At 64.0% G+C, this 113,017-nt stretch carries 104 protein-coding genes and 1 tRNA gene (2 of these 105 cut by a window edge); 58 read left to right on the top strand and 47 right to left on the bottom strand.

From position 1 onward, the window contains the following. The 6 genes from H9K76_RS18845 to H9K76_RS18820 form a co-directional block, all read left to right on the top strand. Positions 1–152 carry the final stretch of a substrate-binding domain-containing protein gene (locus tag H9K76_RS18845; RefSeq protein ID WP_187596831.1) on the top strand. The gene continues 892 nt to the left of window position 1, outside the view, so 152 of the gene's 1,044 nt are visible here — the last part of the coding sequence; the start codon falls outside the window, past its left edge; it ends in the stop codon at positions 150–152. 90 nt (positions 153–242) lie between these two features. Further along, on the top strand, positions 243–1,778 hold the full coding sequence (locus H9K76_RS18840) for a sugar ABC transporter ATP-binding protein (protein WP_187596830.1): 1,536 nt from the start codon (positions 243–245) through the stop codon (positions 1,776–1,778). A 44-nt stretch (positions 1,779–1,822) separates the two neighbouring features. After that, entirely contained in the window at positions 1,823–2,815 is a 993-nt protein-coding gene (locus H9K76_RS18835) for an ABC transporter permease (protein WP_187600733.1), read from the top strand. After that, positions 2,812–3,795 (top strand): aldo/keto reductase, encoded by a 984-nt coding sequence (locus H9K76_RS18830; protein ID WP_187596829.1) that lies wholly within the window; start codon positions 2,812–2,814, stop codon positions 3,793–3,795. Before H9K76_RS18835 ends, H9K76_RS18830 begins: the two co-directional genes overlap by 4 nt. A 126-nt stretch (positions 3,796–3,921) precedes the next feature. Beyond that, a complete protein-coding gene (locus H9K76_RS18825; protein ID WP_187596828.1) occupies positions 3,922–4,788 on the top strand; it encodes a class I fructose-bisphosphate aldolase in 867 nt (288 codons plus the stop codon). 73 nt (positions 4,789–4,861) lie between these two features. Next, complete coding sequence (locus tag H9K76_RS18820) at positions 4,862–9,613, top strand: Ig-like domain-containing protein (RefSeq protein WP_187596827.1); 4,752 nt, start codon at positions 4,862–4,864, stop codon at positions 9,611–9,613. A gap of 86 nt (positions 9,614–9,699) precedes the next feature. Here H9K76_RS18820 and H9K76_RS18815 read toward each other — a convergent pair whose 3' ends face one another. Continuing rightward, positions 9,700–10,650, bottom strand: coding sequence for a carbon-nitrogen hydrolase family protein (locus H9K76_RS18815; protein WP_187596826.1), 951 nt, complete (start codon positions 10,648–10,650; stop codon positions 9,700–9,702). Positions 10,651–10,862: 212 nt separating this feature from the next. On the opposite strand from H9K76_RS18815, the gene cutA reads away from it, so the two are divergent. Next, positions 10,863–11,198 carry a divalent-cation tolerance protein CutA gene (gene cutA, locus H9K76_RS18810; RefSeq protein ID WP_246475154.1) on the top strand — a complete coding sequence of 112 codons (336 nt, stop codon included), beginning with the start codon at positions 10,863–10,865 and terminating at the stop codon, positions 11,196–11,198. A gap of 7 nt (positions 11,199–11,205) precedes the next feature. On the opposite strand, the gene H9K76_RS18805 is transcribed toward cutA, so the two are convergent. Beyond that, positions 11,206–12,783, bottom strand: coding sequence for a serine hydrolase domain-containing protein (locus H9K76_RS18805; RefSeq protein ID WP_187596825.1), 1,578 nt, complete (start codon positions 12,781–12,783; stop codon positions 11,206–11,208). A 225-nt stretch (positions 12,784–13,008) separates the two neighbouring features. Beyond that, positions 13,009–14,184, bottom strand: coding sequence for a signal recognition particle-docking protein FtsY (gene ftsY / locus H9K76_RS18800; RefSeq protein WP_187596824.1), 1,176 nt, complete (start codon positions 14,182–14,184; stop codon positions 13,009–13,011). Between the two features lie 29 nt (positions 14,185–14,213). Here ftsY and H9K76_RS18795 point away from each other — a divergent pair, with 29 nt between their 5' ends. The 5 genes from H9K76_RS18795 to H9K76_RS18775 all read left to right on the top strand — a co-directional run bounded on the left by H9K76_RS18795 (position 14,214) and on the right by H9K76_RS18775 (position 20,054). Further along, positions 14,214–15,701 carry a M16 family metallopeptidase gene (locus tag H9K76_RS18795; protein ID WP_187596823.1) on the top strand — a complete coding sequence of 496 codons (1,488 nt, stop codon included), beginning with the start codon at positions 14,214–14,216 and terminating at the stop codon, positions 15,699–15,701. A 62-nt stretch (positions 15,702–15,763) separates the two neighbouring features. Beyond that, a complete protein-coding gene (locus H9K76_RS18790; protein WP_425489713.1) occupies positions 15,764–17,110 on the top strand; it encodes a M16 family metallopeptidase in 1,347 nt (448 codons plus the stop codon). Positions 17,111–17,124: 14 nt separating this feature from the next. Then, positions 17,125–17,751 (top strand): 16S rRNA (guanine(966)-N(2))-methyltransferase RsmD, encoded by a 627-nt coding sequence (rsmD, locus tag H9K76_RS18785; protein WP_187596822.1) that lies wholly within the window; start codon positions 17,125–17,127, stop codon positions 17,749–17,751. Between the two features lie 323 nt (positions 17,752–18,074). Then, on the top strand, positions 18,075–19,316 hold the full coding sequence (locus tag H9K76_RS18780; protein WP_187596821.1) for a helix-turn-helix domain-containing protein: 1,242 nt from the start codon (positions 18,075–18,077) through the stop codon (positions 19,314–19,316). Between the two features lie 78 nt (positions 19,317–19,394). Further along, positions 19,395–20,054 (top strand): Vgb family protein, encoded by a 660-nt coding sequence (locus H9K76_RS18775; protein ID WP_246475152.1) that lies wholly within the window; start codon positions 19,395–19,397, stop codon positions 20,052–20,054. 58 nt (positions 20,055–20,112) lie between these two features. Here the strand turns inward: H9K76_RS18775 and H9K76_RS18770 are convergent, their stop codons facing one another. Next, positions 20,113–21,852 (bottom strand): AMP-binding protein, encoded by a 1,740-nt coding sequence (locus tag H9K76_RS18770; RefSeq protein ID WP_187596819.1) that lies wholly within the window; start codon positions 21,850–21,852, stop codon positions 20,113–20,115. A gap of 164 nt (positions 21,853–22,016) precedes the next feature. After that, positions 22,017–22,964, bottom strand: a complete 948-nt coding sequence (locus H9K76_RS18765; protein ID WP_187596818.1) for a LysR family transcriptional regulator — start codon at positions 22,962–22,964, stop codon at positions 22,017–22,019. 142 nt (positions 22,965–23,106) lie between these two features. Here H9K76_RS18765 and H9K76_RS18760 point away from each other — a divergent pair, with 142 nt between their 5' ends. Together H9K76_RS18760 and coaD are read left to right on the top strand one after the other, a co-directional pair. Beyond that, positions 23,107–24,087, top strand: a complete 981-nt coding sequence (locus H9K76_RS18760; protein WP_246475146.1) for a DMT family transporter — start codon at positions 23,107–23,109, stop codon at positions 24,085–24,087. A 122-nt stretch (positions 24,088–24,209) separates the two neighbouring features. Further along, positions 24,210–24,707: a pantetheine-phosphate adenylyltransferase gene (gene coaD / locus H9K76_RS18755; RefSeq protein WP_187596817.1), complete on the top strand. Its 498-nt coding sequence runs from the start codon at positions 24,210–24,212 to the stop codon at positions 24,705–24,707. Positions 24,708–24,716: 9 nt separating this feature from the next. On the opposite strand, the gene H9K76_RS18750 is transcribed toward coaD, so the two are convergent. From H9K76_RS18750 to H9K76_RS18730, 5 genes are all read right to left on the bottom strand, one after another. Further along, positions 24,717–25,901: a zinc-binding metallopeptidase family protein gene (locus H9K76_RS18750; protein WP_187596816.1), complete on the bottom strand. Its 1,185-nt coding sequence runs from the start codon at positions 25,899–25,901 to the stop codon at positions 24,717–24,719. Positions 25,902–26,131: 230 nt separating this feature from the next. Then, entirely contained in the window at positions 26,132–26,449 is a 318-nt protein-coding gene (locus H9K76_RS18745) for a BON domain-containing protein (RefSeq protein ID WP_187596815.1), read from the bottom strand. Positions 26,450–26,528: 79 nt separating this feature from the next. Then, entirely contained in the window at positions 26,529–26,924 is a 396-nt protein-coding gene (locus tag H9K76_RS18740; protein WP_187596814.1) for a hypothetical protein, read from the bottom strand. Positions 26,925–26,985: 61 nt separating this feature from the next. Next, complete coding sequence (locus H9K76_RS18735) at positions 26,986–27,150, bottom strand: DUF1328 domain-containing protein (RefSeq protein WP_187596813.1); 165 nt, start codon at positions 27,148–27,150, stop codon at positions 26,986–26,988. Between the two features lie 160 nt (positions 27,151–27,310). After that, positions 27,311–28,657, bottom strand: coding sequence for a sensor histidine kinase (locus tag H9K76_RS18730; RefSeq protein ID WP_246475141.1), 1,347 nt, complete (start codon positions 28,655–28,657; stop codon positions 27,311–27,313). A 152-nt stretch (positions 28,658–28,809) separates the two neighbouring features. Here H9K76_RS18730 and H9K76_RS18725 point away from each other — a divergent pair, with 152 nt between their 5' ends. After that, on the top strand, positions 28,810–29,442 hold the full coding sequence (locus H9K76_RS18725; RefSeq protein WP_187596812.1) for a response regulator: 633 nt from the start codon (positions 28,810–28,812) through the stop codon (positions 29,440–29,442). A 137-nt stretch (positions 29,443–29,579) separates the two neighbouring features. Here H9K76_RS18725 and H9K76_RS18720 read toward each other — a convergent pair whose 3' ends face one another. The 4 genes from H9K76_RS18720 to gpmA form a co-directional block, all read right to left on the bottom strand. After that, positions 29,580–29,969 carry a response regulator gene (locus H9K76_RS18720; protein WP_187596811.1) on the bottom strand — a complete coding sequence of 130 codons (390 nt, stop codon included), beginning with the start codon at positions 29,967–29,969 and terminating at the stop codon, positions 29,580–29,582. Between the two features lie 145 nt (positions 29,970–30,114). Continuing rightward, positions 30,115–30,885 (bottom strand): HesA/MoeB/ThiF family protein, encoded by a 771-nt coding sequence (locus H9K76_RS18715; protein WP_187596810.1) that lies wholly within the window; start codon positions 30,883–30,885, stop codon positions 30,115–30,117. A 210-nt stretch (positions 30,886–31,095) separates the two neighbouring features. Then, a complete protein-coding gene (locus H9K76_RS18710) occupies positions 31,096–32,535 on the bottom strand; it encodes a S41 family peptidase (RefSeq protein ID WP_187596809.1) in 1,440 nt (479 codons plus the stop codon). 265 nt (positions 32,536–32,800) lie between these two features. Then, positions 32,801–33,544 (bottom strand): 2,3-diphosphoglycerate-dependent phosphoglycerate mutase, encoded by a 744-nt coding sequence (gpmA, locus tag H9K76_RS18705; protein ID WP_187596808.1) that lies wholly within the window; start codon positions 33,542–33,544, stop codon positions 32,801–32,803. 74 nt (positions 33,545–33,618) lie between these two features. Between gpmA and H9K76_RS18700 the strand changes: the two genes are divergently transcribed. From H9K76_RS18700 to H9K76_RS18685, 4 genes are all read left to right on the top strand, one after another. Next, on the top strand, positions 33,619–34,026 hold the full coding sequence (locus H9K76_RS18700; RefSeq protein WP_187596807.1) for a rhodanese-like domain-containing protein: 408 nt from the start codon (positions 33,619–33,621) through the stop codon (positions 34,024–34,026). A 107-nt stretch (positions 34,027–34,133) separates the two neighbouring features. Then, positions 34,134–34,394 carry a glutaredoxin 3 gene (grxC, locus tag H9K76_RS18695; protein ID WP_187596806.1) on the top strand — a complete coding sequence of 87 codons (261 nt, stop codon included), beginning with the start codon at positions 34,134–34,136 and terminating at the stop codon, positions 34,392–34,394. 176 nt (positions 34,395–34,570) lie between these two features. Next, positions 34,571–35,026, top strand: coding sequence for a protein-export chaperone SecB (gene secB, locus H9K76_RS18690; protein WP_187596805.1), 456 nt, complete (start codon positions 34,571–34,573; stop codon positions 35,024–35,026). A gap of 388 nt (positions 35,027–35,414) precedes the next feature. Then, complete coding sequence (locus H9K76_RS18685; RefSeq protein ID WP_187596804.1) at positions 35,415–36,440, top strand: NAD(P)H-dependent glycerol-3-phosphate dehydrogenase; 1,026 nt, start codon at positions 35,415–35,417, stop codon at positions 36,438–36,440. A gap of 212 nt (positions 36,441–36,652) precedes the next feature. On the opposite strand, the gene lysA is transcribed toward H9K76_RS18685, so the two are convergent. Continuing rightward, positions 36,653–37,900: a diaminopimelate decarboxylase gene (gene lysA / locus H9K76_RS18680; protein ID WP_187596803.1), complete on the bottom strand. Its 1,248-nt coding sequence runs from the start codon at positions 37,898–37,900 to the stop codon at positions 36,653–36,655. Positions 37,901–38,032: 132 nt separating this feature from the next. Between lysA and H9K76_RS18675 the strand changes: the two genes are divergently transcribed. Next, positions 38,033–38,965 carry a LysR family transcriptional regulator gene (locus tag H9K76_RS18675; protein WP_187596802.1) on the top strand — a complete coding sequence of 311 codons (933 nt, stop codon included), beginning with the start codon at positions 38,033–38,035 and terminating at the stop codon, positions 38,963–38,965. 14 nt (positions 38,966–38,979) lie between these two features. Here the strand turns inward: H9K76_RS18675 and panC are convergent, their stop codons facing one another. Both panC and panB read right to left on the bottom strand, forming a co-directional pair. Next, complete coding sequence (gene panC / locus H9K76_RS18670) at positions 38,980–39,831, bottom strand: pantoate--beta-alanine ligase (RefSeq protein ID WP_187596801.1); 852 nt, start codon at positions 39,829–39,831, stop codon at positions 38,980–38,982. 27 nt (positions 39,832–39,858) lie between these two features. Further along, the gene (gene panB / locus H9K76_RS18665; RefSeq protein WP_187596800.1) at positions 39,859–40,752 is read right to left on the bottom strand and encodes a 3-methyl-2-oxobutanoate hydroxymethyltransferase; all 894 of its coding nucleotides are present in this window, start codon (positions 40,750–40,752) and stop codon (positions 39,859–39,861) included. A gap of 125 nt (positions 40,753–40,877) precedes the next feature. Between panB and pabB the strand changes: the two genes are divergently transcribed. Both pabB and H9K76_RS18655 read left to right on the top strand, forming a co-directional pair. Next, positions 40,878–42,665, top strand: a complete 1,788-nt coding sequence (gene pabB / locus H9K76_RS18660; protein ID WP_187596799.1) for an aminodeoxychorismate synthase component I — start codon at positions 40,878–40,880, stop codon at positions 42,663–42,665. A gap of 149 nt (positions 42,666–42,814) precedes the next feature. Then, the gene (locus H9K76_RS18655) at positions 42,815–43,738 is read left to right on the top strand and encodes a hypothetical protein (protein ID WP_187596798.1); all 924 of its coding nucleotides are present in this window, start codon (positions 42,815–42,817) and stop codon (positions 43,736–43,738) included. A gap of 46 nt (positions 43,739–43,784) precedes the next feature. Here the strand turns inward: H9K76_RS18655 and H9K76_RS18650 are convergent, their stop codons facing one another. From H9K76_RS18650 to H9K76_RS18640, 3 genes are all read right to left on the bottom strand, one after another. Further along, positions 43,785–44,144 (bottom strand): 5-carboxymethyl-2-hydroxymuconate Delta-isomerase, encoded by a 360-nt coding sequence (locus tag H9K76_RS18650; RefSeq protein WP_187596797.1) that lies wholly within the window; start codon positions 44,142–44,144, stop codon positions 43,785–43,787. Between the two features lie 75 nt (positions 44,145–44,219). Next, positions 44,220–45,083 (bottom strand): segregation and condensation protein A, encoded by an 864-nt coding sequence (locus tag H9K76_RS18645; RefSeq protein WP_246475140.1) that lies wholly within the window; start codon positions 45,081–45,083, stop codon positions 44,220–44,222. Between the two features lie 37 nt (positions 45,084–45,120). Further along, positions 45,121–45,324 carry a DUF3460 family protein gene (locus H9K76_RS18640; RefSeq protein ID WP_187596796.1) on the bottom strand — a complete coding sequence of 68 codons (204 nt, stop codon included), beginning with the start codon at positions 45,322–45,324 and terminating at the stop codon, positions 45,121–45,123. 241 nt (positions 45,325–45,565) lie between these two features. Here H9K76_RS18640 and H9K76_RS18635 point away from each other — a divergent pair, with 241 nt between their 5' ends. From H9K76_RS18635 to H9K76_RS18600, 8 genes are all read left to right on the top strand, one after another. Beyond that, positions 45,566–48,115, top strand: coding sequence for a purple acid phosphatase family protein (locus H9K76_RS18635; RefSeq protein ID WP_187596795.1), 2,550 nt, complete (start codon positions 45,566–45,568; stop codon positions 48,113–48,115). Further along, positions 48,091–48,756 (top strand): choice-of-anchor U domain-containing protein, encoded by a 666-nt coding sequence (locus tag H9K76_RS18630; RefSeq protein ID WP_187596794.1) that lies wholly within the window; start codon positions 48,091–48,093, stop codon positions 48,754–48,756. The genes H9K76_RS18635 and H9K76_RS18630 overlap by 25 nt, the downstream gene beginning before the upstream one ends. A gap of 93 nt (positions 48,757–48,849) precedes the next feature. Further along, on the top strand, positions 48,850–49,635 hold the full coding sequence (locus tag H9K76_RS18625; RefSeq protein WP_187596793.1) for a DeoR/GlpR family DNA-binding transcription regulator: 786 nt from the start codon (positions 48,850–48,852) through the stop codon (positions 49,633–49,635). Between the two features lie 170 nt (positions 49,636–49,805). Then, positions 49,806–50,306: an outer membrane protein assembly factor BamE domain-containing protein gene (gene bamE / locus H9K76_RS18620; protein ID WP_246475139.1), complete on the top strand. Its 501-nt coding sequence runs from the start codon at positions 49,806–49,808 to the stop codon at positions 50,304–50,306. 299 nt (positions 50,307–50,605) lie between these two features. Then, positions 50,606–51,301: a YitT family protein gene (locus tag H9K76_RS18615; protein WP_187596792.1), complete on the top strand. Its 696-nt coding sequence runs from the start codon at positions 50,606–50,608 to the stop codon at positions 51,299–51,301. 197 nt (positions 51,302–51,498) lie between these two features. Beyond that, entirely contained in the window at positions 51,499–51,942 is a 444-nt protein-coding gene (locus H9K76_RS18610) for a helix-turn-helix transcriptional regulator (protein WP_187596791.1), read from the top strand. Then, on the top strand, positions 51,939–53,201 hold the full coding sequence (locus tag H9K76_RS18605; RefSeq protein ID WP_246475138.1) for a type II toxin-antitoxin system HipA family toxin: 1,263 nt from the start codon (positions 51,939–51,941) through the stop codon (positions 53,199–53,201). Before H9K76_RS18610 ends, H9K76_RS18605 begins: the two co-directional genes overlap by 4 nt. Before the next feature lie 90 nt (positions 53,202–53,291). Continuing rightward, complete coding sequence (locus H9K76_RS18600; RefSeq protein ID WP_187596790.1) at positions 53,292–53,714, top strand: hypothetical protein; 423 nt, start codon at positions 53,292–53,294, stop codon at positions 53,712–53,714. Positions 53,715–53,759: 45 nt separating this feature from the next. Here H9K76_RS18600 and H9K76_RS18595 read toward each other — a convergent pair whose 3' ends face one another. From H9K76_RS18595 to H9K76_RS18580, 4 genes are read right to left on the bottom strand one after another with little or no spacing between them, the layout of a single operon-like run. Then, a complete protein-coding gene (locus H9K76_RS18595) occupies positions 53,760–54,089 on the bottom strand; it encodes a hypothetical protein (RefSeq protein ID WP_246475137.1) in 330 nt (109 codons plus the stop codon). A 26-nt stretch (positions 54,090–54,115) separates the two neighbouring features. Continuing rightward, on the bottom strand, positions 54,116–56,185 hold the full coding sequence (gene metG / locus H9K76_RS18590; RefSeq protein WP_187596789.1) for a methionine--tRNA ligase: 2,070 nt from the start codon (positions 56,183–56,185) through the stop codon (positions 54,116–54,118). A gap of 48 nt (positions 56,186–56,233) precedes the next feature. Beyond that, on the bottom strand, positions 56,234–57,499 hold the full coding sequence (locus H9K76_RS18585; RefSeq protein ID WP_187596788.1) for a patatin-like phospholipase family protein: 1,266 nt from the start codon (positions 57,497–57,499) through the stop codon (positions 56,234–56,236). Positions 57,500–57,515: 16 nt separating this feature from the next. Beyond that, a complete protein-coding gene (locus H9K76_RS18580) occupies positions 57,516–58,097 on the bottom strand; it encodes a restriction endonuclease (protein WP_187596787.1) in 582 nt (193 codons plus the stop codon). Positions 58,098–58,212: 115 nt separating this feature from the next. Here H9K76_RS18580 and apbC point away from each other — a divergent pair, with 115 nt between their 5' ends. From apbC to H9K76_RS18565, 3 genes are all read left to right on the top strand, one after another. Beyond that, on the top strand, positions 58,213–59,304 hold the full coding sequence (gene apbC / locus H9K76_RS18575) for an iron-sulfur cluster carrier protein ApbC (RefSeq protein WP_187596786.1): 1,092 nt from the start codon (positions 58,213–58,215) through the stop codon (positions 59,302–59,304). A 74-nt stretch (positions 59,305–59,378) separates the two neighbouring features. Further along, on the top strand, positions 59,379–61,673 hold the full coding sequence (locus tag H9K76_RS18570; RefSeq protein ID WP_187596785.1) for an FdhF/YdeP family oxidoreductase: 2,295 nt from the start codon (positions 59,379–59,381) through the stop codon (positions 61,671–61,673). Then, a complete protein-coding gene (locus tag H9K76_RS18565; protein WP_246475136.1) occupies positions 61,670–61,978 on the top strand; it encodes a hypothetical protein in 309 nt (102 codons plus the stop codon). The genes H9K76_RS18570 and H9K76_RS18565 overlap by 4 nt, the downstream gene beginning before the upstream one ends. Before the next feature lies 1 nt (position 61,979). Here H9K76_RS18565 and H9K76_RS18560 read toward each other — a convergent pair whose 3' ends face one another. The 3 genes from H9K76_RS18560 to mnmH all read right to left on the bottom strand — a co-directional run bounded on the left by H9K76_RS18560 (position 61,980) and on the right by mnmH (position 65,562). Then, positions 61,980–63,206, bottom strand: a complete 1,227-nt coding sequence (locus H9K76_RS18560; RefSeq protein WP_187596784.1) for a hypothetical protein — start codon at positions 63,204–63,206, stop codon at positions 61,980–61,982. 94 nt (positions 63,207–63,300) lie between these two features. Beyond that, on the bottom strand, positions 63,301–64,236 hold the full coding sequence (locus H9K76_RS18555) for a bile acid:sodium symporter family protein (protein ID WP_187596783.1): 936 nt from the start codon (positions 64,234–64,236) through the stop codon (positions 63,301–63,303). A gap of 264 nt (positions 64,237–64,500) precedes the next feature. Continuing rightward, positions 64,501–65,562, bottom strand: a complete 1,062-nt coding sequence (gene mnmH / locus H9K76_RS18550) for a tRNA 2-selenouridine(34) synthase MnmH (protein ID WP_187596782.1) — start codon at positions 65,560–65,562, stop codon at positions 64,501–64,503. A gap of 140 nt (positions 65,563–65,702) precedes the next feature. Between mnmH and selD the strand changes: the two genes are divergently transcribed. Both selD and H9K76_RS18540 read left to right on the top strand, forming a co-directional pair. After that, positions 65,703–66,788 carry a selenide, water dikinase SelD gene (gene selD, locus H9K76_RS18545; protein WP_187596781.1) on the top strand — a complete coding sequence of 362 codons (1,086 nt, stop codon included), beginning with the start codon at positions 65,703–65,705 and terminating at the stop codon, positions 66,786–66,788. 74 nt (positions 66,789–66,862) lie between these two features. Then, the gene (locus tag H9K76_RS18540; RefSeq protein ID WP_187600724.1) at positions 66,863–67,354 is read left to right on the top strand and encodes a GNAT family N-acetyltransferase; all 492 of its coding nucleotides are present in this window, start codon (positions 66,863–66,865) and stop codon (positions 67,352–67,354) included. Between the two features lie 75 nt (positions 67,355–67,429). Here H9K76_RS18540 and H9K76_RS18535 read toward each other — a convergent pair whose 3' ends face one another. The 5 genes from H9K76_RS18535 to H9K76_RS18515 all read right to left on the bottom strand — a co-directional run bounded on the left by H9K76_RS18535 (position 67,430) and on the right by H9K76_RS18515 (position 74,697). Further along, positions 67,430–68,695 (bottom strand): Zn-dependent hydrolase, encoded by a 1,266-nt coding sequence (locus tag H9K76_RS18535; RefSeq protein WP_187596780.1) that lies wholly within the window; start codon positions 68,693–68,695, stop codon positions 67,430–67,432. 39 nt (positions 68,696–68,734) lie between these two features. Then, on the bottom strand, positions 68,735–70,201 hold the full coding sequence (hydA, locus tag H9K76_RS18530) for a dihydropyrimidinase (RefSeq protein WP_187596779.1): 1,467 nt from the start codon (positions 70,199–70,201) through the stop codon (positions 68,735–68,737). Between the two features lie 134 nt (positions 70,202–70,335). Continuing rightward, on the bottom strand, positions 70,336–71,826 hold the full coding sequence (locus tag H9K76_RS18525) for an NCS1 family nucleobase:cation symporter-1 (protein WP_187596778.1): 1,491 nt from the start codon (positions 71,824–71,826) through the stop codon (positions 70,336–70,338). 163 nt (positions 71,827–71,989) lie between these two features. Further along, the gene (gene preA / locus H9K76_RS18520; protein WP_187596777.1) at positions 71,990–73,309 is read right to left on the bottom strand and encodes an NAD-dependent dihydropyrimidine dehydrogenase subunit PreA; all 1,320 of its coding nucleotides are present in this window, start codon (positions 73,307–73,309) and stop codon (positions 71,990–71,992) included. 32 nt (positions 73,310–73,341) lie between these two features. Then, on the bottom strand, positions 73,342–74,697 hold the full coding sequence (locus tag H9K76_RS18515; RefSeq protein ID WP_187596776.1) for an NAD(P)-dependent oxidoreductase: 1,356 nt from the start codon (positions 74,695–74,697) through the stop codon (positions 73,342–73,344). Between the two features lie 310 nt (positions 74,698–75,007). On the opposite strand from H9K76_RS18515, the gene H9K76_RS18510 reads away from it, so the two are divergent. After that, complete coding sequence (locus tag H9K76_RS18510) at positions 75,008–75,700, top strand: TetR family transcriptional regulator C-terminal domain-containing protein (RefSeq protein WP_246475135.1); 693 nt, start codon at positions 75,008–75,010, stop codon at positions 75,698–75,700. A 175-nt stretch (positions 75,701–75,875) separates the two neighbouring features. Here the strand turns inward: H9K76_RS18510 and H9K76_RS18505 are convergent, their stop codons facing one another. The 7 genes from H9K76_RS18505 to H9K76_RS18475 form a co-directional block, all read right to left on the bottom strand. Continuing rightward, entirely contained in the window at positions 75,876–77,237 is a 1,362-nt protein-coding gene (locus H9K76_RS18505; RefSeq protein ID WP_187596774.1) for an amino acid permease, read from the bottom strand. Positions 77,238–77,420: 183 nt separating this feature from the next. Continuing rightward, positions 77,421–77,864, bottom strand: a complete 444-nt coding sequence (locus H9K76_RS18500; protein ID WP_187596773.1) for a hypothetical protein — start codon at positions 77,862–77,864, stop codon at positions 77,421–77,423. Between the two features lie 166 nt (positions 77,865–78,030). Continuing rightward, complete coding sequence (locus H9K76_RS18495; RefSeq protein ID WP_246475130.1) at positions 78,031–78,801, bottom strand: AraC family transcriptional regulator; 771 nt, start codon at positions 78,799–78,801, stop codon at positions 78,031–78,033. Positions 78,802–78,896: 95 nt separating this feature from the next. Further along, complete coding sequence (locus H9K76_RS18490) at positions 78,897–79,517, bottom strand: LysE family translocator (protein ID WP_187596772.1); 621 nt, start codon at positions 79,515–79,517, stop codon at positions 78,897–78,899. Between the two features lie 129 nt (positions 79,518–79,646). Next, positions 79,647–79,922 (bottom strand): hypothetical protein, encoded by a 276-nt coding sequence (locus tag H9K76_RS18485; RefSeq protein WP_187596771.1) that lies wholly within the window; start codon positions 79,920–79,922, stop codon positions 79,647–79,649. Then, positions 79,919–80,143 (bottom strand): hypothetical protein, encoded by a 225-nt coding sequence (locus tag H9K76_RS18480; RefSeq protein ID WP_187596770.1) that lies wholly within the window; start codon positions 80,141–80,143, stop codon positions 79,919–79,921. Before H9K76_RS18480 ends, H9K76_RS18485 begins: the two co-directional genes overlap by 4 nt. Before the next feature lie 107 nt (positions 80,144–80,250). Next, complete coding sequence (locus H9K76_RS18475) at positions 80,251–80,526, bottom strand: hypothetical protein (RefSeq protein WP_187596769.1); 276 nt, start codon at positions 80,524–80,526, stop codon at positions 80,251–80,253. A 589-nt stretch (positions 80,527–81,115) separates the two neighbouring features. Here H9K76_RS18475 and H9K76_RS18470 point away from each other — a divergent pair. Then, positions 81,116–81,400: a helix-turn-helix transcriptional regulator gene (locus H9K76_RS18470; protein WP_187596768.1), complete on the top strand. Its 285-nt coding sequence runs from the start codon at positions 81,116–81,118 to the stop codon at positions 81,398–81,400. A 203-nt stretch (positions 81,401–81,603) separates the two neighbouring features. On the opposite strand, the gene H9K76_RS18465 is transcribed toward H9K76_RS18470, so the two are convergent. Further along, positions 81,604–82,179 (bottom strand): helix-turn-helix domain-containing protein, encoded by a 576-nt coding sequence (locus tag H9K76_RS18465; RefSeq protein ID WP_246475128.1) that lies wholly within the window; start codon positions 82,177–82,179, stop codon positions 81,604–81,606. Between H9K76_RS18465 and H9K76_RS23725 the strand changes: the two genes are divergently transcribed. The 17 genes from H9K76_RS23725 (at position 82,160) to H9K76_RS18380 (ending at position 97,794) form a co-directional block, all read left to right on the top strand. Continuing rightward, positions 82,160–82,387: a Cro/CI family transcriptional regulator gene (locus H9K76_RS23725; RefSeq protein WP_187596766.1), complete on the top strand. Its 228-nt coding sequence runs from the start codon at positions 82,160–82,162 to the stop codon at positions 82,385–82,387. The genes H9K76_RS18465 and H9K76_RS23725 overlap by 20 nt on opposite strands. A gap of 454 nt (positions 82,388–82,841) precedes the next feature. Then, positions 82,842–83,582, top strand: coding sequence for a hypothetical protein (locus H9K76_RS18455; protein ID WP_187596765.1), 741 nt, complete (start codon positions 82,842–82,844; stop codon positions 83,580–83,582). Next, positions 83,579–84,145: a hypothetical protein gene (locus H9K76_RS18450; protein WP_187596764.1), complete on the top strand. Its 567-nt coding sequence runs from the start codon at positions 83,579–83,581 to the stop codon at positions 84,143–84,145. The genes H9K76_RS18455 and H9K76_RS18450 overlap by 4 nt, the downstream gene beginning before the upstream one ends. Positions 84,146–85,088: 943 nt before the next feature. Beyond that, entirely contained in the window at positions 85,089–85,730 is a 642-nt protein-coding gene (locus tag H9K76_RS18445) for a phage tail protein (protein WP_187596763.1), read from the top strand. A 124-nt stretch (positions 85,731–85,854) separates the two neighbouring features. Then, positions 85,855–86,238, top strand: a complete 384-nt coding sequence (locus H9K76_RS18440; RefSeq protein ID WP_187596762.1) for a phage tail assembly chaperone — start codon at positions 85,855–85,857, stop codon at positions 86,236–86,238. A gap of 47 nt (positions 86,239–86,285) precedes the next feature. After that, entirely contained in the window at positions 86,286–86,582 is a 297-nt protein-coding gene (locus H9K76_RS18435; RefSeq protein WP_187596761.1) for a DUF1799 domain-containing protein, read from the top strand. Positions 86,583–86,867: 285 nt separating this feature from the next. Beyond that, positions 86,868–89,564 carry a phage tail length tape measure family protein gene (locus H9K76_RS18430; protein ID WP_187596760.1) on the top strand — a complete coding sequence of 899 codons (2,697 nt, stop codon included), beginning with the start codon at positions 86,868–86,870 and terminating at the stop codon, positions 89,562–89,564. A 106-nt stretch (positions 89,565–89,670) separates the two neighbouring features. Continuing rightward, positions 89,671–90,357: a hypothetical protein gene (locus H9K76_RS18425; protein WP_187596759.1), complete on the top strand. Its 687-nt coding sequence runs from the start codon at positions 89,671–89,673 to the stop codon at positions 90,355–90,357. Beyond that, the gene (locus tag H9K76_RS18420) at positions 90,354–92,453 is read left to right on the top strand and encodes a hypothetical protein (protein ID WP_187596758.1); all 2,100 of its coding nucleotides are present in this window, start codon (positions 90,354–90,356) and stop codon (positions 92,451–92,453) included. The genes H9K76_RS18425 and H9K76_RS18420 overlap by 4 nt, the downstream gene beginning before the upstream one ends. Next, positions 92,450–93,367, top strand: a complete 918-nt coding sequence (locus H9K76_RS18415; protein WP_187596757.1) for a carbohydrate-binding protein — start codon at positions 92,450–92,452, stop codon at positions 93,365–93,367. The genes H9K76_RS18420 and H9K76_RS18415 overlap by 4 nt, the downstream gene beginning before the upstream one ends. Next, positions 93,364–94,638, top strand: coding sequence for a tail fiber domain-containing protein (locus tag H9K76_RS18410; protein ID WP_187596756.1), 1,275 nt, complete (start codon positions 93,364–93,366; stop codon positions 94,636–94,638). Before H9K76_RS18415 ends, H9K76_RS18410 begins: the two co-directional genes overlap by 4 nt. Continuing rightward, entirely contained in the window at positions 94,635–94,979 is a 345-nt protein-coding gene (locus H9K76_RS18405; protein ID WP_187596755.1) for a hypothetical protein, read from the top strand. Before H9K76_RS18410 ends, H9K76_RS18405 begins: the two co-directional genes overlap by 4 nt. Continuing rightward, on the top strand, positions 94,976–95,803 hold the full coding sequence (locus H9K76_RS18400; RefSeq protein WP_187596754.1) for a hypothetical protein: 828 nt from the start codon (positions 94,976–94,978) through the stop codon (positions 95,801–95,803). Before H9K76_RS18405 ends, H9K76_RS18400 begins: the two co-directional genes overlap by 4 nt. 58 nt (positions 95,804–95,861) lie before the next feature. Beyond that, entirely contained in the window at positions 95,862–96,518 is a 657-nt protein-coding gene (locus H9K76_RS18395) for a GDSL-type esterase/lipase family protein (RefSeq protein WP_187596753.1), read from the top strand. 54 nt (positions 96,519–96,572) lie between these two features. Then, the gene (locus H9K76_RS18390; protein ID WP_187596752.1) at positions 96,573–96,815 is read left to right on the top strand and encodes a holin; all 243 of its coding nucleotides are present in this window, start codon (positions 96,573–96,575) and stop codon (positions 96,813–96,815) included. After that, entirely contained in the window at positions 96,812–97,279 is a 468-nt protein-coding gene (locus H9K76_RS18385; RefSeq protein WP_187596751.1) for a lysozyme, read from the top strand. The genes H9K76_RS18390 and H9K76_RS18385 overlap by 4 nt, the downstream gene beginning before the upstream one ends. After that, the gene (locus H9K76_RS18380; protein ID WP_187596750.1) at positions 97,276–97,794 is read left to right on the top strand and encodes a lysis system i-spanin subunit Rz; all 519 of its coding nucleotides are present in this window, start codon (positions 97,276–97,278) and stop codon (positions 97,792–97,794) included. The genes H9K76_RS18385 and H9K76_RS18380 overlap by 4 nt, the downstream gene beginning before the upstream one ends. Positions 97,795–97,936: 142 nt before the next feature. On the opposite strand, the gene H9K76_RS18375 is transcribed toward H9K76_RS18380, so the two are convergent. The 7 genes from H9K76_RS18375 to fdnG all read right to left on the bottom strand — a co-directional run bounded on the left by H9K76_RS18375 (position 97,937) and on the right by fdnG (position 107,163). Continuing rightward, positions 97,937–98,031 (bottom strand) — tRNA-Sec (locus H9K76_RS18375). A gap of 58 nt (positions 98,032–98,089) precedes the next feature. Continuing rightward, entirely contained in the window at positions 98,090–100,006 is a 1,917-nt protein-coding gene (gene selB / locus H9K76_RS18370) for a selenocysteine-specific translation elongation factor (protein WP_187596749.1), read from the bottom strand. 44 nt (positions 100,007–100,050) lie between these two features. Beyond that, positions 100,051–101,496, bottom strand: coding sequence for an L-seryl-tRNA(Sec) selenium transferase (gene selA, locus H9K76_RS18365; RefSeq protein ID WP_425489620.1), 1,446 nt, complete (start codon positions 101,494–101,496; stop codon positions 100,051–100,053). Between the two features lie 24 nt (positions 101,497–101,520). Continuing rightward, positions 101,521–102,450: a formate dehydrogenase accessory protein FdhE gene (gene fdhE / locus H9K76_RS18360; protein WP_187596747.1), complete on the bottom strand. Its 930-nt coding sequence runs from the start codon at positions 102,448–102,450 to the stop codon at positions 101,521–101,523. 77 nt (positions 102,451–102,527) lie between these two features. Continuing rightward, on the bottom strand, positions 102,528–103,154 hold the full coding sequence (locus H9K76_RS18355; RefSeq protein WP_187596746.1) for a formate dehydrogenase subunit gamma: 627 nt from the start codon (positions 103,152–103,154) through the stop codon (positions 102,528–102,530). After that, the gene (gene fdxH / locus H9K76_RS18350) at positions 103,151–104,086 is read right to left on the bottom strand and encodes a formate dehydrogenase subunit beta (RefSeq protein WP_187596745.1); all 936 of its coding nucleotides are present in this window, start codon (positions 104,084–104,086) and stop codon (positions 103,151–103,153) included. The genes H9K76_RS18355 and fdxH overlap by 4 nt, the downstream gene beginning before the upstream one ends. A gap of 11 nt (positions 104,087–104,097) precedes the next feature. Further along, a complete protein-coding gene (gene fdnG, locus H9K76_RS18345; RefSeq protein WP_187596744.1) occupies positions 104,098–107,163 on the bottom strand; it encodes a formate dehydrogenase-N subunit alpha in 3,066 nt (1,021 codons plus the stop codon). Between the two features lie 335 nt (positions 107,164–107,498). Between fdnG and fdhD the strand changes: the two genes are divergently transcribed. The 4 genes from fdhD to H9K76_RS18325 form a co-directional block, all read left to right on the top strand. After that, positions 107,499–108,374 (top strand): formate dehydrogenase accessory sulfurtransferase FdhD, encoded by an 876-nt coding sequence (gene fdhD, locus H9K76_RS18340; protein WP_187596743.1) that lies wholly within the window; start codon positions 107,499–107,501, stop codon positions 108,372–108,374. A gap of 78 nt (positions 108,375–108,452) precedes the next feature. Continuing rightward, positions 108,453–111,002 carry an ABC transporter permease gene (locus tag H9K76_RS18335; protein WP_187596742.1) on the top strand — a complete coding sequence of 850 codons (2,550 nt, stop codon included), beginning with the start codon at positions 108,453–108,455 and terminating at the stop codon, positions 111,000–111,002. Positions 111,003–111,053: 51 nt separating this feature from the next. Continuing rightward, entirely contained in the window at positions 111,054–111,875 is an 822-nt protein-coding gene (locus H9K76_RS18330; RefSeq protein WP_187596741.1) for a hypothetical protein, read from the top strand. 48 nt (positions 111,876–111,923) lie between these two features. Further along, positions 111,924–113,017 carry the 5' portion of a C13 family peptidase gene (locus H9K76_RS18325; protein ID WP_187596740.1) on the top strand. It continues 388 nt past the right edge of the window, so the window shows 1,094 of its 1,482 coding nt (coding positions 1–1,094); the start codon lies at positions 111,924–111,926; the stop codon falls past the right edge of the window.

The following is a 113,017-nucleotide window of genomic DNA, read 5'->3' as shown; positions in this document are numbered from 1 at the left end:
ACCCGATGAACGACGCCAAGCGCAATGGCACGAACCCCATGTCGGTGCCGTTCCTGGACAACGGCCTGTCGGTGGTCAGCAAGGCCAACGCGGACGACTTCTACTGGGACAAGTACCTTGCCCGCCGTGGCACCAAGGGCATCAACGAGTAAGCCGGGGCTGGACCTGCACAGGCGGCATCCCATCCCTGCATGGGGAAACACGCCGCAGCGTTCATCGACAGCACCAGGAGGTGTCATTCAATGAGTCAGGAAACGACGCCGCTGCTTGAATTGCGCGGCATCACCAAGTGCTTCGGCGCAGCGCGCGCGCTCGCGGGCGTGGACTTCACGCTGCGCCGCGGCGAGATCCACGCGCTGTGTGGCGAGAACGGCGCGGGCAAGTCCACGCTGATGAAGATCATCGACGGCATCCATGCGCCGGACAGTGGCGAGATCCGGCTCGATGGCTCGCCCGTGCGCATCGAAGGGCCGGCCCATGCGATGCGCCTGGGCATCGGCCTGGTCCATCAGGAGATCGCGCTGTGCGGCGACGCATCGGTGGCCGAGAACATCTTCATGTCGGAGGTGGTCACGCGCGGCGGTGCGCTGATGGACTATGCCGGGCTCAACCAGCGTGCGCGTACCGTGCTGAAGCGGCTGGGGCAGGACATCGATCCGGCCATGCAGGTGCAGGAGCTGCCCATCAGCAGCCAGCAGCTGGTGGAGATCGCCAAGGCGCTCACGCTCGACTGCAAGGTGCTGATCCTGGACGAGCCGACCGCCGCGCTCACCGAGGTGGAATCCGCCGCGCTGTTCCGCGTGCTGCACGAGCTGCGGCGCGAGGGCATGGGCATCATCTACATCAGCCACCGGATGGCCGAGATCTTCGAACACTGTGATCGCGCGACCGTGCTGCGCGATGGCCGCGACGTGCAATGCGCGGAGCTGGCCTCCATCACGCCGGACCTGCTGGTGCGCGCGATGGTCGGCCGCGAGCTGGGCAACTACTACCCGCCCAAGCAGGACGAGCTGGGCCGGCGGCACGAGCCCGGGCCGCTGCTGGAGGTGCGGGATCTTGCGGACGGCGAGCGCGTGCACGGCATCTCGTTCGAGCTGCGGCGCGGCGAGGTGCTGGGCATCGCGGGGCTGATGGGCGCGGGCCGCAGCGAGCTGGCCGAGACCGTCTGCGGATTGCGGCGCAGCCGGCGCGGGCAGGTGCTGCTCGAGGGCCGCGAGCTTGTCATCCGCCGCTACAGCGACGCGCTGCAGCACGGCATTGCCTATCTCAGCGAAGACCGCAAGGCCGCGGGAGTATTCCTGGACCTGCCGGTGGCGCAGAACATCGCGGCCATGGCGCTCGCGCGTGTCAGCTCGCGCTGGGGGCTGCTCCGCCACAGTGCGCAGAAGCGGCTGGCCGAAGAACTCGGCAAGCGGCTGAACCTGAAATCGCACGGCGTGGAATGCGATGTGGCCAGCCTCTCCGGGGGCAACCAGCAGAAGGTGGCCATCGCCAAGCTGCTGGCCACGGGGCCGCGCGTGCTGATCATGGACGAACCCACGCGCGGCGTCGACGTGGGCGCCAAATCCGAAATCCACCACATCCTGCGCGGCCTGGCCGACCAGGGCGTGGGGGTGATCGTCATCTCCTCCGAGCTGCCCGAGATCATCGGGCTGTGCGACCGCACCCTCGTCGTCCGCGACGGCGTGCTGGCGGGCGAGGTGATGTCCCGCGACATGAATGAAGAACGATTGCTGCGCCTGGCTTCGGGGCTCAGCCAAGAGGAGATGCCGATATGAACCCGATGACCACGAATGGAGCCGCTGCCTTGAGCACATCACCCATGAACGCGCCGCAGACCGCCGCGGCGCACGACAAGGAGGGCGCGAGAAAGCGCCTGGGCAACATGCGCGAGGCGGGGCTGCTGATCATCATCGTCGCGCTGTGCGTGGTGATGAGCTTCGCATCGCCGCACTTCCTCACCTGGGACAACATCCGCGCGATGCTGCTGTCCTTCAGCATCGAGGGCATCGTCGTCGTGGGCATGACGGTGCTGATGATCGTGGGCGGCATCGACCTGTCCGTCGGATCGGTCGTGTGCTTTGCGATGGTCGTCACCGGCAAGCTGTTTCTCATGGGCGTGGATCCGTGGACGGCGAGCCTGATTGCGATTGCCTGCTGCGCCATGATCGGCGCGATGATCGGTGGCTGTGTCACGGGCATCGGGCTGAGCCACTTCATCGCGTCGCTTGCGTTCATGGTGATAGTGCGCGGCCTGTGCCTGGCGCTCACGCAGGGAACACCGCAGTCGCTGTTCTCGCTGCCGCCCGAGTTCAAGTTCATCGGCCAGGGTTCGATCGGCGGCATGCCGGTCGTGATCCTGATCTTCGCCGTGCTGGTGATCGTGAGCGACTTCCTGCTGCGCCGCGCTTCGCTGCTGCGCAAGGTCTTCTACACCGGCAGCAACGAGAAGGCTGCGCTCTATTCGGGCATCCGCACCGGCCACGTGAAGTTCTGGGTGACGGTACTGTGCTCCGCCATGGCGGGACTCGCGGGAGTGATCTACACCGCGCGCTTCGGCGCGGCGACGCCCACGTTCGGCACCGGCATGGAGCTCAACGTCATCGCGGCCGTGGTGATCGGGGGCGCGAGCCTCAAGGGCGGCTCGGGCACGGTGCTGGGCGCCGTGCTGGGCCTGGCGCTGCTGTCGGTGGTGACCAGCTCGCTCATCCTGCTGGATGTGTCGCCCTATTGGCAGGACGTGATCAAGGGCCTGATCCTGCTGGTGGCGGTGACGCTGGACCATCTCATGAACGTGAAAAAGGTGAAACGATGAAGACCGTGAATCTGGGACGCTCCGGCGTGCAATGCGAGGCCGTGGGCCTCGGCACCTGGGCGATGGGCGGGTGGATGTGGGGCGGCAACGACGATGCGGCCGCCATCGATGCGATCCGCGCGTCGCTCGATGCCGGCGTGCGCATGATCGACAGCGCGCCGGCCTATGGCCTGGGGCATGCGGAGGAACTGGTCGGCAAGGCGCTTGCCGGACGCCGGCACGATGCGGTGATCGCCACCAAGTGCGGGCTGGTCTGGCATGTGCAGAAAGGCACGCACTTTTTCGACGAACAGGGCAAGGCGGTCTACCGTTACCTGGGGCGCGATGCCATCGCACACGAGGTCGAGGCCAGCCTGAGGCGCCTGCAGACCGACTACATCGATCTCTACATCACCCACTGGCAGGACGCCACCACGCCGGTGGCGGAAACCATGGAGGCGCTGCTTGCGCTCAAGCGCGAAGGAAAGATCCGTGCCATCGGCGTGAGCAACGTGGATGCGCCGACGCTGCGTGAATACCTGCGCCACGGGCAGGTCGATGCCATCCAGGAGCGCTACAGCCTGATCGACCGAGAGATCGAATCGGAGCTCCTGCCACTGTGCCGCGCGCACGATGTGGCGGTGATCGGCTATTCATCGCTTGCACTCGGCCTGCTGTCCGGCCCCATTGATGCCGATCGCGAGTTCCAGGGCGACGACCAGCGCAAGGACAACCCCCGCTTCTCGCGCGAGAACCGCATGAGTGTCAACCGCTTCTTCGCAGAGATCGAGCCGCTGCGCGCGCGCGTGGGCTGCACCTTCGCGCAGTTGATGATCGCATGGTGCACGGCCCCCGAACGCATCACGGTGGCGCTGTGCGGCGCACGTACCGCCGCGCAGGCACGCGAGAACGCGCTGGCTGGCGAGGTCCGGCTGGGTGCGCCGGAGTCCGCGCTGATCGACGCAGCCGCTGCGCGCCACCTGGCCGCGCTGATGCCTTGACCCCCTGAGCCACGGGGCTGCACCACCTGCGGCTCCGATCCCTTTTTCTGCCGACGTCGCAAACCGCAGCTGCAGGCTGCGGCGCGGGCACGGCTTTGCTTGAAAACAACCTCACAGGAGACGACCATGATGGAGAAACAGCAGGCGCGACTGAACCGCCTGATGCACAAGGGCCGATGCCTCGACATCGCCGTGGACCACGGCGTGTGCAACGAGCCGGGCTTTCTTGACGGACTCGAGAACATGCCCCGCGTGATGGACCAGCTCATCGGGGCACGGCCCGATGCGATCCAGCTGAACTACGGGCAGAGCGAACTGCTGCAAAGCCGCCCGGGGCGCGACAAGCCCGCACTGGTGATGCGCCTGGACATGGGCAACCCCTACAACGCCACGACCCACCGCGTGATGTGGGCCGTGCTGCAGAACGAGCAGGACCCGGTGCTTCCGGCGGTGCAGATGGATGCGGCATGCGCGGTGGTGAACCTGTTCATGCTGCCGGACGAGCCGGACCTCTTCCGCCAGTGCGTGAAGAACATCGCGCGCGTGCGCGCCGATTGCGACCGCTACGCCATGCCGCTGATGATCGAGCCGCTCGTGATGGCCCCCAACTCGGGGCGGGGCGGCTACATGGTGGATGGCGACGCGGAGAAGATCGTCACCCTGACGCGCCTGGCGCGCGAGATGGGGGCCGACATCATCAAGGCCGACCCGACGACCGACCCGCTCGACTTCCACCGCGTGGTGGAGGCGGCGCGCTGCCCGGTGCTGGTGCGCGGCGGCGGCAAGGAGGACCTGCAGCAGGTCTTCGAGCGTTCGCGCGTGCTGCTCGACCAGGGTGCCATGGGCATGGTCTATGGGCGCAATGTCTACCAGCACCGCAGTCCTTCGGCGGTGGTGCGCGCGCTGATGGCCATGATCCACGACGGTGCCAGCGCCGCCAAGGCATGGCAACAGTATTCGGCAGCCGCCGAGAGCACGGCGGTTCCTGCCTGAGCGACGGGGGCCGCGCCCCCGATCCAAAGCGCGGATCCGGTATCGACATCACTCCACAATCGAGAGGTGAGCCATGCTTTTGTCTGTCGAAAACGCAGCGACGAGGCTGCTTGGGGATTGCAGAACGTATTTCAGAACCGCATCCGCCGCACTGCTTGCGCTGGCGCTGGCGGCCTGCAGCGGATCTTCGGGGGACAGCGCGGTGGCCGTGCAGTCCGGGGCGCAGAGCGCGCCGGCAACGGCCGATGCGAGCGCGGGGGGCGGCACGCCCGTCACGCCCAAGTCCCTGTCGGTGCAGGGGCCGGGCCTGGGCAACCTGACCTACACGCAGAATGAACTGTTCAAGCCGGTGGCATGGATCCGGCGCGATGACCAGGGAACGCCAGCGACCTATGCGGGACGCAAGGCCTTCGGCCTGAATGCGGGCATCATGCACAACGGCTACTTCCTGACGCTGTTCGCTCCCGACAGCGGACTCGGGCCCGGCGGCTTCCTCGTGTATGACGTCTCCAATCCGCGCTCGATGCAGCTCGTCAAGCGCATCTACGAACCCGAAGGGCGCACGTCGGAGTTCCGCGAGGCGCATTCGTTTGGCGTCTCGACCATCGGCGGCAAGCAGTACGTTGCGATCGCCACCACCAAGGGTGTCGAGTTCTGGGACTTCACGGACGTGCAGAACGCACAGCAGGTCAAGAAGCTCGCGCTGCCGACGGTCAATGCCGGCGACTACACCAACGTGAGCTGGCAGCTCTGGTGGCAGGCTCCCTATCTCTATGTCGCCTCATCGAACGACGGCGTATACATCATCGACGCATCGGACCCGGCCAATGCCGTGATCGCCAACCGCGGGGCCGGCAAGCCCAATCCCGTGCCCACGGGCGAGCTGGGAGGCTTTCGCGTAGGCCCGATCTTCAGCATGGGCAACCAGCTCGTGCTCACCTCGATGGACAACACCAGCGGCTTCGCAAGCCTGGACATCTCCGATCCACTGAATCCGAAGGTACTGGACAGCGTTGCCTCGCACACGTTCTACTACGCCACCTGCTATGACGGGGAACGACTGTTCACGTCGGTGCGCGGAGCAGGGGCCAAGATGACGGCCTTCAATCTTTCCAACCGCAGCCGCTTCGTCGCCGAGGACAACCGCCTGGTGATGGACGAGCAGCTCTACTGCGCCACACAGGACCACTATGTGTTCCAGGGCGCGCAGTACCGCATCCACAAGGTCGATGTCGGCAACCCCCAGCAGCATGTCGAGGTGGGGCGCGGCGGCATGTTCCCCGCGGGCTCCAGCGAGGAGTCGCATTCCGACCATGGGCAGGTCGCGCCCTTCGGCAACCTGATCTTCGTGGGCAACGACCACGGATCGGGAAGTGCCTTCATGGTGCACGACACGGCGCCGGACACGACGCCGCCCGTGGTGCGCCAGGTGTCCCCCGCGAACGCCGCGCAGCAGCAGGTGCTGACGTCACGCATCGGTGTGGCGCTCTCGGACAGCATTCTTCCCGAAAGCGTCAACGCAAGCACCTTCATCGTTCGGCCGCAGGGCGGTGCCGCGCTGGCGGGCTTCTACAGCGTGCAGCTGGGCATCGTCAACTTCTCGCCCGCTCAGCCCCTGCAGCCCAACACCACCTATGAAGTGGTGCTGCCCGCAGGCGGCATCAAGGACTACGCCCGCAACGGCATCGCTGCCGAATGGAAGTCCAGTTTCACCACGGGCAATGCCGTGAACATGGACCTTGCGCACCACTGGAGCCTTGCACGCACGCTGGCCGATCCCGTCGGCATGAGCGACGGCAGCAGCAGCGCATCCGACGCCTTTGCCAGCATCGGCATCGATCTCTCGCAGCGCAGCGCGGGCATCGAGCTGGCCGATGACAGCGTGGCCTCCGTGCTCGCCGGGACTTCCACGCTGAGCTTCTACATGAAGACCACCCAGGTGGGCACAGCGTCACCGTGGACGGCGCCGGGCATTTTCGGCCGCGACCAGGCCAGTGGCTCCAACGACGTGTTCTGGGGATGGCTGGACAACACGGGCCGCATCAATCTGTCGGTTGGCGACGTGAGCGCATCGAACCCCGTGACCAAGTCGGCACAGCCCGTCAACGACGGACAGTGGCGGCATGTGGTGATGACGCGCGATGCGGCCTCCGGAGTGCAGTCGCTGCATGTGGATGGCGTGAAGGTGACGACCACGGGGCGCACCGGGGCGCTGGGGCTGAACAACCGCTTCCGCACGCTGGGCCAGATCCAGGGCAACCCGGTCCATTTCAAGGGCGGCCTGGCCGAGGTGCGCGTGTACCGGCGGGTGCTCTCCGACAGCGACATCGCGCAGCTTGCCGCAGTGCCCGTGGTGGGTGATCCCGGCATAGGGCAGGGCGCGCACACGGTCGGCGGCACGCTGGCCTTCAACTCCCCCGTGCTCGGCGGCAGCGCGCAATACAGCTGGAATTTCGGTGACGGGAACCGGTCTGCGTTCAGCTCGCAGCCGCAGGCCAACCACAGCTATGCGACGCCCGGCCACTACACGGTCACGTTGACCGTGCGCACGGCCGACGGCCTGGAGACCTACTACACCTACCCCGTGACCGTGACGCATCCGCCGACCGCGCTGGCGCCAACGCACACCACCAACATCACGGGCGATGCCAGCCAGGTCTACAGCGTGAATCCGGACAGCGGCACGGTGACAGCGATGGACGCGCAGAGCCTCGCGAAGATCTGGGAGGTGAACGTGGGCCGCGAGCCCAAGACGCTCGCCGTGGGCCCGGACGGTCGCATCTGGGTGACGGTGCAGGCCGACGACCGGCTGGTGGCGCTCAACGCGGCGAACGGCAGCGTGTCCGCCAGCCTGCCGCTGGCCTACGGTAGCGGCCCCTACGGCGTGGTGTTCACGCCCGACCGCACCACAGGCGTGCTGACGTTGGAGAGCAAGTCGATGCTTGTGAGCTTCGACCCGACCAGCGGTGCGATCACCGGCTCCGTCGCACTGACGGGCGATGTGCGCGGTGTCGCCGTGAGCGCGGATTCCAAGTCGGCCTACGTGACCCGCTTCCGCTCGGCCATGAACGGAGGCCAGGTGCACAAGGTGCAGCTGGCGGGCATGACGCTGCAGAAGACCTTGCCGCTGCGGGTGGACACCACCACGGTGGATGACGAGAGCCGCTCGCGCGGCGTGCCCAACTACCTGAGCCAGATCGTCATATCGCCGGACGGGTTGCGCGCCAGCCTGCCGTCCAAGAAGGACAACATCGTGCGTGGCCGGGCCCGGGACGGCAACGACCTGCTGCATGACCGCACGGTGCGTTCCATCCTCACGCAACTGGACATGCAGGGCGATGCGGAAGTCTTCGGCGAGCAGCTCGATTTCGACGACCGTGCGCCGGCGCGCGCCGCCGTTTACGCTCCGCGCGGCGACTTCATCTTCGTGGCGCAGATGGAGGGCAACAACGTGGCCATCGTGGATGCCTACAGCCGGGCACTGCGCGGCGAGATCATGGTGGAGGGCATGTCGGCGCCCCATGGCCTGCACATCGATGCGACGCGGCAGCGGCTGTTCGTGAACAACTTCCTCTCGCGCTCCGTCTCGGTGCTCGACGTGGCGAACGTCCTGTCCGGGCGCAGCGGTGCGGCCACGCTGTTGCAGACCGTGCAGACCGTGGGTGCGGAGCCGTTCGGCGCGGCAGTGCTGCGCGGCAAGAAGCTGTTCTACAAGGCATCGGACCGCCGCATGAGCCGTGACAACTACATGTCGTGCGCGAGCTGCCACGCCGACGGCGCGGATGACGGCATGGTCTGGGACTTCACGCAGCGCGGCGAGGGCCTGAGGCGCACGATTTCGCTGCAGGGACGGCAGGGTGCGGCACACGGCCGGTTCCACTGGACAGCGAATTTCGATGAAATCCAGGACTTCGAGAACGACATCCGCAACGAGTTCGAGGGCACGGGCTTCCTGAGCAACGCGGACTTCCAGGCCACCGCCGCGCCGCTGGGCACGCCCAAGGCAGGCCGCAGCAGCGACCTGGACGATCTGGCTGCCTACGTGACCAGCCTGGCGCGCCTGCCGCGCAGCCCTGTGCGCAACGCGGACGGAAGCCTGAGTGCCAGCGCATTGGCGGGCAAGCAGGTCTTCGCCACGGCGCAGTGCGCCAGTTGCCACAGCGGCGCGACGATGCGGGATGGCCTGCGGCACGATGTGGGCACGATCCGGCCAACGTCGGGCAGCGGCTCCGGCCAGCCGCTCGCGGGCGTCGGCTTCGACACACCGACGCTGCTGGGCGTCTGGAGCAACCCGGTGTTCCTCCATGATGGCCAGGCCGACTCCGTCCTGGCGCTGCTGGCGGTGGGGCACGGCAATGCCGGCAACCTGGCGCAGGGCGACCGTGTGGCGCTGGCCGACTATGTGCGCTCGCTCGATACGGTCGCACCGCGCGTGCGGATCCGCTCGGCGCACAGCAATCTGTGCGTGAACATCGAAGGCAAGCAGACCGCGTCGGGTGCGGCGGCCCTCCAGTATGGCTGCGGCATGGACGCCAATGAACTGTTCGATGTGAACACCGTGGACGATCACGTCCAGTTCGAGGCGCGGCACAGCAGGCTGTGTCTTGCCGAGACGCTCGACCCGGCCAGCGGGAAGTCCAGGGTGGTGCAGCTTGCGTGCACGGCGGGTGGGGCAACGCAATGGAAGAGCGTGGGTGCCACGCTGGTCAATCGCTCGTCGGGACGCTGTCTCGATGTGCCCGACCTGAGCCTGGTCCAGGTGCCGTTGATCACCTATGCCTGCAACGGTGGCAACAACCAGAACTGGGGGATCACGCAGCCTTGATCCCGTCGGGCCCGTCCGGGCCCGAAGGAGGCTTGCGGCGCGCCGTGGCGGGGAAGAGCATTCCGGCCACGGCACTCACGCGTTCATCACTCGTCGCCGCCGAAGGTCGACACTGCCTTTTTCGCGCCCACGTCCACTTTCAGCTGGAAGATATCGGGCCGTGAATAGTGGCCCGAAGCGTCGAAGTCGAACTTGCCGCGCGGCACCATCACCGGGTCGATGTCCGCATAGAGGATGGTCTCGGCCTCATAGTCGGGGCCGGCCAGCACGGCGCCGGTCGGATCGATGATCGCACTGCCACCGCGCAGCAGCACGGTCTGCGGGTCGTCGCCAAGGCTGCATTCGAAGTCCTTGGGATAGGCCTCGCGGCGCAGGAACTGGCAGGCGGTGAGCACGAAGCAGCGGCCCTCGAGCGCGATGTGGCGCATGGTGGGCAGCCAGGTGTCGCGATCGTCGGCCGTCGGTGCGCAGTAGATCGACACGCCCTGGCTGTACATGTGCATGCGCAGCATCGGCATGTAGTTTTCCCAGCAGATCACCGCGCCGACGCGTCCGTAGGGCGTGTCCACGGCCTGCATGGTGGAGCCGTCGCCGAAGCCCCAGATCAGGCGTTCTCCGGCCGTCGGCATGAGCTTGCGGTGCTTGCCGACCAGGCCTTGTTCGCCGCTGAAGTAGAGCGCCGTGCAATACAGCGTGCCGCCATCGCGCTCGATGCAGCCGATCACCACGACCGCGCCGGTGTCCGCGACGGCCTCCTTGATGATCTCGATCTCATCGCCATCGAGGCTGATGGCCTGCTGGTAGTAGCTCGCATAGGCGTCGCGGCCCGTGGGCTTGCGCAGGCCGATGGGGCTGCCGAAACTGTTGCCCTTGGGATAGCCGCCCAGGAACGCCTCGGGAAACACCTGGACCTTGGCTCCGTTGCTGGCCGCCTGGCGGATCAGCGATGCCGCCTTGAGGGCGCACTCGATGCTGTCGGTGGGGATGGATTGGGCCTGGATCACGGCGGCCTTGAATGGCTTGCGCGCTGTCGTCATGTCGTGCTGTCTCCTGCGGATCGTTGAATGTGCCGGAGGCCTGCGCCTTCGGGCGTGTGGTATCGCACTCGCACTTATACGTCAGTTGTCTGGCACGGCGTGCTTTCCGGCACGCGCCGGTGGTGAATTCCCCGCAGGATTCCACAGAACGGAGGTGTCTCGCACGAGAGACAATGGGATGCGTGAACCAAGGAATGAAAGGACCCTGCGCGATGCGAGAACTGGACTCCCACATGCCGCCCGTGAGCGTGCTCACCACCACGGTCGGCCATACCGACGATGCCCGCCGCCTGGCGCAGGATGCGGTCAGGCACCGCCTGGCGGCGTGCGTGCAGGTGGAGCAGGTCACCTCGCACTATGTCTGGCAGGACGCCCAGTGCGAGGAGCCCGAGTGGCGCCTCGTGTTCAAGACGCTGCCGTTCAACGTGCAGGCGCTGGTGCGCTGGCTGAAGTCGGCGCACCCCTACGAACTGCCTCAGCTGCTCGTGCGCGAGGAGCAGTCCTCGCGCGAGTACGCGGCATGGGTCGAGGACCGCCTGAAGGTGTGAGCGCCCGTCAGTCGCCCGAGACCTTGGCGGGCTTTCTGCTCACGATTTCCGGCAGCGAGGTGACGCTGGAATTCACGTTCACGCTGCGGCTGAGGCGAACGTAGGATCCGTTGAAGCGGCACACCACCTTGTCGCGGAAGGCCGATTCCACGAACGTCCACGTCATCTCGAAGGTGCGCGGATCGGTCCACTCGCCGGTGGCCACCACGCGCATGTGGTCGGGCTGGTACTCGTGGTGCAGCTTGTTGCCGGTGATGGTGGTCGATCCCTCGATGGCCTTGCCCAGGCCGCAGGGCACGACGTGCGTGCCGCGCTCATCCACCATGGTGAAGAGGCACTGTCCATCCGAGAAGTCGAACTTCACCGCGCTGATCTTTTCCGCGTTGTCGGCGAACTCGTAGGTCCTGCCCGAGATGGTGCCGGCCAGCGGGGAGTGGGTCGCGCGCGGCGGTGCCAGCAGCTGCAGCTGCTTCATGCGCGATGACAGCCGGGCTGCCTGCGAAGGCTTTTCGGCGGTCTGGAAGGCGCGGGGAAAATGCTTGTAGACGGCCTTGGCCAGAAAGCCGGCGCCGGAGGGATTTGCGCAATTCATCGCGATGACGGCGTTATGTTCCGGGAACACCATCGAGTACTGGCCGAACAGGCCATCGGCCAGGTAGACGCCGTTCGGCCCCAGCCACCATTGGTAGCCGTACTGTCCCGGCGTGTGCGGCTGCTGCACGGCCTTCACCCATTCGGCGGGCAGCAGCTGCCGGCCGTTCCACTGGCCGCTCTGCGCGTGCAGGATGCCCAGCTTGAGTGCATCGACAGTCTTCCACGAGAGGCCGTTGGCGCCGGGCGAGATGCCTTCGGGGCCCACGTCCCATTCATAGCCGGTGATGCCGAGAGGCTCGAAGAAGCGGGTCTTCAGATAGTCCGCGGTGGACTGGCCGGTCGTCTTGGTGATGATGGCCGAGAGCATGTACGTCGCGGCGCTGGTGTAGACGAACTTCGTGCCGGGTTCGAACTTCACCGGGATCTTGAAGAATTCGGCGATCCAGCTGGTCTTGATCGGACGCCATACCGAGCCCGAGGTCATCTTCTCGTGGCCGGTGCGCATGGTCAGCAGATCGCGCACGGTCATCGCCGCGAGGTTTGCGCTGACGGTGGCGGGGAGGTGCTCGGGGAAGAAGGAGACCACCTTATCGTCGAGCTTGAAGCGGCCCTCCGCAATGGCGATGCCGACAGCACTCGCGGTCACGCTCTTGGTGAGCGAGTGCGTCATGTGGATGCGCTCGGGACCATAGGGCTCCCACCAGCCTTCGGCCACCACATGGCCGCTGCGCCAGAGCATGAAGCCGTGCATCTCGTAGGCGTTGCGCTCGACTTCGTCGAGGAAGTCCATGATCGCGGCGGAGGACACGCCCTGCGCCTCGGGCGTGCTGCGCGCGAGGCCATCTGCCGGACGCGTGATGGCGGAGGCCGGGGTGCCGCGTGCGAGCGCGCCACCGACGCCAACGGCGGCAGCGCCGCCCAGCGACAGGCGCAGCAGGCCGCGGCGCGAGAGTTCGAAGGAAGAGGGGGACGAGGGGAATGAGGTCTGCACGATGTCTCCTGGCGGTTTGTTGTTGAACGGCTGACCGGACAGATTCTGGTGAGCGAATCTGTCATTCGGCTGTCATTGCGCGGCCAGTATTCCTCGTCGTGGAATGTCGCAAGGCATTCTCTCATCCGCAGCGTCGGATCGCCCGCATGCTTGCCCCGAGCCATAAAAAAGCCCCGCCATGGCGGGGCCGAGGGCCGAAGGGCATGCTGAGGGGGCTGTTGCGGCTCAGGCGAGCAGTGCCTGCGCGAACTCCCTGGCATTGAAGGTCTCGAGGTCTTCCACCTTCTCGCCCACGCCGATGAAATACACGGGAATGGGCTTTTCCTGCGCGATGGCGGCCAGCACGCCGCCCTTGGCCGTGCCGTCGAGCTTGGTGACGATGAGGCCCGTGAGCTGCAGTGCCTCGTCGAAGGCCTTGACCTGGTTGAGCGCGTTCTGGCCGGTGTTGCCATCGATCACCAGCAGCACCTCGTGCGGAGCGCTCGCATCGGCCTTGGTGACCACGCGCTTGATCTTCTTGAGCTCCTCCATGAGGTGCAACTGCGTCGGCAGGCGGCCGGCGGTATCGACCAGCACCACATCCTTGCCGCGCGCGCGGCCTGCGGAGACGGCGTCGAAGCTCACGGCCGCCGGGTCGCCGCCATCCTGGCTGACGATTTCCACCGTGTTGCGCGTGGCCCAGACGCCCAGTTGCTCGCGCGCCGCGGCGCGGAAGGTGTCCGCCGCAGCGAGCAGCACGCTCTCGCCGTGGTCGGCCAGATGCTTGGTGAGCTTGCCGATGGACGTCGTCTTGCCCGCGCCGTTCACGCCCGCCACCATGATCACGGTGGGCGTGTGCTCGCCGATGGCCAACGGCTTCTCGAGCGGCTTGAGCAGATCGGCCAGCGCATCGGCCAGCAACGCCTTCACGGCAGCGGGATCGGTGGTCTTGGAGTTCTTCACGCGCTGCTTGAGGTCCTGCAGCAGGTGGTTGGTGGCCTTCACGCCGGTGTCGGCCATGAGCAGCGCATCCTCGAGTTCCTCGTAGAGGGCATCGTCGATCTTCGTTCCGGTGAAAATCGTCGAAATGCTGGTGCCCGTCTTGCGCAGGCCGGCCTTGAGCCGGTCCATCCAGCCCTTGCGGTCGCCCTCGGACGCGGGGGCCTCGGGTTTGGCCTGGGGCTCTTGTACTACAGTGACTGCATGGGCCGCGGGTGTGGCCGGGGCCGGAACAGGCTCCGCCCCGTCGTCGGCCGTGTCGCGACTTGCAAACGGATTGCGCAGCCAGCCCTTGGAGCCCTTGGAAGAGGGGTCCGGCTGCGGCACCTGCTGCCCGGAGGACGGCTCTGGCGCTGCATCTGCAGGCGGCTGAGCGGTCTCGTCAGCGGTCGTGGAAGATTTTTTCTTGAAGAAACTGAACATTGTCGGGTACTTGGAATCCTATCCATTCTATGAAACAAGCCATCTCCCTTCTTGGCCTGCTGGCCTGCGCGCATGTGACGGCCCATGCCGGCGCATCCGCCAATCCCCCTTCCCAGCCCATGACACAGCCATCCGGCCAGGCGGCTGCCTCCGCGGTGACCGCGGTCCGGCCGGAGGTCACGACGGCCGACGGAGCCCAGTTGTTCACCCTGAAAAACGGCATGCAGCTCATCGTCAAGCCGGATCGGCGCGCGCCAACGGCCGTGCACATGGTGTGGGTGCGCGTGGGCGCCATGGATGAGGTGGACGGGACTTCCGGTGTGGCACATGCATTGGAACACATGATGTTCAAGGGAACCGCCAAGGTGGCGCCCGGCCAGTTCTCCAAGAAGGTTGCGGCGCTTGGCGGGCAGGAAAACGCCTTCACCACGCGCGACTACACCGGGTACTACCAGCAGATTCCGGCCAGTCGCCTGAAGGACGTGATGGAGCTCGAGTCGGACCGCTTTGCAAACAACCAGTGGCCCGACGAGGAGTTCAAGAAGGAGATCGAGGTCATCAAGGAGGAGCGCCGCATGCGCACGGAGGACCAGCCGCGCGCGGCGCTGTTCGAGCAGCTGAACGCCGCCACGTTCATTGCATCGCCCTACCATCGCCCGGTGGTGGGATGGATGGGGGATCTCGATTCGATGACGCCCGAGGACGTGCGCAACTTCCACAAGCAGTGGTATGTGCCCTCCAATGCCGCGATCGTGGTCGCGGGCGACGTGGATCCGGCCAAGGTGCTGGAGCTTGCACAGCAGACCTACGGGCAGATTCCGCAGGGTGCCGTGCCGGCCCGCAAGCCGCGCACCGAGCCCGAGCAGAAGGGCATCAGGCGCATCGAATTCAAGGCCCCGGCGGATCAGGCGTTCCTTGCCATGTCGTTCCGCGTACCGAGCCTTGTCCATCTCGACGAACCGAAGGACAGCGACCGTGATGCCCTGTCGCTGCTGATGCTGTCCGCCGTGCTCAGCGGCTACGACGGCGCGCGCCTGGATCGCGCACTCACGCAGGGTGCGGACCGCATCGCCGACAGCGCCAGCAGCTCGGCCAACATCATCGGGCGCGGCCCGAGCCTGTTCATGCTGATGGGCGTGCCGGCTCCCGGAAAGACCGCCAGGCAGGTGGAGGAGGCGCTGCGCGCGCAGGTCGCCCGCATCGCGAAGGAAGGCGTGAGCGAGGCCGAGCTTGCGCGCGTGAAGGCGCAGTGGACGGCATCCACCGTGTATGAGCGCGATTCGCTCTACGGCCAGGCCAACGACCTGGGCGGCAACTGGGTCGAGGGCTTCCCGCTTGATGCCGATGATCGCATTCTCAAGCTGCTGCGCACCGTCACGCCCGAGCAGGTGAAGTCGGTGGCCGCGCGCTACTTCGGCGACGACCAGCTCAACGTGGGAACGCTGGTGCCGCAGCCCGTTGCCCCGGGCAGCAAACGCCCCGCGGCCGGCGGTGCCGATGGCTCGCGCCTGCACTGATCGCAGCGCACGCAAAGATGGATTGACGAACTATGTCGCAGATGACCCAACACTTCAAGATGATGACCAAGACGATGACCGCGCGCGCCTGCCTGGTGGGCGCGGGTCTGGCGATATTCACGCATTCGGCCTGGGCGCTTTTGCCCATCCAGCACTGGAGCGAGCCCAATGGCGCGCGCGTGTGGCTCGTGGAAAGCCCCGCCATCCCGATGGTGGACGTGCAGATCGATTTCGACGCCGGCGCGCGCCGCGATCCCGCGCAGCAGGTGGGCCTGTCGAGCTCCGTGGGCATGATGACCGCGAAGGGCGTGCGCGCCCACGGCTCGGAAAAGGCGCTCGACGAGAATGCTCTGGGCGAGGCCTGGGCGGACCTGGGCGCGAGCTTCGATGCGGGCGCCGAGCGTGACGGTTTCGTGTACTCGATGCGCTCCCTCACCGACCCCGAACTGCTCGGCAAGGCCTCGAACCTGGCGGCGCGCCAGATCGGCGAGCCCAGCTTTCCGCAGGATGTCTGGAAGCGCGAGCGCTCGCGCTGGGAGGCGGCCATCAAGGAGGCTGACACCAAGCCCGGCACCGTGGCCAGCAAGGCGTTTGCGGCTGCGGTGTACGGCAGCCATCCCTATGGTTACCAGACCACCGCGCAGACGCTGAACCGCATCAACGTGAGCGACATGCAGGCGTTCCACGGCAAGTACGTGCAGACCTGCCGCGCACGCGTGAGCATCGTCGGCGCGCTGAACAAGGAGCAGGCCCAGCAACTGGTGCGCACCCTGCTGTCGCGCCTGCCCGCGAAGAAGGCCGGTGATTGCGCCGCGCTGCCGGAGGTGCCCGAGGTGCAGCCGCTTGCCAAGGCCGTGGACGAGAACCTGCCGTTCCAGTCCGCGCAGGCCCATGTGCTGATCGGCCAACCCGGCATCAAGCGCAACAATCCGGATTTCCTGGCGATCCTGGTGGGCAACCACATCCTGGGCGGCGGTGGCTTCACGTCGCGCCTTACCCAGGAAGTGCGCGAGAAGCGCGGGCTGAGCTACAGCGTGGGCAGCGGCTTCTCGCCGGGGCTGAACGCGGGATCGTTCGTGGTCGGCCTGCAGACGCGTCCCGACCAGTCGGCCGAGGCCGTGCAGGTGTCGCGCGACGTGGTGAAGAAGTTCGTCGAGGAAGGACCGACCGAGGAAGAACTGCGCGACGCCAAGGACAACCTCATCGGCGGCTTTGCGCTGCGCATCGACAGCAACCGCAAGTTGCTTGGCAATGTGGTGAACATTGCGTGGAACGACCTGCCGCTTGACTACCTGGAACACTGGACGGACCGCGTGGAAGCGCTCACAGCGCAGGATATCCGCGCCGCGTTCCAGCGCATGCTGCAGCCGGGCCGCATGGTCACGGTGCAGGTGGGGGCCAAGCAATGAGGCCGCGTTCGACCATGCTGAGCGAAGCAGCCCGCAAGAAAGCCGCGGCAGCGGGAAAGGCTGCGAAAGCCGCACCGGCGCGTGGTGCGGGCGAGGTGCGCATCATCGGCGGCCAGTGGAAGCGCTCGCGCCTTCCCGTGGCGGACAAGCCGGGCCTGCGCCCCACGCCCGACCGTGTGCGCGAGACGCTGTTCAACTGGCTCGGCCAGGACCTCACAGGCTGGCAGTGCGTGGACGCATTCGCGGGCACGGGCGCGCTCGGCTTCGAGGCCGCATCGCGCGGTGCGGCGCAGGTGCAGATGAACGAGGCCGATGCGATGCTCGTCGCGCAACTCAAGGCGATCGCTGCCAAGCTGGGTGCTGCCAATGTCACCGTCCAGCGCGGTGACGGCATCGCTGCGCTCAAGCAGTGTGCCGCAGGCAGCATGCACCTGTTGCTGATCGATCCGCCATTCGACGGCCCGTTCTTTCAGTCAGCGCTGGAGGCCGCCGCAAGGGCGGTGGCGGAGGACGGCTTCATCTACCTGGAGGCGCCCCGCGAATGGACCGGCGAGGAGCTTGCAGCGCTGGGACTCGAGCAGTACCGCCATCTGAAGGCGGGTGCGGTGCATGCGCATCTGCTGCGCAGGAAGAGCGTCTAGCCAGCCAGCCAGGGCAGGCGGGTGGCAACCATATCCTGGTGATGGCCGCCTCCGCGAGCCGTCACCGGGCTCACGGAACGCTCGCGCGATGGGTGGTGTAGTCAAATGGGCCACAGCGTCCCTACCGGTAGATTGCTCAGGTAGAGGAGCCATCCGACCAGAGCACGCCGCCGAGCAGGTCAATCAGGGTTCCGTCGCTGTCGATCCTCGTGACACCGTAGGTGCCGATGACATGCGAAATCCGTCGCCAAAAGGTGATGAGCAGCTCGGCACGGCCTGGCGCGTGTTCACGATCTCCGTGGGGGTGCAGGTAACATGTGGCCGTGGACGCTCTCATCTCCGCCTCCGCTCGGGCGCTTTCCGCGGGTGACGCACTGGGCGCACTGCAGCGCATCGCCCTGCGCAACGACCCGCCCGCGCTGGCATTGCGCGGCATTGCCATGGCGCAGCTCGGCGAGTTCGAGCGGGCGGGCCAGTTGCTGCGCAGGGCGCTACGCGGGTTCGGGCCGCGCGATGAGCTGGCACGGGCACGCTGCGCCCTGGCTGAGGCGGAAATCGCGTTGGCGATGCGTCGCCTCGATGTGTCGGCGGCGCGCCTCGATGCGGCCGCGGGCGTGCTGCAGTCCCATGGGGACCTGACCAACGCGCTGTACGCGCAGCTGGTCGCCGCGCGCAGGTGGCTGATGCTGGGGCGCGTGGACGATGCTGCCGCAGCACTGGCGGCGCGGCCCGTGCTGCCGCCGGGGCAGAGGCAGCCGGCGGTGCTCGATGCACTGGGCGAGCTGATCCACGCGGAGATCGCCATGCGGGCGCTGCGCGTCGGCCAGGCGCGCGAGGCCTTTGTCCGGGCCGCTGATGCGGCGGCGCAGAGCCGTATCCCTTCCCTGATCCATGAGGTGCAGCAGGCCGGCGCCGTGCTCGAGCGCGCGTGTGCACGCTGCATCGATGCGAGCGGCACGCGCGAGGTGAGCGCCGAGCGATTGAGTGTGATTCTCCAGTCCGGCCATCTCGTGGTGGACGCCTGCCGCCATGGCCTCGTGTGGGGGCCGCGACAGCTGTCGCTCGCCCGCAGGCCGGTGCTGTTCGCCTTGTTGCGCGCGCTGGCAGAAGCCGCAGCGACGGGCCGTGAGGGCGTGGCACGCGAGCGCCTGATCGCGGACGTTTTCCGCACGCGCGAGGGCGACGAGACGCACCGGGCGCGCCTGCGGGTGGAGATGAGTCGCCTGCGCGCGGCCATCGCTTCGTTTGCGCGCATCGAATCCACCGCCGAAGGATTCGCGCTGCGCCTTGAGGCAGGCCATATGGTGATCGTGCTGGTGCCGCTGGCCGAGGACGAGGCCTCCCAATTGCTGGCACTGATGGCGGATGGCGCGGCCTGGAGCACCTCTGCCCTGGCGCAGGCCCTCGGACGCAGCCAGCGCAGCGTGCAGCGCGCGCTCGCGGTCCTGCTGGAGGAGCAGCGTGTGCGCGCCATCGGCAGTGCACGGGCGCGGCGCTGGCTGCTGCCGCCCATGAGCGGATTCGCGACGGTTTTGTTACTCCCTGCTGCGCTGCCGATTGCGTAGAGTGGACTCCAGCGCCACCGTTTTCGCAGGCTTTGCCATCTACCCGGCGCATCGAAAGGAGCAATGATGTCTGAATCAATGAATGAAGCATCCCGGCAGACGCTCAGCGGCGCGGCCGAAGTGGTGCACGAATGGGGGCCGTATGAGGCCGGTGGCGTGATCCACGGCGTGAGCTTCGATGGCACCCATGTCTGGGCGGCCACCGGGGAGACGCTGCTGGCGGTGGACCCGCGCAGCGGCGCGGTGGCGCGCTCACTTGCCGTTCCCGGCGACGCGGGCACCGCCTTCGACGGCAAGCATCTCTACCAGATCGTGGAGACGCGCATCGACAAGATCGAGCCTGCCACGGGCAAGGTCGTGTCGTCGATTCCCGCTCCTGGCGGTGGTTTCGATTCCGGCCTGACATGGGCGGAAGGCAGCCTCTGGGTGGGCGCCTACCGCAGCCGCAAGATTCGCCAGATCGACCCCGCTGACGGCAGGGTGCTGCGCACCATCGAGTCCGATCGCTTCGTCACCGGCGTGACGTGGTACGAGGGCGAGCTCTGGCATGCCACCGAGGAAAACGAGGAGAGCGAGCTGCGCCGCATCGACAAGCATTCGGGCGCAGTGAAGGAGCGTCTGATGCTGCCCAAGGGCGTGCTGGTCAGCGGTCTCGAGAGCGGGGGCGACGGGCTGTTCTATGCCGGCGGCGGGCGCTCGGGCAAGCTGCGCGCGGTACGCCGAGCCAGGCCAGCGTGATGCTGCATGGACGGCGGGAGCGCAACGCCCGCCCTTCGATCCTTCAGCCCTTCGAGCGTCAACCTTTCAGGCCCGGAAAGTCCTCTTCGAAGAACTCGAACTGCCCGCGTTCGGCTGCCAGGACCTTGGCGGATTCATCCTTGCGCAACTGCACGCGGCGGATCTTGCCGGAGATGGTCTTCGGCAGCTCGGTCACGAACTCGATGCGGCGCACGCGCTTGTAGGGCGCCAGCCGCTCGCGCGCGAAGGCGAAGATCTGCTCGGCGAGCTCGCGGCTCGGGTGCGTGCCGGTGGTGAGGATCAGGTAGGCCTTGGGCACGGCGAGACGCACCGGGTCAGGGCTGGGGACGATCGCCACTTCGGCCACGGCGTCATGCTCCATGAGCGCACTCTCCAGCTCGAACGGGCTGATGCGGTAGTCGCTGGCCTTGAACACGTCGTCCGCGCGGCCCACGAAGGTGATGTAGCCGTCGGCGTCGCGCTCGGCGGTGTCGCCCGTGTGGTAGTAGCCCTCGCGCATCACCTGCTGCGTCTTCTCGGGGCTGTCCTCGTAGCAGACCATCAGGCCCGTGGGGCGGGGCGAGAGGCGCAGAGAGACTTCGCCCTCGTTGCTTTCCTTGTCGTCCACGTCGAGCAGCACCACGTCGTAGCCCGGCAGCGGACGGCCCATGGAGCCGGGCTTGAGCTTCTGGCCCGGCGTGTTGCCGATCTGCGCGCAGGTCTCGGTCTGGCCGAAGCCGTCGCGCAGCGTGAGGCCCCAGGCGTCCTGCACCTGGTCGATGATCTCGGGGTTCAGCGGTTCTCCCGCGCCAATCACTTCGCGCAGCGAGAGCCGTCCGCGCCACGGGCCCAGGTCCTCCTGGATCATCATGCGCCACACGGTGGGCGGTGCGCAGAGGCTGGTCACCCGGTGGTCCTGCAGTGCCTGCAGCAGGGCCTTGGCGGAGAAGCGCGCATAGTTGTAGATGAAGATGGTCGCACCGGCGATCCAGGGCGCGAAGAAGCAGCTCCAGGCATGCTTGGCCCAGCCCGGCGAGCTGATGTTCAGGTGCACGTCGCCGGGCTGCAGGCCGATCCAGTACATCGTCGAGAGATGGCCCACGGGGTAGCTCTGGTGCGTGTGCAGCACGAGCTTGGGCTTGGACGTGGTGCCGCTCGTGAAGTACAGCAGCAGCGGATCGTCGGCCAGGGTGCGGCCCGTCGGCTCGAAGACGGTGGAGTGGCGATCTGCCTGGGCGAAGGCATGCCAGCCGGCCTGTTCCTGGCCCACGCAGATGCGGGTGTAGTCGCCCGCGAGCGGTTCGAACTTGGCCGTGTGGGCGCTGGCCACAATCACGTGGCGCACGGCGCCGCGATCGAGGCGGTCCTGCAGATCCTCTGGAGTGAGCAGCATGGTGGCCGGGATCATCACCGCGCCCAGCTTGATGCACGCCAGCATCAGCTCCCAGAGTGCGAGTTCGTTGCCCAGCATGAGCAGCACGCGGTCGCCGCGCTTGACGCCCAGGCCCTGAAGCCAGTTGGCGACCTGCGCGGAGCGCTCGCTCATCTGGGCGAAGCTGCGCCGGGTTTCGCTGCCGTCCTCTTCCACGATGTGCAAGGCGGACGCGCCGTTGCCGCGCGCCATGTGGTCGAAGTAGTCGAGCGCCCAGTTGAACTCGCCCAGCTGCGGCCACCGGAAGTCGCGGTAGGCGCGGTCATAGTCGCTGCGATGGGCCTGCAGGAAGTCGCGTGCGGCCAGAAACGCGTCGCGCGAGGCCTCGGGTCCCGGTGTGGCGGTCGAGGTTGCGGATGAGGACATGGTGGAGTCTCCTTGGATCGTGAACACGCTCAGGGGAACCCGCCATGGCAGGTCCCATGAAAACATGTATGAATGTAGACCTGTTGGATGAATTCCCCCGGGTTCTATTCCGCAAGCGGGGTTGCAATTAGCGCCAGAAATCCATGCATAGCATGCGCAGGGGATCAAGCGGCGGGCCGTGCCTCGGTGCCGCAGTGCGACTGCAGGAAGTCGAGCATGGCCCGCAGCTTGGGTGGCAGGTGCGGCCCCGGCGCATGGACCGCATAGGCCGTGCGCTGCGCATAGCTGCCGGCCAGTTGCCATTGGGGAAGCACCTGCGCGAGTCGTCCCTGCGCGATGATGGGCATGGCCACGAAGTCTGCCAGGAGGCCGATGCCGGCCTGCGCGTCGCCAAGCAGGGCGTGCAGCAGGCCCAGGCTGCTGGCGATGGTGATGGGTGTATGCAGCCGCACGCGCTCCGGGGCCAGGGCACGGTCGCTGGCGACCAGTTCCACCATGTTCTGGAATGCGCCGTAGCCGAGACTCATGCAGCGATGGGCGCCGAGGTCGGCGGGATGGTCGATGGGTGCGCGCGCCGCAAGATAGGCGGGATGGGCCGCGAGCACGTAGCGTATGGGGCGCAGCGGCCGGGCGACGAACGAGGGTGGCAGTGCCTCGGGTGTGGTGATGCGGATCGCGAGGTCTATGCCATCGGCAGTCAGGTCGACCAGGGTATCGCTCATGCTCAGTTGCACGTGCACCTCGGGCCACTGCGCGCAGAAGCGCGGCAACTGGGGCGCAAGCCACAGGTCGCCAAACACCACCGGGGCACTGATGCGCAGCACGCCCTGCGGTTGCTCGCGGTGCGCGGCCGCGCGCGACAGGGCCTGTTCCGCGCCCTGCAGCATCTGCAGGCAGGCGTCATGCACCTCGGCCCCGATCTCCGTGAGCGACAGCGCGCGCGTGGTGCGGTGCAGCAGCTTCACGCCCAACTGCCGCTCGAGCCGAGAAACGCTGCGGCTGACCGCGGAGGTGGTGATCTCCAGGTGCCGCGCGGCCGCGGCGAATCCGCGGTGCTGTACGACCTGGGCAAAGACCTGCATTTCAGCGAGCGGCAGCGATTCGAGGTTCATGGTGGATGATTTTGTTGCTTGGAATTCAACAATTCATTGAATTAAAGCAGTATTGTTGAATTGTGAGCCCTGGGAGATCATCCGGCAAACAGACAGCGCGCGTCAAACCCGCGCAGATTTCATCGTTCACAGGGTCATTGCCATGAGCAGCATCAGTCCATCGATTTCCTCGACTCCCCGTGCCGGGACGGGCGTGCCACAGGCTGCGGGAGCCGCGGGCTCGCGCGGGGGCGTGTGGCGCATGGTGCTTGCGATGCTGTTGTCGGGCACGATCGGCCTGTTCGTGGTCGAGAGCGGCCTTCAGGTGGAGCTGGTGGTGCTGCTGCGCTGCCTGATCGGTGCGGCCGCGCTGTGGCTCTGGGTGCGCATGCGCAGGGAATGGGTGAGCATGTCGCGCCGCGACATGGCATGGCTCGCGGCGGGCGGCGTGGCGCTGGTCATCAACTGGGTGGCACTGTTCCATGCCTATGCCTACGCGGGCATCGGCGTGGCGACGGTCGTCTATCACGTGCAGCCGTTCTTCCTGCTGATGGCCTCGGCCTGGTCGGGCGAGCGCATCGGCTGGCGCCGCATGCCGTGGATGCTGCTGGCGCTGGCGGGCGTGGTGCTGAGCAGCGGCGTGGTGACGGAGCACGCCGGGGCCGAGGCCCGGCACGCGGGCATGATCGTCTGGGGTGTCCTGCTGGCGTTGCTGGCGGCGGCACTCTATACGCTCACGGTGATTGCCACGCGCCGCGTCAAGCATATCGGCGCAGCACAGACCGCGATGATGCAGATGGCGGCCGGCGGCGCGATGCTGGCGCTGGTTCTGCTGCCCATGTGGCTGCAGGGCGCTCTCGCGCTGCAGCTGCAGGCACCCCTGACGCGGGTGGTGATGTGCGTGCTGGCGCTGGGGCTGGTGCACACCGCGCTGATGTATGTGCTGATGTACGGCGCCTTCCAGCGCCTGGGTGCCGCGTCGATCGCGATCCTGAGCTTCATCTATCCGGCGCTTGCACTGACGGTGGACCTGATGTGGTTCGGCATCCGTCCGGGCGCTGCGCAGTGGGCAGGCATGGCCCTGATTGCCGCGGCCATCACAGGCTATCGCTGGGGTGAGCTGCGGGGAGCCGCCAAGGCATAGGCGCGCATCAGAACGCTCCAGGACCATGCTCCGGTGCCCTCCGCAGCGCATTGCATAATGCGCCATGGCATGCCCATGGGTGGCGTGCGTTGATCGACCGAGCCTGTAGAGGAGACACACCCATGGCGCAAAACGTGCTGGCCATCTATCCCGGAACCTTCGACCCGATCACGCTGGGGCATGAGGACATCGTGCGCCGCGCCGCGCAGCTGTTCGACCGGGTGATCGTGGCCGTGGCGGCCGGCCATCACAAGAAGACGCTGTTCAACCTGGAAGAGCGCATTGCCATGGTGACCGAGGCCTGCAAGCCGTATCCGCAGGTGCAGGTGGAAAGTTTCTCGGGCCTGATGCGCGACTTCGTCGTTGCACGCGGCGGCAAGGCCATGCTCCGCGGGCTTCGCGCGGTGACCGATTTCGACTACGAATTCCAGCTTGCGGGCATGAACCGCCACCTCATGCCGGAGGTGGAGACCGTGTTCCTCACGCCGAGCGACAAGTACCAGTTCATCAGCAGCACCTTCGTGCGCGAGATCGCCTCATTGGGTGGAGAGGTCGACAAGTTCGTGTCGGCCAACGTGCAGCGCAGGCTCAGCGAGAAGCTGGCATCGCAGGCGAAATAGTCTTCCGCCTCAACCGGCTGCAGCGTCCGGCGGCGCCTGCTGCGGCGCGGGTGCTGTCGTGATGCGCCGCTCCGAGATGACCTCGTGCACGAAGCGCATCTTGCGCTGCGCGGCCAGGCTCAGTGCGAACGGGTAGGCATCGATCTGTCCCAGGCTGCGCGTGAGGCTGTTGAGCAGCAGCGTCGCGGGCACCAGTGCGCTGAGCATGCTGTCGAAGCTGGGCGGCGGCATGGCGAAGGGGTCCACCATGGTGAAGTGCTGGTCACCCAGCGGGCTGGGAACGCTGATGCGGGTGTCGAAGCTCCGTGCCGACTCCAGCAAGTCCACCATGTGCAGGTAGTGCGCCCAGGTTTCCGCCCAGTCCTCCCAGGGATGGGCCGTGGCATAGGCGCTGACGTGCGAGTCCTGCCACAGCGGGTCCGGAATCGGTGTGCGCGCGTAGTAGTCGAGCAGCGCCTGGCCGTAGTCGATCCGCTCGTCGCCGAACAGTTCGCGGAACAGTTCGAGCCTGTTGCCGCGCGCGACCAGCACATCCCAGAAGTAGTGGCCGATCTCATGGCGCAGATGGCCCAGCAGGGTACGGTAGGGCTCGTGGAATGCGACGCGCCGGCGCACGCGTTCATCGTCATCCGCCTCGGAGATGTTCAGCGTGATCACACCCGAGGCATGGCCCGTGAGCACCGGCATGGAGCCGGGCACATCGGCCAGAAATTCGAAGATGGGCCCGGTCTCTCCGGGCAGGCGGTCGATACCGAGCCGGATATCGATGTAGTAGAGCCTGCGCTTGGCCGCTTCGATCACGCTCCAGCGCCGCAGGTTGGCGGGATCGGAGAGATCCGGCAACACCCGCGTGTGCACGCAGGCGGGGCACAGGGCGTCCTGCGGGGTGTCGGGGGTGTCGATCAGCGCGAAATTGCAGACCTGGTGCTTGGTGCGGTTGGCGCACATGCGGTAGCGCAGGTAGGGCGCCTCGGTCTGGCTGACACCCGAGTCCGAGGTGCTTTCGTGTACTGCGCCGAGTCCCGGGCGCGGCGCGCGGCGCTCCCATAGTCCGTCGGCTTCATCCCCGGCCGGTTGCAGCGCGAGCATGTCCACGTGCTCGCGCACGAAGGCGAGCGTGCTGCCGCAATGCACGCATTGGAAGCTTTCGAAGAAGACCAGCGAGCCGCAGTGGCCGCAATGAAATAGCCGCATGGGTCGCATTGTGCCGTGGCTTGGGCCGATTGCCCATGGCCTCAGCGTATTCGTCCCCAACGTACGGCAAGCCATTCGTCGCGCGACTCCATCCACCGCGTTGTTTCGCGAAGCATCAAAAAATGCCTGTCAAAAAAAGGCCGCGTTCCCAGAAAGGAAAGCGGCCTGCTTCAGCGAACGGCGCCTTGGAACGCCGCCGGCTGGATCAACCCATCAGGGCTGAATGTGAATCAGGGACGAACGACGATGCTGTTGCGCACTTCACGCACACCCTTGGTGTTGCGTGCGATGGCCTCTGCGCGGTCCTTTTCTGCCTGGGACTTCGCAAAGCCCGACAGCTGCACCGTTCCGTTCAGCGTTTCCACGCTGATGGAGGTGGCTGCAACGCTCTTGTCTTCGGCGAACCGGGTCTTCACCGCGGTGGTGATGCCGGTGTCATCCACATAGGAGCCCAGCGTCTGCTGGTCCCGGGCCACCGAGCAGCCGGTGGCGGTGATGATGGTCACGCCGGCAAGTGCGGCGAATGTCAGTGCGCGTACATACTTCATGTTGAACTCCGTGCAAACAGATGGAAGGATTCGAAAGAACCGACGAAAGGCGGATCTGGAAGAAGACCGATGCGACCGATCAGCGATCGCGCCCACGGGCCAGCATCACAAGAACGGCCGCGGCCGCGCCTGCGGCGGCGGCGATCATCACCGACTTGCCCGGTTGTTCCTGCACATACTGGCAGGTGGCATCGGTGGCCTGGTTGAACTGCTGGCGTGCGCGCTGGCTGCGATCGGCAACGTAGTTGATGCTGCGGTTGGCGAACTCCTGGGCACGTGCCGCGAGATCGTCGATGCGGGAGTGGGTGTCGAGTTCGTCCTCCCATTCGTCGAGCTTGGCTTCTGCCTTGTCCAGTGCACGGTTGGCAGCACGGCGCGTGGAACGGGCGGCGTGCTGTGCACTGTCCAGCATGTCTTCGGCCGTGCTCTTGGCTGCGTCGGCAGCATCTTCGGCAGCTTTGTGCAAATCGCTCATTGAAATTCCTTTCGTGCTGAAATTCTCTTGTTGACTGCTCTGCGCAGCATTCCCATCGTGCTTACTTCCGCTTGGTCAAGCCCATGAGGAAGGTGATCACGGCAATCACGATGAAAACGAAGAACAGTATCTTTGCAATGCCGACCGCACCGGAAGCAATGCCCCCGAATCCAAACAGGGCTGCCACCAGCGCAATCACCAGAAATACTACTGCGTAATGGAGCATATTCACATCCTTCGGAAATTGAAATAGTGTGGTCCGACGTGCAGCGCATGCGCTACATGGCTTCACTGTATGGCAGGCGGATGTCACGGCGCGACGGTGTCGTGCGACTGCGCGTGTAGGACGGATTCTGAAGGGGCCGCCGTGAAGGCGGGTCTGCGTGTCAGGCGCCGCTGCTGTGCGGCAGCGTGGCGGACACCAGCGTGCCTTCGCCGGGGGTGGAGGTCACGCTCAGGCGTCCGCCGGCAGCTTCCACGCGGTGGTTCATGCCGGCCAGGCCATGGGCCGTGGGTGATATTGCGTGCGTGTTGAAACCCGCCCCGTCGTCGCGCACCTGCACGGTGACGTGCGTGGGGTAGTTGTGCACTGTGATGAGAACCCTGCTCGCCTTGGCGTACTTGCCGATGTTGGTGAGCGACTCCTGCACCAGGCGATAGACCGTGAGCTGGGACGAGGCGGACAGCTGCACGGCTTCAAGGCTGACCTCGACATTCATCTTGGTGCGCTCGGCGAACTCGCGCGTGAGGATTTCCAGGGATGCGGTCAGCCCCAGGTTGGACAGGGACGAGGGGCGCAGGTCCTCGATGATGCGGCGCTTGAGCGAGATGACGCCATTGAGCGTCTCCACCAGATGCTTGAGGCGTTCCCCGATTTCCGGCACGGAGATATCCACATGCGACTTGAGCCGCGCCACGTCGAGCTTGGCCGCCGTGAGCAGTGCACCGAGCTCGTCGTGGAGCTCGCGCGCAAGATGCCCGCGCTCTTCCTCGCGCACCTGTTGCAGGTGGGTCGCAAGCTTCCCCAGGGAGGCCGTGCGGTCGCGCACCAGTTGCTCGAGCTGATCGCGTTCGCGGGCCTGTGCCTCCTTCTCGCGTTCGGACGCAATGCGCAGCGCCTCGGCCTTGCGCAGGTACATGTAGAACGCAAGCAGGCCCACCGCACCGACCGCGGCGATGCCCATGCGCGAGAGCGCCAGCGAATGGAGGATCTCGTCGTTGCTGTCCTCGGCACGCTGGTTGGTGCGCGCGATCATGCGCTCGGACGTGGCGCGGATGGCATCCATGTTCTTCAGGCCGACGTCGGTGGTGAGCACGAAGCGCCAGGCATCCTCGTTGCCCTCTCGGTGCAGCTGCAGGCTCAGGTTCAGTTCGGAGATGCGCCGCGCGATCTGGCTGGACAGATCGGTGAAGTCCTGGCTGTTCTCGGCCGAATCGGCAAGCAGCCCATGCAGATCGTGAATGCTCTTCTCGATCGACTGCGCACTTTTCGCGTAGGTCTCGATGTACTGCGCATTGCCGGTGAGCAGGTAGCCGCGCAGGCCGCTCTCGATGCTGAGCATCTCCCGCATCAAGCGATCCAGCGTATGTCGCGTGGACTGGGCCTTTTCAAAGCGCTCGATTGCCGAATGCGAGCTGATGTATCCCACTTCATTGACGCCCAGCAGCATCACCGCGGCAAAGAATGCCAGCAGCATGTTGACCGTCATTCGGGTGAGGGGAAACTTTCGCATGGATGGTTAATCCTGGTAACACAATCGGATCGATTCTCGATTAAGCCTTGCTTAACCATGGCATCATGCGATTGACAGGGTTATGAACTCTCTACCATAGTAGCCGCTTGTTCCCATATCGGTTCAGCAGCTGCTGTATAGAAAGAACAGGAATGATCAGAGTTGGCATTGTGGACGACCACGCAATCGTCCGGTCGGGCTTGAAACAGTTTTTATCAGAACACGTCGACCTGCGGGTGGTAGGCGAGGCTGCGAATGGACGCGAGGCGATCGACCTGATCCGTGCCCATGAGGTCGATGTTCTCGTGATGGACCTGGCAATGCCGGGGCAGAGCGGCCTCGATGCTCTTGCGATGCTCCGCGCCAAGGCACCCAACATGGGTATCCTCATCCTCAGCGGCTATCCCGAGGAACACTACGCCATCAACCTGATCCGCCAGGGGGCGAGCGGGTATCTCAACAAGGAATGCGACCCCAAGGAAATCGTGGAGGCCATCCGCACGATTGCGCTGGGACGCCGCTACCTGACACCGGCCGTTGCCGATCTTCTGGCGCAGCAGCTCAATCGCAAGGACGATGCCCCGCCGCACGAGCAACTGTCCGAGCGCGAATTCCAGGTGTTTCTCAAGCTTGCCCGCGGCGAGACTGCCGGCGAGATCGCAAAGTCGCTCTCGCTGAGCGTGAAGACGGTGAGCACCTATCGCACACGCCTCATGGAAAAGCTGGGGCTGTCATCCAACAGCGATCTCACGTACTACGCACTGAAGAACAAGCTGATCGATTGATGGATTGATGGATTGATGGATTGATGGATGAATGGGTGGATCGCGTGATGGGCTGATCGGCCCATCATTGCCGGCGCCCATGGGGATGTGACCGCGGGAGTGATTGTGGAGAGGGCGCGGCGCGGCACCTCAGGCGTTCAAGCGCTCTGGCGATCGCCTTGCCCGTGCTGTATGCAGTAGTCGACGAGGGCGTCGATTTCGTTGGACTTGTCGAAGACGGCATCGACGCCGAGCTGTGCGCAGCGCATGCGCACATCGGGCGTGGCGTAGTTGCTGAGCACCACCATCTTCTGGGCTTGATGGCGATGGCGGCATGCCTCCAGCACGCCGAGGCCGCTGCCTTGTCGCAGAAACAGATCGACGATTGCGAGATCCCATTCTCCGGGATTCGCAGTCAGCCAGGCCTTGCCGTCATTCTCGGTCTCGGCCGTGCCGATGGCCTCCACATCTGCAAGCTCCTCCAGTGTGCCTATGAGGTTCTCGCGGATGGTGGCGTTGTCTTCTACGATGTATGTGCGCAATTTCACAGCAGCCAGAAAGTCAGTCGATATGCCTTGATGGGCGCTTCCCGGTTTGTCTCGTGAAAGAAAGGGAAGTGCACCGTTGCTACTCTACGTGCCAAAAAGGTTGGCATTTTGCCAGCGTCAACAGGGTTGCTGTGTGGGAATGATCCTACTTGCCTTGATTGGCGCCAGTTGAGCTGCAAACGCTGCATTCAGGGTCGCGCGCCGTGCGCATCTCGGTCCAGCGCATGCTGCGGCCATCGAGCATCAGCAGCCGGCCGGCGAGCGACGGGCCCACGGATGGCACGATCAGCTTGAGCGCCTCGGCCGCCTGCATGGAACCGATGATGCTGACCATGGGAGAGAACACCCCCATCGTGGAGCATTGCACTTCCTCGAACTGGTCCTGCGGCGAGAACAGGCAGGCATAGCAGGGCGAATCCGGCTGGCACGGATCGAACACGGTGATCTGGCCATCGAGGCGGATCGCGGCTCCGGCCACCAGGGGCTTGCGCTGGCGCACGCACGCCGCGTTGATGGCATGGCGGGTGCGGTAGTTGTCGGTGCAGTCGAGCACGACCGTGGCTTCGCTCACGAGCTGATCGAGCCGCTCGCCCTCCACGCGCTCGCGCAGCGCGCTGATGCGCACGTCCGGGTTGATCTCCAGCATGGCTGTGCGCGCGGACTCCACCTTGTCCATGCCGACGCGGGCCGTGGTATGGGCGATCTGGCGCTGGAGGTTGGTGAGATCGACCTGATCGTCGTCGACCAGGGTGATACGTCCCACGCCCGCTGCCGCGAGGAGGAGCGAGACGGAGGAGCCGAGGCCGCCGGCACCGATGATCAGCGCATGGGCCGACAGGATCTGTTCCTGGCCCTCTATGCCGATTTCATCGAGCATGATGTGGCGGGAGTAACGCAGGAGTTGGTCGTCTGTCATGTCATTCTTTCGCGCGTGTCTGCCTGCTCCCGCATTGTCCGGGGCCGGGTGGATGGCGGGGCAGGAAGGATCTGCACCTTGGAGTGTCTCTGCCCGCGATTGTCCCGCTCCAAGAAAAAGGCCGGGTCTCGCCGGCCTTTTTTTCTACGGGTGATGTCGCTGAGCGGAGCCAGCACGGGGTGCCAGCGGAGTGCCTGCGGTAGTACGCCGTCAGTCTTCCTTCTTGGCTTCCGGACGCTCGGTCTTGGTCTTGCTGACCTGGACCGCCTGGCCCCGGAGCTGGTTGAGGGCCTGGTTGAGCTGGAAGTCCTTCTCGGAGCCGAACTCGGGCAGGCGCTCCTTCTTGGCCTTTTCCTTGTCCTTGGACTCTTCCTCGAGGCGCTTCATGGCTTCCTCGCGGGCCTTTTCGCGCGCTGCGTCCTTGACCTCCTCGCCCTGGCCGCTCGACAGGTGCTTCTCGAGGTCTGCCTCGCGGGGGCGCAGCGATGCGTAGAGGTCGCCTTCCGCGGTCTCGTCCACCATCACGTCGGGAACGATGCCCTTGGCCTGGATGGAGCGTCCGCTCGGGGTGTAGTAGCGCGCCGTGGTCAGCTTGATGCCCGTGTCGGGGCCGAGGGGACGCACGGTCTGCACGGACCCCTTGCCGAAGGTCTGCGCACCCATGATGGTGGCGCGCTTGTGATCCTGCAGTGCGCCGGCCACGATTTCGCTGGCCGAGGCCGAGCCTTCGTTGACCAGCACCACCAGCGGCACCTTCTTGAGCGCGGCAGGCAGACTCTTGAGCGGGTCGGAACCACGGCGGGCGTAGTCCTCCGGGCTGGCCTTGAAGGTGGACTTGCTCTCGGCCAACTGCCCGTTGGTGGACACCACGGTCACGTTCTCGGGCAGGAAGGCGGCGGAGATCGCCACGGCGGCGTCGAGCAGGCCGCCCGGGTCGTTGCGCAGGTCGAGCACCATGCCCTTGATGTTGGGGTCCTGCTTGTACAGGTCATCCACCTTGCGCACGAAATCATCGACCGTGCGTTCCTGGAACTGCGACAGTCGCACCCATGCGTAACCCGGCTGGATCATCCGGGCCTTGACGGACTGGGTCTTGATCTCCTCGCGCGTGATGGTCACGGGGAAGCTGCGGCTCTCGTCCTTGCGCAGGATGGTCAGCGTCACCTTGGTGTTGGGCTCGCCGCGCATCTTCTTGACGGCATCATTGAGCGACAGGCCCTTCACGGCGGTGTCGTCGATCTTGGTGATCAGGTCGTTGGTCTTGATGCCGGCGCGGTCGGCGGGCGACCCCTCGATCGGCGACACGATCTTGATCAGGCCGTCTTCCTGCGTGATCTCGATGCCGACGCCGACGAACCTGCCGGTCGTACCTTCGCGGAATTCCTTGAAGGACTTCTTGTCGAAATACTGGGAGTGCGGGTCGAGGCTCGACACCATGCCCGAGATGGCGTCCGTGATCAGCTTGCGGTCATCGACCTGATCGACGTAGTCGGTCTTGATCAGGCCAAAAACTGCGGACAACTGCTGGATTTCCTCCAGGGGCAGGGGCGTCATGCCGCCACGGGCCACGGTTTGCAGGGAAACCGTGGTGAGCGCGCCGGCAACGACGCCGACGGAGATCCAACCTGCTATTTTGAGTTTCTGGCCCATATATGTGTCACCTTGACCGAACAATATACATCTTAGTTCGGTATTGATCTCGGGCAGTCCCCGGGGTTCCATTGTCTGACGACTTGCGGCCCGAAACAGCGAAGTCGGGGCTCGCGGCCCGGGGCATTTGCCTTCAAACAGGCCCGGGCGGCATCGAAGTCGCGCATTTTCGCCCATGCCGGGCCGATGTGCCCGCGCGGATCGCCCATGGGCGGACGATCTGGCGGGCGATCCGGCAGGAAAACCGGCCCGAGGCTCCTTCCGGTCAGGCCTTGCCTTGCGAAGCGACCGCCGCAGCAGCCTTGGCGGCCGCCTCTGCGTCGCCAAGGTAGTAGTGGCGGATCGGCTTGAGGTTGTCGTCCAGCTCGTATACCAGCGGAATGCCGTTGGGGATGTTCAGGCCGACGATGTCGTCATCCGAAATGCCGTCCAGGGACTTCACGAGTGCGCGGATCGAGTTGCCGTGGGCGGCCAGCACCACACGCTTACCCGAGCGGATCGCAGGGGCAATGGACTCGTTCCAGAAGGGCATCACGCGGGCGACGGTGTCCTTCAGGCATTCGGTGAGGGGCACTTCGCCGTCCTTGAGGCCCGCGTAGCGGATGTCTCCACGCTCGCTGCGCGGGTCGGTGGCCTCGAGCGCCGGCGGCGGCGTGTCATAGCTGCGGCGCCACACGAGCACCTGGGCGTCGCCGTACTTCTTGGCCATGTCGGCCTTGTTCAGGCCCTGCAGGGCGCCGTAGTGGCGCTCGTTGAGGCGCCAGCTGTGCTGCACCGGCAGCCAGGTGCGGTCCATCTCGTCGAGCGTGTGCCACAGCGTGCGGGTGGCGCGCTTGAGCACGCTGGTGTAGGCCAGATCGAACTCGTAGCCCTCGGCCTTGAGCAGGCGACCGGCATTCTTTGCCTGTTCGACGCCGGTGGGCGTGAGGTCCACGTCGGTCCAGCCGGTGAAGCGGTTTTCAAGATTCCAAGTCGATTCGCCATGACGAATCAGAACCAGTTTGTGCATGGGTTCCCCTCAAACGAACAAGCCAAAAACCCGTCATTCTAAAATTACGCGGTTTGCCAACCCGAAGGACGTTCGTGAAATTCATCTTAGACAACTGGTATTTGCTTCTCATCGCACTGGTTTCCGGCTCGATGCTGTTCTACCCCATGCTCAAGGGCGCAGGCGCGGGCTCGCTGTCCACGGCGCAGGCCATTCAGCTGATCAACCGCGAAAAGGCAGTGGTTATCGATGTGTGCGAACCTGAAGAATTCGCTGCAGGCCATGTCAAGGGTGCGAAGAACGTGCCGCTGGGCCAACTGGAGGAAAAGCTGCCCCAGACGGTCAAGAACAAGGCCGTGCCGGTGATCCTGGTGTGCGCCAAGGGTGCACGCGCACAGCGTGCGGTCGGTGTGGCCAAGAAACTCGGCTTCGACAACGCACAGGCGCTGTCCGGTGGCCTGACCGCGTGGCGCGAGGCATCGCTGCCCGTTGAAAAGGCCTGAAGCACCTCCAAGTGACTGCGGAGACCCGCGCGCAGGACGCAGCAGCGCACAGACGTGCTGCTCTGCCTGCAGCGGTGCTCCATGACAATGATTGAAAGGAACAGAACATGCAAGCCGTCAAGATGTACACCACCGCCGTCTGCCCCTACTGCATTCGCGCCAAGCAGCTGCTCAAGGCCAAGGGCGTGGAGCAGATCGAGGAAGTCCGCGTGGACACCCATCCCGACGAACGCGTGAAGATGATGGAAATCACCGGCCAGCGCACTGTTCCGCAGATCTTCATCGGCGACACCCATGTGGGTGGGCATGATGATCTGGTGGCGCTCGATGGGCGCGGTGGCTTGATGCCGCTGCTGCAAGGCGCCTGATGATCCGTGGCCGCCGCGCTTCCCTGCTTCGCAGGGGCCGCTGTATCCAGGGGCCCCTCGCATCCCGGGCGGCCCGGCGATGAAAATTTGCCAGCGCCCACCGGCGTTGCATAATGCCCTGCCCGCTGCGGGACTCTCCCGGCGGGCTTTGTTCTGATTGAAAGACCCAAACAACCATGGCGACCGAAGAAACCCCAGTGTTCCAGATCCAACGCGTGTATCTGAAGGACCTGTCCCTGGAACAACCCAACTCTCCGGCCATCCTGCTCGAGCAGGAACAGCCGAACGTGGACATTCAGCTTGGCGTTGAAGCCAACCCCGTGGCTGAAGGCATTTTCGAAATCGCCGTGACGGCGACGGTGCAGACCAAGATCAAGGACAAGACGGTGTTCCTGGTCGAGGCCAAGCAGGCCGGCATCTTCGAAATCCGCAACATCCCCGAAGACCAGATGGGTGCGATCATCGGCATCGCCTGCCCGCAGATCGTGTATCCGTACCTGCGCGGCAACGTGGCAGACGTGATCACCCGCGCCGGCTTCCCGCCCGTGCACCTGGCAGAGATCAACTTCCAGGCCATGTACGAGCAGCAGCAAGCTGCCGCCGCGCAGGCTGGCAACGCGACGGCTCAGTAAGCACCGCGCGCACCATCCCATCCCCGCACCGGCATGCATGGCCGCTGCGGGGATTTTTCTTGGTTCTTGGCGGAATACCGAGTCCTTTGAGTCGCGTGACGAATGGACGTTTAGCGCTTGCGGTGAGAGTCTTCGTTTTGAGGTGCTGATATGGCCCCTCATACTTTGTTGCAAAGGCTTGCCGTACGCTTGTACTGTCTTCGCCTTTGCGTCGCGTCTGAGGGGCCATCTCAGCATTGTTGTGAACAGTTCAAGGCGGGCGCGCGCTGCGCAGGCGGTCGTTCTGAAAGCCTTCTTCTCTGACAAGGCTCGATGATCTTTTTTTCGTTGGCCCGCGGCTGTGGGTGGCTTTCATCAAGCACTGCGCAAGTCTTGCTATTCTTGGCGCATGAAGATTTTTGTCATTGGCGCCGGTGCCTGGGGCACGGCCATCGCCATGAGCGCGTCTGCGCGCGCGGGTTCGCATTCCGTCACTCTCTGGGCGCGCGATGCGGAGCAGGCGCGGCAGATGCAGCAGGAGCGGGCCAACACGCGCTATCTGCGCGGCGTGCAGTTTCCCGCGTCCCTGCAGGTCGTGAGCGGCGATGCGGTGGCGCAGGCCGCCGATGCCGACCTGATCGTGCTGGGCACGCCCATGGCCGCGCTGCGCGAGTGGCTCACGCAGCTCGCACAGGTGCGTGTACCCGTCGTGTGGCTGTGCAAGGGGTTCGAGGCCGTGCGGGCCGGTGCGCCCGAAGGCTCCGTCGGCCTGCTCGCGCACGAGGTCTGCCAGCAGGTGGCTCCGGATCTGCAGTGCGGCGTGCTGAGCGGCCCGAGCTTTGCCGACGAGGTCGCACGCCACCAGCCCACGGCGCTGGTCGCCGCCAGCGCGTTCCCCGGGGTGTCGCAGTTGCTCGTCGATGCGTTCCATGGCGAGGCCCTTCGCGTCTACGCCAACTCTGACATCATCGGTGTGGAGGTCGGTGGTGCCGTCAAGAACGTGCTGGCCATTGCCACGGGCCTGTGCGACGGCTTGGCGCTGGGCCTGAATGCCCGCGCGGCGCTGATCACCCGCGGCCTGGCCGAGATGTCGCGGCTGGGATTGGCGCTGGGCGCGCGCGCCGAAACCTTCATGGGCCTCTCGGGCCTGGGAGACCTGGTGCTGACGGCCACCGGCGATCTCTCGCGCAACCGCAAGGTGGGGCTGGCGCTGGCCAAGGGCATGACGCTTGCACAGGCGGTGGAATCGCTAGGGCATGTGGCCGAGGGCGTCTATAGCGCGCGTACCGTGCATGCGCGTGCACGCCTTCTGGGCGTGGAAATGCCCATCACCGAAACCGTCGTCGACCTGCTCGATGGCCGCCTTGCCGTGGCGGATGCGGTACACAGCCTCATGACCCGCGAGCCGCGCGGGGAACTGGATACATCCCCCTGAGGCGCTGCGCGCCTTCCCCCTTCTCTCGAACTGCTGCGCAGTTCGGGAAGGGGGACGCAGCCCTCGCTGCCGGGCGGCCCTTGCTCGGCTGCCCTGGCATAGGGCGCGCCAGTTTTTTAGGGCAGGCTCATTGCATGCAACAAAAAATCACTGCCCCGCCGAGGGCAGTCCCGGCCTCCACCCTGAACTCAGGCAGTAGCCACCAGAAAACCTCAGAGCCCCAGCTCCAAGGCCAGCAGCTCCTCCACCGTTTGACGGCGCCGAATCAACCGACCCTTGCCAGCATCCACCAGCACTTCGGCCGCCAGCGGGCGCGTGTTGTAGTTGCTGGACATCGAGGCGCCGTACGCTCCGGTATCGTGGATCACCAGCAGGTCGCCGACGCTGGCACCGGCCAGCGGCCGCGGCAGCACCACGCCGCCGTCGCCCTGCGTGAACACGTCGCCTGATTCGCAGAGCGGGCCCGCCACCACGGCGTCCTGTGCAGGCAAGGAACGGCCGTCGCGGCGCAGCACCTCCATGGCGTGGAAGCTGCCGTACATGGCGGGACGCATGAGTTCGTTGAACCCGGTGTCCACGAGCACGAAGTGGTTGCTGCCCTCGTTCTTGGTGGCGCGCACGGTGCCCAGCAACACGCCGGACTCGGCCACGAGAAAGCGGCCTGGCTCGATCTCGAGGCCGAGAGCATGGCCGACGATGGCTTCCGCCTGCTTGCGCGCGGCGTCCCACAGGCCGTGGTAGTGCGCGGTGTCGATGACGGCATCGCCCGTGCGGTACGGAATCGACAGGCCGCCGCCCGCGGAGATCGCATGCAGGTCGTGGCCCGCCTGCTTCGTGGCTTCGACCAGCTTGACCATCGCGCCGCAGACCTCCTGCAGGTGCCCGTAGTCCACGCCAGAGCCGATGTGCATGTGCAGGCCGGCCAGCACCAGTCCGCCCGCTCGGATGGCGTCGAGCGCGGCCTGCAGGTCGGTGTGCCAGATGCCGTGCTTGCTGTGCTCGCCGCCTGTATTGGTCTTGTTGCTGTGGCCGTGGCCGAAGCCGGGATTGATGCGCAGCCAGACATGGTGGCCCGGCGATGCCTTGGCCAGCTGGTGCAGCATGTCGATGGAGCCCGCGTTCACCGGCACCTGGTGCTCCACGACGGTCGCGAGCGTGGCCTCGTCCATCACGTCGGCCGTGAAGACGATGTCGCTCGGTTCGCCGAAGCCGGGCTTGAAGCCCGCGGCCAGCGCGCGAAGGATCTCGCCGCGCGAGACCGAGTCCACCTTGACGCCCTGTGCGCGCATCAGCTGCAGCACGTGGATGTTGGAGTTGGCCTTCTGGGCGAAGCGGATGGTGTCGAAGGCCTTGAGCTGCGCAATGCGCGCGCGGATGGTGCCGGCGTCATACACCCACAGCGGTGTGCCGTGCTCGTCGGCCAGTTGCCACAGCAGGGAAGGGGAGAAGGGATTGCTCATGGTGCGAGGGAGTCAGATCGATGAAGAGGGGCAGCGCACGGCTGCAATGGCCTGCATCTTCGGTCATGTGGTCTATTTGGTCGAATACTTTGATTTTTGCTGTTTATTCATTTCTGATATGGTCTGCCCACCATGCAAGCCAGACAACCTGCTTCCGTCCGCGGCGAGGATGCGCGCATCAGCCATCGCCATATCGAGGTGTTCCGTGCCGTGATGCTCGCGGGTGGAGTGACGGGCGCTGCGCGCATGCTCTACACCTCGCAGCCCACGGTGAGCCGCGAACTCGCGCGGCTGGAGAGCCTGCTGGGGTACGCGCTGTTCGAACGCGCCCAGGGGCGCCTGCGCGCCACCGCGCGCGCGCTGTCGCTATGGGAGGAGGTGCAGCGCAGCTGGCAGGGACTCGATCACGTCGTGGAGCACGCGATGGCGCTCGGGCGGCCCCACCATTCCCACATCAGCGTGCTCAGCATGCCCGCGCTCAGCCATGCATTGCTGCCCGGCGCCATCGCGCGGATGCAGGCCGAGCATGGGCCGCAGGCGCTCAGCGTGGCCACGCAGGACGGGCCCCTGCTGCTGGAGTGGATGTCCGCTCAGCGCTTCGACCTGGGCCTGACCGAGCAGGCCGATGCACCGCCCGGCACCCGCGCCATCGCATTGCCTGCGGTGGATGAGGTCGCGGTGCTGCCCGCGGCGCATCCGCTGGCGAAAAAGAAGAAGCTGAAGGCGGCGGATTTCGCGCACCAGCCCTTCATCAGCCTTGCGCGCGACGACGTGTACCGCCAGCGCATCGATGCGGAATTCGCGCGCGCCGGAGTCGAGCGTCAACTGCTGCTCGAAGCCCACAGCGCCATCGCCGTCTGCGCCATGGTGCAGCAGGGCCTGGGCATCGCCATCGTCAACCCGCTCACGGCGCGGGCCTGCGAGGGTGGCCCATTGGTGGTGCGGCCGATCACGTTGTCGATCCCGTTTCAGGTGCAGGTGCTTTTGCCGCTGCACAGGCCTGCGGTGAGCGGGGTGGAGGGCCTGCTGGCGGCATTGCACGCGCAGGTGAAGTCGCACGCCTGATTGCCCAGGCGCTCTCAGAACTCCAGGTTGTCGATCAGGCGCGTGCTGCCCAGGCGTGCCGCACCCAATGCCACGAGCGGCGCATCGGCCCGTGCCGAGGCATCGGCGGGAGCCAGCAGGTCGCTGCGGTTGCGCACGGTGAGGTAGTCCGGCTCCCAGCCCTTGTCGCGCAGCGCCTGCATGGCGGCGGCCTCCAGATCGGCCAGTGGCGCACTGCCGTCGCGAGCGGCCTCGGCCAGCGCCTTGAGTGCCTGCGACAGGGCCATGGCCTGCTGGCGCTCCTCGGCGCTCAGGTAGCCGTTGCGGGAGCTGAGCGCGAGCCCGTCATCTGCGCGCGTGGTGTTGCCGGCGATGATCTCGATGGGCATTGCGAACTGCTGCACCATGCGGCGGATCACCATGAGCTGCTGGTAGTCCTTCATGCCGAAGACGGCGCTGCCGCCGCCCGTTGTCGCGAACACGCACGAGAACAGCTTCATCACGACCGTGCACACGCCTGTGAAGAAACCGGGACGGAACTCGCCTTCGAGGATATCGGCGAGCAGCGGGTCGGGCTGCACCTTGAACACCTGGGGCTCCGGATACAGGTCCTTCTCGCGCGGGGCGAACAGCACATCGCAGCCCGCAGACTCGAGCTTGGCGCAATCGGCCTCCCAGGTGCGGGGATAGCTGTCGAAATCCTCATGGGGCAGGAACTGCAGGCGGTTCACGAAGATGCTGGCGACGGTGACGTCGCCCTGCTGCCCGGCAATATGCACGAGCGAGAGGTGGCCGTCATGCAGGTTGCCCATGGTGGGAACGAAGGCGGGCCTGCCACGCTGGGCAAGCGCGGCGCGGAGGTCGGGGATGGAGTGGACGATGTGCATGTCGGAGGCGGAAATAGAAATGGAGAACTACCAGGCGTGAACGGCGTCGTCAGGGAACTCGCCCGATTTCACCGCGCGAACATAGGCTTCGATCGCCCCCTTCACGGAGCCTGCGTCCTGCATGAAGTTGCGCACGAACTTGGGGTTCCTTCCCAGGTTCACGCCCAGCATGTCGTGCATGACCAGCACCTGCCCCGCAGTGCCGCTGCCGGCACCGATGCCGATGGTGTGGCAGCTCGCGAGCGCCTGGGTGAGGCTGCGGGAGAGTTCGGCGGGAACCATCTCGAGCACCAGCATCGACGCGCCGGCCTCCTGCAGTTCGATGGCCTGCCGGCGCAGCGCGGCGGCGGCGATGTCGTCGCGCCCCTGGACGCGGTAGCCGCCCAGCGCGTGCACCGTCTGCGGCGTGAGGCCCAGGTGTGCACAGACAGGTACGCCGCGTTCGACGAGGAACTGCACGGTCGGTGCCGTCCAGCCGCCGCCTTCGAGCTTGATCATGTGCGCGCCCGCCTGCATCAGCCGGCTGGCGCTGCGCATGGCCTGTTCCCTGCTCTCGGCGTAGCTCCCATAAGGCAGATCGCTGATGAGCCAGGCCGTTCCCTGGGCGCGATGCAGTCCGCGCGCCACGCTTTCCGTGTGGTAGGCCATGGCGTCCAGCGTCACGCCCACGGTGCTGTGAAGGCCCTGGCAGACCATGCCCAGCGAATCGCCCACCAGAATGCACTCCACGCCCGCAGCATCAGCCACGGCCGCATAGGTGGCATCGTAGGCAGTGATCATGGTGATCTTCTCGCCTGCCTCGCGCATCTGCGCGAGGCGCGGCAGGCTGATGGGCTTGCGCGCAGGCATGGGCGATGCGGGCGGAATGGTGCCATAGGGCGTGCCCGTGGCGCTGGGGGATGCCGGTGCGGGTGCGTTCATGGAATGGTCTCCTGGCAATTTGGGGCAATTTCGGAAAATTGCGCGAAGTCTATAAGCAACCTCCCGATTGCACCAACCCGTAAGAAAAGTGGTTGCATGGACCCCCATGGAATAATGCGCGCCCCATGCTGTCCACATTGATTGATTTTCCCGACCCCCACAGCCCCTCGGCGGCACGTCTGCGCCTGCGCTTCGGCGAGCCTTTGCGCGTGTGGCAGGCCCGCTCGGCGGGCGAGGTGGCCGCGGTGATCGAGGAGGTGGAGCGCGCAGCCCGCGAGGGGCGCTGGTGCCTGGGCGGCCTGGCCTATGAGGCGGCAAGTGCATTCGACAGCGCCTTTTCCACCCATGCGCCGCAGCAGGGACTGCCGCTCGCGTGGTTTGCCGAGTACGAAGCTCCCGTTACTGTCGAGGCCGCTGCCTCCCCCGATTCGGGCGAGGCGCAACTGGCCCACGTGCACTGGAAGCCCGGCGCCCATTCGGAATCATCGCGTGCAAGCTTCACCCGGGACATCGAGCGCATCCACGCGGCGATCGCGCAGGGGGAGTGCTACCAGATCAATTACACGGCCCCCATGACCGGCGATCTCAAGGGATCGGCTCAGGCATTGTTCGACGCACTGCGCGAGGCCCAGCCCGGCGGCTATGTCGCCAGCATGTGCTGGGGTGACGAGCGGATCCTGAGCTTCTCGCCCGAATTGTTCTTCGATTGGGACGGCGAGACGCTGCTGACCCGTCCCATGAAGGGCACGGCGGCGCGCGGCGCCACAGCGGAGGAGGACGCGGCGTTGGCCCTGCACCTGCGCACCTCCCCCAAGGAGCGGGCGGAGAACGTGATGATCGTGGACCTGCTGCGCAACGACGTCTCGCGCATTGCCGAGCCGCGCAGTGTGCAGGTGCCGCGCCTGTTCCACGTCGAGGCATTGCCAACGGTGTGGCAGATGACCTCGGACGTGGTGGCTCGCACCAGGCCATCGACGTCCCTGCGCGACGTGTTCGCAGCCCTGTTCCCCTGCGGGTCGATCACCGGCGCGCCCAAGGTGCAGGCCATGCGCTGGATTGCCCGGCTGGAGCACGAAGCGCGGGGCGTGTATTGCGGCGCCCTGGGCGTGGTGCGGCCCGGCGCCGCCCCCGGCAGCCTGCGCGCCACCTTCAACGTGCCGATCCGTACCTTGTCCATCGGAGCGGATGGGCATGTGCGCTGCGGCATCGGCAGCGGCATCACCGCCGATGCCGGCGCGCAGGACGAATGGCAGGAATGGAAGAACAAGCGCGCGTTCATCGACCGCGCGCTGCCGCCGCTGCAGATTCTGGAAACGCTGCTGCTCAGTGATGGCGTACTGCGGAACCGCGAGCGGCACCTGGCGCGCATGCGGGCGTCCGCGGCGTACTTCGGCTTCGCATGGAACGAGCCGCCGGTGCATCAAACCCTGGCGGCTCTCTGCAGCCAGCATCCTCAAGGGGACTGGCGCGTGCGGTGGCTGCTGCATGAGGATGGCACCTTCGAGGCACAGGCATTCGCTTTCTCTGCCACCGCGCAGCCCGTGAAACTGGCGTTGGCAGATCGCTGCTTTGCCGCTGCGCACAGTGATTTCGTGTCTCACAAGACCACGCGGCGCACGCATTACGCTGCCTTCGAGCCAGCTTCGCAGAGCGGGCTCTTTGACGTGATCCTGTGGAACGACGCGGGTGAAATCACGGAGTGCACGCGCGGCAACATCGCCATGCAGTTGGAGAGCGGAGACTGGGTGACGCCTGCGCTTGCCTGCGGGCTGTTGCCAGGCATCGGCCGGGAGCTTGCGCTTGCGTCGGGCCGGCTGCGCGAGGCCGTGGTGCATGTGCGCGATGCGCACCGGGTGCGTGCATGGGCGTTCCTCAACAGCCTGCGCGGCTGGCTGGACGCCGAGATCGCTTGACCCTGGTTTCCAAACTTAGGAGGTGATCGGGCAGCAGATGCCCATTTCCCCTCTGGCCGCGCATCACCTTTTTGTTGGAAATTGTTGCATTCCTGGCCCCCTCATGGCATGGCACACTGCGCGCCTTGTTTCATTTCATGAAGGTTTCCATGCTTCAAAAACTAGAAAGCGGTTTGCTCTACCTGATGCGCGTCTTGATGGTGCTGCTGGTGCTGTTCACCCTGTTCAGCCTCGCGCTGTGGGCCGCCGATTCGCTGCGTTCTCCGGCAGCATCTGCAACACAAGCCACGACAGATTGGAGCGGCTTCAAGATCGACGATGCCGAGCTCAAGCGCACCACGTACAGCGACTTCGGATTTGCGGATTCCGATCACCATGCGAATGACGACAAGCTCGCCAAGGATGGCGAGGTGGTGGCTGCATTCACCCAGGTCGATCAGTTGCTGCGCGCAGCGATCCTGCAGAACCCCGACAAGCGCCGGCAGGTCGATGCGGCAGGCGATGATGCCGGGCTGACAGATGCGCAGTCGCTGGCGGACTGGCTCAAGGCATCGCGCGAGAAGGCTTCGGCCGGCACGGCCGTCAGCGCGGCAGTCGATGCCACGGCAGGCGTGCAGGGCGATGACGAGGAATTCAAGCCGCAGCCCGTGAACATTACCGAGGCGCTGCTGAACCAGACCCACGGCATCATCGATGCGAACGGCTACGACGCGGGCCGCGCGTTCGTGCTGGGGGCTCCCGCCGCCTTCAAGACCCTGTTGGCCGACGCCCAGGTGCAGCGCGGCATGGCGCAGCAGACCACGTCGTTCCTCGTGAGCAATCTGCTGCTGAACTACAACATGGCGTTCTCGACCAAGGTCTCGGGCACCGATGCCGATACTGCCGGTACGCGCCCCTCGTGGCTCGAGCGCCTCATGGAGCCGTCCAACCTTCTGGTATTCACCGTGCTCATGTGGACGCTGGTGTTCATGATGCTCATCGTGGTGTTCCTGCGCGTGGAACGCCATCTGCGCGCGATGGCCAGCGAAGGCCGCGTGCTGGCATCCGCGCGCGAAGCCTCTCCGATGCAGTGATGCATCACTGCCGGCTCCCGTTGTGGGGCCGGCGTGTGCCGCAGGGTTACAGGCGCTCTTTCACGTAGCTGCCGCGATCCATGTCGAGGATCTCCACGCTCAACTGCACCATCATGCCTTCGGGGCGTGGAGTGTGCTTGCGCAGCACGGCGGCAATGCGCTCCGCGAGGTCGTTCTTGGCCTCGGGCGAGCGGCCCGACAGAAGGCGCAGCTGGGCATGCACGAAGCCCCGGTTCTCGGGCTGCGCACCAATTTCGAAATGCGTGATGCGATGGGTGCGGCTTTTCACATCCGCTTCGTCCTTGATCTCCGGGCTGGTGCACAGCGCGGCGTTCACGTCCTTGAGGATCTGTGCCTCCGGAAAATCGGCGAGGTTGGCGCTGAAGTCGATGACGAGGTGGGGCATGGGGTTAGTCTCGCAATGGATGAAAGGCAAAGGCGCATGGAGTGCGCCGCAGGGTGTCAGATCGTCGGCACGTTCTCAGACTGGCGTATAGGCCAGGCGCACGTAGATCGGCGCGAAGGCTTCGGCCTGGGTGATTTCGATGAGCGTTTCCTTGGCCAGTTCGAGCAGCGCGATGAAGGTGACCACCAGCACGGTGCCGCCTTTCTCGGGCTGGAACAGTTCCTCGAATTCCACGAAGCGGCGGCCCTGCAGCGTCTTGAGCACATTGCTCATGTACTCGCGCACCGAGAGCTCCTCGCGGGTGATCTTGTGGTGCTGCACGAGCTTGGCGCGCTTGAGGATGTCGCGCCATGCATCCTGCAGGTCGACCAGCTCCACGTCGGGGAAGCGGGGCTGCAGGCTCTGCTCGATGTAGACCTGCGCGCGCAGAAAATCGCGGCCGTATTGCGGCACCGTGTTCAGCCGCTGGCTGGCGAGCTTCATCTGCTCGTACTCAAGCAGGCGGCGCACCAGCTCGGCGCGTGGATCCTCGGGCTCGGTTTCGCCCTCCTGCTTCTTGGGCGGCAGCAGCATGCGCGACTTGATCTCGATGAGCATGGCGGCCATCAGCAGGTACTCGGCGGCCAGCTCGAGATTGCGGCTGCGGATTTCATCCACATAGCTCAGGTACTGCTGGGTGACCTTGAGCATGGGGATGTCGAGGATGTTGAAGTTCTGCTTGCGGATAAGGTAGAGCAGCAGGTCGAGCGGCCCCTCGAAGGCCTCGAGGAAGATCTCGAGCGCGTCGGGCGGAATGTACAGATCCTGGGGCAGGGCGAACAGCGGCTCGCCATACAGGCGAGCGAGCGCGACCTGGTCGATGACCTCGGGAAGCCCGTCGGCCCCCGATTTTCGCGAAGGCGCCTCGTCCTCGGTGATGGATGGATCGGTATCGGCCATGGTGTGTGCTCACGCCGGCTGGCGTGAGCGGGGCACATCAGGAGTTGGTCTGGTAGACGTAGGGCTTCTGCTCGACGCGGCCTTCGTTGTACTCGTCCCAGGTGTCGCGATCCACCTGCTTGTCCCAGAGCAGCGAGCGGCCGTACTGCTGCTGCGCATCCAGCTCGGGCTTCTGTTCCTTGAGCTTGTTGATGAACTGCGTGGTATCGGATTGGTAGTCGGGGCGACGGAAGAAGGACATGGCTCTTTGAGATGTGGGGTGAAGCGGCACACGGCAAACGTGTGGCGGCAGGGTATCAGCCCGCCATTTTAGCCGCTGCGCCATTTTCACCAACTGCCGGCAGGCGAGCCGCTTGGCACGGCGCTGCCCATGGGCCTTTTTCTGTTGTCATTGTAGTTTCATGTAATTTGGTGATTATTTGCGTTTAATGGCAAATCTTGCCAATTTCCCACTACTGATGAGCCCTGGGGCAGGAGGAAGAATGGACGCGAACTGGCGATTTTTATGGGCGGCCGGCGCATGGGCGGTCTGCGGGCTTGCGCAGGCGCAGACCGTGCTGCAGGAGCAGAATTTCGATGCAGCGGGCACCGGTGCGGTGATCAGCGCGGTGCCGCCCGCGGGCTGGACCGTGAGCACCTTCTACTCGGACGGTACGCCCGGTGATGTCAAGGTGACGCAGGGCTCCGCCGACTGGCTCGGCTGGAAGTTCCTGACACCCGGGACCTGGACCGCGAACAAGAAGACCGACGCCACCACCAGGCGCGGCGACTTCACGCTGGGCACGGGCGGCATTGCACTGATCGAGTCGGATGGCCTGCGCGCCGACAAGCCCTACAGCGCATCGCTCGCCGCGCCCTCCATCGAGGTCACGAGCGCGAAGAACTACGTGCTGACGTTCGACACCCACTACCGCCAGGGCCAGAGCCCGCAGACGGCGGACGTGACCATCACGTTCGACAAGGGCGCTGCCCTCATCCAGCGGCTGTCGGCGGACACCCTGAACCAGAAGGTCACGGTGAGCTTCACCGCTCCCGAAGGTGCGCGCACGGCGCAGGCGAGCTGGAACTATCGCAGCACCAGCAACAACTGGTACTGGGCATTGGACAACGTCAAGCTGCAGCGCGACGACTCCGCGCCGCCGGCGCCATTCGACCCATCGGCCCTGCCCGCGACGAGCGCCCGGCCTGCACTCACCGTGGGCCCGACGCTGCAGAACCCCGGTACGGACCACATGGCCGTGATGTTCGAGACCACCGAATCGAAGCCCACCGTCTGGGTGCGCAAGGCCGGCAGCACTGGCAGCTTCACGATCGTGAATGCGGTCAATGCGGAAGGCGACTTCAACGACGCGAGCATCTTCTTTGGCGACCTGAAGGGCCTCGACTCCAACACGCTCTATGAGTACGCGGTGGTCACGGGCACCAGCGCGGCGCCCAAGGTGGCGGGGCCCTACCAGTTCAAGACCTGGCCGCGCGAATCCGACCAGGTGAAGAGCGCCAAGTTCGCCGTGGTGTCCGACACGCAGGATGGCAAGGCCAACCGCCTGAAGAACATCGTGCAGGGCTTGATCGCCAACGATTGCAATGGCAGCGCGGCGCAGTGCGCGCAGACGCTGGCGGGCTTCGTGGTGCCGGGCGACCTGGTGGGCTCGGGCAGCACCCGCTCCCACTGGAGCGGCCATTTCTTCACGCCGCTCAGCGCGATCTCCGCCTACGTGCCCATCGTGCCCGCGCCGGGCAACCACGAGTACTTCGGCGAGCAGGCGAGCGCGGGCACGGAAAAGAACTGGCTCAAGACCTACCGCAAGTACTTCAACCGCATGCCGGCCAATGGTTCCGCGAAGCATCCGCTGCACTGGTACCACATCGACTACCTGGGCCTGCGCATTGTCGGCAGTGACTTCAACCCTGCATCGGCGATGCACAACACGGGCGGATGGACAAGCTACGACAACGGGCGCGGCCTGTTCCGCGCCGAGTACATGAAGGAGCACCTCGACTGGTTCACGGGCCTGATGAAGAAGACGCGCGAGGAGCGGAAGCCCTACATGGTGCTGCTCAACCACCATCCCTGCCTGAGCGAGAAATGGCGCCAGGGCGAGGTGATGGGCGTGTGTGATTTCATCTCGCAGATGGAGGACTACGGCCGCAGCACGGGCGCCATCACGGCGAACCTCAATGGCCATGTGCATTTCTACGAGCGCGGCAATTCCATGGACAGCAGGCACCTGTGGCTGAACGTGGCATCGGGTGCGGGCGACCTGGAGAACGCCAAGCAGGACGATGATTCCGATCTGGACGTGATCGCCAACACCAAGCTCACGTTCGGCTACGGCACGCTGCAGGTCGGCTTTGGCGATGCCGTTCCGTCGATGGAGTGGAAACGCTATGACCTGGGCGCGAACGGTTCGTCCATGAGCGCCGTTGCCGATGACTCCATCCGGGTGACCAGCACGCGTTTTTCCGCCAAGCCGACGCTGCCGCAGGCGCGAATGGGCAAGATTGATCCTGCGACACTCAAGCTGGGCTATGCCTTGCAGGACGGCGCCTCCACCATCTACGAGGCGCAATGGCAGCTGTCGAAGGCCGCCGGGTTCGATGGTGCGCAGCCGGTCTACGACGTGTGGGGCAACGATACGCGGCGTGAGAACTGGACCTACCTGAACAACCAGCGCGTCAATACGCAGAGCGGAGCGGACATTGCGTCGCTGGAGCTCGGCCGCATTCTCGCCAACCCGCGGCGTATCTATCCCAACGTGGGTGCGACCACCAAGCGCGGCGGCGTGAAAAGTGCCATCGTCGCGGGTGGCAACAGCCTGCTCGACCGCTTCAACTGCGCCTACAAGTGGGACGAAGATGGTGATTCGGGCGATGTGCGCCAGGGCGGACGGCAGTGCTTTGCGCGCCTGGTACTGGAGAACGGAGAGAAGGGCTCGGTCTTCGATCCTTTCCATGGAAAGGCCCCGAGATCCTGCGGCTGGGCACCGACGAGCGCTGGTACTGGCGCGTGCGCGTTCGCGACGAGAACCTGAACTGGTCCGACTGGAGCGATGCCGGTTCGTTCGAGATCGGCAATCCCGCACCCGAAGTGGACCCGAATCCCAAGCCCGAAGACAAGGAGCAGGTGCTGATCGACAAGCAGCTCGATGCACCGGGCGCGGGCACCCCGGCCGTGGGCCTGAACGTGAAGGCGGTTGCACAGTGCCGGCAGGTGACATCGCATGCGGGAACGGTTCCCGCGGGACTGTTGCTGAAGGACCAGGTGGCGGCCAGCGGCCTGATCGCCTTCAGCCTGCTGGATTGCGACCGGCCGGGCTTTGATGCGAGGATCCAGCTCACCTTGCCCGCGCCGCTGGCCAAGGGCAGCAAGTTGATGAAGGTATCGGCCGGGCCTGACGGCAAGCCGGTGGCCACGGAAATCACGACGGCCGCGTTTGCGGGCAATGTCGTCACCTACAGCGTGACGGATGGCGGCCCGCTCGACGAGGATGGACAGAGGAACGCGGCGATCGTGGATCCCGTCGTGGTGGCGGCACCTGCCGAGGTGATCCCTCCCGTGACCCCGCCGTCGGGCATGCAGCCTGTGCCGGTCGGCCATCCGTTGATGCTGTCGCTGGCCGGCTTGCTGATGGCGGGATGGGCCGCAAGGGCGCAGCGTCGCCGCCGAGCCTGATGCGTTCGCTTCGGCCCTGAGCGGGCCACATCGCAGGGCGGTCTTCGCATATGCTTGCGGCCGCCCTGATTCTTTTGTTGTATCCCACCACCCATGCTGCAAGAAGACCGGTTCGCACGCATTCAGTCCCTGCTCTCGACCCTCGATCGTGTTCGCACGGAGCAGCTCATACAGGACATGCAGGTGTCGCGCGAGACCGTGCGCCTGGATCTGCTGGCTCTGGAGTCCATGGGCCTCGTGCGCCGGGTGCACGGTGGTGTCGCCCGCGTGGCGCAGGAGGAGCCTCCGTTCGTACAGAGGCAGACCCAGCGCGTGAGCGAGAAGCGCGCCATTGCGAAGGCCGCGGCCAGGCGCCTTGTGCCCGGGCAGATGGTGTTCGTGGACGCCGGCAGCACCACCGCCATCCTCGCGCAGGAGCTGTGCCTGCTCTCCGATCTGGTGGTGGTGACCAATTCTTTGACCGTGGCGCTCACGCTCTCCGGTGTCCGTCCCGCGGGGCCTTCGGGCTATGGCGGCGGCTCGCGGGTGATTCTGCTCGGGGGGGACATCAACCCCGACGTGCCGTGCACCTTCGGTGAGGCGACGCTGCACGAGATACGCCGCTACCGCGCGGACGTGGCCCTGCTGTCGCCGTTCGGCATGGGGGCCGAGCACGGCGTGACCTTCTTCGATGCGCACGAGGCCAGCGTGGCCACGGCGATGATCGAGCAGTCCGCGTCGCTGCAGGTGCTGGCCGACTACGGCAAGATCGGCATGCACGGCCGCTATGCGGTGGCCACGGCAGCCCAGACGGCAGCGGTGCTGACCAATGAACACGAAGCCAACGCCGCGTCGCTGGACGCCTTGCGGGCGGCGGGGGTGGAGGTGGTGACGGTCTGAACCGGCAGAACCTGGAGAGCCCGAAGAACCCGCCGGTGCCGACTGCAAACTTTCGTATGAAAGGCCCAGGATGACAACACGGAGGGGCGGCAACGCGTTAGAGTGCCGTCCTCGTGATGATTCGCTGGGGATCACAATGACGGCAACGGATTCAACAGGAAGGAAACCTCATGGCAATGATGCGCATGGCACGTGCGGGCTTGGCGGCGGCTCTGGCGGTGGCGACCATGCTGGTCGGATGTGACGACCAGCGCATCAAGGAGCTGGAGGAGGGCCTTTCCACCGAGGTGGACGTGCGCGCCAAGTTCGGAGAGCCGGAGTACATCTGGCAGGAGGCCGACGGCTCGCGCACGCTTGAGTACAACCGCCAGCCCATGGGCGCGCGCAACTACATGATCACCATCGGCACCGACGGCAAGATGAGCGCACTGCGCCAGGTGCTGGCGCCGCATAATTTCGAGAAGATCCAGCCCGGCATGAGCCAGGAGCAGGTGCGCCGGACGCTGGGCATGCCTGCCAAGGTGGTGCCCTACCAGCTCAAGCAGACGACCGAGTGGGACTGGAACTGGATCGATCCACCCACGCGGCAGATGCATTTCACCGTGGTGTTCGGACCGGACAACCGGGTAAAGAACAGCTACAGCGCCGAGAAGCTGCACGACGGGCCGTAGGGAAGGGTTCCCCCCTGAGGCGCTGCGCGCCTTCCCCCCGGGGGGACACCGCCTTCGCCGCGAGGCGGCTCTTGCTCGGCGGTTGCTGGCATGGCCTGCTCCGCGGCCTTCTGAGCGGTGAGGGCATGCCGGTTCGGAGGCTCGATGCTCAACGAATACCGTGACGGGTGTTGTTTAAGGGTAAACCCTGTGGTTGTGTGTGGCTACCCAGAGCTGCGGGAGGCTGCCTCGGTGCAGCCCCGTGATAATCGCGCCGCCAGTGGCACAACCGCTGGCACGGATGCACAGGATTCCTCACCATGGCCAGCAGCACCTCTTTTTTCACCAGCCCTCTTTTTCGCCTCTCCCGTTCGCGCGGTTCCTCGACTCCGGTTGCCAAGAGTGTGAGCGAACACTCTTCGGATTTGCAGCATTCTGCTTATGAGAACGCGCAGGCGCTGTTTGCGGGATCGTTGTTCGTCGGCATCGCGATGATGATGTTCGCGCAGGCCGGGCTGCTCATTGGCAGCACGGCGGGACTGGCGTTCGTGCTGCACTACGCGACGGGCTGGCCGTTCGGGCTGGTCTATTTCGCCATCAACATTCCGTTCTACTGGTTCGCCTGGAACCGCATCGGCCGGAGGTTCACCGTCAAGACCTTTGCCTGCGTGGCCATGCTGTCGGCGGTGACCACCTTCGGGCCGCAATTCCTGCACATCGACTACCTGCATCCGTTGTTTGCCGCGATCGCCGGGGGCCTGCTCATGGGCACGGGCGTGCTGTTCATGGCGCGCCACCAATCGAGCCTGGGCGGTGCCACCATCGTGTCGCTCTATGCGCAGGACCGCTGGAAGATTCCCGCCGGAAAAGTGCAGATGGCCATCGACGTGGCCGTGGTGCTGCTCGCGCTCAGCGTCGTCTCCTGGCAGCGCGTGGCATGGTCGATTCTGGCGGCGGTGGTGATGAGCGTCTTCATCTGGGTGAGCCACCGTCCGGGCCGCTATGCGGGACGGTGAGTACACCGCCAGTGTGATCGCAAGCGCACGGTGCGTATCCTGCAGAGTTAATTCATAGAGTTTCGCTTGTTTTACTTTTATAGATATCTATGAATAACTAGGGCGAGAGGCCGCAAGTCATCGCAGCAGCATTTTGAAATCGCATTAGTATTTATTCATAGATTTGCAAAAAAGTGGGCTGAGTGTAATATCTATGAATGCCTCGCCAAACCACCCCTCCCGCGGACTATCCACATGCCGTGCTGCAGCAGATCGAGCGGCTCGCGCAGAACATCGTGATCGCCCGCAAGCGGCGGGGTGAGACGCAGGCCCAGTGGGCCAGGCGCCTTGGCGTTTCGCAGCCCACGATGGCACGTATTGAACGGGGTGACCCATCGGTCGCGATGGCGTCCTATGTGATGTGCCTGTGGCTCATCAACCAGGCAGAGGGCCTGGCGGACCTGATCGCACCCGGCAACGACCACGCAGCACTCGAACATGAAGTGAAGAGGGTGCAGGCACCCAGGAAGCCATCCGCAGAAAAACCGCAGGCGGCTTTCAGGGTGATGGAGCCGCAGCGGCTTTCAGGTCTTGGCAATGCGGCGGGTCTCGCGGCATTGCTGGGTGACGGGCCGCTCCCACCTTCGGACAAGAACCCATGAGCATGCAGGCGGTGAGCCCGCAAACCTACCAGCCGCAGGACACGCTCTATCTCTGGGTGCTTGTGAATCCCGCCCGGCCGGTGCGTGCAGGCACTTTGGGGCTCTCGCGCCTGCTGCCCGACTGTGCCACCTTCACTTACGACAAGGATTGGTGGAACTTTCCGTTGAGCGAAGACCTGCCCCTGCTGGCTGCCCACGAATTCAGCGCCACGGAAAAAGGCGGTGCCCCGGGAGCGATCGACGATGCGCGTCCGGATCGCTGGGGCGAGCGCATCATTCGCCACATCGATCGGCCCGCTCGGCTGTCCGTGCTGGAGATGCTCCTGTTTGCGGGCGATGACCGGTTCGGGGCGCTGGGCGTGTCGGTCTCGGCAGAGCACTACATTCCACGCCGCCTGGGGCCTTATCCACGGCTGGGCGATCTGGCGCAGTTGAGCGCCGCGATAGAGGATATCCAGAGCCATGCACCGATCTCGCATGCGCTTGAGCGCCTGGTGCAGCCCGGTGTCACGCTCGGAGGTGCGAGGCCCAAGGCCTTGCTGCAGACCGATGATGGGCCCTGTGTGATCAAGTTCAGCGAGCTGGACGATCCCGTTGACACACCTCTCGTCGAGCATGCCACGATGAAGCTCGCTGCGCTTGCCGGTATCGACGTGGCATCCACCCAGGTTCGCCCCATCGCAGAGCGGCGCCTGAAGCCGACGCGCCATGCCCTTCTGATCGAGCGTTTTGACCGCGTCGGCGCGCTGCGCTTGCATTGCCTCTCCGCCCGAACCCTGCTGCGCGCGGCCAAGCTGGAAGAGAGCTACGCAGCCTTGGCGACGGTGCTGCTGCGCATCGCCCATCCTGATCGCCAGCAGGCCATGCGCGAGGAGCTGTTCCGGCGCATGATCTTCAACATCCTCATCGACAACACCGACGACCACGAGCGCAACCACAGTGTGCGGCTGGGATTCGATGGTTACTACGAGCTCACCCCGGCCTATGACGTGTTGCCGTCCTTGCAGAACCTGGGCTATCAGGCCATGCTCGTCGGGGTGAATGGGGCGGAGTCGACCATCGACAACGCGCTCACGCAACTGAGTGAATTCGGCATCCGGCGAGCACGAGCCATGGAGCTGGTTCGGCAGGTGGCACGTACAGTGGATGGCTGGAGCACGCACTTTGTGCGTGAAGGTGTCAGCGCATCCGACATGGAGCAACTGCATGCCAGCATCGATCGCGATGCCCTGCGGCTGCAGCGCGAGGCCTATGTTTGAATTTTCGAATTACCCTGCAAGCCTGCCGGATTTCCGGCTCCCAGGCGCATCGGCAATTGACGGCTTCTGTCATTCCCAAGGAGGCATGCATTGACCTCGTTCCCGATCTCCACGCTCAAGGCGCGGCATGCGTTTCTCTCCGGCGTGCCGGGCGACGCCGGCATTCAGATTCTGCTGTCGCCATTCCTGTGGGAGGGTGAGTTGATCGACACGTCGATCCGCCTCGATGGTGTCGAGCTTCCGTCGGTGATGCTCAGGAGTCTGGTGGCCCGCTCGTTCGACTTTCCGGTCAATCCCGAGGATGGATACATCGATGGATCGATCTATCTGGCAGGAATGCACCAGATCGTGGATGTCACGCGGCTGGAGTTTCACCGCTCGCGCCATGATGGCGTGACACTGGTGGTGCGTGGCGTCTACCGCTTCGACGAGCGCAGCCTGCCTGGCAGCCGGGAGACGCCGTTCACGCTCAATGCGATGGTGAGCTCGTGCGCCCTTGATGATGCCGCGTGATGCCATCCGCGCAGGCAGGCCGACTGGGTGGCGACAGGCCTTCGTTCACTGAACGGAGTTCAGCGTATCGCCGGCCTGAAGGCGCGGTTGCGGCGCTGGAGGTGCTGCGGACGGTGGCTGATCCTGCAACGGTGCATCCCGGGACTCGCGGTAGCGGATCGTGATGCCGCTGTTGTCTTCTTTCTCGTCATCGCCCAGCATCGCGTCCGCGGCCTTGCCCACGCCCTTGCCGACGATCCTGGCCGTGCCGATGGCGGCGTCTGCGGCCAGTCCCACTGCCGATGCGGTCACGCTCACCACGGTGCAGCCGGTCAGTGCCAACGAAAGAAAAGCCCCCGCCCAGGTGGTGGGGCGCAGGGGCTTTGCGATCGCCATGGCGTCGAGGTCTGGGCCGTTGCGGATCAGTGGATGCGCATGCCCGGCGTGGCGCCAGGGAAGGGCTCCAGCACGTAGATGCCGGGGTGGGCCTTTTCGTCCGCGTGGCTGGCTGCCAGCACCATGCCTTCGCTCACGCCGAATTTCATCTTGCGCGGTGCGAGGTTGGCCACCAGCACGGTGAGCTTGCCCTGCAGCTGCTCGGGCTGGTACATGCTGGAGATGCCGCTGAACACGTTGCGCATGCGACCCTCCCCGGCGTCGAGCGTGAGCTGCAGCAGCTTGGTAGAGCCCTCGACCGGCTTGCATTCCACGATCTTGGCGATGCGCAGGTCCACCTTGGCGAAGTCGTCGATGGTGATGGTCGGCGCGATTTCTTCGCCTCCAGGCAGCACTTTCTCCTCCACCGGAGCGGGCGGGGCCTCGAACAGCGCGTCGAGCTGTTTCACATCGACGCGTTGCATCAGGTGCTTGTACTCGCCGATCTGATGGTCCTTGCCGAGCGGCCTGTCGATGTCGCCGAAGTTCTCGGGTGGAACGATCAGGAAGTTGGCGACCTCGGCGGCCACGTGCGGCAGCATCGGCTTCAGGTAGATGGTCAGGATGCGGAAGGCCTCGATGCAGGTCGTGCACACGTCCTGCAGGCGTGCCTCCATGCCTTCCTTCTTGGCGAGCTCCCAGGGCTTGTTCGCGTCCACGTAGGCGTTCACGCGGTCGCACAGCAGCATCACCTCGCGCACGGCGCGCGATGTGTCGCGATGCTCATAGGCCGCGATGATGTTGTCCTTCTGCTCGCGCAGCTGGGCAACCAGGGCCTGGCCGTCCTCACCCATGTCGCCGAGCTTGCCGTCAAAGCGCTTGACGAGGAAGCCCGCGGCGCGCGAGGCGATGTTCACGTACTTGCCGATCAGGTCGGCATTCACGCGGGCCATGAAGTCCTCGGGGTTGAAGTCGATGTCCTCGTTCTTGCCGTTGAGCTTGGCGCCCAGGTAGTAGCGCAGCCATTCGGGGTTCATGCCGAGGCTCAGGTACTTGAGCGGATCGAGGCCTGTGCCCCGGCTCTTGCTCATCTTCTCGCCGTTGTTCACGGTCATGAAGCCATGCACGCAGATCCTGGTGGGCGTCTTGCGTCCGCTGAACTTCAGCATCGCGGGCCAGAAGAGCGTGTGGAAGGTGATGATGTCCTTGCCGATGAAGTGGTACTGCTCGAGCGTCGGGTCGGCCATGTAGGCGTCGTAGTTCTCGCCGCGCTTGTTCAGCAGCTCCTTGAGCGAGGCGAGGTAGCCCACTGGCGCGTCCAGCCACACGTAGAAGTACTTGCCCGGTGCATCGGGAATCTCGATGCCGAAATAGGGCGCATCGCGGCTGATGTCCCAGTCGTCCAGGCCCTCGCTGGTCGTGCCGTCGGGATTGGTGCGGGTGCCGAACCACTCCTTGATCTTGTTGGCCACCTCGGGCTGCACATGCTGGCCGTCCTGTGTCCATTCGGTGAGGAATTCCACGGCGCGTGGGTCGGAGAGCTTGAAGAAGAAGTGCTCCGAAGTCTTGAGCACCGGCTTCGCACCCGACAGTGCGGAATACGGGTTGATCAGGTCGGTGGGGGCGTAGACGGCACCGCAGACCTCGCAGTTGTCGCCGTACTGGTCCTTGGCATGGCAGCGCGGGCACTCGCCCTTGATGAAGCGGTCGGGCAGGAACATGTTCTTCTCGGGGTCGAAGAACTGCTCGATGGTGCGCGTCTCGATGAAGCCGGCCTTCTTCAGGTCCAGGTAGATCTGCTTGGAGAGCTCGTGGTTCTCGGCGCTGTCGGTGTTGCTCCAGTTGTCGAAGGCAATATGGAAACCGTCGAGATACTGCTTGCGGCCGGCAGCAATGTCGGCCACGAACTGCTGGGGCGTCTTGCCAGCCTTTTCGGCGGCGATCATGATCGGGGCACCGTGGGCGTCGTCCGCACCCACGAAGTTGACTGCATTGCCCTGCATTCGCTGCGCGCGCACCCAGGTGTCGGCCTGGATGTACTCCATGATGTGGCCGATGTGGAAGTTGCCGTTGGCGTACGGCAGCGCGGTGGTGACGAAAATCTTGCGTGCAGTCATTGGTTCAAACTTTCGGAGTGCTGGCAAAGCGCGGCTTGCAGCGGAACCTTACATTGTAGTTGGTGGCGCCGTTTCGCCGTGCATGCGGTCTTTGCCGGGAAGCGTCCAGCCGAAGAACGCGCAGATTTCGTCCGTCCTGGCCATCGCATCCCTGCGCCCCAGCTCCATGAGCTCGCCCGTGAATCCCGCCTCGAACAGCAGGTAGCTGGCCAGCGCCGCGCCGCCGACCATGCCGGTGGGGGACTGGCCGGGCGCAGGCACCTTCACGCCGACCGCGCCGAGCAGCGCGCGGATCGTCGCGGGCAGCTCGCCGATGTGCCGCGAGGCGATCTCGTCGATGCGCTCGCTGGGCGAGAGCACCAGCAGGTTCAGCGGCCTGAGCGGGCTGCGCGCGCGGGCGTCGGGCGGAATGAGCGATAGCGTCTGGTTGATGCGCTCAGCGCGCTCGACGTCTACCGACAGGGCATCGAGGAAGATGCTGGAGAGCGCATGGCCGCCGATCTGCGCGAGAGAAGGATAGGCCGGTACCACGCCACGCGGCACCACCAGCTCGGGCTCGTTCATGCGGCCCGCGCCCACCACCAGGATGCGGTCGGCGCCCAGGTGGATGGCCGGCGCGATCGGCGCGGTCTGGCGCATGGAGCCGTCGCCCAGATAGTGCGTCTGCTGGTTGAAGGTGACCGAACGCGCGGGAAAGATGAATGGAATGGCCGACGAGGCCAGCAGGTGCGCGTGCGTGATTTCCGCGCGCACGGCCTTGCGCTGCGAACGGATCCACGGCGGGCGCGCTTCGCGTGACTGGTAGAAGGTGACGTGCTCGCCAGTGGTGTAGCTTGACGCGGTCACCGCCAGCGCGTCGAGGTGGCCATCCTGGATCAGCCCCGGCAGGCGTTCGAGGCGCACCAGCTGCGTGAGCAGTTCGGCCAGCGGCTGGTTGTTGAGCAATGCGTGCGGCCGCGCCTTGCGCCAGCGCGCCACCGTCCAGCCGAGCGACAACAGCGTCAGCCAGTGTGCGCCGCTGCGCAGCACGCTGATGGAGTCGGCGCGATAAACCTGTTCGGCCTCGAAGTGCCGCCACACGCTGGCGACATGGCGCACCGTGTCGTCGAAATGATCGGCCCCGCAGGCAAGGGCGGAGGCGTTGATGGCACCGGCCGACGTGCCGCACAGGATCTGGAAAGGGCTGTTCTGGCGCGGCAGCCCGCAGGAGATGCGCAGGTCGGCAATGGCCTCGAGTACGCCCACCTGGTAGGCGGCGCGCGCTCCGCCGCCGGACAGAACCAGGCCTGTGAGGGGTTGGTGCGGCGCGGTCATGCCGTCGTTGTCGGCGTCAGGACCGGTCGCCCTGCGACTTCAGCAGCATCGCGCAGAGCGCATCGCCTTCGAGCAGCAGCAGGCCGTGCTCCTTGGCGAAGGCGCGGGCGTTCTCGGTGAGCGAGCCCTGCAGGACCACGTACACGCCGTGATCGGCCTTCTGGCGCGCCACGGCCTCCTGCAGTTCGCGCAGGGGCTCCACACCGTGATTGGCGGCCTTCCAGCGGCGGGCACTCACCAGCGACGTGGTGCCGCCCTTGGCGAGCTGCAGGTCGGCGGCGGTGTTGCCGCCCGGCATGCGCTGCACGGACTGGCCTTCGCGCTGCCAGGCCGTCTCGAGGGCCGCGGCAAATTCCTTCCAGGACATGGCGGCGATGCGCGCGTGCATCGTCTGGAGGCGGGAGCTGCTGGGCGCGCGGAACTGGCGCCATGCCGCCATGCAGCCGATCACGAAGATCGGGAGTGCCCCCAGCGCGGCAAAGGGCGCGATCTCGCGCGGCAGGAATGCACCGCAGACCGCCACGATCACGAGCACCACGGCAAGGCTGATCCACCATGGCGAACGCAACAGGATTGCGAACAGGGAGTTCTGGGCCATCTTCAACTTCAAGGGACACCTGGCTGGTTGGTATGTGGGAACAAAGTAAGGCCGCGTGCCAGCAGATGGCACTCGGCTTCGATAGACTACCTGACTCCTGAGGAGTAAATAAAGTATGGCCATCACTGAACAGGGTCTCATGGAGGCTCTCGCCCACGTTCGCGACCCCTACAGCGGTAAGGATTATGTGACCTCGCGCGCTGTGCGCAACGTCACGATCAGCGGCGGCGACGTCGCGTTCGACGTGGAAATCGGCTATCCCGCCAAGAGCCTGGTGCCGGAGCTGCGCCAGCAGCTCGTGGCCGCCGCGAAGAACATCCCGGGCGTGGAGAACGTCTCGGTCAACATCGTCAGCAAGATCATCGCGCACACCGTCCAGCGCGGCGTGCAGCTCCTGCCCGGGGTGAAGAACATCATTGCCGTGGCATCCGGCAAGGGCGGCGTGGGCAAGAGCACCACGGCCGTCAATCTGGCGCTGGCGCTGGCCGCCGAGGGCGCGAACGTCGGGCTGCTCGATGCCGATATCTACGGCCCGAGCCAGCCGCTCATGACCAACACCTCGGGCAAGCCCGAGAGCCTGGACGGCAAGCTGATGGAGCCCAAGCGCAGCATGGGCCTGCAGATCAATTCCATCGGTTTCCTGGTGGACGAGGAGCAGGCGATGATCTGGCGCGGCCCGATGGCGAGCCAGGCGCTCGAGCAACTCATCATGCAGACGCGCTGGCAGGACCTGGACTATCTCGTGGTCGACATGCCGCCCGGAACCGGCGACATCCAGCTTACGATGTCGCAGAAGGTGCCGCTCACGGGCGCGGTGATCGTGACGACGCCGCAGGACATCGCGCTGCTCGATGCGAAGAAGGGCATCAACATGTTCCAGAAGGTCAACGTGCCGATCCTGGGGCTGGTCGAGAACATGGCCGTGCACATCTGCACGAACTGCGGGCATGCCGAGCACATCTTCGGCGCAGACGGCGGCAGGAAGATGGCCGACAAGTTCGGCATCGACTACCTGGGCGCGCTGCCGCTGGCCATGTCGATCCGCGAGCAGGCCGACAGCGGCAAGCCGACGGTGGTGGCCGATCCCGACGGCGACGTGGCGAAGATCTACAAGTCCATCGCGCGCTCGGTGGCGGTGAAGATCGCTCAGCAGGCCAAGGATTTTTCGTCGAAGTTCCCGACGATCACGGTCAGCAAGAACACCTGAGGCGAACAGCACGCACGCGGCCGCAGTCGCCCGGGAACCGGCCCGGCCCCGGGCCTGCCTGTCAGGAGACAGCCATGAAAGAAGAGAAGATCGCGTTCTACAAGGGCCCCGCGGGCGGCTGGGGGGCCCTCAACAGCGTGAAGAACGCGCTGCTGCGGCAGGACATTCCGGTCAAGGGCGCGAAGACGCTCCTGGCCGCCAACCAGCCCGACGGCTTCGACTGCCCTGGTTGCGCATGGCCGGATCGCAACCATGCCTCCACCTTCGAGTTCTGTGAGAACGGGGTGAAGGCCGTCGCGGCGGAGGCCACCGCGCGGCGGGCCGGGCCCGAACTCTTCGCGCGGCACAAGGTGAGCGAGCTGGCGCAGCAAAGCGACTTCTGGCTCGAGGACCAGGGGCGGCTCACGCATCCCATGGTGTATGACGCAACAAGCGACCGCTACCGCCCGATCGGCTGGGACGAAGCGTTCGCGCTGGTTGCGCGGCACCTGAATGCGCTTCCCGATCCGGACGAGGCCATCTTCTACACCTCGGGCCGCACCAGCAACGAGGCCGCATTCCTGTACCAGCTGTTCGTGCGCGAGTTCGGCACCAACAATTTTCCCGACTGCTCCAACATGTGCCACGAGCCGAGCGGCAGCGCGATGCGTCCGCAGATCGGCGTGGGCAAGGGAACGGTGGAACTGGCCGATTTCGAGAAGGCTGATGCGATCTTCATCTTCGGCCAGAACCCGGGGACCAACCATCCGCGCATGCTGGGCGAGCTGCGCGAGGCGCACCGGCGCGGCGCGCGCATCGTCAGCTTCAATCCGCTGCGCGAGCGCGGCCTTGAGCGCTTTGCCGATCCGCAGGACAAGCTGGAGATGGCCACCTTCGGCTCCACGCCCATCAGCACGCACTACTTCCAGCTGCGCGTGGGCGGAGACCTGGCGGCGGTGCTTGGCATGATGAAGCATGTGCTGGAGCAGCATGACGCGCACGGCGACGTGCTGGATCTTGCTTTCATCGATGAACACACCACGGGGCTTGCCTCGCTCTCCGAGAGCGTGCGTGCCGCGGCATGGCCCCTGCTCGAGGAGGAATCGGGACTCAGTGAAGCACAGATGCGCGGTGCGGCCGATGTCTACATCGGGGCGAGGAACGTGATTGCCTGCTGGGGCATGGGCATCACGCAGCACATGCATTCGGTGGCCACCATCCAGATGATCGTGAACCTGCTGATGCTGCGCGGCAATATCGGCCGCCCCGGCGCGGGCGCATGCCCCGTACGTGGCCACAGCAACGTGCAGGGCGACCGCACGATGGGCATCTGGGAGAAGCCACCGGCAGCCCTGCTGGACCGGCTGCGCGATGTCTACGGTTTCGAGCCGCCACGCGCCAACGGCGTGGATACGGTGGAGGCCATCCGGCACATGCGCGACGGCAAGGCGAAGGTCTTCTTTGCGCTGGGCGGCAACTTCGCCGCCGCCACACCCGATACCTATGAAACATGGAAGGCGCTGCAGCGCTGCGACCTGACGGTGCATGTGGCCACGAAGCTCAATCGCAGCCATGTGGTGCACGGGCGCGAGGCGTTGATCCTGCCCTGCCTCGGGCGCACCGAGATCGACATGCAGGACGGCAGGCCGCAGGGCGTGACCGTCGAGGACTCGATGAGCATGGTGCATCTCTCCGTGGGCATCAATCCGCCGGCTTCGGAGCACCTGCTCTCCGAGCCCGCCATCGTCGCGCGACTGGCGCAGGCGACCCTCGGGGCACGAAGCCGCGTGCCATGGACGGGGCTTGCACGCGACTATGCGCTGATCCGCGACGAGATCGAGAAGGTGTTTCCCGATTTCGCGCGCTTCAACCAGCGCGTGTCCGTGCCTGGCGGCTTTCGCCTGCGCAACACGGCAAGCGAGCGTGTATGGCGCACGCCCTCGGCCAAGGCCGCGTTCCAGGCGCACGAGGTGCCGCGCAACACGCCGTCCCACCGCGCTCGCGAACGCATGCCGGGCCGCATCGTCTTCACGCTGCTCACCACGCGCTCGCATGACCAGTACAACACCACGATCTACGGCATGGACGACCGCTACCGCGGCGTGTTCGGCCAGCGGCGCGTGGTGTTCATCCATCCCGAGGACATCCGCGCACTCGGCATGAACGATGGCGACTGGGTGGACATCCGCACCGTGTGGGACGACGGGCAGGAGCGGCGTGCGGATCGATTCAGGCTGGTCGCCTATGACATTCCCCGCGGCAATCTCGCGGCGTACTACCCCGAGACCAATCCGCTGGTTCCCCTGTCGGCGGTGGCTGCGAACGCGGGAACGCCCACGTCGAAGTCGATCCCTGTCGTGCTGGACCTGCATGAGGCCCTACAGCCATGAGCATCGCGTCCGAGCTGCCACTTGCGCTGCGCATTCTCATGGCGCTCGATGAGCAGCAGCGCGAGCGCGGCAGCGACCCGGTGTCGATCGCACGCCTGTGCAAGATGCTCGATGCGAGCGCCAGTTCGCTGATGCGCGAGATCACGCTGCTGGGGGATGCGGTGGTGGGCGGAGAGCGTGGCCCCGGCCTGTTGCGCATGCAGCAGGAGGAGGGGCGCTGGATGGTGGCGCTGACCGATGCCGGGCGCGCGCTGCTGGCGGCGCAGGCGCGCGGCACCCCCACCTCGCACGGAACGCCGCGCTGAATCAGCGCAGCCCTGCCGTCCGAAGCGGCTGCGCGTCCACGCGCTCCAGCCGGGCATTGAAGCTCTCGTCGCGCAGCCAGCGGCGGCCCGGCATGTAGAGATAGTCCTCGCAATCGGGCTGTGAGCAGCGCTGGCTGTCCACCATCTCCAGGAGCAGCATGTCGCGCGTGTAGGGGTCGGTGGACCGGCCCTTCACGCGCACCGCAACGATGCGGGGCTGCGCATCCCAGTCCGCAATCGGGCCGCGCAGGATCACGCGGGTCCATTCCGTGCGTGCGGCCCGTGCCGGGGTCACGTAGGCCTCGACAGGGGTGCGTGCCTCGGCCAGCCGGACCGCGATGAGCAGCACGTCGCCACCGAAGCGGAAGGGATTCCTGTCGAGCTCCGCCAGCTCCACATAGCGCGTCGCGCCATGCTTGCGTGCAAAGGCACGGATGCGGGCCTCGTTGGCTCGTGCCTCGTCGGTCTCCTGCTTTGCGCGCTGCGCGTCCGCCACCTTCTGGGCTGCACGGTTGGTGTAGCTTTGCCAATCGCCTTGCGGGCCGGACGTGCTGCCCCAGTGGCGCAATGCCTGCGCGGTGCCCGCCGGAATGTTGCCGTAGGCATCGGGCGACCAGCTGCCGCCTTCGTGCAACTGCACCCTCAAGCTGCGGCCCTTGAGTGCGGCCGCTCCCGCATCGCTGCATGTGGACTGCCAGCGTGCATAGGCGGCATCCATCCAGGCCTTGGCCAGCGCGTCGTCGGCGAGACTGCCGCTGGTGGATACCTGCAGGCTGAGTGGCTGGCAGACGGACGCGGGCAGCTTGCCGTCGATGCGGCTTTCCACCCAGAGGCGTCCTGCAGACGCGTTTCCGGGGCCGTCGAGGCGGCCCTGGTCGAGCAGCACCCGCGTGTTGTCCACGCGCCTTGCGCCCACGGTCTGGCGCTCCGCGAGAAAGATGCCCTGGGAGAAGCGGCCCTCCCAGACCACCGGTGGCGCGTCGGGGGCATGGCGCAGTTTCCAGGTGGCCTTGCCTCGGCCTTCGGCCAGGCCGGAGCGGCACTCGCCCTGGAACGAATGAAGGTAGTCATTGCTGCGCAACTGGCCCGAGGCCAGCACCTCGCAGCCCCCGGTGCTCACGCCGTCGATGGCGGCTTGCGCCGCAGAGGGGAAGAGCGCGCTCAGGCTCCAGACGGCAGTGAGCGCGAGAGCGAGCGCGGGTGCGAGGTGGTGGGAATGCGGGCGCATGGGGAAAGATGGCTGGTGCGAAGCCCTCTTTTTACCCCACCGCGGGAAACCGCGCGCCGTGTACCCTCGCCGGGCAGGGCGCGGCACCCGGAGGTCAACGCTTGTCGTTGTCGAAGCGTTGGAAGATGGTTGCGATGATCGGACCCGAGATGTTGTGCCACACGCTGAAGATGGCGCTGGGCACGGCCGCGAGCGGCGAGAAATGCGCCGTCGCGAGGGCCACGCCGAGGCCGGAATTCTGCATGCCGACTTCGATCGCCAGCGTCTTGCGCTTGGGCACGCTCATGCCGAACATCCTGGCGAGCGTATAGCCCAGCAGATAGCCCAGGCCGTTGTGCAGCACGACGACCGCAAAGATCATCAGCCCGCTCGAGGCGATGCGCTGCTGGCTGCCGGCGACCACGGCGGCAACGATCGCCACGATGGCGACCACCGACACGAGGGGCAGAACGTCGATGGCGGCCTTCACTTTCTCGCGCAGCAGCGTCTGGCAGATCACGCCCAGGGCGATCGGCAGCACCACGACCTGGATGATCGACCAGAACATCGCGGCGGCGCTTACCTCGATCCATTGGCTTGCCAGCAGATAGATGAGCGCAGGCGTCACGATGGGCGCGAGCAGCGTGGTGACGGAAGTGATGGCCACCGAGAGCGCCACGTCGCCGCGCGCGAGGAACGTCATCACGTTCGACGCGGTGCCGCCGGGGCAGCAGCCCACGAGGATCACGCCGACGGCGACTTCGGGCGGCAGGTTCAGGCCCTTGGACAGCGCCCAGGCCAGCCCGGGCATGATCACGAACTGGCCCAGCACGCCAACGGTCACGTCGCGCGGGCGGCGCAGGACTTCGCGGAAGTCCTCCTTGGACAGGGTCAGCCCCATGCCGAACATGATGATGCCCAGGAGCGGCACCACATAGGGACCGATCCATTTGAACTGGGCGGGAAAGAAGAACGCGAGAATCGCGAAGAGCAACGTCCACAGGGCGAACGTCTTGCCAACGAACTGGCTCAGGCGGGCAAGGGCCTGCATGGTGTGAAATCCTTTGAGAAAAATACCGGGGCAGCGCGGAAGGCGGCTGCCCTATCAGCGATCCATGACGTGTGGGTGGGGACTCCACTCCACATCAAAGGCACGATCCAAAGCCAGGGGTTGCGGGCAGGGGACTGCCCGGAGAAAAGCACGGGTAGTGCTGGTGCATGGCGATGCGGTGTGCGGCCACGCAGCGGGAATCTTATCCGGCAACGCATGCCGGCAAGGTCTGGTGGGGAATTTCACCCGTCCACCGGTGCGCTTTCAGCGTGCCTTGCCTTCGTCGTCCAGGATCTGCACGGCGATGCGCTCGATGCTTGCCTGGTCAAGCGAGGTGACCTCCACGCTGCGCCGTTTTTCCCAGAGGGCGAAGTGGCGGGACTGGGAGCGCCGGTAGTGCGGGTCGTAGTGCAGCGCCATCAGCTCGGCAAACAACGGGGACAGCTGGTGCTCGCGAGCCCAGTTCTGCCAGCGGCCCACGACCTCCTTGCCCAGGTGCTCGGTGAGCATGCCCAGCTTCTCGCACAACAGCGGTACGTCGTTGCCCAGGTAATCGTAGTCACGAAGCAGGTACGCGAGCCGCGCTTCGGGCGTGGCGGCGATCTCGATGGGCTGCGCATGGCGCATGCGGTTGATCAGCGGAATGGGCACCGACATGCGGCCGATGCGTGCGCTTTCGCCCTCCACATACACGGGGCGCGACAGATCCATGCGCTCGAGCACGGTGGCAATCTGCGTCTCGAAGTGCTTTTGCGACGGCTGGGCCACGCCCGGCAGGTTGCCGAGCAGCGAGCCCTTGTGGCGCGCGTAGTGTTCGAGGTCGAGCACCTGCGCGCCCTGTGCCTCGAGCGCCTGCAGGATGCGGGTCTTCGCGCTGCCGGTCGCACCCAGGATGACGCGCAGGTCGAGCTGCGGAACCCGTTCCTCGATCTGCCGGATCACCTCGCGGCGAAACGACTTGTATCCGCCTGCAAGCTGCTGTGCATCCCAGCCGACCAGCCGCATCCACTGGACCATCGAGCCCGAGCGCAGGCCGCCGCGCCAGCAGTACACCAGCGGCTTCCAGTTCTCGGGCTTGTCCGCGAACTGCTCCTTCAGGTGCCGGGCCAGATTGGCCGCCACCATGGCGCCCCCCACGCGGCGCGCCTCGAACGCGCTCTGCTGCACGAAGATCGTTCCCACGATCGCGCGCTCCTCGTTGTCCAGCACCGGGCAATTGATGGCTCCGGGGATGTGATCCTCGGCGAACTCGGCGGGCGAGCGCGCGTCGATGATGGCGTCGAAACGGTGGCGGTCGGCAGGGCGTACGGGCTGGAAGTGGGACATGACAGACTTGCGGTGAGGGCGCAACTATAGCCCGTAGGCGCGCCCGCCCGCCAAGCGAAGTAACCGCACGGCCTGGCCCCGGCCGCAAATCTGGGATGATGGATGCCACCTGCATTTCATTTTCCGATTGAAGATTTGCCATGACTGCCAGCAGCCCTTCCCCGAACATCCCCGTGGCCACCCCGACGCTGCCGCGCCTCACGTCGCTGTCACATGGCGGCGGCTGCGGCTGCAAGATTGCCCCGGGCGTGCTGTCGGAGATTCTCCAATCCAGCGGCGCCAACGCGGTGATTCCCCCTGAGCTGATGGTCGGTATCGAGACTGCGGACGACGCAGCCGTCTACCGGCTCAATGATTCCCAGGCACTGGTGGCGACCACCGATTTCTTCATGCCGATCGTCGATGACCCCTATGAGTTCGGCCGCATCGCCGCGACGAACGCGCTGTCCGACGTCTACGCGATGGGCGGCAAGCCCATCATGGCGCTGGCGCTGGTCGCCATGCCGATCAACCAGTTGCCGCTCGACGTGATCGGTGCCATCGTGCGCGGTGGCCAGGACGTTTGCCGTGCGGCGGGCATCCCGATCGCGGGCGGCCACACGATCGACTCGGTCGAGCCGATCTACGGCCTGGTCGCGATGGGACTGGTGCACCCGGATCGCGTTCGCCGCAATGCCGAGGCGAAGGCGGGCGACGTGCTGGTGCTTGGCAAGCCGCTGGGCGTCGGCATCTATTCCGCAGCGCTCAAGAAGCTCAAGCTGGACGATGCAGGCTATCGTGAGATGATCGCCAACACCACGCGCCTGAACACCCCGGGCCCTTTGCTGGCGGAACTGCCCGGCGTGCATGCGATCACCGATGTGACGGGCTTCGGCCTGGCCGGCCATGCGCTCGAGATGGCGCGCGGAGCGGGGGTGCAGGTCGTGGTCGACTGGGCGAAGGTTCCGCTGCTCCCGGGCGTGGTGCAGCTTGCCGAGGACGGCAACGTGACCGGCGCAAGCGGCCGCAACTGGGCCGCGTACGGCGCCGAGGTGCAGATCGCGAAGGGCCTGCCCGCCACGACGCAGAACCTGGTGAGCGATCCGCAAACCTCGGGAGGCCTGCTGGTGTCCTGCGCGCCCGAGAGCGTGGCGGACGTGCTGGCGATCTTCGAGCGCGAAGGCTTCGGCTCCGCGGCGGTCATCGGCCGTGTGGAGGCCGGTGCCAGCGGGCTGCGGGTCGAGTGACGCCGGTGACTCCGGCTGCCAGATAGAGATAGAGTTTGAGTTTGACGTTGAGTGAATGAGTGAGTGAAGAAGCGATGAGCAGCAATGAATCTTCCCTGGTGGTGCGCGCGGCGGTGATCGAGGACACGCCGACGATCCTGCGTTTCGTGCGCGATCTGGCCATCTACGAGAAAGCCGAGAACGAGGTCCTGACCACGACCGAGCATGTGCACCGAACCATTTTTTCCCCGGATGCGACGGCACATGCCCTGATTTGCGAGCTGGACGGAGCGCCTGTGGGCATGGCGGTGTATTTCTTCAACTACTCCACATGGCAGGGGCGCAACGGGATCTATCTGGAGGATCTCTATGTCGATGGAGCCGCGCGCGGTCATGGTGCGGGCAAGGCGATGCTGAAGGCGCTGGCGCGGATCGCCTTGGAAAAGGATTGCGGGCGGTTCGAGTGGAGCTGCCTGGACTGGAACACGCCTTCCCTTGAGTTCTACGACAGCCTCGGAGCGCTGCCGCAGAAGGAGTGGATCCGGTATCGGTTGACGGGGGATGCCTTGGCGGCGCTGGCTAACTGAAGGCGCGACTCCAGAAATATAAAAACACAAAAGGGCCAGCAGGCCCTTTTCTCATTCGAAAAACCGGATCCAGGATCAGGTTCCGGCACGCTCCAGCATCGCATGCAGCAGCACGTTGCAGCCCGCGGTGATGTGTTCGGGCTTGGCGTCCTCGATCTCATTGTGGGAAATTCCGTCCTTGCAGGGAATGAAGATCATCCCCGCGGGCGCAAGCCGTGCCATGTACACGGCATCATGCCCCGCACCCGACACGGCATTCATGTTGGAATAGCCCAGCGTCTCGGCCCCGCGGCGCACCGCCTCGATGCACTCGGGGTTGAAGGGCTGCGCGGGATAGCTCGACACCAGGTCGATCTTGATCGGCAGGCCCGTCTCCTTGCTGATGCGATCGGCCACGGCGCGGATGTCCGCGTCCATTGCCTCGCAGTCCGCGTCGGTGGCATTGCGCAGGTCGATGCTGAACTTGACCTGGCCGGGAATCACGTTGCGGCTGTTCGGGTGCACATGCACCATGCCGACGGTACCGCGTCCATGGGGCGGGTGGCGGTGCGCACAGGCAACGACTTCCTGCATCACGCGCGTGGCAACCTGCAGCGCGTCCTTGCGCAGCGCCATGGGTGTCGGGCCCGCATGCGCCTCCATGCCGGTGACCGTGCAGTCGTACCAGCGGATGCCGAGCACGCCCGTCACCACGCCGATGGTCTTGTCGTTGTCCTCCAGCACCGGGCCCTGCTCGATGTGGGTCTCGAAGTAGTAGCCGATCGGATGATCGCCGGGCTCCTCGGGGCCCACGTAGCCGATGCGTTCGAGCTCTTCCTTCACGCTCTTGCCGTCGGTGTCCTTGGCGGCATACGCGTGCTCCAGCGTGAAGGCCTTGGCGAACACGCCCGAGCCCATCATCACCGGAACGAAGCGCGAGCCTTCCTCGTTGGTCCAGAAGGCCACCTCGATGGGAGCCTCGGTTTCGATGTTGTGGTCGTTGAGCGTGCGCACCACTTCGATGCCTGCCAGCACGCCGTAGTTGCCGTCGAACTTGCCGCCTGTCGGCTGGGTGTCGATGTGGCTGCCGGTCATGATCGGCGGCAGGCTGTTGTTGCGGCCGGGGCGGCGCATGAAGCCGTTGCCGATCTTGTCGATGGTGACGGTCATGCCCGCTTCCCTGGCCCAGCGCGTGACGAGATCGCGTCCTTGTTTGTCCAGGTCGGTGAGCGCCAGGCGGCAGACGCCGCCCTTGGCGGTTCCGCCGATTTCCGCGAGCTCCATCAGCGATTGCCAGAGGCGTTCGCCGTTCACGCGCAGATGGCTGACGTCGGTGTTGTTGCTTTTCACTTTGGTATCCATTTTGGTTATCTCCTTGGGCTATTTTGCAGCAGATGCCGCTCAGCCCTTGCGTTCAACCGCAGCAGGTGCGAGGTCTTGGGCGCGCTTCTGCACGGCCTGGAAGTTGGGGCCGAAAGCCGGCCGCTTGAAATACTGGCCCGCGTTCTTCTCCGCGCGCAGATCGCCGTTGGCATAGACCACCTTGCCGCGGCTGATGGTGTGGCTCGGGATGCCCGTCACCTGGCGGCCCTCGAAAATGTTGAAGTCGCCCTTGGAGTGCTGCGTCTTCACCGACATTGTCTTGGTGGCCTTCGGGTCCCACAGCACGATGTCGGCGTCGGCACCCACGCCGACGAAGCCCTTGCGAGGGTAGACATTGAACAGCTTGGCGGTGTTGGCCGAGGTGACGGCGACGAACTCGCTGGGCGTGAGGCGCCCGGTGTTGACGCCGGCGTCCCAGACCACGGCCATGCGTTCCTCCACGCCGCCCGTGCCGTTCGGCGTCTTGGCGAAGTTGTCCTTGCCGGCCGCCTTCTGCGCCGCGCAGAACGTGCAGTGGTCGGTTGCCGTGGTGTGCAGGTGGCCGGCCTGCAGGCCACGCCACAGGGCTTCCTGGTGCTCCTTGGGGCGGAACGGCGGACTCATCACGTAGGCTGCCGCCGTAGCGTAGTCGGGGTGGCGGTACACGCTGTCGTCGATCGTCAGGTGGCCTGCCAGCACCTCGCCATAGACGCGCTGTCCACGGGCGCGGGCGCGTGCGATCGCATCGGCGGCCTCGATGCAGCTCACGTGCACCACATAGATCGGCACGCCCAGCACATCGGCAATGGCAATGGCGCGGTTGGCGGCCTCGGCCTCGACCATGGGCGGACGGGAGAGGGGATGGCCTTCGGGTCCGGTGATGCCCATGCGCGCGACCTCCTGCTGCAGCAGGTAGACCAGCTCGCCGTTCTCTGCATGCACGGTGGGCATGGCGCCGAGCTCCAGGGCGCGCCTGAAGCTGTTCACCAGCGTTTCGTCATCGCACATGATGGCGTTCTTGTAGGCCATGAAGTGCTTGAAACTGTTCACGCCTTCCTCGCGGACCAGCGTGCCCATGTCCTCGCGCACCTGGTCGCTCCACCAGGTCACGGCCACGTGGAAGGAGTAGTCGGACGCGGCCTTCTCCGCCCAGCTGCGCCACTTGCGGTAGGCGTCCATCAACGGCTCCTTCGGATCGGGAATCACGAAGTCGATGATGCTGGTCGTGCCGCCGGCCAGGGCCGCGGCCGTGCCGGTGAAGAAGTCGTCGGCCGTGACCGTGCCCATGAAGGGCAGCTGCATGTGCGTGTGCGGATCGATGCCGCCGGGCATGACGTACTGGCCGCTGGCATCCAGCGTCTCGGCACCGGAGGGAGCCTGGGCAACAGCCGCTTCTCCGACTGCAGCGATCCTGCCATCGACGATCAATACGTCGGCGCGCTCTTCGCGGTCGGCATTCACTACGGTGCCACCACGGATCAGAAGGGGGCGGCTGGCTGTGCTCATCATGTTGCTCCTTTGCTTGGCTCACTGAAAACTCTTGCTGAAGACCCTGGCATGGAATCGCTGCTTCAGCTGCACGTTCCATCCATCGATACCAAAAAGAGGCCGCTCCGCACCAATGGCGGGCGGCCCCTATCTCATGCCCGCCTCAAAGTGGCTTGCGAGGAGATCACGTGTCCGGCCATGCCGATGCGGTAGATGACTGCCGCGATGAACAGGCCGATGAACCATGCGTAGGCATACAGCTCCTTGAACACGCTGCCTACGTTTGGAAAGCTTGCGGGGAATGCCGCGTTCAGAAAGCCGGGGATATTGGGTGCCACGCCGATCACGAAGGCGGCGATGGCTACCCAGTTCCAGCCACCGGAGTACGAATACTTGCCGTCTTCCTTGTAGAGCTCGGGCACGTCGAGGTGGGTGCGGCGGATGAGGAAGTAGTCCACCATCAGGATGCCGGCGATGGGGCCGAGCAGGGCGGAGTAGCCGATCAGCCAGGTGAAGATGTAGCCCTGCGTGGATTCCAGGATCTTCCAGGGCATCATGATGATGGCGATGGCGACCGTGATGTAGCCGCCGGTGCGGTAGCTGATCTTGCGCGGATTGAGCGCCGAGAAATCGTAGGCCGGACCGACCAGGTTCGCGGCCAGGTTCACGCTCACGGTATCGACCAGCAGCACGATCAGCGCGATCAGCACGGCGGCGCCGGTCATGCGTGCGGCCACGTCGACGGGGTCCCACAGGGCCTTGCCGTAGATGACCACGGTGGCGGATGTCACGATCACCGCAAGGGCGGCCAGCAGGCCCATGGGAACCGGCAGGCCGATGGCCTGTCCGACCACCTGGTCGCGCTGCGACTTGGCAAAGCGAGTGAAATCGGGAATGTTGAGCGCGAGCGTGGCCCAGAAGCCGATCATGGCGGTGAGCGAAGGCCAGAAGGTCGTCCAGAACTGGCCTGCCTTGGGGCCGCCGGCCTCGAAGGCGGACGGCTTGTGCAGGATGGGGCCGAAGCCGCCGGCCTTTTCATAGACCCACCACAGCAGCACGAAGCAGATGATGATCTTGGCCGGGGCGGTGTAGGTTTCGAGCTTGCGGATGGATTCGAGGCCGTGCACCACGAAGTAGAACTGGATGGCCCAGAAGACCAGGAAGCAGATCAGCTGCGCAAGATTGATCCCGAGGCCCGGTATCTTGTCGCTCTCCAGCGGATGGCCAATGATCACACCCAGCAGCGTGTAGATCATCAGGCCGCCGAACCAGGTCTGGATACCGTACCAGCCGCAGGCCACGAGGGCGCGCAGCACGGCGGGCAGCTTGGCGCCCTTCGTGCCGAACGAGGCGCGGGCCAGCACCGCATAGGGGATGCCGTATTTCGCGCCCGCATGGCCGATGAGCAGCATCGGAACCAGCACGATCACGTTCGCGATGAAGACGGTCATCACCGCCTGCATCGCCGACATGCCCCCCTCGACGAGGCTGGCTGCCAGCGTGTATGCCGGAATGCACATCACCATGCCTATCCACAATGCGGTGAAGTGATACCAGCGCCAGGTTCGCTGCGCCGCGGTGGTGGGCGCCAGATCGTCGTTCGTCAGGTCGCTGGCGGCACCAGCGATGTGCGGGCTTGTCATGGGAAAGCTCCTATGGTTCAGTGAATCATCAAGGGATGCAAACTCTCATAGCACTAGCAAAAAACCTACCAATTCCGGCAACTGCAAAAGCCCCGGGAAGGGGCAGTTGCGTTGCGTATCCAACTATCCAATTTCATGTCTCAAACGCGAAAGGCGAATGGTTTCACGCCTGCGCAGCGACAAGACATTGGGGATTGTTCGGATGCGTTGTCCAGTTGCCATACTCACCCGTCACCTGAATGCCGGTGCGTGCATCCACTTCACCGACTGCCAGCGTGCGCATCGAGATCGTCTCCGGAACCGGGCAGATCGACACGCACAGGTTGCAGCCGACACATTCCGCTTCGTTGATCTCGAAGCGGCGCTCTCCGTTGTCTCCCTTCTTGTAGAAAATGGCCTGGTGCGACGTGTCCTCGCACACCACGTGGCAGCGTCCGCACTGGATGCAGGATTCCTGGTTGATGACCGCCTTGTCCACATGCTTGAGGTTGAGCTGCTTCCAGTCCTTCACCGTCGGCACGGCCTTGCCGCGGAACTCCTCGATGGTCTTGTAGCCATGCGCGTCCATGAAGTTGGACAGGCCGTCGCACATGTCCTGCACGATCTTGAAGCCATAGACCATCGCCGCGGTGCAGACCTGCACCGTGCCGCAGCCCAGCGCAATGTACTCGGCGGCATCGCGCCAGGTGGTCACGCCGCCGATGCCGCTGATCGGCAGGCCGGCGGTCTCGGGGTCGCGCGCGATCTCGCCCACCATGTTCAGCGCGATCGGCTTGACGGCCGGGCCGCAGTAGCCGCCATGCGAGCCCCAGCCCCCGGTGCTGGGATGCATCGCCATGGTGTCGAGATCTACCCCCATGATGGAGTTGATCGTGTTGATGAGCGAGACCGCATCCGCGCCGCCGCGCTTGGCGGCACGGGCCGGCATGCGCACGTCGGTGATATTGGGCGTGAGCTTCACGATCACCGGCAGGCGGGAGTAGTGCTTGCACCACTCGGTCACCATCTGGATGTACTCGGGCACCTGGCCGACCGCCGCACCCATGCCGCGTTCGCTCATGCCGTGCGGGCAACCGAAGTTCAGCTCGATGCCGTCCGCGCCCACGTCCTCCACCATGGGCAGGATGCGTTTCCAGCTCTCCTCGACGCAGGGCACCATCAGCGAGACGATCATGGCGCGATCGGGCCAGGCGCGCTTGACGCGGCGGATCTCGTCGAGGTTCTGCTGCAGAGGCCGGTCGGTGATCAGTTCGATGTTGTTCAGTCCGATCACGCGGCGGTCCTGCGACATGAGCGTGGAGTAGCGCGGGCCGTTCACGTTGACGACCGAGGGGTCTTCGCCGAGCGTCTTCCAGACGACGCCGCCCCAGCCGGCCTCGAAGGCGCGGGTGACGTTGATTTCCTTGTCGGTCGGTGGTGCGGATGCAAGCCAGAACGGGTTGGGACTCTTGATACCCAGGAAGTTGCTGCTGATGTCGGCCATGGAATTGCTCCTTGAATGCGTGTTCGATGAGGTCAGGCGCCGTTCAGCGCAGCGTGGATGGACTGCGCGGCCACCTTGCCGTGCTCCACCGCCTCGACCGTGAGGTCGCGGCCGCCGAAGCGGCAGTCACCGCCGGCCCACACGCGGCCCACATTGGTGCGGCCCTCTTCGTCCGTGGCGATGCGGCCGCTCTGAAGCGCGATATGGGCGCCCGCGTGATCGGCCGTATAGGTCTGGCCGATGGCCTTGAGCACCATGTCGGCAGGCAGGTCGTAGGTTTCATCGGTCTCGGTGATGCCGCCATCGGCGCGCTGGGAGGTCATCACGAAACGCACGCCGGTCACCTTGCCGTCATCGCACAGCACTTCCCTGGGGGCGCTCCAGTGCCGGATCTTCACGCCGTTGGTTTGCGCCCAGCGCTGCTCCACGACCGATGCCGACATGGCCGATGCACCGCGGCGGTACACGATGGTCACGTCCTCCGCGCCCAGCTTGGTGGCCTGCACGGCGGCATCCACGGCGGTCATGCCGCCGCCGATCACCACCACGCGGCGTCCCACCGGCACCTTGGAGTAGTCATGGGCCTGGCGCAGCTCGGCGATGAACTCGACCGCATTGCGCAGGCCCTCCGCCTGCGGCTCGGCAATGCCGATCGTGTTCACGCCGGACAGGCCGATGCCCAGGAACACCGCGTCGTAGGAGGCCAGCAGGCTGTCCACCGTCATGTCGCGGCCCAGGCGCTGGTTGCAGCGCACCGAGATGCCGCCAATCGAGAGCAGCCAGTCGACTTCCTTCTGGGCAAAGCCGTTGGTCGTCTTGTACGTGGCCAGTCCGTATTCGTTGAGCCCGCCGAGCTTGGCGTTCGCATCGAACAGCACCACGTCGTTGCCGCGCAAGGCCAGGCCGTGCGCGCAGGCAAGGCCTGCAGGGCCTGCCCCGACCACGGCGATGCGCTTGCCCGTGGAGGGCGCGCGTGTGAACAGCGGTGCCCCGGGCGCATCGAACAGCGCGTCGGTGGCGTAGCGCTGCAGCGATCCGATCTCCACCGGCTTGTCCTCGTTCGTGTTGCGCACGCAGGCCTGCTCGCACAAGGTCTCCGTGGGGCAGACGCGGGCGCACATGCCTCCCAGCGGGTTGGCCTCGAGAATCGCCTTGGCCGCGCCGCGCTCGTTGCCTTGCGCGATGCGGGCGATGAAGGAGGGGATGTCGATGCTGGTGGGGCATGCCGTGGTGCACGGCGCGTCGTAGCAGTAGTAGCAGCGCTCTGCCTCGATCAGGGCCTGCGGCTTGGTCAGGGGGGCATGCGAATCACTGAAATTCACAGCGTATTCGACAAGATTCAGGCGTGCACCATGCACACCACACGCGCGGTTGGCGGTCGATTCCATCGTGGCTCCTTGGGAGTTGAGTCAGTGCGGGAGGAAGCTCTCGAACTGCAGAGCGCGCTGGCGCGCACTGCAACTGGAGTGAAAAGCCGGTCGCCTGTCTCGGGGCGACGGAGGAAGGAACGCAAACTGCCGAGGTGTCATCATCGTGGGCCTCTTGTGGTTGCTGCGGATCGATGTCCGCGTTGTTTTGTGAGAATTTACTGGTTGGTAAAAAATTACCAATCGGTAAAAACCCATCCATGCAAAGCCCATGCCTGAAAATCTGCGTACCGCAACGCATCACAATGGTGCAATGACCGACGAACCGCGAATGATCCCGAAATCCTCGACCAGGCAGGCCGTGTCCCCTTCGGACGACCTGCTGCAGCCAGCCGAAGCACCCGCAGCGCCCCGGGCGCCCACCCCGTCGCGCCTGCGCAAGGAGCGCGCGATCCTCAACGAGGCAGAGAACCAGTTCGCGCAATTCGGACTCGAGGGGGCGTCGCTCGAAGGCATCGCCAGCGCGGTCGGCATCAGCCGCCACAACCTGCTGTACTACTTTCCCAGCAAGGAAGCGCTGTACCGTCGCGTGCTCGACGATGTGCTGGACCACTGGCTCTCGGGCATGGAGGACCTGTGGCGCGAACAGGACGACCCGGCCAAGGCCCTGCGCAAGTACATTCGCGCCAAGCTGCGGTCATCGCTGGAGCATCCCAATGCGGCGAAGGTCTTCGCCAAGGAGGTCATCGCGGGCGCACCGCGATACGCCGAAGCCATCCGCGAACGCGTTGCCCCCGTGCTGCAGAAGGAAGTGACGACGTTCGAGCACTGGGCCCAGAAGGGCCTGGTAGCGAAGCTCGATTTCACGCACCTCATGTTCATCATCTGGACGGTCACGCAGGCCTATGCGGAGCACCAGACCCAGTTCGCCATCCTGCTGGGCAAGCCTCAATTGGACGAGCAGGATTTCGACAGGGCCGAGGAAGTGATCTGCACCCTGGTTTTGAGTGGGCTGGAGTGTTGAAGGGGACATCCCCCTGAGGCGCTTCGCGCCTTCCCCCTTCTCTCGAACTGCTGCGCAGTTCGGGAAGGGGACGCAGCCAGTGCGGCGGGGCGGCCCTTGCACGGCTGCTCTCGCATGGCGCGTGCCTGTTTTGTGGTGCGCGCTTGGCTCGTGCGATAAGGATGGGGATTGCTCCTTATGGCTTGCGCTTGAGCCAGTACACGAGCGCCAGCACCAGCAGCCATGGAATGCCGAATGCCAGCGTGAGGCGGAATTCCGGCGTGAGCGCGGTGGTCAGCAGGACTCCGGCCATGAGCAGGGCACCAAGCAAGGTCAGCCATGGGAAGCCCCACATGCGGAACGCAACGTCGGGCGCTCCTTCACGCCGGCGCCGCAGGCGGAATGCGAAATGGGTGACGAACACCATGAACCATGCAAACATGGCGCCGAACATGGCGATGGACATCATCCACACGAAGGACTCCTTGGGCCAGAACGCATTGACGAACATGGCAATGGCCGCTCCCAGGCTGGAGACCAGGATGGCCGCAGCCGGAACGCCGCTCGCATTGGTGGTGCCGAAAATGCGCGGTGCCTGCGCGGCACGCGACAGGCTGAACATCATGCGCGAAGTGGTGTAGAGCTGGCTGTTCATGGCCGACAGCGCAGCAACCAGCACCACGAAATTCAGCACACCCGCGGCGCCGGGTAGGCCGATGACCTCCATCACCCGCACGAACGGGCTGGTCTGCCTGGCGGCTTCCGTCCACGGGACGATGGCCAGCATCAGTGCCAACGTGAGCAGGTAGAACAGCACCAGGCGCAGCACGGTGGTCTTCATGGCGCGCTGCACTGCCTGTTCAGGATGCTGTGCTTCGCCGGCCGCCACGGCGATGGCCTCGACGCCGAGATAGCTGAACATGGCGACGATCACGCCAAGCCACATGCCCCAGACCCCCTTGGCCCAGAATCCGCCACCGAGCTGATAGTTGTCGAATCCGATGCCGGGGATGCGGGCACCAAAAACGACATAGCTGCCGATCAGCACGAAACCCACGATGGCGGCTACCTTGATCGCCGAGAAGCTGTATTCCACAGCCCCATAGACTTTCACGCTGCGCAGGTTGACGCCCACCAGGATCATCGAGAACAACGCTACCCAGATCCATTGCGGCAGCGTGGGAAACCAGTAGGCCATGTAGATGCCGACGGCAGTGACCTCCATGCCGACGGCCAGCACCAGCGCGGCCCAATAGGCGTAGCGCACCACAAAGCCGGCGAGCGGGCTGAGGTAGTACTCGGCATAGGCGCCGAACGAGCCGGAGGTTGGATGAGCGACCGTCATCTCGCCCAGGCAGCCGATCAGGAGCAGCGAGATGAACGCGCCGATCGCATAGCTGACGAGCACGGCGGGGCCCGCAAAACCGATGGCGAATGCACTGCCCATGAAGAGGCCCGTGCCCACGGCACCGCCGATGGCGATCATCACCATCTGGGCACTGGTCAGGTGCTGCTTCAGACCGGTTTCGCGTTGCTGGATATCTTGGAAATTGGCCATGTGCCGCCGACGTCTTCAGGAGAAACCCTCAAGTATCGGTGTTCTTGCGGAATCCAGGCGCAAGCTGGAGATTCGAGCTGCGGCCCTTGAAGGCGCGTTGCATGTGGACCTGATCCGCAAATCTCATGCAATGCGCCGCATCGGCAAGATGCATGCCTTGCGCCAGCAGGCGGGGAAGAGACATTAACCGTTGATTGCCTTGGCCAGTGCCTGAGAGTTGGTGACACCAAAAATCACGACTGCTGTCATGCCGATTTCCAAGACCGCGCCCACGAACACCAATTCCAAAAAAACTACACGCCGGTATCTCCACGCATAAGTCAGGAGCATCTGAAGGTGACGAAAGCCTGTCACCTTCCGTTGGCCCAGGCGCTTCGATACCCGGTCAATCCGCTCAACCGATATCAAGTACCGTTGTACAAACAATGAAGAGTTGGCCCAGACGGCCGCAACCCAGATCATGAAAAACACGGCAGACAGTATCGTTTCCCATGTGTTCTCCACATGGCAACACGACCACTGGAGATTGTGCCCCGACAGCATGGCTATCGAGAGAATGAGTGCCTGGGGTGTGAGATTGCGCAGGAACTCCAGGAAAGGAGCGCGTCCCTCTTTGAATAGATGCATATCGGATGCAGTATCCCTGGACATGCGTGGTGAAGGCAATGACCGGGACATTGGCGCTACGCGTAGCCCGGTTCCAACTGCGCGCATTCATTCGCCATCGCTTCGCAGAACCAGGACAGGCTCAAGCTGAAGGTTTGAGCTGTGACCCTCAGAGGTCTGGCAGGTGTTACCGTGGCCCGGCTTCGGGCACTTCTGCGGTCGAGGCATAGTTGCCTGGCGTGAGCGAATGGTGGGCTTTGAAGGCGCGTTGCATGTGGGCCTGATCCGCAAATCCCATGCAATGCGCCGCGTCGGCCAGATGCATGCCTTGCGCCAGCAGGCGCCGCGCGCCGTTCAGGCGCAGGTTGAGGCGATAGGCACCTGGCGTGACACCCGTTGCCGCCTTGAAGTGTCGGATGAAGCGCGAGGCGCTCATGCCTGTTGCATGTGCCAGCGACTGCACGCTGGTGGCAGCGCCTGGATGTCGGTGCAAGGTCTCCAGCGCCTCGTGCACGGCATGGAAGCTGCTGGTGTTTCTTTCTTCATCGGCAACAGACAAAGAGCTCACGCGCTGAAGAAAATCCCGCAGAAGCCGAACGTGGCTTGCGACCCCGGCGTGCTGCCCGTCCAACGGCCGGCAGAGGCGATCAACCGTTGCCGCCAGCTTGGCATCATGCAGTGCCCGGTGAGGAAAGATCACGGATGTGGCCTGCAACTGCTCGTGCACCCACTCGGCACGCACGAACAGCATGCGATAGGCCCAGTCGGTGACCTGATCGGGGTTGCATGCATGCCAGCGCCCTGGTTCGATCAGCACGATGCTGCCTTTGTTGACGCGCTCCGGGCCGCCTGCATGATGGAACACGGCGCTGCCGTGGTCCACGATGCCGATCGAGTACTCGTCATGGGCATGGAGCCGGAAACAGTGCGGCGAAGGCCCGCTGACACGCAATTCCATCCATGGGGCCAGGGGGTGTCGGTGGAAATGATGGATCTGCTGTGTCATTGAGGGCAAGAATACGCGGCTATGCGATGGGCGTTCGCTGCCCATCATCATGCCAGCACTCCAAGCACGCTGCAGGCCAGCAGCGCCGCAAGCAGTCCGTTGAAGATCCGTTGGCGTCGGGGCGTCTGAAGCCAACGTGCGAGTACTTTACCCAGAATGGCCCAGCAGCCGATGCCCACCAGGCAGGCCAGCAGGGAAATGCCGCAAAACCAGGCAAGTGCGGATGCCGCTGCGGTGCCACGTGCTGTCAACGGAATCACGAACATGCCGACTCCGGACAATGCCACCAGCCAGGCCTTCGGGTTGAGCGCCTGCACGGCGGCCCCTTGTGCGAAGGCCTGCATGGGTCGAAGGGGAGGGGTGTCCTGCTCTTGCGATGACGGCGACGATACCGGTGCTGTCGCCACACGCCAGGCAAGCCATAGCAGGTAGATCGCACAGATCCACGGAGCCGACGCTGCAAGCACCGGAATCCGTAGCAGGAGTTGCCCGCTTTGCCCCATGACCCAGACCACCACGGCATAGCTGACGCTGGCACCCAGGACGTAGAGCCATGCCACGCTACGTTGGGGCTGGGTTCCGTGGCGCAGCGCGAGCACGTTGACGGGGCCGGGCGTAATCGCTCCGGCCAGTGCGAATCCGGACATGGCTAGCAAGGAGGTCAGCATGAAAGAAGACAGCAAGTGGTTCACGAACTCAGAGTCTGAATGCGACTTGCATGGTTGTATTGAACACAATTGCGCGGTCGGTGTTGACTCGTTCCATGCGAAGGCATGTACCATGCACACTCTGCCAGCTCAATCAGCACTTTCTATATCGCCACGATGGCACCTCGCTGTACTGTCTTTCAGACCGCCGGCCATGTTCTGAACGGCCACAAGATCATCAACACAGCCAGACATGAGAAGAACAATGAGGTACAAAGGTACAGCACACCAGCCATTGCGTAGGAACCAAAAAAAGAGCCGCTTCGGGAGCGGCTGGCGGTATCTTTGAATTGGATTGGCGTTGCTTGCGTCACAGGGGAAGGCCTCCAGAAGTGTGCGCGGATAGCGCCGGGTTGTTGGGTTCATGACAACTCCATGTATTTGGCCTGCATGCCTCTGCACCAGGATTGACCGGCCTTTACTGGAATGCCGCTGTATCGAGCTGCACGAGCGGTGGGACTGGCGGATCCAAAGCTCTCCACAATTTGCCGGGACTGAATGTCATAGATATAGATGTCGTCATCGTTGAATGAACGGGGGGCGAAGCCATTCAGCGCATCGCGCATGACAGGATGAATGCTGTCCATGTGAACTCCGGTGGAAGGATTGAAATGCTTGAACGCTGCGACCTGGCGGCGTCCATGAATGAAGGCGCTCGAGCCGTGCTGATGCCGTGCGCTTCGAGCCCCGCACATCAGTGCAGCATGAGCAACTGAGGTACTTCGACAAGGAAGCCGAAGTCATCTGGTACGTATCGGATGTTTTCTATCTCCCACAGCCTGCCAAGCTTGTCTCTACGGCGTTCGCGTGAGATCCAATGAGGTGCTTGACCTTCATTGCGCCCCAGGATGAGCGAAGCGAACCAATGTGTCCCGTTGCGTTCGAAGAACATCATGGCGGCACCACCGCGTGCGTCCATGGCTTCCATGAGCGGTGGAGGGACCAGGGTGATTTGTTGTGCGTTGTTCATCTTTTTCTCCATGTGGTGAGCCTTGCCGAGCGTGCTTTGAGGAGACGCGCTTGTGGACACTGGCGTCTCCGCGAGCGCGCTTTCTCATGGCGGGTACTTATGTGTTTGGGCGCTTCCATGTGCTCGCGTGTGCGAGAGGAGGCATGGCACAGACAAAGGGAAGGGCCTTTCCTAAAACCAAAGCGCCAACCAGTGGCGCTTTGGCTTTACCCCTCTCAAGAAGGGCAATCATTGCCTAGCGTCTCACCTGGCAGGTCTCCCTGGTGATCTAGGTCTTTGCCCCGGCTTTAGGTCGTGGGTACTTGGTCCGACCATCACCAGCCAACGAACGACGCCTCGTGACCAGACCCCTTTGGATCCGGTCGATTCACCATCGTCGGCTTGGTTTTTGTGATGATTGAATTATCGGAATTCTGAATTAAATTGTCAATCGGAATTCCGAATAAATTTTCTCTGCCGTGGCATGAGTGCGGAATGCGCTATTAATTTTGAAGCGGCGCAATTTTGCGTTGCACTGCAATGGAAAATTGACATTGCGTTGTGTCAATTACTGTGGAATACTGTATGTTTATACAGTATTGGAGTGCGCATGAGAGAAGAGCAGAAGCGCGGACTGGGCGAACGTCTGCAGATGGAGCGCAAGAAGCTCCGGCTGTCTCAGGGCGACGTCGCGGCATTCGTTGGCGTCACCCGGCAGGCTGTTTCGCTGTGGGAGAAAGGGGTGAACTGCCCATCTGCGATTCAACTTGCAGAACTGGCGGCGCTCTTTTGTTGTTGTGCTCACGTGTTGCTTTTTGGGGAGAAGCACCAGGCAAGCCTGCTCAGGATGCTGATGCCTGACAAGGTTGCGATTTCAAGCGCAGCAGTAGATTGATGCGCTTCGCTCCCCGGTCATTCCTGGCGCTGCTTGGCGTCCTGTAGTCCGATGATCTGCCTCGCAGTGCGATAGTGGGTGTCTATGGTGGTGCCCGTCGATGTCGATGGGAGTTGGCACGGCCAAGATGTACAGACACTCTCGAAACGCGGGCCTTCCCATGTCCTCGCGGGCTGAGCAAGAGATAGGTTGCTCAGAGGTGGCTAGGCATGCTGCCTGGGCTTTTTGGCAGATGGAGGTTTGGGGGCCTTGGTGGTCGACTTGACGGCCTTGGGCGGGGAGGGTGGGGTTGCTCCGCCAAAGGGGTCGGCTGCCGTGGGTTTGCCGGACGATGTCCGGTTGTAGGCATGGTTGACGTCAATCAGGAGGGCGTCTCGCTTTGCATCGTCCGGCAAGCCGCGAAATAGCATCACAAGCTGAGCTTCCAGTCCCGTCAATTGGGCGAAGTTCGTTGCCTCGGCCGGGCCTTCACCCCAAATCAGATACTCAGGCCGAAGGCCAAGCACCTTGCACATCTTGACAAATGCTCCCGCTCGAGGCTCGGCGGAGCGCCCCTTGATCAGCTCATTCAGCGCAGGCTGGCCGACGCCTACAAGCACCGCCAACTCCTTTTGCGTCAGATCGCGATGCTTGATCCACCAGGAGAGGCGTTCGCCAAAGGTCTGAAAGATGGGGATGGAGGTCATTGCAACATGATCCATCAAGAAAAAATCAGAATTCCGATTGACTTTAATATTCGGAATACCGATAATTTGGTTCATGAATACAGCGGAACTCATTACATTTTTCCGAACCCAGGCGGTGGCGGCACGTGCGTTGGGATGCGCGCAATCGACGATTGCGGAATGGGTTGCTGGCGGCGCAATCCCTGATTGCCGGCAGTACCAGGTGCAACTGGCAACTCAAGGCGTTCTCAAGGCGGACAAGCCCGCGCTTCGCTGTCTTTCCCTCTACGCAACGCCCCTATTCAGTCGACAGGAGGATTGAGTCACATGCTCACTCCACCTATGTACTTCTCATCAGCGGAAGAACTCCATCGCAATGAGCGCCTTAATTAGTCAACCTGACCCGGCGCCATATGCCGCCTCTGCGGTTGTGTTCGCCAGGCGAGTGCCAGACACGCAGACATCTGAAACACATTTCAAACGGAGCGATTCATGAGTCATTCAAAGATACCAGCTCGCGCGAGTGATCCATTCACCAGCGTTCGGGCAGCCGGACGCGCGGCCCGGTTTTCGTCGAGCCATTGCAATCGGATTCTCACGGCGCTCCGTAAGGCCGGTGAGTCTACTGCCGATGAACTGCAGCGTCTTACCGGGCTGACGGTGGTTCAAATTGACCGTCGATTGCCTGAACTCCTGCGAGACGGGAAAGTACGTGTGTGCCAGGCGCCGTCAGGGGGCGACATGCTGCGTGGCAAGTTCCGTGTTTGGGAGGCAGCTTGACGGCCAAGACCTTGCCGTGGTTGCGGCTCTATACGGAAATCATCGACGATGAGAAGCTGGGTCTGCTTGCATTTGAGGACCGCTGGCACTTCGTAGCCATCCTGTGTCTCAAAGGCAAAGGGGTGCTCGACAGTGAGCCTGATGCGGAGATGCTGCAGCGTAAGGTGGCGCTCAAGATGGGAGTCACTCTTCAGGAGTTGGAGAAGATTGTCGCGCGCCTGGCCCGTATGGGGCTGATCGATAGGGAAACCTGCCAGCCATGTGCCTGGGATACCCGCCAGATGCAAAGCGACTCAAGCACTGAGCGTGTGAAAGCCTATCGCGAACGTCTGAAACAGGCTCGAAACGTTTCGACAACGGTGCAAGATGCAGATACAGAGCTAGAAAAAGAAAGAGAAGAGAGAGAAGAGAAAAAAAAGCAATTTGCACGCACTTCAGCGCCTGCGTTCCAGCTTCCTGAGTGGATCAACCAAGCCCATTGGGATGCATGGCACTCCTGTCCAAAGCGGAAGAAGGCAACAAACGCGCAGAAGCAGATGGCCATTGACAAGTTGTCTGCCTGGAGGGCAGAAGGTGTGGACCATGCTGCAGCGCTGGAGAACGCTGCTATTGGCGGGTGGCAGGGGCTGTTCAAGCCTGACCCATCGGTGTCTGGATCGCGTTCAGTGCGCCGCTCTGCAACGGAGCACAAATATGCCGCTGCTGCGGCAGCAATATTTGACGGAGTCTTTGAATGAACAACGTTTCTATGCTGGTTGACGAGCCTGTGCGTTGTGGTCAAAAGCAATCCGAGTCGCGTGGCGAATCTGCCCTCATACGCAAGCTCTTTCTATTGCTGCACGGAAGCTATGGCAACCAGTTCGTATCGAAGTTTTCGACAGGAGAGAAGGACGCTAGCGGTAAGGATAAGGGGATTCGCGCCGCAATGATGGTGTGGGAGAGTGCGCTGTGCAAGTATGCGCCTGACGTTGTGGAAACGGCTGCCTGCCGGCTGCAGAAGGAGCATCCCGAGTTTCCCCCCAATCTTCCCCAGTTCGAAAAGCTGTGTGAGGCCGCGATGCCGCGTCATACCTATGTTGATGAACAGGGACATACCTCATTGGTAGCTTTTTCGGTTGAGCCGATAAGAGTGGATCTTGCCAGGCACAACGATGGAAAGGACTGGGCGCGAAGTCTTGTGGGGCGCGTGGAACAAGGCGACAAGAGCGTGCGACCAATCTGCCTGAAGTTTGCGCGCGAAGCACTAGGCATGGATAGGGTGCAGGTATGCATCGAAAAAATTTGGAAAGGAAGCCTATGAAAAGAGATCTTGAAATCATGGTGCCGTCGGATCTTCGTGAAGCCGAGGACATCCTTCGAAAGTATGGAGCATGGGCACAAGACCGTTGGCGCAGGCAACGGTGCGGCAGCGCTGAAGGACTCTACAAACATCCACCGATTCGCAGCGTAGACTGCGAGGTTCCTTTGGAGCCATTCATTCCCGACTGGTCCGCGATGCAAGTGCAACGTTGTCTTCAAGTCGTTCCAATGCAATTTCGCCGCGTGCTGTTTGCATACTATGTACCTCAACGAGAGCACCCGAACGCAGTCCGTCGAAAGATGGGAATGACCAACCGGGACTGGCATCAAGGGAGGATCTTTGGGTTGAAAAAATTTTGGATGATTTATTGCGCAAGGACTTGCAAATCTTCCGAAGGTGCGGCATAATTCCAATCACTAACCGCGAAATTGATTCGTGTGATCCGGTTGCCATGAGGCAGCCGGAGGCATGACAAGATGAAGTAAAGCCCGCAAGGTACAAGACTTGCGGGCTTTTTTGTTTTCATCCCGAAGCAAGCAAGGGCCGCGTATGCGAGGAATCACTACGCGGAGTCTCTTGCCGAAAGCTCAATCGGTGCTTGCAGAGCGAACAGCGTTCCCAGCCTTGTATGGCAGTCTGATGGGGACAATTCCAAGCTCGGATCAGATCAGCCCTGAGCTGAGTGCTCAGGGTTGTTGAAAGATGGGTGAGAGACGCAGCGCCATATCACCTCCGGATTGGTTGTGGCTCCTGGCGAACCTGCCATAAGCCAGACAGAACAACAACAGCGCTCACATATCGTTTGGCATGAGCTTCGGCATATCTTCTTTTCTATCTGGAGCAATCGCTCCCGACAACTGGCCTACTGGCCACTTCCCGCCCGCAAGGGTATTTCTCCACGCCCGCTGTCGCGGGCTTTTTTTTGTTTGTAGAAAGGCCCAACATGGCTATTCGACTCCCTGATGGCGCAACGATCGCTATCGCAACCGTTTACGGCACTGCAAAGGCCGTCAGCACCATCACCAACGCGGCACCAGGTGTGCTCACCAGTGCGGCTCACGGCCTGCAAAACGGTACATTCTTCGAGCTGAAGTCCGGCTGGCAGAAGATCTCCGAGCGCATCTGGAAGGCAGCGAATATCGCGGCCAACACCATCGAGGTTGCCGGCTCTGACACCACCGACACCAATCGCTTTCCAACCGGTGCCAGCCTGGGTTTGCTGCGCGAAATCATCACATGGGTGCCGATCCCCCAGGTTCTGAGCATCGAAACCCAGGGCGGCGAGCAACAGTTCTGGTCGGGCTCATTCCTGGAGGATGACTTTGACCGCCAGCTGCCCACCACCAGCAGCGCGCAGTCCATCACCCTGGGTATTGGCGACGATCCGACCCTGCCGGGCTATCAGGCCCTGAAGGCGGCAGGCGAGAAGCGCGAAGTCCGTGCGTTGCGTGTGAACCTGCCCGATGGTTCGGTGATTCTCTACAACGGCTACGTGTCGTTCAACGAAACGCCGACGCTGACCAAGGGACAGGTGATGCAGGTGAATGCAACCTTCTCCCTGCAGGGCCGTCCGGTCCGTTACTGACCGAATTCCTTCCGCGAAAGCGGTTGCCACAACCCGCCCGGGACAACACCGCGGCGGGTTTTTTCATACCCGCCCGAACGTATGCGGGACGGGTCTTTTTTCTCTACTCTGAAAGCAAAATACCATGGCAAAAATCATCCTCGGAAAGCGCCCGGAAACCTTTAAGCGCAAGGTCAAGTTCCCGATGCTGGACGGCTCGGAAGGCGTCATTACTTGTGACTTTGTGTATCGCACAAAGAAGGAGTTCGGTGAGCTGATCGACCTGATCACCAAGGACGCCAAAGCCGAAGAGCAAGGCGGCGATGTCGCTGATTCTCTGGGTTCGATCCTCTCCAAAACCATCGGAAAGAATGCCGAATATCTTCTGCAGATCCTCAAGGATTGGGACGTCGATGCGCCTCTCAATCAGGAGAGCGCAGAGCAGTTGTCCGATGAGCTTCCTGGCGCAACTGCCGCGATCATGGAGACATACCGCGTAGCGATCGCGGACGGCCGCCTGGGAAACTAAAGGAAGCTGCACGGGCACTGTACGAGCCGGAGGCATCGGACGCCGAGTTGGCTGCTTTCGGTTTCAGGCCATCGGATTATCAGGACGGCGGGGTCGAGGTGTGGCCGGAAAACGTACACGCCTTCAATATCTTCTACGCCATGCGCCATCAGTGGCGCGTGAGTGAAGGGGTGGCTTTCGGCCTCGATCACAACGTGCTGTTCACCCGGATCGATCGGCTGCGGCTTTCCGATGAGGATGCGGCCGAGCTCGAGGAAGACGTGATGACGATGGAGGCCGAAGCCCTGAGCGTCATGAACGACGAGCGAGAGAGACGAGCGAAGAATGCGGCCCGATCGCACTGACTTGGGCAGCACGCCTCTTTCATCTCCCAGAGGGATGATCTCCCTGTACCAGCGTCAGCATTGCCAACACAGCCGTAGCTGACGAATTGCCAGAACTGGCTCAATTGGACGATGACTGCAATTTCAATGAAGTCGAGTTTCAGGCGCAAATGGCGAACTTGTTTGTATAGCAGCTCGCATATCAACCCGCTCCGTCGGGTTCTTTTTTTTCAGGCTCGCGCTGGCGAGCCTTCTTGAAAGGCTTACGCACTACCGCGTGGGCCTTTTGCATTTGAGGTGGTCCACATGGCAGGTGAAGAAAGAAAAGTCGAATTGAAGATCGACGTGGACAGCGCTGAAGTACAGGCGGGTCTTGATCAGATCAATCGTGGCGCCAAGGATATGGCGCAGAACGTAGTGCGCGCCGGTGAGGTTGCCGCTGCCGGGATTTCAGCGGTGGGTGACGGTGCTGACGCTACCGCCAGGAAGGTTGAAGAGTCTCAGCGCAAGATCAGTGATTCGATCAAACGTACCAGTGATGTAGTGAGTGGGCAAGCAGTGGAAGGTATCGCAAAGCTCGATACTGAAATGACTAAGGGTGCTACAACCCTCAGCGCCTATGGAAAGACTGCGCAGCAAACCCAGGCGGCGCTGAGCGGTATGCCTATTCATTTGACAGATATCGTTACTTCCCTGCATGGGGGGAAGGCACCTCTTTCCGTGGTGTTGCAGCAGGTAATCCAGCTGAGTGATGCGTTTGGCGGAGTCATGCCTGGTATCAGGGCCCTGGGAGACGCTTTCGTCGGCTTGTTGTCGAATCGCGCAATGCTTGCAGTTCGTGCTATGAGCCTTTTGGTCACTGCATACAGCGAAGGCTCTAAGGAAGGACGTGCATACCAAGAAGCTTTGGTGTCCTCTGGCAACGCCGTGGGTGCGACTGTTGGCCAACTCAATGGCATGGCTGCCAGTATTGATCAGGTAGTTGGAACTCAAGGAAAGGCTGCTGAAACTCTCGCTTTGTTTGCGGGACAAGCTGTGGCGGGAGTTGGGAGTCTTGAGGCCTACGCTGCGGCAGCGATCTCATGGGAGCGTGCAACGGGACAGGCGGTTGGTGCTACGGCAAAGCAGTTCGCCAGTCTCAAGGAAGATCCTCTTAATGCTGTCCTAAGGCTCAATGATGGAATGAATTTTCTGACCGATGGAGTCTACGCACAGATAAAAGCGTTGGTAGATCAGGGGCAGTCTGCCGAAGCCACGAAAGTTGCGCAAGATGCTTTGGCTAGTGCGCTGCAGAGCCGTTCTACTGAGATGGTTGGAAACCTTGGTGTCGTCGAACGCGCGTGGAGAAGTGTGAAGGGTGTCGTGGAAGAGACCTGGGACACACTCAAAGGCATTGGCCGTGACATAGGCCCAGAAGGTCGGCTTGCCGCACAACAGCAAGCTGTCGACAATCTCGAAGCCCTTGAGGCGCGTGGAGGGACTGCGCCTGAAACACCGCAGTTCAAGGCACGTATCGCTGCTGCCCGGGAAGCACTTCTGCTCATGCAAAATGAGGTAGCGTTGAATCAGTTGAACGCGTCTTTCGAAGCCGAAAGAGCAACCCGGGTAAGTGCGCGAGCCGATGTGGAAAAGGATGCTGTCAAGTATCTAAGCGAGCAACAGAAGATACAGCAGCAAATTGCTGTAGAGACGGGAAAAATTCGTGCGGCGTATACAGGCCTCACCGACGATGAATCGCTTCAGAAAATGAATGCCGAAATCAAGGATCGTGAGACGGCGATTCGCGAAAGCCATTCAAAGAAAGGCTCTGCGGAAAATTCGGCAAGTGTTGGCGAGAGTGAGATTGCCCAAATCAAGAAGCGCACTGAAGCCCAGCGGGAGTATCTGAAGTTGCTTCAGGCATACGGACCGGAGGCCGATAAGCTCACTGAAGCTGAGAAGTTGGTCATTAAATTTAAGGGGGATTTGAAAGAGAGCATATCCGGGGTTACACGCTCTCGGAGAGAGGATGTTTTGGCGGTGGCCGAAGCGCAGGTTGCGGTAGAAAAGCAGGTGAAGGGTGAGAAAGAGCGCATCTCTGTACTCGAAAAATCCAAGGCAGCATATGCAGCGTTGATCGAAGACACCACTAAGTCGGCTCAGGCACTTAACCAGAATGCTGATGAAATTGCCCTGTCAAACGAGTTGTATGGGAAAGGCCGTACTGCTATCGAGCAGTATCGACTGTCTCTCATTCAAGCGAAGTTGGCTGAGGTGGAGGATGGAAGCGACAGCACTTATGACCCTGAATACGTTAAGGCACTTTACGCGAAACTGGATGCACAAACCCGCGTGGTTTCAGAGACGCGTGTCAACGAGTTCAAGCAGATCAATCAGCACGCAGATGAACTGCTGGCGAGTGCCAACGCCATGGCTACTGCGTACAAGGACGAGGCTGCACTGTCAGGACTCACTTCATTGGAGCGCGCAAAGATTGTTGCGATGCGCCAAGTCGAACTCAAGTATGCGAAGGAGCTTGAGCGTATTGACAAGATGGAGCCGGGTAAGGAGCGTGATGCGGCACGGGCCAAGGTCGAGCAGGCCCAGCAGATTGAAGGTGAGGCCGCGGTGTCGAAGGCGATCCAGGATGACTGGAGGAAGACAACCGATCAGATCAATCAGTCGCTGACCGATGCATTGATGCGTGGCTTTGAGTCGGGAGCTTCCTTCGGCAAGAGTCTGCGTGACGCCTTGAAGAGTCTGTTCAACACGTTGGTGCTGCGTCCGATCATCAGTGCCACCATGACACCGATCTCCGGCACCCTTGGTAGTCTTGTTCAGAATGGTGGCGTGGGAATTCAAGCGGCTAGTGGCGCAAGTGGCCTTCTCAACATGGGTGACAATTTGTCCTCGCTTTGGAGCATGCTCTCCAATGGATTGAATGCAGCCTCCATGGGGGCGGGATGTTGTCTGGGCTCGCTCGCGGGGCTTACTCCATGGGCTTTGAAGGCGCATCTGACCTGATTCGCTCATTCCAGTCCGGGGTGATGAGTACATCGTCCTGGTCGTCCGCCGCAGTGGCTGCCAAAGCGGGGGATCGCAACTTGCGGGTCTGATTGCCGGTTCACTTATGAACGGATTTGCCGGATATGGCCTTTCCAAGTTCCTGTCTGGAGGGTACTCCGCCGGAAGCTGGGTCAACACAGTGGCCGGTATTGCGTCGATGATCCCTGGTATTGGCCCCATCGCCGGTGTGATTGGTGCTGTCGTCAACCGTGCTTTCGGTCGCAAACTCAAGGACTCTGGAATTGAGGGTGAGTTCGGCGGTGAAACGGGGTTCGAGGGAAGGGAGTTTGAGTTCTACAAGGGGGGCTGGTTCCGTTCCGACAAGACCAAGTACAAGCCTCTCGAGGAAAAGACCCGGAAGGGTTTTGCCGACACCTTCATTGGCTACAAGGAATCGATCGAGGGAATGGGCGAGAGCCTGGGATTTGGGGCCGACCTTCTGGAGGGATTCACTTACAAGGTGAAGATCAGTTTGAAGGGGTTGTCTGAAGAAGATGCGGCCAAGAAGATCCAGGAGGAATTTGACAAACTTGGCAATGCCATGGCTGGTGTGGTGCTCACTACCGACGAATACGCCAAGGAGGAAGAAACTCGTTTACAGACGTTGACGCGCTTGTCTACCAGTCTGCAGACCGTCAATGAGTGGCTGAAAGTCACGGGCGATCAGCTGTTTACCGTAGGTCTTGCCGGGGCTGATATGGCCTCTCAATTGATCGACGCGTTCGGGGGAAGGATCAGTTTGCTTCGGTGACATCAGGTTACTACGACAAGTACTTCACAGACTCGCAGAAGATCGACAACGTCATGAAGCAGATGAGCACGGCGATGAAGGAGCTGGGTTTTGACTCGGTGCCTGCGAGCCGAAAGGCAATGATGGATCTCATCAATGCCCAAGACTTGACGACGGAGGAAGGCCGAAAGACCTATGCCGCGCTGATGGGCGTTGCCAACATCCTCGACACGGTTTACACGTCTGCGGAGCAGCTAAAGGCTCTCGAAAGTGATCTGGACATCCAGCTCCTTCGAGCAACTGGAAAGGAAGATCAGGCTGTCGCGCTCGAGCGCGAGAGGCAGATTAGAGAACTGGAGTCTTACGGCGATGATGTGAGTAAGACCATCATTGAGAAGCAAAAGGCAATTTGGGCTGCGCAGGATGCGGAAGCGCAGAAGGAGGCGGCACTCTCCTTGACGGGTCTCACTGTTGAATCGATGGTCTCCGGATTCCTTAACGAGGTGAATGAAGGGCGTGGCGCGCAGGCCGGTGAGTGGTTGGCTGAGACGATATCGGCCGGCTTCGAGCAGGCAATTTACGGCCAGGCGCTCACCGTAATCATGAACTCGATCATCGATGGCGTCATCACTCCGGTGATTACCGCCGCGATGACAGGATCCGCTGTATCTGCCGCTGTGTCTGGTGCAGCGATTGATGCGATGGTGAGGAACGCGACGGCCGCAGCTGATGCTCTCTCGTTGCTATTGAACGATCCGGCATTTCGGAAGGCGATGGAGGAAGTCATCGGGACTGTGCGCGACTTGGGGAATTCCGTTGGTGCGAAGATCCCGAGAATGACTTCAACCGCTGCAGCATCGGCGGCGAAGGCGACAGAGGCGGCGAAAAAAGCGCAGGATGAGGCGTTCAACTTCGCCATGCGTACGCTGGAGCAATCCACGTCGCGGCAGCTGAAGTCGCTGGAGACACAGAAGTCAGCGTTGGCCGAACAGCGTTCGCTTGCTGAGGAGTCTCTGAGTCTCATCACCGGGATCTTTGATCTGGTACATGAGAGCGCACGGGACCTCTACGGCGACGTGGCGGGGGCGCAGGAAATGCAGGCCTCACAAGGGCGTGCATTCATCACGCAAGCACTTTCGGCTGCGAAGCTCACGGGCTACCTGCCGGACAAGGACCAACTCAGCGAGGCGATCAGCGCGGCCAGGCAAGGCCTCGACAACGGCTCCTACATGACGCAGTTCGACCGAGATTTCGACACACTGAAGCTCGTGGGCGAACTTTCGGCATTGGAAGAGCTGAGCGGAAAGCAGAAGACCATTCAGGAGCAGCAGCTTGATTCGCTCGATCAGCAGATTTCGGCAATCGACAAGCAAACCGAGTTCCTGCAGGAACAGCTGGCCAACATCAAGGACCTTGTGTCCATCACCAAGGGCGAGTATGACGCCACCATGTCGGTGGACCAGGCGGTGCGCGAGGTGATGAGGCTCATGCCGGGGTTGCGCGATTCTGGCGGGGGTGCTGGAGGAGCCAGCGGTGGTGGCTCACCGATCGGTGGAGGCACCGGGTCTTCAGGCCCAGCGACTCCGCCACGAGAGTACAAGCGGGAAGTGGTGACGCCGACCGGATCGTTCTGGCAAACCGTGACTGGTGCAGACGCTGAATACCTGGCGAAGGTAGACAAGTGGCTGGACAAGTGGCGGGGATCTGGTGACGTGAAGGGGATGCTGCTCGAAGGCAAGGACCGTGGCTATCGAATGATCGACATCTCGTCGGTCATGGGCTGGAGCTTTCGCGATCTGGTGGCCGCTGGAAAGAACCTGGGGATTCCTCAGTTCGCCAAGGGCACCAACTACGTGACGCAAGACACGTTGGCTGTGGTCCATCAGGGCGAGCGCATCATGTCGAAGGGCGATAACAGAGCGCTGTTCACAGTGCTCGAGAACGGTCAGGAAAGCGACAAGACGGCACGCCTGGAGGCTTTGGTCGAAAGGTTGATCGATCGCGTCGAAGTGATCGGTGGTGAGCTTGTGCGTCAAGAACTGAGGGTCGCGAAGGTGCTGGAGCAATTCAATACCGACGGCATGCCATCTCAAAGGAAAGAGGAAGCCATAGCATGAGCGTTTCCGCACTACGTGTAGTGCGGCCCGTGCTCATCACCCCCGAAATGCTGGTCAGTACCAGCGTTCCTGAAGCCGACTACGGCGAATGGAGCGCTGGCGCCAGCTATTCCGCGGGCGATCGGGTCATCGTGGCTGCAAAGCACAAAATTTACCAAAGCGCCATCGACGCCAACATGGGCAACAACCCGGCCGTTGCGTCGAAAGAGCCTAAATGGCTGGAAGTCGGTGCAACGAACCGCTGGAAAGCCTTCGACAAGTCTGTGTCGAGTCAGACGATGCAGGCTTCGAGCATCAGCTACCGGTTGAAAGTTGGCCAAGCTGTTACCTCGCTCGGCGTACTGAACATTCGAGGCGCTACGGCGCTTCGGGTTCGGATGATTGATCCGAGCTTTGGAACGGTCTATGACAGAACGATCAACCTCGCAAGCATTCCTGTGTCGGCCGGTTGGTACGAGTGGTTTCTCGGCGAACGGCGCACACCTACGCAGGCACTACTTACCGATCTGCCGAGCTACCCCAATGCGGATGTCCTCATCGATGTCACTGGCACGGTGGAGCTTGCGGTTGGGGTGATCCTGCTCGGACAAATGAAGCAATTCACCATGGGCGTACTGCGAGGTGCGCGTGTGGGAATACAGGACTACAGCCGCAAGGAGCGCAACGAGTTCGGCGACGTGATGGTCGTTGAACGTGCTTTCGCGAGGCGGGCGAACTTCTCGATGCTGATGGTGAGCGGCGAGGTCGATGCTTTCAACGACTTCCTTGCCGAAGTCCGGGCGCTGCCCTGCCTTTGGATCGGTTCCCGCAAGTACGAATCCACGACGGTCTACGGGTTCTACAAGTCCTTTGACATCGTCCTCAACTACGCGGAATACGCGGATACAGAAATCGAATTGGAGGGTCTTACATGACCGATATTGTCAAGCCGACAGACATTGATGCTCTGCCACCGGAGCCGTTGCCGACCGATCCGCCGGCGGAGTTCAACACCAAGGCGTTCAACCTGGTGGCTGCGCTGAAGAATCTGGTGAACCAGACGAACACGGCAACTGCGAACGTCTGGAACAACTCCAAGGCGGCGCACGAGCGCGCGGTCACTGCCGGCGCATCTGCATCGGATGCTGCCGGCAGCTCCGGACTGGCATCGAGCCGGGCTGTCGAGGCAGCGGCGAGCGCGGAGCAAGCGAGCGGCTACGCATCCACAGCGGCTACGGCGGCGGGCAATGCTAATGCATCATGGTCGCAGATGCAGAAGCTGTATCTGGGTATCAAAAGCACGCCACCGACAACTGATAACCAAGGCCAACCGTTACAGGATGGTGCTTGGTACACGAATGAGACCAACGATTTCTGGTACTGGTGGAAGGGCGGCGCTTGGAAGATCGGCGTTGGTGATCTGAGTTCTGTTGACTACACAACCCAGGTGGTCAATAAGCCTCAGACACTCGCGGCCGTGGGCATCGCGGACATGACTGCTGCGCGCAATGAGCTCAGTGCTCCCTCGAAAACTGGTGGTGGTGCAAGTGGGACGTGGCCTATCAGCATTTCAGGGAATGCAGCGACGGCAACCAGCGCAACGACGGCAGGCAGCGCGACCACTGCAAACGGTGCGAGTGCAGGGTGGACTAGCGCCGCAGTCAATGCGAATACCAGTTCTGATGGCAATACAGCTATGACGGTCCGCAACAACAGCGGTTCAGGTGACACAGGACTGGCAGCCTTTGCACTGCTTTGCCAAGGCGCGTATGGCATCAAAGTGAAACTCCGCGCCGATGGCTATTTCGGCATCGGTGGGTGGAGTCGAACGGCCTGGAGTTGGTATAGCGACCCATCCGGAAACATGACGGCATCGGGCAACGTGACCGCGTACTCCGATCCACGCCTGAAGGATGATGTGACGACCATCGAGGATGCGCTCGCCATCATCGAAAGGCTGGATGGCGTGCGCTTCACATGGAACAACAAGACGAAACTGATCGGTCGCCCCGGCAAGCGCGATATTGGGTTGCTGGCCGACCAGGTTGAGGACGTGCTCCCCGAGCTGGTAAGCCTATCAATCCCTGATGCTGATAACGACGGCGAGCAATGGCGCACGGTGGCCTACGACAAATTGGGCCCTGTGCTCGTTCAAGCCGTGAAACAACTGAGCGCACGCGTAAAACAACTGGAGTCCGAGCAATGACCAAGACTTACCTTCCAATCACTGAACCCGGTACTGTTCGCCAGCGCGTCATGCGTGTTGAGATGAACTACAAGTTCGATTCTGTGCCTTACATCGTGTGGCTTGAGGAGGAACAGATCATGCTCGCGGATGGCTCCTACAAATACGCGCCCGCCGGCTTCATGAGTACCCAGGCCAACTCCGACAGCCTGGCGGAAATGTTCCCCATCATCAATCCCGACACCGGGCAGGAGCTGCGGCAGATGTCAGGACGGGAGCTTTTGGTGGCGATTCAGAGCTACTATATTTTCAAGGCGACACAGCGTGATGCCGAGGCCGCCACAGGAGCACTGACACCATGACATTGCCAAGCGCCGGACCGCTTTCGATTAGAGATATTGCAACCGAATCGGGTAGGGCAAATAACCTGGGTGCGTTCTATAGCGCCTTTCCCGGTATTCCTGCATCTGGCTCGATCTCGATTTCGCAGTTTTATGGAAAGTCTGCAACGTTCACTCTTAACATTGTTGCTGCAGTCGCGAGCCCTAACATCCGCCAACTGGCGATGAACGCCGGGTGGGATCAGTCGGCAAAACTGATCGTCAACGTGAATGCAGACATCAACACGTTGCGGCTGGATGCGGGATTGTCATTTCCCCAAGGGGTCAGGCTCAATATCTCTGCTGGCGTTCGCGTTGGTGGAGTCCGCAATGGCGGCACCGCGTTGTTCACACGCGTGCCTGTCGAAATCAACAACCTCGGCACGATATCTGGCGGCGGTGGTGCTGGCGGAGCAGGTGAATCGGTGTATTTTGAGCAGGCGGGGCAAGGCTCTTCGTCTCGTGTGTGGTGTGGCGGCGGCACAGGTGGCGATGGCACCGGATATGTCAACACGGCGTCGCTGGCCGTCACAAGTAGTTCAGGAGCTGTAGCGACAACCTACTCCTACACGGGTGACGTGGTGGGGGGCACTCAGGCGTGGGGGCGCGGTGGAACTGGAGGCAATGGAGGTGGTTGGGGCGCAAACGGTTCATATGGGCAATCCAATACAGCGTTCGGAGGAGGCTATGCGAACGCTGGGACGTGGGTTGTGGCCCAAGCTGGTCGCACGGCTGGCGCATACGTGGATGGCAACAGCTTTGTGACCTGGTTGACGCCGGGCGTCCGCATGGGCACTGTGGCTTGACACTCAGCACATTACCTTCAACCCGCTTCGGCGGGTTTTCTTTTAAGGGAGAACAGAAATGAACATCAAAGAAATAATCTGCAAATTCTTGCGCAAGTTCTGCGTGCGCTGTTGTCCACTCACAGTAGAGCTGGATGGGGACAGCATCCTGTTTGGCGTGCTGCTGGAGCGCAGTCCCGCCATGGTCATGAAGAAATTGCGTCCCAATTGGACGCTGACGGATCGCAATGCATGTGGCCTGAAGTTGGCGGACTTCATGGTGGGTTACCAGGAGCCGTTCCCTGGTGCGCCGGAATACATGTATCCGGCAGGCCCACAGCCTGCGTTCAAGGATGCACCTCACAACTCGCAAATCATTGTGCTGGGCCTGGGGCTCAATGACTCCAATGGGTTGCTTGCGCCAGGTGACTATCGACAGCACTTGTTGGAAGCACTGAAGGTCATTCGCGATGCGGGTGCAGTGCCTGTGTTTACCGGAATCGTGCCCTTTCCAAGCGGCTATTACGATCCCGCGATGGACGCGAATCTCATTGAGTTCACGAAAGTCATGCGCGACGTGGCACAAGAGCAAGATGTGGTGTATGCAGGCTGGGACGAGGAATATCAAGGTGAAGGTGACCTGCAGCCTGATCACATCCATCGGACCCAGGATGCTTCGGACCGGCTGGCCTTGCGACTCATTGCGGCAATCGATGAGGCAGCAAAACGCGTATAGGTTGCCCCTCTCTATCCAAACCCGCTTCGGCGGGTTTTCTTATTGGAAATACATATGAGCAGCACGACTGAAAGCGTTGGCATTGTCGCGGGAAAGACGGCTGCCTATGGAGGTGGCGCAACGGCGTTTGTCAGTGGCCTCACATTGTCCGAGGTCGGTGTGATCGTCGGTATCGTTGTTGCGGTGCTGGGGCTGTTGCTGGGGCAGTTCTGGAGCTGGCGACGCGACCGGCGCGAGCAGCGCGAAATGGATGTGCGGCTGAGCCATGACATTGGGACGGGGTGGGACAAGCTATGAGTGATCGAGCCAGGCTCATCGCCAAGATCGGGGCTACTGCGGCAGCCCTTGTCATTCCTGTGGTGGCGTACTACGAAGGCAAGGTCAATCGAACCTACGTAGACCCGGTTGGAGTGCTCACATCGTGCTATGGCCACACTGGGTCGGAACTGAAGTCGGGGCAGACATTCACTGATGAGCAATGTCTGGCGCAGCTTGAGGCCGACCTGGTCAAGCACGCAGTGGCATTGGACTGCGTTCGGCATTCGCTGAGCGATGGTCAAAAGGCCGCATTCCTGTCCTTTGCCTTCAACGTGGGCAATGGGGCGTTTTGCAACTCCACACTTGTCCGCAAGGCGAATGCGGGTGATATGTCGGGTGCATGTGCCGAGCTGTCCCGCTGGACAGTAGCGGGCGGTAAAGAACTGCCCGGACTGGTCAAGCGGCGGGCGACAGAGCGCGCGTTGTGCGAGAGGGACTTATGACTGCGCAAATCAAGATCCTCGCCTCTCTGGTCATCCTCGCATTGGGCGCGGCAGCCGGGTGGGTCGTCAACGGTTGGCGCGCGGAGGCCCGCATTGCCTCACTGAGGGTGGATCACGCCCAGGTGCTGGCCGACATAGCCACCAAGACCGCAAGCACCATGCAGGCGGTCCAAAGAGCAGGAGCAGCAGCCAATGCAGCCATCCAGGCAGCCGACGAAAAATCAACGAAGGGAATTTCAGATGCAAAAGCTGAAACCGACCGCCTGCGCGCTTGTGTCGCTGCTGGCACTTGCGGGGTGCGCATCGTCACCCGATACGTGCGTGAACCCGGTAGTGGCGGGGCCGCAAATCCAGGCACCAGCGGCGTGGTCCATGCAGCCATCGAACTCGACCGAGAAACTGCAAGCCGTTTTCTCGATCTCCGGGAGTCCGTTGAGTTCGACGCAGAGAAGCTCGGCTACCTCCAGCGATACGCTGAAGCCTGCTTCGCGGCTCGGCTTCAGGTTGCGGAGTGAATGAGTACGAAAGTACTTATTTTTTGAAAAATGATGCTTTTGGGTAGCTCTATTGCAGAGGTTCAAGAAGCTACATGTGTTCCCTGAGCGCTCCGTGCATTTCTGCCGGTCACCCTCAGCGACAGATTTACTAGCCAAAAATTGGCGGAAAGGAGCAGGAGTCGAACCTACCGACCGCGCATGGCGCAATCCACCGGGTTTGAAGCCCGGGCGCCCCACCAGGGACGCTTCCCTTCCTCACGCGGAGACCGACCGGCGAATGGTCCATCTCCGGCATTCGAATTGTTCTTTCCTCTCACTCGAACAGTGACGTGCCCGGCCTGAGCAGGTGCTGGTCCTTGACCCGGCGGGTGAAACCCACGCGGTCGAAGAACTCCAGCAACTGAATGGCGCGCTTGCGGCCGAGGCCCGTGGCGTCGCGGAAGGCGGCGGCTTGCAGGCCTGCGTCGGCCGCTTCGCAGGTGCGCGCGATGATGGCAAGACGCTCGATTGTATTCAGTGGATAGAACAAGTCCTTCACCACCTGGAATACCTGACCGCGCCGTGCCAGGCTGGCCAGGGTCTGGCGCACCATGGCCTCGGGGATCTGGGTGTCGGTTGCCAGCGTGCGAACCCATGGTGGATCGAACGCTCCCTGGTCGAGTCGCGGCAGTAGTTGCTGGGCCATCTGCTCTTCCGCGGCATTCATGCGCACGGCGTGCTCGGGCAGGTGCAGCCAGTGGCCGCTGCGGGCGATGGAGCCTTCGGCGGTCAGCTGCGCGATGAGGTACTGCCACAGCGCGTCGTCTGCACGCGGTGCGGCCAGGCGCTTGAGGCGCTTGATGTCCGGACCGATCTCGTCGGGCGATGCCTGATGGAAATGGTGCAGGCGCTCCAGCACGCGCCCCTTGAGTGCCGCGATGGCGACGGGCGCGATGGCCATCTGGTCGTTGGCAAAGCGCAGGGTGTCTGCTGGGAGAGGCAGAGCGTCCGGGCCTTGCAGCGCCTCGGCGCGTGCGGTGCGAGTCAGGTCGAGGCCCAGCGCGGCATGTGCGAGCAGGCCTTCCAGGCGGTTGGCGGCGGCCGTTTCGGCCTGGGCCTGCAGGACTGCCAAGCGCTCGGGCGTGCTGCGGTAGCGCTGGGGTGCAAACGGATCGAGCACCCGTATGCCGGCAAGGGTGCGCGTGGCGGATGCGTCACGCAGCACGCCTCGGTCGCCGTGCCATGCGGCGACGCTGGCATGAAGAACCAATTGGGCCAGAGCCGTCTCTCCGGCTTCGAGCGCGGTCCTGTCGAGCAGCACGATACTGCCCGTGATGTCGCTGGTGCCCAGGTGCACATGCACCGGGGTTCCGGAGCGCAGTGCGCGTGCTTCATCGGGCCAGAGCGTGCACTGCACGTCGATTCGGGACGCATGGAGCGCGATGCTCCTGGCGCTGATCCATTCGCCTCGGCGGACCTCATCCTTGGCGACGCCGGCGAGCGCCAGGGCGCAGCGCTGGCCCTGGGTGGCCGACTCGGCCTGCCGGTTCAGGGCGTGGATGCCGCGCACGCGAACCTGCCTGCCGCTGGGGCTGAGCGTGAGTTCATCGCCCAGGTACACCGTGCCGCTGGTCACGCTGCCGGTGACCACGGTGCCCACACCGGCGAGCGTGAAGCTGCGGTCCACGGCGAGGCGGAACGCATGCACATCGCTGCCCCTTGGCAGGGCAAGGTCGTGCGGGCGTGCCTGCGCCAGGAGATGTTCGCGCAGCGCGTCGATGCCCGCGCCCTGGGTGGCAGACACTTCAAACACCGGCGACCCTGCCAGCTCCGTGGGGGCCAGCAGCGCGGCGATTTCGGCGCGCACCTGTGCGAGCCGCTGCACGCGGGTCGCCGCGTCGAGCCGGTCGATCTTGGTGATGGCCACGGTGGCGCGGCTCACGCCCAGCAGGGACACCACGGCAAAGTGCTCGCGCGTCTGCGGCATCACGCCATCGTCCGCTGCAACGACGAGCAGCGCATGCGCGATGCCGGTGGCGCCCGCGAGCATGGTGTGCAGCAGCTTCTCGTGGCCCGGCACGTCCACGAAGCCGAGCGTCGTGCCGTCGTCCGTGTGCAGGTAGGCGTAGCCAAGCTCGATCGAGATGCCGCGCCGCTTTTCCTCGGGCAGGCGATCGGTCTCCACGCCGGTGAGGGCGCGCACCAGGGATGTTTTGCCGTGGTCGATATGACCTGCTGTGCCGATGATCATGCGCTGTGCGTTACGGAGGGAGGGGCGGTGGAAGGATGCGGTGTTCAGCTCTGCTGCGACATGGCATCGGCCAGTGCACCGAGCTGCTGCGTGAAGAGGGCTTCGTCGCGTGATTCGAGGCCGCGCAGGTCGAGCCACAGGGCGTCGCTCGCGATGCGGCCGATGACCGGGCGTGGTAGGCCGCGCAGCGCGGCCTCGAGCCTGCCCAAGGCGCGGCCGGCGCGCTTGACGTTCAGCGGGCGGAGGGCGAGGCCGTAGCTCGGCAGCGTGTCCACGGGCAGCGCGCCGCTACCGATCTGGCTGAGCATGGGTTCGGCGCGCACCTCGTACGCGCTGCCCACTGCGGCCTGTACGGCGGCCTGCAGCATCTGTGCCTGGGCCTTCATCTGCGCCTGCGGACGCGTGAAGAGGCGCAGCGTGGTGAGGCGCTCGGCCAGGTGCTCGGGCGAGAGGTAGAGCTGCAGCACGGGCTCCAGCGCCGCGAGCGTGAGCTTGCCCACGCGCAGCGCGCGCTTGAGAGGATTCTTCTTGATCTTCGCGATCAGGTCCCTGTTGCCGACAATGAGGCCGGCCTGCGGGCCGCCCAGCAGCTTGTCGCCACTGAAGGTGACCAGGTCGGCGCCCGCGGCGATGGTCTCGCGCACCGTGGCCTCGTGGGGCAAGCCGTATTGCGCCAGATCGACGAGCGTGCCGCTGCCCAGGTCGACGGCCAGCGGCAGCCCCCTGGCGTGCGCGATCGCGGCCACCTCGGATTCCGGCACGCTCTTGGTGAAGCCCTTGACCTCGTAGTTGCTGCAGTGCACCTTCATGAGCAGCGCCGTGCGGTCGGTGATGGCGTCGGCGTAGTCCTTGGCATGCGTGCGGTTGGTGGTGCCCACCTCGACCAGCCTGGCGCCCGCGCGGCTCATGATGTCGGGGATGCGGAATGCGCCGCCGATCTCGACCAGCTCGCCGCGCGAGACGATCACTTCCTTGCGGGCTGCCAACGCATTGAGCGTGAGCAGCACGGCAGCGGCATTGTTGTTCACCACGGTGGCCGCCTCCGCCCCGGTGAGCTCGCGCAGCAGTTCGTTGACGAGATCGTCGCGATCTCCGCGTCCGCCGGTGGCCAGGTCGAACTCCAGGTTGGCGGGCGTGGTGAGGGCCTGCACCACCGCCTGTACGGCGGCGTCGGGCAGCAGCGCGCGCCCCAGGTTGGTGTGCAGCACCGTGCCCGTGAGGTTGAATACCGCCTTCAGGCGCGGAGCGAACTGTGCAGCAAGCCGTGCGGCTACCCGTTCTGCAATGGCCTGTGGTGCAAGGTCCTCGGGAGCCGCGCCGCCGGCAAGTGCGGCGGGGCGCAGTTCCTCGATCACGCTGCGCACACCGGCCGTGCACGCGGACGCACCATATTCGGCGACCAGGGCCTTGAGCGACGCAGTCCCCAGCACGCGATCCACGGAGGGCAACCGCGCGGCTGCGGATGCGGCAGGGGGGACAACAGATTCCATGGTCATCGTGCGTGGTCTCGGTGGTCAGTGGGCCTCGCCGCCCGCCATGGGCAGCAGCGGATTGGTGCTGGCGCGCGCGAAGTCGGTCTCGCTCATCAGCAGGTCGAGCATGAGCGTGGCGAGGTCGTCGGCCACCGGTTCAGCGAACGGATCCTTTTCCTGGTTCGTGATCTTGCGGTAGGTATGGCACACGTCGCAGGTCTCGGCCAGCACGGTGTCGTCAGCCCCGTCCACCTTCTGGTATTTCACGCCCTTGGTGCTCTCGCAATGGCTGCACTTCACGCGCACCATGTGCCATTCGGTACAGCATGCGCCGCAGTGCAGGTAGCGCAGGCCCGCGTCGCGCCCGCCGATGCGGAGCACGCTGGCAACGGGTGCCGTTCCGCACACGGGGCAGACCGTGGCGGGGTCGGTGTAGGGAATGTCGCTCTCCTGCAGCTTGCCTGCGCGGTCGGCCAGGACGACCTGCAATGCCGCCATGACGATGGGGGCGGCGGCAAGGTCGGCGCTCTCGGTGAGCAGGCCGACGAGCACGCGGCGTGCGAGCGTGTCGCGGTCTTCCCTGTCCATGGTGGCGAGTGCCGCGAGGGTGGGGGCGAGCGGTTCGGGGATGCCGCTGGCGGCCTGCAGGTCTGCCACGATCTGGTCGAGCACGGCATGCCATGCTGGATCGACATGGCTGGCTGCGGGCAGCAGCGGCATCGAGTGCTCCTGTGCCTGCGCGATCTGCGCTGCGTCGGGCGCGGTTGTCTGCACGCTGGCGGCGGCCTTCTGCTGGGCGCGGACAATCTGTGCGACAAAGCGCAGGTAGTCGGCGATGGGGTTGCCATCGGCCTTCTGTTCGAGACGCGCGGCGCGCTCGGCAAAGATCTGCGCGGGCTGCGGCAGGCGCACGCGCTGGGGATTGGTTCGGTCCAGGGCTTCGATGTCGCCCGGTTGAAGAATGCGTTGCACGAGTTTGTGCTCCCTAAAAAGAAACTGCCGCCGACTTGCCTGAAGCAATCGGCGGCAGGACAGGGCGAGTGGCTATGTTAGCTGTTATCGCCCGTCATCTTGCGATACCAGCCGCGATGGTGCTGCTTGGCCCAGGCGCGGGTCACCGTGCCGTAGAGCATGGCGCGGATGGTGCCGCGCGTCCAGATCGCGGCGTAGACGTGCATGATGATCAGGCCGATCATCCACACGGCGGCCACGGCGTGCAGCACGGATGCGATGCGCACTGCGGTCACCGGCAGGTTCAGCCATGCGCGCCACATCATCACGCCCGAGACGATGAGCACCAGCATGCCGAGGCCCAGGCCCCAGAACAGCACCTTCTGCCCGCCGTTGTACTTGCCCTGCTCGGGCATGTCATGGTCGTCGCCGTCCACCATCTTGTTGACGTTCTTGAGCCACTCGATGTCGCGGTCCTCGATGACGTTGAGCTTCGCGAAGCGGAAGAACATCACGAGGAAGAACACGAACATCACCACACCGATGTAGGGATGCAGGATGCGCGTCCACGGACCGCCGCCGAACAGCATGGTCAGCGGGAAGAACGCCGGGTGGAAGAACGCCAGCCCCGAGAGGGCCAGCAGGATGAAGCAGATGCCCACCACCCAGTGGTTCAGGCGCTCCGAGGCGGAGTAGCGCTGCAAGTCGTTCGGATTGCGTCTCATGGCGTCATCTCCTCATTCTTCTGCTTGGGGGAGGCCCCCACGCCCTTGGCGTCCATCTCGTCTTCCAATTCCTTGGAGACTTCGTTGGGACCCTTGGTGATGTAGTGGAACAGACTGCCCAGCGCGGCCGCGCCGAGTGCGAACATGGCCAGCGGCTTGGACACGCCCTTCCAGAGGCTGACCATCGGGCTGATGGTCGGCGCGTCCGGCAGGTTCGCGTACAGCGATGGCTTGTCGGCATGGTGCAGCACGTACATCACGTGCGTGCCGCCCACACCCTCAGGATCGTAGAGGCCGGCTTCCTTGAAGCCGCGCTCGTTCAGATCCTTGATGCGCTCGGCCGCCTGGTCCTTCATCGCCTTCTTGGTGCCGAACATGATGGCGCCGGTCGGGCAGGTGGTGACGCAGGCAGGCTCGCGGCCGACGGCAACGCGGTCGGAGCACAGCGTGCACTTGTAGGCCTTGTGGTCTTTCTTGGAGATGCGCGGCACGTTGAACGGGCAGCCGGTCACGCAGTAGCCGCAGCCCACGCAGTTTTCCTCATGGAAATCCACGATGCCGTTGGTGTACTGCACGATCGCTCCGGGCGAAGGGCATGCCTTCAGGCATCCGGGGTCGGCGCAGTGCATGCAGCCGTCCTTGCGGATGAGCCATTCCAGATTGCCCGTGGCCTCGTTGTCGTATTCGGTGAATTTCATCACCGTCCACGCGTTCTCGGTCAGGTCGGTCGGATTGTCGTAGGTGCCGTGGCATTCGCCGGGCTCCTGGCGCAGATCGTTCCACTCCATGCATGCCGTCTGGCAGGCTTTGCAGCCGATGCACTTGGAGACGTCGATGAGCTTGGCGACCTCGCCGGACTGCGGCGACCGCGCCTGTGGAGGCGGGGTCGTCGTGGCGGAAAGGCGCATGATATCGAGGGATTGCAATGACATCTGTTGCTCCTTTACGCTTTCTCGACCTTCACGAGGAAGGTCTTGAATTCCGGCGTCTGGCTGTTGCCGTCACCCACGAAAGGCGTCAGCGTGTTGGCCAGGTAGCCCGGCTTGGTCAGGCCCTTGAAGCCCCAGTGGATCGGAATGCCCACATGGTGCACCGTCTTGCCTTCGATCTTCATCGGCTTGATGCGCTTGGTGACCACGGCAACCGCCTTGATCGCGCCTCGCTTGGAAGACACCTTGACCTTGTCGCCCGCGGAAATGCCCAGTTCCTTGGCCAGCGCCTCGCCGATTTCGACGAACTGCTCCGGCTGGGTGATGGCATTGACCAGCGAGTGCTTGGTCCAGTAGTGGAAGTGCTCGGTGAGGCGATAGGTCGTGCCCACGTGCGGGAACTCGTCCGCCTTGCCGAAGGTATCCCAGATGTGCGGGAACACCCGTGCCGCAGGCGAGCTGGTGGCCTTGGGGTTGTTCGGGTACATCGGGTTCTTGCCGACCGGCGTGTCGAACGGTTCGTAGTGCGTGGGGAACGGCCCCTCGGCCATGCCCTTTCTTGCAAAGAAACGGGCCACGCCTTCCGGGTTCATGATGAACGGGCCGTTGCCGGTTTCGGGCGCAATGCCGACGCCGGTGTCCGGCACGTCCGCTCCCACCCATGCCTTGCCGTTCCACTTGACCAGCTCGCGATTCGGATTGAATGGCTTGCCGTTCAGGTCGGCGGAGGCGCGGTTGTAGAGCACGCGGCGGTTCGCCGGCCAGGCCCAGGCCCAGTTCAGCGTGTTGCCGATGCCCGTCGGGTCGGAGTTGTCGCGGCGGCCCATCTGGTTGCCGGCGGTCGTCCACGCACCCGCATAGATCCAGCAGCCCGAGGCCGTGGTGCCGTCGTCGCGCAGCTCGGCAAATCCGGAGATCTGCTGGCCGGCGGGTCGCAGTACCTTGGTCGGGTCCTTCGGATCGGTCAGGTCCGCGAGCGCCTTGCCGTTGTACTCCTTGGCGATCTCTTCCGAGGATGGGTGTGCCGGTTGGGCATACTTCCAGTCCAGGTTCACGATCGGGTCGGGGAATGCACCGCCGTCCTTGCCGTACAGCGCCTTGAGGCGGACGTGCAGCGCGGACATGATGGCCACGTCGGTCTTGGCTTCTCCCGGCGGCTCCGCGGCCTTCCAGTGCCACTGCAGCACGCGCGACGAACTCACCACCGCGCCGTCTTCCTCTGCGAAGCAGGTGGTCGGCAGACGGAACACCTCGGTCTGGATGGACTTGGTGTCGACGTCGTTGAACTCGCCGAAGTTCTTCCAGAACTCGGAGGTCTCGGTGGCCAGCGGATCCATGATGACGAGGAACTTCAGCTTGGACAGGCCGTCGCGCACCCGCGTGCTGTTGGACAGCGCCGCGATCGGGTTGAAGCCCTGCGCGATATAGCCGTTGACCTTGCCTTCGTTCATCAGTTGGAAGTACTGCAGCATGTCGTAGGGCTTGTCCAGCTTGGGCAGGTAGTCGTATGCCCAGTTGTTTTCCGCCGTGGCCGCAGCCCCGAAGAACGACTTCATCAGGCTGACGTGGAACTTCGGATAGTTCTGCCAGTAGCTCATCTGATTGGCGCGCAGTGGCTTCTGCGTGCGGCTCGCGATGTACGCCTGGTAGTCCTGTTCGCCCTGCATGGGCAGCGTCAGGTAGCCCGGCAGGCTGTTGGAGAGCAGGCCGAGGTCGGTCAGTCCCTGGATGTTCGAGTGACCGCGCAGCGCGTTCATGCCGCCGCCTGCCACGCCGATGTTGCCGCACAGCAGCTGCACCATCGCGCCGCAGCGCAGGATCTGCGAGCCGATGGAGTGCTGCGTCCAGCCGAGCGCATACATGATGGTCGCGGCGCGACCCGGCACGGCGGTCGATGCGAACTTTTCGGCCACGTGCAGGAATTTTTCCTTGGGCGTGCCGCAGATGCTCTCCACCTTCTCCGGTGTGTAGCTCTCGTAGTGCTTCTTCATCAACTGGTAGACGCAGCGCGGGTGCTGCAGCGTCGGGTCGGTCTTGACGAAGCCATCCTCGCCGAGCTCGTAGTCCCAGCTCTTCTTGTCGTAGGTGCGCTTTTCCTCGTTGTAGCCCGAGAAGATGCCGTCCACGAATTCGTAGTCATCGCGCACGATGAAGGTGAAGTCCGTGTAGTTCTTCACGTACTCGTGGTGGATCTTGTCGTTCGTGAGCAGGTAATTGATGATGCCGCCCAGGAAGACGATATCGCTGCCCGAGCGAATCGGCGCGTAGAAGTCCGCGATCGATGCCGAACGGTTGAAACGCGGGTCCACCACCATGAAGTGCGCCTTGTTGTGCGCCTTGGCTTCGGTGACCCATTTGAAGCCGCACGGGTGCGCTTCAGCGGCATTGCCGCCCATGATCAGAATAACGTCCGCATTCTTGATGTCGACCCAATGGTTCGTCATCGCTCCACGGCCAAACGTCGGGGCAAGACCTGCCACCGTCGGGCCGTGTCAAACACGAGCCTGGTTGTCGAATGCGAGCAGGCCCCACGAGCGGGCCACTTTGTGCGTGATGTATCCGGCTTCGTTGCTGGCCGCCGAAGCCGCGAGCATGCCGGTGGTGAGCCAGCGGTTGACCGTCAGGCCGTCATCGGTCTTGGCCTGGAAGTTCGCGTCGCGGTCGTCCTTGAGGAGCTTGGCGATGCGCGTCAGGGCCTCGTCCCAGGACATGCGCTTCCACTCGTCCGAGCCGGGTGCGCGGTACTCGGGGTACAGCAGGCGGTTGGGGCTGTTGATGAAGTCGAGCAGGCCGGCGCCCTTGGGGCACAGCGTTCCGCGGTTGACCGGGTGATCCGGATCGCCCTCGACGTGGATCACCGAGGACTTGGCGTTCTTGCCGCCGGTACCCAGCGAGTACATGAGGATGCCGCAGCCTACGGAGCAGTAGGTGCACGTCTGGCGCGTGATCGTGGTCGACGCAAGCTTGAACTGACGCACCTCCGCAAGAGCCGCCGTGGGCGAGAAGCCCATGGCGACGAGGCTGGAGCCGACCAGGCCCGCCCCGCTCATGCGGAAGAAATGTCTTCTGTTCATGTCCATGACAGATCCTCCTTGGTTGATGTTGGTTGGAAATTCATCGCAGTGTTTCGTGATAACTGGTACATCTGGCCCGGGCTGGTGGGCCCGCGCCAAAACCCCCGGTGTCGGTAAGGCACCGGAGGACCCAACTACAAGTCATAAACACGCTGCAAGGGCGCAAAGCCAGAGGCGCTGAGCATGCGCAAGAGGGCATCCGTCGACAAAGAACTGGCTGGATGCGCCGGGCATCGTGGCTATGAGACAAGTCGATCTGATCTTAACTGCTTACATTCAATCCCTCAATGAGACATTGGCCTACGCCGATATCGCTATAGGCGTGCTGGTATCGTTGTGGTATGCAACATTCCGATCCTCTTTCCCTGAACGATTCCGGGGCCTGCCCGGTGGCCGATGCGCCGGGTACAACCTTGCCGGCCCTCGTGAAAGTACGGGCCGCGCAGTGGAAGGCGGGCATCCCGCTGGCGAGCGAGATGGAGCGCGAGGTCTCGGCGGAGGTGCCGGTGGCCATGGTCTTCAACGGCATTTCGCATGCCGTGATGATGGCAAGCCCGGGTGATCTGGTCGAGTTTGGCGTGGGTTTTGCGCTCAGCGAGGGCATCGTGGACGGACGCGCCGACTGCCGGGACGTCGAGACGCAGGTGCACGGCGCAGGAACCGCCGACGCCAGTTGCGCCGTGCAGATGGAGATTGCCTCGCGCCACTTCATGCGGCTCAAGGAGCAGCGGCGCACCCTGGCCGGGCGTACGGGCTGCGGTGTCTGCGGCATCGACAGCATCCAGGCCCTGGACCTGCACCCGGAGACGGTGAATGCACCCGATTGGTGCGAGCACCTGGGCGTTGACCAGATCAACACGGCGTTCTCCGAGCTGTCGGCCCGGCAGGCCCTGCATGCGCGCTCGGGGTCGCTGCATGCCGCGGGCTGGGCGCGGCCGGACGGCTCGCTGGTGCATGTACTCGAGGATGTCGGTCGCCACAATGCACTCGACAAGCTGATCGGCAGGCTGGCGATCGAGGGCGAACTCGGGACGCCCGGCTTTGTGGTGATGACCAGCCGCACCAGCTACGAACTGGTGCGCAAGTGCGCGCGTGTCGGCATCCCGGCGCTGGCGACGATTTCCGCGCCGACTTCGCTTGCGCTGCAGCTGGCCCATGAGGCGGGCATGCAGCTCTGGGGCTTCTGCCGGCCGCCATCCGCCGTACGTTATGTATGACCCTGCGGTGCGTCTGCTCCCCGCTGTCTGGGGCCGTGCAGCGGTTTTGATTCACTTTACGAAAACGGATTCCATGACATGAGCACGGCTCGTTCCATCTCCGCCTGGTCCCTGGCATGGCGCACGTTGTGGCGCGACGTGCGCGCCGGTGAACTGCGGCTGCTGATCGTCGCGGTGACGCTGGCGGTGGCGGCGCTCACATCCGTGGGGTTCTTCTCCGACAGGCTGCAGGGAGGGTTGCAGCGCGATGCGCTGCAGCTGTTGGGCGGCGACGTGGTGGTGGTGAGCGACAACCCGACGCCGCAGCCGTTCGTCGACGAAGCCCGCAGGCTGGGCTTGCGCAGCGCCGGCACGCTGAGCTTTCCGACCATGGCTCGGGCCAGCGACGCGCAGGGCGGTGCGAGCAAGCTGGTGGCGCTCAAGAGCGTGAACACGGGCTATCCCCTGCGTGGGCAGGTGCAGGTGAGCGCGCAGCCGCCGCAACAGGGCGGGGTCGTGCAAGGCGAGTCGGTGCAGGGCATTCCGGCGGCGGGCGAGGCCTGGGTCGATGCGCCGCTGCTCGAGTCACTGGGCATCGGGCTCGGCGACATGCTGCTCTTGGGTGATGCATCGCTCAAGGTCACCCGCATCATCACGCTCGAGCCCGATCGCGGCGCGGGTTTCATGAGCTTTGCGCCGCGCGTGATGATCGGCGCGCAGGACCTTGCGGCCACGGGGCTGGTGCAGCCCGCGAGCCGCATCACCTATCGGCTGGCCGTCGCGGGCGACGCGCCGCGTGCGGTGGCCCAGTTCAAGACCTTCGCGCTCGAGCGCGCACAAGCCCACGATGTGCGTGGCGTGCGCGTCGAGTCGCTCGACAGCGGCCGCCCGGAGATGCACCAGACGCTGGTGCGCGCACAGAACTTCCTGAACCTGGTGGCGCTGCTGTCGGCCCTGCTGTCCGCCGTGGCAGTGGCGCTGGCGGCCCGCAGCTTCGCGAACGATCACCTCGACGCCTCGGCCATGCTGCGCGTGCTCGGCCAGAGCCAGCGCACCATCGCCTGGTCGTACGCCATCGAGTTCGCTCTGATCGGCTTGTTCGCGAGTCTGCTGGGGGTGGCGCTGGGCTTTGCGGTGCACTATGTGTTCGTCTTCATGTTTGCCGGCCTGGTGAATGCCGTGCTGCCTGCGGCGAGCCTCTGGCCCGTGCTGTTTGGGTTGGGCGTGGGGCTCACGCTGATGTTTGCCTTCGGCCTTCCTCCGGTGCTGCAGCTGGCGCAGGTACCGCCGCTGCGGGTCATCCGCAGGGACATGGGAAGCTTCCGTCCGGTGTCGCTGCTGGTGCTGGCGGTGGGCATGGCGGGCTTTGGCGTGCTGCTGATGGCGGTGAGCCGTGATCTCCGGCTGGGCAGCATCGCCGTGGGCGGCTTTGCGGGGGCGGTGGTACTGTTCGCCGTGCTGGCCTGGCTGGCGGTGAAGGCGCTGCGCCGGCTGGTCAACGAGAGCACGGCTCCGCGCTGGCTGGTGCTGGCGACGCGGCAGATTTCGGCGCGGCCGGCCTATGCCGTGGTGCAGGTCAGCAGCCTTTCCGTGGGGCTGCTCGCGCTGGTGCTGCTGGTGCTGCTGCGCACCGATCTCATCAGCAGCTGGCAGCAGGCCACGCCGCCCGATGCGCCCAACCGCTTCGTGATCAACGTGTTGCCCGAGCAGGCCGACGCATTCCAGCAGGCGCTGCGGGAAGCGCGGGTGGACCGGTTCGACTGGTATCCGATGATCCGGGGCCGGCTCATCGCGGTCAATGGCCGGGAGGTCGGTCCCGATGATTTCACCGATGACCGTGCCAAGCGCCTGGTCGACCGGGAGTTCAATCTGTCGAATGCGGCGGAGCCGCCGGAGCACAACCTGATTGTCGGCGGCAGGTGGACGGCCGGGGAGAAGGATGCGCTCAGCGTGGAGGAGGGCATCGCGAAGACGCTGGGGCTGAAGATCGGCGACATGCTGCGTTTCGACATCGGCGGCGTTGCCAGCGAGGCGAGGATCACCAGCCTGCGCAAGGTGGACTGGGCATCGATGCGCGCGAACTTCTTCGTGATGTACCCGGTGGCCCATCTGCCCGATGTGCCGCTCACCTATCTGGCGGCCTACCGCGCCCCGGACAGGGCGGGCTTCGACAATGCGCTGGTACACGCGTTTCCCAATATCACCAACGTGGACCTGAGCGCGACGCTGCAGCAGGTGCAGTCGGTGCTGGGGCAGGTGATCCGGGCCGTGGAGTTCCTGTTCGGCTTCACGCTGATCGCCGGGCTGGTCGTGCTGTTCGCGGCGGTGACCGCGACGCGCGAGGAGCGGGCGCGGGAATTCGCCATCATGCGTGCCGTTGGCGCGCGCGCACAGTTGCTGCGACAGGTGCAGCGTGCCGAACTTGCGGGCGTCGGGTTGCTTGCGGGTTTCCTGGCGAGCGTGGTGGCGGTGGCCGTGGGCTGGGCGCTGGCGCGCTATGTGTTCGACTTCAGCTGGAATGCGCCGCTGTGGGTACCGCTGGCCGGGGCCGTGGCGGGCGCGTTGCTGGCGCTGGCCGCCGGCTGGTGGGGGCTGCGGGAGGTATTGCAGCGGCCCGTGGTGGACACATTGAGGCGCGCTGCACAATGAAACGGAGGGAATCGCGCCGGCCCTGTATGCTCGCGGGCGGTGATATTCCACATGACTGAGAAATTGACAGAGAATTCTTCGGACATCCCGTTGTCCGCAGCGGCACAGCAAGCGCAACCGCAGCCATCGGCATTCGATCCCGCAGCGTCTGCGAACCCCTCCTTCTTTCGCTGGATCCTGGAGGGGCTGCGCGCCTCCGTGCTCCTGCGGGCGCGCATCGGCCCCGATGCGTCGCCGGGCCCCTGGAAGCTGGCACTGCTGGTGCTGATCGCCAACCTGCTCGAACTGTCCTTCGAGCGCATTTCCTTTGCCGAGGAGGTGCAGTTCAACTACGAGGGCTGGCTGAACCAGTGGGGCTCGTGCCTCTTGGTGCTCTGGGTGGCCTGGTGCTTCCTGCCGCGTGCCGGGCGTCCTCCCGCGCCCCCTGTCGGTGGCGCGCGAGTCCTGTCGTGGTTTGCGCTGATGAGCTGGGCCCTGCTGCCGCTGCTCGTTCTGGCGTACTGCTACCAGAGCTGGGTTCAGTTTGCGGACGACAGCGCGGTCGAGACCTGGGAGCGCTACATCTCGCCGACCACTGTCGCGGCGATCTGGGGTACGGCGGTTTTCCTCAAGCTCTCGCGGGCCTTTTTTGCCAGCTGGCTGCGCACGCTGGCGATGTCCCTGGTGCTGTGCGTGAGCACCGTGGCGGTGTTCTGGAGCATTCAGACGGACACCTGGGTGGCGGCGGAAGCCGAGGCCGCGCAGCCCGAGGTCGTGCCGGGCGATGAGGAGTCGGACGAGGGCGGCGCTGAAGAGGAAGACATGGAGCAACCCGAGCTGCTGGAGGCGCTGCGGCACGAGCCGCCTGGATCCGCACTGACCCGCTTGGGCTGACACGCCACACGGCGCCAGGGCCCTGCCGGTGTCATGGACAATCGCGCCATGACCATGCCCCTCCAGGACGAAACCGCCCCTGCCGCCGTGCAGCACATCTCCACCGGAGCCCCCGGTGACGAGGCTCCAAGGCTCGCGCTGCACGAGTGGATGCGCGAGGGCCGGCGCGCGGCCTTCTTCCTGAAACCCCGCATCGGCGATGCGCTGCCGGACGCATGGCAGGCGCTGCTGCTGTTTGGCATTCCGCAGCTGGCCTATGTGCTGGTCATGCGCTTGCAGGTGCGGGGCGACGCGTTGCTGCGCTACGACGCATGGCTGGCGGCCCTGTGGGCCCTGCCGGTGAGTCTCTGGGTGATGTGGGCACTGCTGTCGCTCGCGGGCCGTGCGCGGCGCGTGACGGCCTGGTTCGTGCTGGGCTGCTGGGCCTCCTTCGTGCCGCTGTTGCTCGTGTGCGCCGCCAGCACTCTGTCGTATCGCCCCGATGTGCTGGGGGCACTCTTCGGGGCACAGAGGGTCTCGCTGGTGCTCACCGTTCTCGCCTACGTGTTCTGGGCGCTGCTGGTCTGGCCCTGGGCCGCGGGTGTGGGCGTGGCCCGGAGCTTCCTGTCCGGCCGGGGATCGCTCGCATCCTTTGCGGTGGCCAGCGCGCTTCTGTTCGTGGGGTCGCTGTACCTGAACAACGGGGAGGTCTGGGAGGCCGATGACCGCGCCGATGCCGGCAGCCGGGTAGAGCGTCCGCGACTGATCCTGTCGCAGGAGCTCTTCGAGTCGCAGCAGGCGCTGTGGCGTGCGCAGGTCGACGCGCTGCTGCCGCAGCGTGCCGGCATGGCCGACGTCTACGGCCTGGTGTTTGCCCCCTATGGGGCGGAAGACGTCTTCATGCGTGAGAGCCACATGGTGCGCAATGTGCTGGAGGAGCGCTTCGATGCACGGGGACGGGTGCTCGAGTTGCTGAACAACCCCTCCACGTCCGAGACACGGATCTGGGCCACACCGCTCAACCTGCGCCGGGCCGTTGCCGCACTGGCCGAACGCATGGATCGGGAGCAGGACCTGCTGGTGGTCTATCTCACCTCGCACGGCGGGCAGGACCACAAGCTGGCGACCTCATTCTGGCCCTTGACGATGGTGGAGCCGGTGAC

The organism is Diaphorobacter ruginosibacter (assembly GCF_014395975.1).
Lineage (GTDB): Bacteria > Pseudomonadota > Gammaproteobacteria > Burkholderiales > Burkholderiaceae_C > Diaphorobacter_A > Diaphorobacter_A ruginosibacter.
The sequence above is the reverse complement of the archived record's forward strand: the minus strand, read 5'-3'. Positions and strand labels throughout refer to the sequence as shown.

Excerpts from the sequence above, each read along its gene's own strand:
- H9K76_RS18840 (WP_187596830.1), top strand. The coding sequence starts at position 243 with ATGAGTCAGGAAACGACGCCGCTGCTTGAATTGCGCGGCATCACCAAG.
- H9K76_RS18835 (WP_187600733.1), top strand. The coding sequence starts at position 1,823 with ATGAACGCGCCGCAGACCGCCGCGGCGCACGACAAGGAGGGCGCGAGA.
- H9K76_RS18830 (WP_187596829.1), top strand. The coding sequence starts at position 2,812 with ATGAAGACCGTGAATCTGGGACGCTCCGGCGTGCAATGCGAGGCCGTG.
- H9K76_RS18825 (WP_187596828.1), top strand. The coding sequence starts at position 3,922 with ATGATGGAGAAACAGCAGGCGCGACTGAACCGCCTGATGCACAAGGGC.
- H9K76_RS18820 (WP_187596827.1), top strand. The coding sequence starts at position 4,862 with ATGCTTTTGTCTGTCGAAAACGCAGCGACGAGGCTGCTTGGGGATTGC.
- H9K76_RS18815 (WP_187596826.1), bottom strand. The coding sequence starts at position 10,650 with ATGACGACAGCGCGCAAGCCATTCAAGGCCGCCGTGATCCAGGCCCAA.
- cutA (WP_246475154.1), top strand. The coding sequence starts at position 10,863 with ATGCGAGAACTGGACTCCCACATGCCGCCCGTGAGCGTGCTCACCACC.
- ftsY (WP_187596824.1), bottom strand. The coding sequence starts at position 14,184 with ATGTTCAGTTTCTTCAAGAAAAAATCTTCCACGACCGCTGACGAGACC.
- H9K76_RS18795 (WP_187596823.1), top strand. The coding sequence starts at position 14,214 with ATGAAACAAGCCATCTCCCTTCTTGGCCTGCTGGCCTGCGCGCATGTG.
- H9K76_RS18790 (WP_425489713.1), top strand. The coding sequence starts at position 15,764 with ATGACCAAGACGATGACCGCGCGCGCCTGCCTGGTGGGCGCGGGTCTG.
- rsmD (WP_187596822.1), top strand. The coding sequence starts at position 17,125 with ATGCTGAGCGAAGCAGCCCGCAAGAAAGCCGCGGCAGCGGGAAAGGCT.
- H9K76_RS18775 (WP_246475152.1), top strand. The coding sequence starts at position 19,395 with ATGAATGAAGCATCCCGGCAGACGCTCAGCGGCGCGGCCGAAGTGGTG.
- H9K76_RS18770 (WP_187596819.1), bottom strand. The coding sequence starts at position 21,852 with ATGTCCTCATCCGCAACCTCGACCGCCACACCGGGACCCGAGGCCTCG.
- H9K76_RS18765 (WP_187596818.1), bottom strand. The coding sequence starts at position 22,964 with ATGAACCTCGAATCGCTGCCGCTCGCTGAAATGCAGGTCTTTGCCCAG.
- H9K76_RS18760 (WP_246475146.1), top strand. The coding sequence starts at position 23,107 with ATGAGCAGCATCAGTCCATCGATTTCCTCGACTCCCCGTGCCGGGACG.
- coaD (WP_187596817.1), top strand. The coding sequence starts at position 24,210 with ATGGCGCAAAACGTGCTGGCCATCTATCCCGGAACCTTCGACCCGATC.
- H9K76_RS18750 (WP_187596816.1), bottom strand. The coding sequence starts at position 25,901 with ATGCGGCTATTTCATTGCGGCCACTGCGGCTCGCTGGTCTTCTTCGAA.
- H9K76_RS18745 (WP_187596815.1), bottom strand. The coding sequence starts at position 26,449 with ATGAAGTATGTACGCGCACTGACATTCGCCGCACTTGCCGGCGTGACC.
- H9K76_RS18740 (WP_187596814.1), bottom strand. The coding sequence starts at position 26,924 with ATGAGCGATTTGCACAAAGCTGCCGAAGATGCTGCCGACGCAGCCAAG.
- H9K76_RS18735 (WP_187596813.1), bottom strand. The coding sequence starts at position 27,150 with ATGCTCCATTACGCAGTAGTATTTCTGGTGATTGCGCTGGTGGCAGCC.
- H9K76_RS18730 (WP_246475141.1), bottom strand. The coding sequence starts at position 28,657 with ATGCGAAAGTTTCCCCTCACCCGAATGACGGTCAACATGCTGCTGGCA.
- H9K76_RS18725 (WP_187596812.1), top strand. The coding sequence starts at position 28,810 with ATGATCAGAGTTGGCATTGTGGACGACCACGCAATCGTCCGGTCGGGC.
- H9K76_RS18715 (WP_187596810.1), bottom strand. The coding sequence starts at position 30,885 with ATGACAGACGACCAACTCCTGCGTTACTCCCGCCACATCATGCTCGAT.
- H9K76_RS18710 (WP_187596809.1), bottom strand. The coding sequence starts at position 32,535 with ATGGGCCAGAAACTCAAAATAGCAGGTTGGATCTCCGTCGGCGTCGTT.
- gpmA (WP_187596808.1), bottom strand. The coding sequence starts at position 33,544 with ATGCACAAACTGGTTCTGATTCGTCATGGCGAATCGACTTGGAATCTT.
- grxC (WP_187596806.1), top strand. The coding sequence starts at position 34,134 with ATGCAAGCCGTCAAGATGTACACCACCGCCGTCTGCCCCTACTGCATT.
- secB (WP_187596805.1), top strand. The coding sequence starts at position 34,571 with ATGGCGACCGAAGAAACCCCAGTGTTCCAGATCCAACGCGTGTATCTG.
- H9K76_RS18685 (WP_187596804.1), top strand. The coding sequence starts at position 35,415 with ATGAAGATTTTTGTCATTGGCGCCGGTGCCTGGGGCACGGCCATCGCC.
- lysA (WP_187596803.1), bottom strand. The coding sequence starts at position 37,900 with ATGAGCAATCCCTTCTCCCCTTCCCTGCTGTGGCAACTGGCCGACGAG.
- H9K76_RS18675 (WP_187596802.1), top strand. The coding sequence starts at position 38,033 with ATGCAAGCCAGACAACCTGCTTCCGTCCGCGGCGAGGATGCGCGCATC.
- panC (WP_187596801.1), bottom strand. The coding sequence starts at position 39,831 with ATGCACATCGTCCACTCCATCCCCGACCTCCGCGCCGCGCTTGCCCAG.
- panB (WP_187596800.1), bottom strand. The coding sequence starts at position 40,752 with ATGAACGCACCCGCACCGGCATCCCCCAGCGCCACGGGCACGCCCTAT.
- pabB (WP_187596799.1), top strand. The coding sequence starts at position 40,878 with ATGCTGTCCACATTGATTGATTTTCCCGACCCCCACAGCCCCTCGGCG.
- H9K76_RS18655 (WP_187596798.1), top strand. The coding sequence starts at position 42,815 with ATGCTTCAAAAACTAGAAAGCGGTTTGCTCTACCTGATGCGCGTCTTG.
- H9K76_RS18650 (WP_187596797.1), bottom strand. The coding sequence starts at position 44,144 with ATGCCCCACCTCGTCATCGACTTCAGCGCCAACCTCGCCGATTTTCCG.
- H9K76_RS18645 (WP_246475140.1), bottom strand. The coding sequence starts at position 45,083 with ATGGCCGATACCGATCCATCCATCACCGAGGACGAGGCGCCTTCGCGA.
- H9K76_RS18640 (WP_187596796.1), bottom strand. The coding sequence starts at position 45,324 with ATGTCCTTCTTCCGTCGCCCCGACTACCAATCCGATACCACGCAGTTC.
- H9K76_RS18635 (WP_187596795.1), top strand. The coding sequence starts at position 45,566 with ATGGACGCGAACTGGCGATTTTTATGGGCGGCCGGCGCATGGGCGGTC.
- H9K76_RS18625 (WP_187596793.1), top strand. The coding sequence starts at position 48,850 with ATGCTGCAAGAAGACCGGTTCGCACGCATTCAGTCCCTGCTCTCGACC.
- bamE (WP_246475139.1), top strand. The coding sequence starts at position 49,806 with ATGGCAATGATGCGCATGGCACGTGCGGGCTTGGCGGCGGCTCTGGCG.
- H9K76_RS18615 (WP_187596792.1), top strand. The coding sequence starts at position 50,606 with ATGGCCAGCAGCACCTCTTTTTTCACCAGCCCTCTTTTTCGCCTCTCC.
- H9K76_RS18610 (WP_187596791.1), top strand. The coding sequence starts at position 51,499 with ATGCCTCGCCAAACCACCCCTCCCGCGGACTATCCACATGCCGTGCTG.
- H9K76_RS18605 (WP_246475138.1), top strand. The coding sequence starts at position 51,939 with ATGAGCATGCAGGCGGTGAGCCCGCAAACCTACCAGCCGCAGGACACG.
- H9K76_RS18595 (WP_246475137.1), bottom strand. The coding sequence starts at position 54,089 with ATGGCGATCGCAAAGCCCCTGCGCCCCACCACCTGGGCGGGGGCTTTT.
- metG (WP_187596789.1), bottom strand. The coding sequence starts at position 56,185 with ATGACTGCACGCAAGATTTTCGTCACCACCGCGCTGCCGTACGCCAAC.
- H9K76_RS18585 (WP_187596788.1), bottom strand. The coding sequence starts at position 57,499 with ATGACCGCGCCGCACCAACCCCTCACAGGCCTGGTTCTGTCCGGCGGC.
- H9K76_RS18580 (WP_187596787.1), bottom strand. The coding sequence starts at position 58,097 with ATGGCCCAGAACTCCCTGTTCGCAATCCTGTTGCGTTCGCCATGGTGG.
- apbC (WP_187596786.1), top strand. The coding sequence starts at position 58,213 with ATGGCCATCACTGAACAGGGTCTCATGGAGGCTCTCGCCCACGTTCGC.
- H9K76_RS18570 (WP_187596785.1), top strand. The coding sequence starts at position 59,379 with ATGAAAGAAGAGAAGATCGCGTTCTACAAGGGCCCCGCGGGCGGCTGG.
- H9K76_RS18565 (WP_246475136.1), top strand. The coding sequence starts at position 61,670 with ATGAGCATCGCGTCCGAGCTGCCACTTGCGCTGCGCATTCTCATGGCG.
- H9K76_RS18560 (WP_187596784.1), bottom strand. The coding sequence starts at position 63,206 with ATGCGCCCGCATTCCCACCACCTCGCACCCGCGCTCGCTCTCGCGCTC.
- H9K76_RS18555 (WP_187596783.1), bottom strand. The coding sequence starts at position 64,236 with ATGCAGGCCCTTGCCCGCCTGAGCCAGTTCGTTGGCAAGACGTTCGCC.
- mnmH (WP_187596782.1), bottom strand. The coding sequence starts at position 65,562 with ATGTCCCACTTCCAGCCCGTACGCCCTGCCGACCGCCACCGTTTCGAC.
- selD (WP_187596781.1), top strand. The coding sequence starts at position 65,703 with ATGACTGCCAGCAGCCCTTCCCCGAACATCCCCGTGGCCACCCCGACG.
- H9K76_RS18540 (WP_187600724.1), top strand. The coding sequence starts at position 66,863 with ATGAGCAGCAATGAATCTTCCCTGGTGGTGCGCGCGGCGGTGATCGAG.
- H9K76_RS18535 (WP_187596780.1), bottom strand. The coding sequence starts at position 68,695 with ATGGATACCAAAGTGAAAAGCAACAACACCGACGTCAGCCATCTGCGC.
- hydA (WP_187596779.1), bottom strand. The coding sequence starts at position 70,201 with ATGAGCACAGCCAGCCGCCCCCTTCTGATCCGTGGTGGCACCGTAGTG.
- H9K76_RS18525 (WP_187596778.1), bottom strand. The coding sequence starts at position 71,826 with ATGACAAGCCCGCACATCGCTGGTGCCGCCAGCGACCTGACGAACGAC.
- preA (WP_187596777.1), bottom strand. The coding sequence starts at position 73,309 with ATGGCCGACATCAGCAGCAACTTCCTGGGTATCAAGAGTCCCAACCCG.
- H9K76_RS18515 (WP_187596776.1), bottom strand. The coding sequence starts at position 74,697 with ATGGAATCGACCGCCAACCGCGCGTGTGGTGTGCATGGTGCACGCCTG.
- H9K76_RS18510 (WP_246475135.1), top strand. The coding sequence starts at position 75,008 with ATGATCCCGAAATCCTCGACCAGGCAGGCCGTGTCCCCTTCGGACGAC.
- H9K76_RS18505 (WP_187596774.1), bottom strand. The coding sequence starts at position 77,237 with ATGGCCAATTTCCAAGATATCCAGCAACGCGAAACCGGTCTGAAGCAG.
- H9K76_RS18500 (WP_187596773.1), bottom strand. The coding sequence starts at position 77,864 with ATGCATCTATTCAAAGAGGGACGCGCTCCTTTCCTGGAGTTCCTGCGC.
- H9K76_RS18495 (WP_246475130.1), bottom strand. The coding sequence starts at position 78,801 with ATGGAATTGCGTGTCAGCGGGCCTTCGCCGCACTGTTTCCGGCTCCAT.
- H9K76_RS18490 (WP_187596772.1), bottom strand. The coding sequence starts at position 79,517 with ATGCTGACCTCCTTGCTAGCCATGTCCGGATTCGCACTGGCCGGAGCG.
- H9K76_RS18485 (WP_187596771.1), bottom strand. The coding sequence starts at position 79,922 with ATGAACCCAACAACCCGGCGCTATCCGCGCACACTTCTGGAGGCCTTC.
- H9K76_RS18480 (WP_187596770.1), bottom strand. The coding sequence starts at position 80,143 with ATGGACAGCATTCATCCTGTCATGCGCGATGCGCTGAATGGCTTCGCC.
- H9K76_RS18475 (WP_187596769.1), bottom strand. The coding sequence starts at position 80,526 with ATGAACAACGCACAACAAATCACCCTGGTCCCTCCACCGCTCATGGAA.
- H9K76_RS18470 (WP_187596768.1), top strand. The coding sequence starts at position 81,116 with ATGAGAGAAGAGCAGAAGCGCGGACTGGGCGAACGTCTGCAGATGGAG.
- H9K76_RS23725 (WP_187596766.1), top strand. The coding sequence starts at position 82,160 with ATGAATACAGCGGAACTCATTACATTTTTCCGAACCCAGGCGGTGGCG.
- H9K76_RS18465 (WP_246475128.1), bottom strand. The coding sequence starts at position 82,179 with ATGAGTTCCGCTGTATTCATGAACCAAATTATCGGTATTCCGAATATT.
- H9K76_RS18450 (WP_187596764.1), top strand. The coding sequence starts at position 83,579 with ATGAACAACGTTTCTATGCTGGTTGACGAGCCTGTGCGTTGTGGTCAA.
- H9K76_RS18445 (WP_187596763.1), top strand. The coding sequence starts at position 85,089 with ATGGCTATTCGACTCCCTGATGGCGCAACGATCGCTATCGCAACCGTT.
- H9K76_RS18440 (WP_187596762.1), top strand. The coding sequence starts at position 85,855 with ATGGCAAAAATCATCCTCGGAAAGCGCCCGGAAACCTTTAAGCGCAAG.
- H9K76_RS18430 (WP_187596760.1), top strand. The coding sequence starts at position 86,868 with ATGGCAGGTGAAGAAAGAAAAGTCGAATTGAAGATCGACGTGGACAGC.
- H9K76_RS18425 (WP_187596759.1), top strand. The coding sequence starts at position 89,671 with ATGAACGGATTTGCCGGATATGGCCTTTCCAAGTTCCTGTCTGGAGGG.
- H9K76_RS18415 (WP_187596757.1), top strand. The coding sequence starts at position 92,450 with ATGAGCGTTTCCGCACTACGTGTAGTGCGGCCCGTGCTCATCACCCCC.
- H9K76_RS18410 (WP_187596756.1), top strand. The coding sequence starts at position 93,364 with ATGACCGATATTGTCAAGCCGACAGACATTGATGCTCTGCCACCGGAG.
- H9K76_RS18405 (WP_187596755.1), top strand. The coding sequence starts at position 94,635 with ATGACCAAGACTTACCTTCCAATCACTGAACCCGGTACTGTTCGCCAG.
- H9K76_RS18400 (WP_187596754.1), top strand. The coding sequence starts at position 94,976 with ATGACATTGCCAAGCGCCGGACCGCTTTCGATTAGAGATATTGCAACC.
- H9K76_RS18395 (WP_187596753.1), top strand. The coding sequence starts at position 95,862 with ATGAACATCAAAGAAATAATCTGCAAATTCTTGCGCAAGTTCTGCGTG.
- H9K76_RS18390 (WP_187596752.1), top strand. The coding sequence starts at position 96,573 with ATGAGCAGCACGACTGAAAGCGTTGGCATTGTCGCGGGAAAGACGGCT.
- H9K76_RS18385 (WP_187596751.1), top strand. The coding sequence starts at position 96,812 with ATGAGTGATCGAGCCAGGCTCATCGCCAAGATCGGGGCTACTGCGGCA.
- H9K76_RS18380 (WP_187596750.1), top strand. The coding sequence starts at position 97,276 with ATGACTGCGCAAATCAAGATCCTCGCCTCTCTGGTCATCCTCGCATTG.
- selB (WP_187596749.1), bottom strand. The coding sequence starts at position 100,006 with ATGATCATCGGCACAGCAGGTCATATCGACCACGGCAAAACATCCCTG.
- selA (WP_425489620.1), bottom strand. The coding sequence starts at position 101,496 with ATGGAATCTGTTGTCCCCCCTGCCGCATCCGCAGCCGCGCGGTTGCCC.
- H9K76_RS18355 (WP_187596746.1), bottom strand. The coding sequence starts at position 103,154 with ATGAGACGCAATCCGAACGACTTGCAGCGCTACTCCGCCTCGGAGCGC.
- fdxH (WP_187596745.1), bottom strand. The coding sequence starts at position 104,086 with ATGTCATTGCAATCCCTCGATATCATGCGCCTTTCCGCCACGACGACC.
- fdhD (WP_187596743.1), top strand. The coding sequence starts at position 107,499 with ATGCAACATTCCGATCCTCTTTCCCTGAACGATTCCGGGGCCTGCCCG.
- H9K76_RS18335 (WP_187596742.1), top strand. The coding sequence starts at position 108,453 with ATGAGCACGGCTCGTTCCATCTCCGCCTGGTCCCTGGCATGGCGCACG.
- H9K76_RS18330 (WP_187596741.1), top strand. The coding sequence starts at position 111,054 with ATGACTGAGAAATTGACAGAGAATTCTTCGGACATCCCGTTGTCCGCA.